The sequence below is a fragment of the Lelliottia sp. F153 genome (assembly GCF_002870005.1).
GTDB classification, from domain to species: domain Bacteria; phylum Pseudomonadota; class Gammaproteobacteria; order Enterobacterales; family Enterobacteriaceae; genus Enterobacter; species Enterobacter nimipressuralis.
In genome coordinates, this window is sequence record NZ_PKFT01000003.1 from 346,030 (window position 1) to 461,372 (window position 115,343).

The window sequence follows — 115,343 nt, forward strand, 5'->3', positions numbered from 1 at the left end:
TTTTTTGTTGGCAACAGAGATGGGAACCAGATGATGGAATATGGAGAATACTCCCCAAAAGAACAGCTTCAGCTCGCGGTATGCCAGAGCCTGATCAGCGAAAACAGCTACCTTTCTCAGGAAGAGATCCGCCGCGACCTGCAGGAACGGGGGTTTGACAGCATCAGCCAGTCGAGCGTCTCCCGGCTGCTGAAATTGCTTGGTATCATAAAAATTCGAAATGCCAAAGGACAAAAGATTTATTCGATGAATCCGCAGTTGCGCCCTGCGCCGGATGCCGCCCGTTCGATCTCCGAAATGGTGGTCAGCGTGGAGCACAATAGCGAATTTATCCTTATTCATACCGTCGCCGGATACGGGCGCGCCGTGGCGCGAATTCTGGATTATCACCAGTTACCGGAAATTTTAGGTGTGGTGGCCGGAAGCAGTATTGTCTGGGTCGCGCCCCGCGTAGTAAAGCGCACGGCACTGGTACATAAGCAAATTAATTATTTACTCAGAACGCATTAATATTCAAATAGAACCGTTTGCACTGAGTAAAGTGTGCATTAATCGCTTGATCAGAAAATCGAGCTGAGTATAATGCCCGACAATTTGCCGGGAGGAAGTCATGGTCAAGCGTGTACGACATACAGTCATACCGCGTCTGAAAACAGACGCTGGCCTGCCGTTTTTCTTCCCGTTGATAACCCTATTCCCAGAGCCCCTCATTTGAGGGGCTTTTTTTTGCCCGGCGTCAGGAGATAAACATGAATCCGCTTTATCAAAAACACATCATTTCCATCAATGACCTCAGCCGCGAAGAGCTGGAACTGGTTCTGGATACCGCGGCAAAACTGAAGGCCAACCCACAGCCCGAGCTGCTGAAGCACAAAGTGATCGCGAGCTGCTTCTTTGAAGCCTCCACCCGTACCCGTCTGTCGTTCGAGACCTCCATGCACCGTCTCGGCGCGAGCGTGGTCGGCTTCTCTGACAGCAGCAATACGTCGCTGGGCAAAAAAGGCGAGACGCTGGCGGATACCATCTCCGTCATCAGCACCTACGTGGACGCGATTGTTATGCGCCACCCGCAGGAAGGCGCAGCGCGTCTGGCGACCGAGTTCTCCGGCGGTATTCCGGTGCTGAATGCCGGTGACGGTGCGAACCAGCATCCAACGCAGACCTTGCTGGATCTCTTCACCATCCAGGAAACGCAGGGACGTCTGGAAAATCTGCACATCGCCATGGTCGGGGATCTGAAATATGGCCGCACCGTCCACTCGCTGGCCCAGGCGCTGGCGAAATTTAATGGCAACCGCTTCTACTTTATCGCCCCGGCGGCGCTGGCGATGCCGCAATACATTCTCGATATGCTCGACGAAAAAGGCATCCAGTGGAGCCAGCACGCCAGCATTGAAGAGGTGATGGGTGAAGTGGACGTGCTGTACATGACGCGCGTGCAGAAAGAGCGCCTCGACCCGTCCGAGTACGCCAACGTCAAAGCCCAGTTCATCCTGCGTGCCAGCGACCTCGAAGGCGCACGCCCGAACATGAAAGTGCTGCACCCGCTGCCGCGCATTGACGAAATTGCCACCGACGTGGATAAGACGCCGCACGCCTGGTATTTCCAGCAGGCAGGCAACGGCATCTTCGCTCGCCAGGCGTTACTGGCACTGGTTCTGAATCGCGAATTCGTTCTGTAAGGGGAAATGACAATGACACATGATAATAAACTCCAGGTTGAAGCCATCAAACGTGGCACCGTGATTGACCATATCCCTGCGCAGGTGGGCTTTAAACTGCTGACGCTGTTCAAGCTGACCGAAACCGACCAGCGCATCACCATCGGCCTGAACCTGCCGTCCGGCGAGATGGGCCGCAAAGACCTGATCAAAATCGAGAACACCTTCCTGACCGACGAGCAGGTCAACCAGCTCTCCCTGTACGCGCCGGACGCGACGGTGAACCGCATCGACGATTACGAAGTGGTGGGCAAATCGCGCCCGAACTTACCGGAACGCATCGAGCACGTGCTGATCTGCCCGAACAGCAACTGCATCAGTCATGCTGAGCCGGTGTCATCCAGTTTTGCAGTGAAAAAACGGGCGAATGACATCGCACTCAAATGCAAATATTGCGAAAAAGAGTTTTCTCATTATGTGGTGCTGGCCAACTAATTGAGGTTGGTATTGAGATTCCGGCCTCCTGTTACACGAAATCATTCGCACCGCATCAAGGCTAAATATCCCCGGAAGCAGAGGAAACTCTGTGACCGGGGTATGAGGACGCGGCCAACGAAGAGGCGGCGTGAAGGATGATGTGTATAATGGCCGGGACCCTTCTTAACGCTGTAATCCTGGAGAAAATATGAGCAAAGTACTTGCGACGGAAAATGCACCAGCGGCTATCGGTCCTTACGTTCAGGGCGTAGATCTCGGCAGCATGATTATCACTTCCGGTCAGATCCCGGTGAACCCGAAAACCGGCGAAGTGCCGGAAGATGTGGCGGCACAGGCGCGTCAGTCACTGGAAAACGTGAAAGCGATCGTTGAATCCGCGGGCCTGAAAGTGGGCGATATCGTGAAAACGACCGTGTTCGTTAAAGATCTGAACGATTTCGCGACCGTTAACGCCACTTACGAAGCGTTCTTCAACGAACACGACGCAACCTTCCCGGCGCGTTCTTGCGTAGAAGTCGCGCGTCTGCCAAAAGACGTGAAGATTGAGATTGAGGCGATTGCAGTTCGTCGCTGATCGATGTGCCCTCTCCGCTGCGGAGGGGGCTGTTTCTGCTACCTCCCCCTTCCCCGCAACTTTTTCATCCCCCTCCATTTTTCTCTGAATCACCTTCGCAGTTCAGGAATTTTTCCCATAATCAGAACTCACTTTTTTATACAGAGGAGTAGGGTTAACACCCACAAATTAGGGTGTTTTAAAAGAGAGAATGAGTGCGTATTGAAGAAGAGGTTTTTCTTGATGAATACGGCATGCGGCGAAAGAGGTTCGTCTATGACCATCGTATTCACCACAGCTATGTTTTTGTCGCCGCTAAAGAAATTTACACCGTCATTATTGGTAGCCTGGTTGAGGAGCTAACCTTTACCCGGATCGGTTACAAAATGCCAGCCGGAGTGACGTTCCCGTTGAACGGCATGGCGGAAGTCTATTTTGATGCCTTTGACGGGATGGATAATTTGGCCGATTTTCGTCATGTTCGATTTGAGGGGTTAGGCAGTGCTGTTGTATTACAAATGGTCTCACTGGCTTTAATCGCCCACTATGAGACATTTAATATCGGCGGTTTCGTCTTCCAGGCCGCCTCCGGTGGAGTGGTCGATATCGGCCGCCGCATCACGCTTGAAGAGACCTATGACTACATGCTTGGGTTAAAAAATGAACCGCGTTATAATCAAAAGACTGGCTTGGCAAAGAAAGTTCCGCGGCCACTGATAGCCAAAGATTTACGGGCATACAAAACAGTTACAGAGGGGAGAGCCAGCTATGTCGTATTACATTAAGCAACAATGCCCGGCACTTTCCACCTCTAAAAATGGTGAAAAAATTCTGTTTCAAACATTCGTATTTGCTCAACTGACCACGCATTATGTCAACGCAGACGCGCATACCAGCCCGGCTAAAGCCAGCCTGACGGCAGCAAAGAAACGCTCTTCTGCTACCTTATTACGCCAAAAGCTTAAAGGCCCTCTGGTGCGTGAACTGCGCGAAATCTGACAGCGTTAAAAAGGCCTGAAAATCAGGCCTTTTTTGTGTTTATTTCAACATAACGTCTACTGATTCCGCGTCGCCCTGAGCAACTTCTCCAGCGGATAAACCGCTGCAATCACCACCTCATCCTGAATCTTCGCCGCGTTATCCAGCTCGGTCTGAATCGAGGCGATCTCCTTATCGTCCAGCGTGCCTTGCCGCGCCACCAGATCCGTCAGGCGGAGGCCAATCGACGCCAGTTTGTCCACCTCCTGAATCACCGGTTTGATGGCTTTCAGCTGATAGCTGTTTTCACTCAGCGCCAGCGCGTCGCTGGTATTGTTCTGCCAGCGCGTAAAGACGTGGCGCAGCGCTTCGGCGCTTTCCGTGTCTTCGGCATCGCTTATCAGCCGCTCGGCCCATTTATCCATCTGACGCACCGTGGCGCTCTCGGCGTTCAGCGCGTCGGCGTAGCGGTTTAGCGGCTCAAACTGATGATAATTTCCGGCCTGGAATTTCAGGTGCTGACGGGTGTAATACTGCGCAGGCTCCACGGCCTGGGCGAGAATGTGCAGCGGCAGGGTGTCGGCGTTATTCGCCAGACGAGTGAACTGCGCCTGCTGCTGGCTATGCTGTTGCAGCCCGACCGATACTGTCGTCCAGCTGTCCATCGCCTGCAAACGGGTGTACATATTGTCGATATCATTCACATCCTGCGCAGACCACAGGCGCTCCGCCACTGCAAACGCGCGCGGCCAGAGTTTGATATCCAGAACCGGGGCAATCACGTTTTCCGCCCACAGCGCCGCTTCGCCGCCGAGCAGATTGGCCTGCTGATCGGCATCCGGCACCGTCGGCTGAATCCCTTTCGGCACTTCATTGAGGCGCGCGCCGGAAATCGGATAGCGGGCGTTCCCCACCAGGAAGTAGCCGGTGAGTTTGTCGTCCGACACATTGACCACCGGGCGCGTTTCGCCCATCCAGGTGTCGACGGTGAAGCTCAGCTGGTTGTCGTCGCGCCATTCGATATGATCAATCGCACGGCGGGATTTGCCGCTGAAATCAATAAATCCGCGCCAGCCGGAAACGCCTTTAATCAGCGTAAAACTGCCCTCGACCGGTTTGCCTTTCAGACGCGGCATCGTGAAAGTCCAGCTCTGCGCGCTGTCGGAATCGGCGATGATATCCATGCCGTTTAAGCCCTGCGGCACGATCTCATTGCGGTAGTGATAGGCCGTGGACTGGGGCTGATCGAGGTAAAAACCGGTGGAGAGAATGCCTTTATAGCCCTGCTTCGCCACCTCGCCGAGCGCATCCTGCCCCTGCCAGGACTGGATCAGAATGCTTTTCGGCAGATCGGGATGATAGATCTCGTCCCAGCCGACCATCTGGCGATGGTGTTTCTCAAGAATGGTTTCCAGTTTGCGGTTGAAATAGGCCTGCAGCGCATGGCTGTCCGCCAGTTTGTTGTCGCGCATAAACTGCTGGATGGCGGTGCTGTTTTTCCACTGGCTATCGTCAACTTCATCACCGCCGATATGCAGATACGGATCGGGGAAGATCGCAGCCAGTTCGCTGACCATCGCGTCGGCAAAGGTGTAGGTCGCCTCTTTTGTTGGATCGAGAACGGGTTTCAGCACGCCCCAGTGGCGCTCCATTTCATACGGACCAGGTGCGCTCATCAGTTCCGGATAGGCCACGGCGATCGCCGAGGCATGGCCCGGCATGTCAATTTCGGGAACCACGCGAATACCCCGCGCGGTGGCGTAACGCACCACGTCGCGCATCTGCTCCGGCGTGTAGAACAGCCCGTCGCTGGCGAGCTGGGTCAGTTTAGGATAGCGCTTCGAGGTAAACCGCCAGCCCTGATCGTCCGTCAGATGCCAGTGCATGACGTTTAGCTTCGCCGCCGCCATGCCGTCGATCTGGCGTTTAATGTCCTCCAGCGGAATGAAATGACGCGCCGAATCGAGCAGCAGCCCACGCCACGGGAAGCGCGGGGAGTCGTCAATCGACACCCACGGAATCGAGGTGTTTTCCGCGCCATTTTGAATCAGCTGGAGCAACGTTTCCATCGCCCGCAGCGCGCCAAAGCGCGTGTTAGCGGTGATGTTCACACCGCTCGCATCCACGGTGAGTTTGTAGCTCTCATCGCTGTCCGGCAGCGGCTGCGGCTTCACTTTTTTGGCGATGGTCACTGAAATAGTGGGCTTTTCAGGTTTGTCGGCCTGGGGCTGAAGCGTCCAGCCCGTTTGCAGCGCGATGCGCTGGCGAAGACGGTTTGCGGCATCACCCAGATCGTCGCCGCTGATACTGACGGAAATATTATCGCTGAGGACAAATGCGCCCTGCTGTGCGGGCCGTTCAACGTGGGCGGGCCAGGGCATTAACGGCAGATCGCCTGCCGGAGCCGCCAGCGCAGAGGTACCGAGCAAAAGCCCGGCGGTGATGAGGCTAAGACGTAACATAATGTTCCTTATCAGAATTTGACGGGCCAAAAACAGACAAAACATTTTGTTAACATGCGTATAAATTGTCGTCAAGCAAAGTGCATGACGGGGATCACAGGTTATGGAATTTGGGAGGAAGGCTATTTTGCCGGGCGGCAACGACACCTTACCCGGCAGATTCGGAACACAGGCCCGGCGGTGCCGGGCATGAGATTTACTGCCAGCCGTAACGACGGCTATAGAACCCTTTCACCATCTGCGTCAGCACCATGTAACCCGCCAGAATCGCCACCAGCCATGGGAAATAGCTCAGCGGCAGTGCCTGCAGGTTCAGGTAGCTTGCCAGCGGTGAGAACGGCAGCGCGATACCCAGCACCATCACCACGCCGGTCATGATGATCAGCGGCCAGGCGGCGCGGCTCTGGAAGAACGGAATACGGCGCGTGCGGATCATATGCACAATCAGCGTCTGCGACAGCAGCCCGACCACGAACCAGCCGGACTGGAACAAAGTCTGATGTTCTGGCGTGTTGGCGTGGAACACGAACCACATCAGGCAGAAGGTCAGAATGTCGAAGATCGAGCTGATCGGGCCAAAGAACAGCATGAAGCGGCCCAGATCAGACGGATTCCAGCGCTGCGGCTTCTGGATCTGCTCGTCGTCCACGTTATCAAACGGGATCGCCACCTGGGAGACGTCGTACATCAGGTTCTGAATCAGCAGGTGCAGCGGCAACATCGGCAGGAATGGCAGAAATGCGCTCGCCACCAGCACACTGAAGACGTTACCGAAGTTAGAGCTGGCGGTCATTTTGATGTATTTGAGCATGTTGGCAAAGGTACGGCGTCCTTCGATCACACCCTGCTCCAGCACCATCAGGCTCTTTTCCAGCAGGATGATGTCGGCCGCTTCGCGTGCAATATCCACCGCGCCGTCGACGGAAATCCCGATATCCGCCGCGCGCAGCGCAGGCGCATCGTTGATACCATCGCCCATAAAGCCAACCACGTGCCCTTCGCGGCGCAGCAGCGTCACAATGCGCTCTTTGTGCATTGGCGTCAGGCGCGCAAACAGCGTGGTGGTTTTGGCAAGCTGTGCCAGTTCATCGTCAGAGAGCGTTTCAATATCGCTGCCCGTGACAATCACACCCGCATCCAGCCCCACTTCATGACACACTTTCGCCGCCACCAGCTCGCTGTCGCCGGTAAGAATTTTGACGGTAATGCCGCTGGCTTTCAGCGCTTTCAGCGCCGGTGCCGTCGTCTCTTTCGGTGGATCGAGGAAGGCGATGTACCCTTCGAGGATCAGATCCGACTCATCAAGGCGATGGTAATCCCCTTCGCGCCCCGGCAGGAATTTGCTGGCCACCGCCACGACGCGCAGCCCCTGACGGTTCAGGTTATCTGTCACACGCTTGATGCGACGCAGCATGGTGTCGTCCAGCGGCACAATTTCACCGTTATGACGCACCTGCGTAGAAACATTCAGGATCTCCTGCAACGCTCCTTTGCAGATCAGCTGATGCACATTCGCCTGCTCACTCACCACCACCGACATGCGGCGACGCTCGAAGTCGAACGGGATCTCATCCACTTTTTGCCAGCGCGTTGAGAGCGCGCGCGCAGAATCTTCATCCACCCCCTCCAGTACGGCGACATCCAGCAGGTTTTTCAGCCCGGTCTGGTAATGGCTGTTCAGCCACGCGGTTTGCAGCACGCGCTCGCTGACTTTACCGGAGATATCCGTATGATTCTCCAGCACAATTTTATCCTGAGTCAGGGTGCCGGTTTTATCGGTGCAGAGGATATCCATCGCGCCAAAGTTCTGAATGGCGTCGAGGTGTTTCACAATCACTTTCTGACGGGAGAGTTTCACCGCCCCGCGCGCCAGCGTGGAGGTGACAATCATCGGCAGCATTTCCGGCGTTAAGCCCACCGCCACGGAGAGGGCGAACAGCGCCGCTTCCCACCAGTCGCCTTTGGTGTAGCCATTGATCAGCAATACGATTGGCGTCATGACCATCATAAAGCGGATCAGCAGCATACTGACGCGACCGATACCTTTCTGGAACGCGTTTGGCTCGCTTTCCTGCTCGCTCACACGCCCGGCAAGCTGACCAAACCAGGTGTTGCCGCCCGTGGCGATAACGATGGCCTGCGCGGTGCCGCTCACCACGGTGGTGCCCATAAAGCACAGGGTATCGCTTTCGAGCGGATTAGTTTGCTGCGGATCGCGGCTGCGCGCCACTTTCTCGACCGGCAGGGATTCCCCGGTCAGGGACGCCTGGGCGACAAACAGATCGCGTGCCTGAATCACACGCAGATCGGCCGGGATCATGTCCCCTGCCGCCAGTTTGATCATATCGCCCACCACCAGCTGATCGATCGGCAGTTCCAGCCAGGCGCTTTCGCCTTTCGTGTTAATGACGCGCTGCACGGTGGCGGTGTTGCTGACCATCGCCTTCAGGGCGTCCGCCGCGCGGGTGGAGCGCGCCTCCTGGATAAAGTTGAGCATGGTGGAGATCGCCACCATCAGCGCGATCACGCCTGCGGCAAACAGATCTTCCGTGGCATACGAGATGATCGCCAGCACCGTCAGCAGCAGGTTGAACGGGTTGCGGTAGCAGAGCCACAGATGAACCCACCACGGGGCCGGTTTTTGCGCCGGGATTTTGTTGTCGCCGTGCTCGGCGCGCGTTTTTTCTACTTCGGCTGCGTTCAGCCCTTCCGGATGACCGCCGAAAGCGCGCCAGACCTCGTTTTCGTCCATCGCGGCGGCTTTCAGGCAATGCTCCGTCAGCGTGGAGGGAATGGCAGCGCCTGCCAGGTTTTTGGCATTCGGCAGCGGATCGCGCTGAACCAGACGGCGCGGCAGGTGGCGGTTTAGCTGCGCGAGCAGCTGCTGGGTGATATTTTTCAGCATAGTAAGCCCCCCGCATCCGCAAAGGCGGACGCAGTGTTAACTTCAGGCACAGCAAGGCGGTACCTGAAGGGCACTTAAATTTTCAAAGCAGAGATTTTTTACCCCACTCTTTCAGGCTGTATGCCGGCGCATAGCCACCGCATATGCAGCTTGAAATAGGACGGGTAACGTCACTGCCTCACACATCACCGGTGAGACAGCGAAAAGGCTGGCTTACCGGAAAGGACTCAGTCTCCATGACTGGAGAGGGGTGGGATCGGGATCCATACGGCCTCCGGTAAGTGAAAAAAGGGGTTATCACCGCGCAGTTATGGGTTTTAACCATACCGTTAGTGGCGGTTCGGGCGGTATGATACGCCCGCAGATTTAAACCGTACATATACCAGACTTTGCTCATTGCGAATTAAATCGTAAGCAGTAGTCTCAATTGACGACCATGCTGTTACAGGGAATAAAGGATGCAGAATCGCCTGACCATTAAAGACATCGCCCGTTTAAGCGGCGTGGGGAAATCCACCGTGTCGCGCGTACTGAACAACGAAAGTGGCGTCAGTGAACGCACGCGCGAGCGCGTCGAGGCGGTGATGAATCAGCACGGTTTTTCTCCTTCCCGTTCCGCGCGCGCCATGCGCGGACAGAGCGACAAAGTGGTCGCCATTATTGTTTCGCGTCTCGATTCTCTGTCGGAAAATCTGGCGGTGCAAACCATGCTCCCCGCCTTTTACGAGCAGGGTTACGACCCGATCATGATGGAGAGCCAGTTCTCGCCTCAACTGGTGGAAGAGCATCTTGGGATGCTGCAACGACGCAATATCGACGGCGTGGTGCTGTTTGGGTTTACCGGCATTCAGGATGAAATTCTGAAACCCTGGCAGGCCTCGCTGGTGCTGCTGGCGCGCGACGCCAGCGGCTTTGCCTCCGTCTGCTACGACGACGAAGGGGCGATCCTTACCCTGATGCAGCGCCTGTACGAGCAAGGCCATCGCCATATCAGTTTCCTCGGCGTGCCGCACAGCGACGTCACCACCGGCAAGCGCCGCCACGAAGCCTATCTCGCGTTTTGCAAACAGCACGCTCTCCCGGCGGTGGCCTCTTTGCCGGGCCTGGCAATGAAACAGGGCTACGAACAGGTGGCAAGCGTGCTCACCCCGCAAACTACCGCCCTTATTTGCGCCACGGATACCCTCGCGCTGGGCGCCAGCAAGTATTTGCAGGAGCAGCGCATCGACACTATCCAGCTCGCGAGCGTCGGCAGCACACCGCTGATGAAGTTCCTGCATCCGGAGATTGTCACCGTCGATCCGGGCTACGCCGAAGCGGGCCGTCAGGCGGCGATGCAGCTGATCGAGCAGATAAACGGTCGCTCTGAACCACGCCAAATCGTTATCCCCGCCCATATTTCTTAACCCTCCGAAAAGGGATTATTGTGATCCTCACCCAATTTCGGGAACGTTCCCATTTTCAGCGTCTCGCTCAAAGAGTAGGCTTGCGTCCAGGTCATTACCCTCCACATCTGTCATGAGGCTTCATGATGAGCAAAGTTAAACAAACTGATATCGACCAGCTGATCGTTCTGGTTGGGGGACGCGAGAATATCGCCACCGTCAGCCACTGCATTACCCGTCTGCGTTTTGTGCTGAACGATCCGGCCAAAGCCAATCCGAAGGCCATCGAAGAGCTGTCGATGGTCAAAGGCTGCTTTACCAACGCCGGCCAGTTCCAGGTAGTGATTGGCACAGAAGTGGGTGATTACTATCACGCCCTGCTGGCGACCACCGGGCATTCGTCGGCAGATAAAGAGCAGGCCAAGAAAGCGGCGCGCCAGAATATGAAATGGCACGAGCAGCTGATCTCCCACTTCGCGGAAATCTTCTTCCCGCTGCTGCCAGCGCTGATCAGCGGAGGTCTGATCCTCGGTTTCCGCAACGTGATTGGCGACGTGCCAATGAGCGACGGCAAAACCCTGGCGCAGCTTTACCCCGCGCTGCAGAGCATCTATGACTTCCTGTGGCTGATTGGCGAGGCGATCTTCTTCTATCTGCCGGTCGGGATCTGCTGGTCGGCGGTGCGTAAAATGGGCGGCACGCCGATCCTCGGCATCGTGCTTGGCGTAACGCTGGTCTCTCCGCAGTTAATGAACGCTTACTTACTTGGGCAACAGGTGCCGGAAGTGTGGAACTTCGGCCTGTTTACCATCGCTAAAGTGGGTTATCAGGCGCAGGTTATTCCCGCCCTGCTGGCCGGTCTCGCACTCGGGTTTATTGAGACGCGCCTGAAACGTATCGTCCCGGATTACCTCTATCTGGTGGTCGTGCCGGTCTGCTCGCTGATTCTGGCCGTGTTCCTCGCCCACGCATTTATCGGTCCGTTTGGCCGCATGATTGGCGACGGCGTGGCCTTCGCGGTGCGTCACCTGATGACCGGCAGCTTCGCCCCGATTGGCGCTGCGCTGTTTGGCTTCCTCTATGCGCCACTGGTGATTACCGGTGTGCATCAGACTACGCTCGCCATCGACATGCAGATGATTCAGAGCCTCGGTGGTACACCGGTCTGGCCGATTATCGCCCTGTCGAACATTGCTCAGGCGTCGGCGGTCACTGGGATTATCCTGGTCAGCCGTAAACACAACGAGCGTGAAATCTCGGTGCCGGCAGCCATCTCCGCCTATCTCGGCGTGACCGAACCGGCGATGTACGGTATCAACCTGAAATACCGCTTCCCGATGCTGTGCGCGATGATCGGCTCAGGTCTGGCGGGGCTGCTGTGTGGGCTGAACGGCGTGATGGCGAACGGCATCGGCGTCGGTGGCCTGCCGGGTATCCTCTCTATTCAGCCGTCCTACTGGCAGGTGTTCGCCCTGGCCATGGCGGTGGCGATTATCGTCCCGATGGCGCTGACCACGGTTATCTATCAGCGCAAGTTCCGTCAGGGCACGCTGCAGATTGTTTAACGTCTTCTTTCGGGGCGCAGTTGCGCCCCTTCGCATTTGCAGGAACGCATTATGAATACCCTTCCGCACTGGTGGCAAAACGGCGTCATCTATCAGATTTACCCAAAGAGTTTTCAGGACACCACCGGGCGTGGTACCGGTGATTTACGCGGCGTCACGCAGCGTCTGGACTATCTGAAAACCCTCGGCGTGGACGCCCTCTGGCTGACACCATTCTATATTTCCCCGCAGATCGATAACGGCTACGACGTGGCGAACTACACCGCCATCGATCCGGCCTACGGCACGCTGGATGATTTTGACGAACTGGTGAAACAGGCCCATGCGCGCGGCATCCGTCTGGTGCTCGACATGGTGCTCAACCACACTTCCACGCAGCACGCGTGGTTCCGTGAATCTCTCAGCAAAGAGAGCCCGTACCGTGAGTTCTATATCTGGCGCGACGGTACGCCGGACGCGCTGCCGAACAACTGGCGCTCCAAATTTGGCGGCAACGCCTGGCGCTGGCACGCCGAGAGCGAGCAGTATTATCTGCACCTTTTCGCCCCCGAGCAGGCGGATCTGAACTGGGAAAACCCGCAGGTCCGCAGCGAGCTGAAAAAAGTGTGCGAGTTCTGGGCCGATCGCGGCGTGGACGGCCTGCGTCTCGACGTGATTAACCTGATCTCCAAGGACCAGGATTTCCCGGACGATAACCTCGGCGATGGCCGCCGTTTCTATACCGACGGCCCGCGCGCCCATGAATATTTGCAGGAGATGAGCCGGGATGTGTTCACCCCGCGCAACCTGATGACCGTGGGCGAGATGTCCTCCACCTCGCTGGAAAATTGCCAGCAATACGCCGCGCTCGACGGGCGTGAACTGTCGATGACCTTTAACTTCCATCACCTGAAAGTCGATTACCCGAACGGCGAAAAGTGGACACTCGCGAAGCCCGATTACGTGGCGCTGAAAACTTTGTTCAGCCACTGGCAGCAAGGGATGCATGGCGTTGCGTGGAACGCTCTTTTCTGGTGTAACCACGATCAGCCGCGCATCGTTTCGCGCTTTGGCGACGAGGGAGAATACCGCACCACCTCCGCCAAAATGCTGGCAATGGTGCTGCACGGCATGCAGGGCACGCCGTACATCTACCAGGGTGAAGAGATCGGTATGACCAACCCGCACTTCGCCCGCATCACCGATTATCGCGATGTGGAGAGCCACAACATGTTCGCCGAGCAGCGGGCAAAGGGGCGCGATGCAGAGGAACTTCTGGCGATTCTGGCGAGTAAATCCCGCGACAACAGCCGCACGCCGATGCAGTGGGATGCCACCTCGAACGGCGGTTTTACCACCGGCGAGCCGTGGATCGATCTGTGCGATAACGTCGCGACCCTCAACGTTGACGCGGCGCTCAGCGATCCCGACTCCGTGTTTTATACCTATCAGTCGCTGATCGCTCTGCGCAAATCGCTGCCGCTGCTGACCTGGGGCGACTATCAGGATCTGCTGCCGACGCATCCTTCCCTGTGGTGTTACCGCCGCCAGTGGCAGGGGCAGACGCTGATCGTGGTCGCAAACCTGAGTCATGAATGCCAGGCGTGGCAGCCGGACGCCCTCAGCGGCGACTGGCGCGTAGTGCTCAGCAACTACGCCGAAGTCGCCAGCCAACCCGCCGCGATGACACTGCGTCCGTTTGAGGCGGTGTGGTGGCTGCAGGCGTAGTACAAAATGCCGGGCAGCGCTGCGTTTGCCCGGCAATATTTTACTGTTTTTGTTGAATATTTAATCAGATTTTTCCTGCCCGGATTTACAATCGCTGTAGTGCCCGCCGTTTGTACTCTCGTCTTTTTACTTTGTTCTGAATCAAAAAAATCGCAAACATGTTTGATGCAAATCACTACATATAGAACTTAAAATGCACGCCGACCCAACATATTGTATTTATCGTCTACTATTCCAACAAGACAACGGCGACGACGCCGGCCGGAATTGTGGATAACAAGCGTCGGGAACGAGGGAAGTGACTGAGGCATCGGGACTTGCGTCCTGTGCAGCCTTCCCCACCTCTGTGGATAACCTGTTTTTAATGGAGTGATCATGACACCGCATGTGATGAAACGAGATGGCTGTAAAGTGCCGTTTAAATCAGAGCGCATCAAAGAAGCGATTCTGCGTGCAGCTAAAGCAGCGGGAGTCGATGACGCAGATTACTGCGCCACCGTCGCAGAAATCGTCAGTAGCCAGATGAATGAGCGCAGTCAGGTGGATATCAACGAGATCCAGACTGCGGTAGAAAACCAGCTGATGTCCGGCCCGTACAAGCAGCTGGCGCGCGCCTACATTGAGTACCGTCACGACCGTGACATCCAGCGTGAAAAGCGCGGTCGCCTGAATCAGGAGATCCGTGGCCTGGTCGAGCAGACCAACTCTGCGCTACTGAATGAAAACGCCAACAAAGACAGCAAAGTGATCCCGACCCAGCGCGACCTGCTGGCCGGTATCGTCGCCAAGCACTATGCCCGTCAGCATCTGCTGCCGCGCGACGTGGTGCAGGCCCATGAACGCGGTGAGATTCACTACCACGATCTCGACTACTCCCCGTTCTTCCCGATGTTCAACTGTATGCTGATCGACCTGAAAGGCATGCTGACCCACGGTTTTAAAATGGGCAACGCCGAGATCGAGCCGCCAAAATCCATCTCTACTGCCACGGCGGTAACGGCGCAAATCATCGCCCAGGTCGCCAGCCATATTTACGGCGGCACCACCATTAACCGCATCGACGAAGTGCTGGCACCGTTTGTCACCGAGAGCTTTAACAAGCATCGCAAAGTGGCGCAAGAGTGGCAGATCCCGGACGCGGACGGCTATGCCCGCTCCCGCACCGAGAAAGAGTGCTACGACGCGTTCCAGTCTCTGGAATACGAAGTGAACACCCTGCACACCGCCAACGGCCAGACGCCGTTTGTAACCTTCGGTTTTGGTCTGGGGACCAGCTGGGAGTCGCGTCTGATTCAGCAGTCGATTTTGCGCAATCGTATTTCGGGCCTCGGCAAAAACCGCAAAACCGCGGTGTTCCCAAAACTGGTCTTCGCCATTCGCGATGGCCTGAATCACAAGTTTGGTGATGCGAACTACGACATCAAACAGCTGGCGCTGGAATGCGCGAGCAAGCGCATGTATCCGGATATTCTGAACTACGACCAGGTGGTGAAAGTCACGGGTTCGTTCAAAACCCCGATGGGCTGCCGCAGCTTCCTCGGCGTGTATGAAAATGAAAACGGCGAGCAGGTGCATGAAGGCCGCAACAACATCGGCGTGATCAGCCTCAACCTGCCGCGCATCGCGCTGGAAGCGAAGGGTGACGAAGCCGCGTTCTGGACCTTGCTCGACGAACGTCTGCAGCTGGCGCGTAAAGCGCTGATGACCCGTATTGCGCGTCTGGAGGGAGTAAAAGCGCGCGTGGCGCCGATCCTCTATATGGAAGGTGCCTGTGGCGTGCGCCTGAAAGCAGACGATGACGTTTCTGAAATCTTCAAGAACGGCCGCGCGTCAATTTCGCTGGGGTATATCGGCATCCACGAAACCATCAACGCCCTGTTTGGCAATCAGCACATGTATGACAGCGAAGCCCTGCGCGCGAAAGGCATCGCTATCGTTCAGCGCCTGCGCGATGCGGTCGACCAGTGGAAAGACGAAACGGGCTACGGCTTTAGCCTCTACAGCACGCCGAGCGAAAACCTGTGCGACCGCTTCTGCCGTCTGGATACCGCCGAGTTTGGCGTGGTGAACGGCGTGACCGACAAAGGCTACTACACCAACAGCTTCCACCTCGACGTAGAGAAAAAGGTCAATCCGTACGACAAGATCGACTTTGAAGCGGCCTACCCGCCGGTGGCGAACGGTGGCTTTATCTGTTACGGCGAGTACCCGAACATTCAGCACAACCTGAAAGCGCTGGAAGACGTGTGGGATTATAGCTATCAGCACGTGCCCTATTACGGCACTAACACGCCGATCGATGAGTGCTACGAGTGTGGTTTCACCGGTGAATTCGAATGTACCAGCAAGGGCTTTACCTGTCCGAAATGCGGTAACCACGACGCCGCGCGTGTCTCCGTAACCCGCCGTGTCTGTGGTTATCTCGGCAGCCCGGACGCACGTCCGTTCAACGCCGGTAAGCAGGAAGAAGTGAAGCGCCGCGTGAAACATTTGGGGAATGGCCAGATCGGGTAATACATCGAATTTATGACAAGTGAAATACCTGGAGGTTGTATGAGTAATTACGAGCTAATTAAGTACGCGATTCAGAATAAAAAACAAGTTACTGCAATGTACGGCGGATATTTTAGAGAAATGTGCCCACATGCCTTAGGGCAAAAAAATGGGCGCTACCAAGCGATGTTCTATCAATTTGGAGGGGAAAGTAGCAAGGGTACAATAACGCTAGATAATTCTGAATGGCGTTGTATGCAAATTGATAAACTTACGGACATCCAAGTCAAAGATGGTGAGTGGGTAACTGGAGATAACCATAGTCGCCCACAAACTTGTGTCGACCAGATTGATTACGAAGTAACACTATAAGTGAATTATCACCAGTATTACCCCGTCGACATCGTCAACGGCCCCGGCACCCGCTGCACGCTTTTTGTGTCCGGGTGCGTTCACGAATGCCCTGGCTGCTACAACAAAAGCACCTGGCGTCTGAACTCGGGCCTGCCGTTTGACGACGAGATGGAAAACCGGATCATCAGGGATTTGAACGACACGCGTATCCCGCGCCAGGGGGTCTCCCTCTCCGGCGGCGATCCGCTCCATCCGCAGAACGTGCCGCACATTCTGAAACTGGTGAAACGCATTCGAGAAGAGTGCGCGGGGAAAGATATCTGGGTGTGGACGGGCTATAAGCTGGATGAGCTGAACGACGCTCAGATGGAAATCGTCGACCTGATTAACGTGCTGGTGGATGGTAAGTTCGTGCAGGATTTGAAAGACCCGGCGCTGATTTGGCGCGGCAGCAGCAACCAGGTTGTACATCATTTACGATAAACCGTGGGCGGAGACGTTTTCCGCCCATCGCCTCAAAAACGACTCAAACTCTCCATCGCCACCGTTTTGAATTCTGCAAAATCACGGCAGCCGCACAGGCGCGTCATCGCCCGCTCGCGCAGGAAGGTGACGAAAATATCGTAAATCGCCATCGCCTCTTCGTATTCGCTTTTGCTGATCGCCAGCAGGAAAATCACGTGCGCCGTTTCGTCGCCCCACTTTATTCCCTGCGGAGCCAGTACGGTGTAGACCACGGTTTTTTGCGCCAGCAGACCGAGGGAGTGGGGCAGCGCGATACCGTCGCCGAGCATGGTGCTGACGATGGCTTCACGTTCGACCACCGAGTCGAGAAACTCCGCGTCGACAAATCCTTCCTCACGCAGTTGCCCGCACAGTTCCTGAAACAACGTTTGCTGATCACTGTTTGAATCAATCACGCGGAAATGGTCGGCGTCGAAGTATTTTTCCAGCATCCACGGACGGGTGCGATCCACCAGCACCAGCTTGCCAATCTGCTCCAGCTGATAGTCGGTCGGGAACGGCGCGATCTGCACCACCGGTTTCGCTTTTTCACTGATGCGGGCGGTGGAGATCACGAAATCCTCGCTGATGCTTTCCGCCAGCTCGTACTCGCGCAGGGTGACGGTGCGCGTCACTTCCACCTGCGGGTATTTGCGCTGCAGCACCGCTTCAATCATGCGCGCCATCGCGTTCCCGGCATCGCACACCAGCAGGACGCGCGGCTGGCGCTGATAGCCGACGTTGTAATGGCGTTCCAGCCCGACGCCGATGTGCAGCACCAGAAAACCAATCTCGTTTTCGCTGATCACGTACGGCGTGTATTTCCCCCAGCCGGAGACCGCCGCCAGGGTCATATCCCACGCCATCGGATAGTGCTGTTTGATGTTATCCAGCAGCGGATTGGGGATCATGATTTGGTAACGCACGCGGGTGATCATGGTTTTAATATGTGTCAGCAGATCCGCGTGCAGCTGGGCATCGTTCAACAGGTTGTAGTTATAGTGGGTGTTAATGTAGCGCAGGATATAGTTCACCAGCGCTTCGTCGTCGTCAGCGTTAATCGCGCTCGGGGCGATCTCCTGAATCTGGCGCGCGGCGATGTGGACGCAAAGCCAGTTTTCCTCTGACGGTGAGAGCACTTTATCCGCCAGCCGGGCAATGGCCGCAGCAATATCCCGCGCGGCGTCACGCACGTTCTCTTCGACATCCTCGGCGTTAAATTCCGGCAGCGGATAGCCTTCGCTGATGCGGCGCACGGACACGGCACAATAGAGCCGTACAAACAGCTCGCCTTCATCCGTGAGACGAATGTGATGGCGCGTGAGAGTGTCATGCAGCACCATAACCAGCTGCTCCGGCACACCCGCATTCAGGGCAACTTCCGTCACCAGCGGATTGAGGCTGTCCTGCTGCGCCAGCTCCCACAGCAAATCCGTCAGGCAGGCGCGAATCGACATCTCACTGCCGAACAGTTTCATGCCGTGGCGCGGGCGCGTTTCCAGCGTCAGGCTGTAGCGGTGGAACCACTCTCGCACCTCCACCATGTCGTTTTGCAGGGTCGCGCGGCTGACAAACCATTCATCAGCCAAATCTTCCAGCTTTAACGAAAAAGCAGAGGTGAGAAAACGCACCACCAGATAATGCACGCGCTCCTGTCCGGTGCGCGGGATCCGCAGCGCGCGCGGGCGAGAATCCTGCAACGACTGATAGCGCGCGGCATCGTCAATCTTGAGCTGATAGCCGTTGCCGCGGCTGAGAATAAACTGCGCGCCGTGGCCTGCCAGCAGCGCGTTCAGGGCGGTGATGTCCGCCCGCACGGTACGTGTGGATACCGACAGCCGCTGCGCCAGCTCGTCCTGCGGCAGCGTCTCGTTTTGCAACAGATCAAACAGTTGCGCTAAACGTTGGTTCGGAAATCGCACGTCTTTATCCTCTTACGGCTCATGGCCCGGTTGAAATGACCATCTGTGATGGGCTGCCGACCGGCGTGTAGTCCGGTTCGAAGCTTAGCTTGCCATCGGGTGCAACGCGAAAACGGGTGATGTTATCGCTGCGCTGATTCATAACGTACAGCCAGCGGCCCTGCTTATCCAGGGTCAGAGAACGTGGGTAATCGCCACGGGTCCAGACATCCTCCTGATGCACCAGCGTGCCCTCGGCCGTTACCCTAAAGTGCGCGATGCTGTTATGCAAACGGTTCGCGACGTACAGCTGCTGGCCATCAGCGCTCAACGCCAGCCCTGCGGCAAAACTGGTGCCTTTATACTCTTTCGGCAGGGAAGAGATCGTTTTGCCCTCTTTCAGCGTGCCGGTGGCCTGATCCAGAGCATACCAGGTCAGGGTCGAGGACTCTTCGTTGATCAGCCACAGGCCATCGCCTTTCGGCGTAAAGACAAAATGGCGCGGCCCGGCACCTTTAGACGAGGCGTTGATAAACGGCGGCTCGTTTGGGGTGAGCTTTCCGCGTTGAGTGTCAAAACGGTACTGATAGATCCGATCCAGACCGAGATCCGTCGAAAAAACATATTTCCCGCTCGGATCGGCGGCGATCATATGGGCGTGAGGACCGTTATGATCGCTTACGGCAAAGCTGCCTTCGACAGCCGCTTCCGGTTTCGCCGCACCGGGTTCGCCCTGATCCTGATGGGTGTCCGTCGCCTCTCCCAGACTGCCGTCAGCCTTCACGGGCAGCACCGCAATCGAGCCGCTGACATAGTTCGCCACCAGCAGATGACGCCCCTCTGGCGTCAGAGAAACATAGACAGGTCCCGCCCCGCCGGACGCCACCTGATTCAGCTCGGTCAGTTCACCGCTTGCCCCGATGCGTAACGCCTGAATCACCCCTTTCTCCGTTTCGCTCGCCAGATAGAGGGTTTTGCCCTCGTGCGAAACCGTAAGCTGCGCCGCGTTGGGTAACTGGCTCACGAGGGTTTTCTCCCCGAGCGCACCATTGTTAGGATCGACCGTAAAACGGTACAGCCCTTCGCCGTTAGGGTTGTAGGTGCCGACCCAGGCGTACTGGGGTTGTGCGACGGCGGCGGTGGCAAGCAGGGAGAGTGAAGCGACGAGCAGGTGATGGGTATGCATGGCGGCTCCTGGTGTTGTGCGGTTTGATGCTCTCACCCGACCCTCTCCGAAGGGAGAGGGTTCAGGCGCGGCGAGAACTACTTGACCAACTTCTTCGTCATTTCCAGCAGCGTGCGCACGTCCTCAGGACGGGTATCGCCGCTGGCTTTGTCGATAATCGAGCTATAAATATGCGGAATGATTTTGCTCACTCCTGCATCGAGGGCGATCTGCAGGATCTCCTCGAAGTTTTCCAGATCGATACCGCCGGTTGGCTCCAGCCAGAAATCGTGGCGGGCACAGGCTTCAGCAACGGCCTGGTATTCGTCACGGCATTTCAGACCGCCCATCGGGAAGTATTTGATGGAGCTGCCGCCGAAATCTTTCAGCAGGGCAATCGCCGTATCAACCGGGACGATACCGTCCGGTGCCGCGCTGCTCAGCGGGCCGGTGGAGATTTTGACCATTCCGACGGTTCCCGTTGGCGAGACCAGACCGTTAACCACCGACGCATTCTGCCCCAGCAGTGCGCGGCTGGTCGCCACACCGGTGAACACCTGGTTGACGTGCTGCGGCTGCACCTGGCGAGAGATTTCGCTGACCATCGCCGACTGGTTCGGATCGCCCGCCCCGAGTCCAACGGAGAGAGCGTTGTCGATCAGCGCTGCATACTCGCGCATATCAGCGACGGCACTCGCCACATCAGGATAGTTTTTGGAGAGCACGCCCACCAGCACATGGCCTTCTGCGGCTTCATAGATCGCGCTGGCGTTGGCTTTGGAACCGGCCAGCACGTTCAGGCACACGCGGTCACGATAAAAATTGGGGGTCAGTTTCATGCTTGTTTCTCCTGGCTTAAGACTTCGCGGATGCGGCGATAAACAATGTTCAGCTGATCGGCGCTGACGCTGCGCACATCCGCTTCGATAATCCCTTCGTTGGCCTTGTAGCCACGGAAATAGATCGCGTATTCGCCCTGCTTGAGCTGACTGACCAGCTCGCCGGTGCCCACGCCGGTGGTGGCTTCATCGAATTTAATTTCGGTACGAGCGATATCGCGGCCAGCGCTGTCCCATACCACGCGGGCCGTGACGCCGTTAAGCGTATTCAGCGCATCGATAAAGGGCGTCATCTTCGCCACCATCTCTGCCCCGCTCTCTTTGGTCGCCGTCAGATAATGTTCGATGGCGCAGGTCAGGCCCAGAATCCCCTCTTTGCCCACTTTCATCGCGCGGCCAATACCCGCGGTCTGGCGTTTGACCCACTCAACGTACTGGGTTTTGCCAATCACCAGGCCGCTGGTTGGCCCTTCGATCGCTTTCGCCCCGCTGTAAATCACCAGATCCGCGCCGGAACGATAGTAGGTATGAAGATCTTCTTCGGCCGCCGCATCGACGATCAGCGGCAGATCGTGTTTTCGCGCGACCACCGCGGCCTGCTCAACGCTGAGCATACTTTTCTGCACGCAGTGGTGCGATTTGATGTAGAGGATCGCCGCAGTGCGCGGGGTGATCGCCGCCGCCAGCTGATCGGCGGAGCACTCGTTGGCGTAACCGGCTTCCACCAGTTTACCGCCACCGAGCGCAACCATGGTACCGACCGGTGCGCCAAAGTTGACGTTGTGGCCTTTCGGCAGCACGATTTCGTTGTTCTCAATCGGCGTAACGTGCAGGTTTTCCAGCAGCCAGTCGCTGTCCTTGACCAGCACCGCGGCTACGGATTGGGCAATCCCTGCTGACGCGCACGAGACCACCGTCGCCCCTTCCACGTCCAGCAGCTTCGCGATGTACTCTCCGGTTTTATTCACCAGATCTTTCATTTCGAAATACTGGTTCATGCCGTCCATCGCCGCCTGCACCACTTCCGGGCGCGGCGTCGACACGCCCAGCGCGGTCATGCGGCCTGAGGTGTTAATCACCTGTTTTAAATTGTATTTCTCATAAATCGAAGGCATTTTCCGTACTCCCTTGTTCGGTCATATAGCCCTTGCCCGCGCGGATCGCGGCAAGCGGCACCAGAATATGTTCAGCCTGCAGGCTGTCGTTTTCCGCATCCACCAGCAGCGTGGGCTGGCGTTTAACGGTGAACAGCGTCAGATCGGCATCCAGACCCGGCTGAATGCGGCCTTTATGGGCCAGACGCAGGCCATCGGCGGCGTTCGCGGTGACGCACTCGATCACCTGCGGAAGCGACATGCCGATTGCGAGAAATTTCGACATCACGCTCGCCAGGCTACCCACCGGGCCGTTGATACGGTTGCGGCAGTAAATGTCCGAGCTGATGGTGTGCGGCAGAATGCCCATCGCGATGGCGCGTTTCGCCACTTCAAAGTTAAAGCTTGCGGTACCGTGGCCCACGTCCAGTCGCACGCCGCGCTTGAGCGCACGGGTGACGGAGGCGCGCAGTTCGCCCTCTGGCGTCAGAATGCGGTTCGGTTTGCCGTTATAGCAGTGGGTGATGATGTCGCCGGAACTGAGCAGTTCGGCAATCTCGTCGAGATTCGGCGGATTGTTACCGATGTGGACCATCAGCGGCAGATCGCCGTTCTCTTTCTGAATCGCTTTTGCGCGCTCCAGCGGTGTGATGCCGTTTTCGCCGACCACGCTGCTGCTCATGCGCGCTTTCAGGCCGACGATGAAATCCGGGTGACGTGCAACGGCCTGTTTCACCGCATCGGCGTCGATATTGGCCATGTTCGCCAGTTCGTTCTGGGCGATCAGCCCCACGCGGGAGATGTTCAGCAGGGCAAAAACCTCCGTTGAGGCTTTGCGGGTAATTTCGTAGAAGTCGTCCACGTCATCTGCGCCGGTACTGCCCGCGTCCACCACCGAGGTCACGCCCGTGGCGATGCCGACGCTGTCTGGCTCATCATGGTAGATCGGGGAATTGGGATAGCAGTGAACGTGGGAGTCAATCCAGCCGGCGCTGACAAAGACTTCGCCGTTCAGCTCGACGGTTTTGTGTGCGGGAGTGGAAATCTCGCCCAGCGCTGCGATTTTACCGTCCTGGATGGCGATATCGGTCAGGGTATCGTCGGTCAGGCGCGCACGGCGCAGGAGTAAATCAAACATGCGTATCTCCTGAAAGGACGGGCGCGTAAGCGCCCGTGGGAGTTAAAGGGCCACCGGGAACAGCGAACCTAAAATCATGGCGCCGAGGATCGCGCCGCCGGTAATCGGCTTCTGCCAGAGGTAAAACAGCAGCGCGCCGACCAGCGAACCGATACCAATCGGAATAGAGGCGGTCATGGCGCTGAGAATAATCAACGGCCCGAGGAAGCGGCCAGAGGCGTTACCCGCCCCCATCATCACGTCAGCCCCGTAGGTGGAGTTGCTCTGATTGATGGTGAATTTACGCGCCAGAATGATCACGTAACCAATCGCCAGACCAATCACCAGGCCGGTCGCCAGCGAGGCAATAAAGTTGGTCACCGGGAACATGATCCCCGCGCCCAGCAGCAGCGCCGGAACGCCGAGGCCCACGCCGGTCTGAATCGCACCGCCGATATCCAGGATCCCCACCAGGGAGCCTTCAATGATACGGGCGAACAGGAAGCTTGCGCCGAACGCGGCGACCGCACCGTAAACACCGGTGTCGATACCCGCTTTCAGCATCGCAACGAAAGCCACTTCGTTAAACGCGCCGATGCCGTACAGGTAGTACATGTGCGTCCCGGCGAAGACGCCGGAAGAGAGCAGGCCAACGAAGATCGGGAACGACCAGTCGGCATACCAAAAACCTTTATTCTGTTCCATGTCGAGGCTCCTGTTATTTGCCGCTGAGCGAGCTGTGGATCAGATCGAGCCAGTTCGGCACGGTCAGATGGAAGGATTCGATCATCTTCATGTCGAAGCCGCGGAAGAAGCCGCTCAGAACGAACAGCAGCACGATGGCGACCATCATCACTTTGGTGACGTGGTTCCAGCCGCTCTCTTCAACGCCCTTACCGATCAGAATGCCCAGCACCAGACCCGGTACGGCGTTCCCCATAATCAGCTGCGCTGCGCCGCCAAACACGGTCGCCCAGAAGCCCGATTTTTTGCCCGCATCGATAGCCGCCAGCCAGAAAATCACAGGCATCACGGTGTTCACCAGCAGGTTCGCTGCCGGAACCAGCACCTTCACGGCGGTGACCTGCAGGGCAGCGGGAACGGACGAGGCGGTGAGGTTCAGGAAGGTGACCACGAACATGCCGATGATGCCGCAGGCAATCGCCATTTTGCGTGGGTCGTGCAGTGTTTCGCCCACGTTGCGGTTTTTCAGCATCAGCGCCGCCGCACCCCAGTTCGGGATGATGCGATGGTCAACGTCTTGAGTGAATGCCCCCGCAGCCACTGACGATGCCCAGGCGTTAAAGAAGAACCCCAGACCAAAGGAGAAGTGAGACGCTGGGTCCCCTTCACAGGAGTTCAGTTCCCCCAACGTACGAAACGCGCCCATACCCTGTGTGGTAGGCGCATGAAACATGCGTGCAGCCCCGGCGCCCACGCCGACGCCAACCAGGCCGCCGATGATGAGCGATTTTATTAAAATTATCAGGAACATTAGTCTGCCCTATTAGTAAGAATCAGCGTTGCGTGACAAAGTCCACCTTGTCGAGATTGATGGCGGTCACGTTGACGGTCACATCCAGCTCCACGCTGTAGGTGCGTCTTTCCCGGCGCAAAAAGAAGTACAGAAAAGCTTCCTTACGCACCGCTTCTTGCGCCTGAACAACCTGCACATCCTGTGGCTCAATACGCAGTAAGATATGCGGCGATGCTTTCATCACCGCGGCCTGAACGTGGTTTAGCGCGTCGGCAAAGGCGCGGGATTTCATCTCGCCTTTGCCTTTCACTCTCACCGTGGTGGTGAATTGCTCTTTCATGCTCAGGCGCCGTGCTTCTTCTGCCACGCCTGAACCAGACGCTCGCCCAGCTCTTCTTTATCCATAAAGCCGAAGCCCAGCACGTTGCAGCCTTCGTTAATGGCAGTGACGCCCTCTTCCACTGAACGCATGCCGTATTTCGCTTTGTAGCCATATTTGGTCTGCGCGGTGATTGCACCCGCGCCGCCGCTGCCGCAGAAAGAGATGCCGAAAGTGGCGTTTTCCGCTTTCATGACGTCGCCCAGTTTCATGTCTGCCGCCACGCCTGGCACGACAACCGCACGTCCGCCTGCTTTTTCAACGCCGATAGCCACTTTCTGGCCTTTGCCCAGACGATCGCCAATCACAACAGTAATTTGTTCCATGGTAGTGCTCCTTAAAGGTTGTCTTTCGCGACTTCGAAGTGAACGGAGAGCAGCCAGGCTTCTTCATCAGGAAGGTTGCCAAACTGCGCGACCACTTCGCGGGCAAGCCGCATTGAATCTGCAGAAATTTCGTCAAACAGGTCAGCTTCTACGTCCGGCAGCGGTTCGCCGGTCACGGACCGGTGCGCCATTGCGCGAACGTGGGACGTCAGCATCTGAACCTGGACGTCATTGGGAATGATGTTGTGATGGCGAAGCAGAGTGAATACCTGCTCCAGCATGGTGTCGGCGAGCTGTGCCGTCTGCGCTGCCTGTTCCCCAACGTCGTTCATTACCGCTCCGTTAATCACTCGTCTTACCCCGTTAATGGCTCTGGGATAAAACTAACGCTGTCGGTTATTTGTTTGTAGCGAGTTGTTTTCCACTTCGAAGTGGAAAGGAGAGCGGCACCAGTGATCTGTGCCACATAATTGCGGTGAATATGAATTATCAGCTGGATTTGCGTGATGAATGTCACGCTATTCGGTGGTCAAACGGCAGGAAAGAGAACGAAAAAGTTTACGAGCAGGCTCGTAGAAATGTGAACTGAATAAGGTTTTCTTATGGGGATTCGGTAAAGTGCGCGTGGGTGCTTGAGACTGACCGTCTCATGCATGGGACGGAAAGTGGAAAGCCCCTATCTGAATTTAAATCAGGGTCGGGGCTGGAACAACACGTCTTACCACGTGAAGTAATGCCTTACCCGCTGCCAAGGAGGCATCCATGAAGCAGCAGAAACCGATTATCAGGGCTCTGATGATTGTTGCTTTGACAATAATCATCTTATCTCTGATAAACCGCAAAACGCTTTGCGAAATCCGTTTTCGTCAGGGTTCGCTAGAGTTAGTTGCGCGGATGGACTGCCGCTCCTGGAAGTAAGGAGCTAAATGCGGAGGCAGGGATTATGCCTCCGCTTCACGAGGATGGGCGTACAGCTCAGGCACCCAATTAACGGTACTTTTTGTGGTACTCATTGCGGGTGGTGACAAAGCCGTCAGCCGCGGCCTGTGCCTCTTTGACTTTACCTTCGTTGGCCAGCTTCAGCGCACCGTCGATCTGGCCGACCAGCACGTCAAAACCGTGGCGGAAATCTTTCATCTCGGCGCTGTCGGGAGCTGCGTTTTCCAGCTTCGGCGGCGTCGCTTTTTGCGCGTCGAGCGCGGCGGCGCGCATTTTGGTTAATGCGTCTTTCATTTCCGTCGCATTATCCGTTTTTTGCACCACTTTCAGATTGGTGCTGAGGGTATCCATATTGTCTTCAAGATCGGCGGAGAAGGCAGCCGAACTCATGACCAGCGTTGAAGCGACGACGACGGCTAACAGGCTCTTATACATTGCTCACATCCTTTTTTATTATGAAAAAAGTCATACCTGTCGCATTCGGGGTGCAGGCACGCGCGTACTCAACGCACCTGCTGCCCGAAGCAGGACGGGTATTACTGACCGGCGATTTTCATCTCCGGCAACAGCACTGAACCACACTGTATATTGCTGCGCGTTTCAATATCGTTACCGACCGTAACAATATTGCGCCACATATCTTTTAAGTTGCCGGCGATGGTAATTTCGCTCACCGGATACTGAATTTCACCGTTTTCAACCCAGAACCCCGCCGCACCGCGCGAGTAGTCCCCGGTAATACCGCTCACACCCTGGCCCATCAGCTCGGTGACCACCAGACCGGTGCCCATCTGCTTCAGCATTTGTTCAAAGCTCAGCCCCTGGCCTTCGATGCGCCAGTTGTGGATACCGCCCGCGTGACCGGTGCTTTTCAGCCCCAGCTTGCGTGCAGAGTAGTTGGTCAGTAGCCACTGCGTCAGCACGCCGTCTTTGATGATATCGCGACGCTCCGTGCGCACGCCTTCGCTGTCGAACGGCGTGGACGCCAGCCCTTTCAGCAGGTGCGGATGCTCTTCGATGGTCAGCCATTCTGGCAGGATTTGCGTGCCGAGCGCGTCGAGCAGAAAGGTGGATTTGCGATACACCGCGCCACCTGCAATCGCACCAACCAGATGACCAAACAGGCCGGTTGCCACTTCATTGGCAAAAATCACGGGGGCTTTCATGGTGGAGAGTTTACGCGGCGACAAACGGGAAAGGGTGCGTTTTGCGCACTCTTCGCCGACCCACTCCGGCGACTGCAAATCGCCCATCGCGCGGCCAATGGTGTAGGCGTAATCACGCTCCATGTCACCGTTCTCTTCCGCAATCACGCAGCTGGAGAGCGAATGGCGCGTCGAGCAGTAGCCCTGCAGCATGCCGTGGCTGTTGCCGAATACTTTGATGCCGTAGTGGCTGTTGAAGCTGCCGCCTTCGGTATTCGTGATGCGTTTATCTGTTTTCAGAGAAGCTTGCTCTGCGCGGGCAGCGAACTCGATGGCTTCGTCCGGCGTCACTTCAGCCGGATGGAACAGGTCGAGATCCGGCGCTTCAAACGCCAGCAGCTCTTTATCCGCCACGCCTGCGTAAGGGTCCGGCGAGGTGTAGCGCGCAATATCCAGCGCCGCCTGCACGGTGCGGGCGATCGCATCCGGGCTTAAATCCGTCGAAGAGGCGCTGCCTTTGCGATTCTGGTGATAAACCGTAATCCCCAGCGCGCCGTCACTGTTAAATTCAACGTTTTCCACTTCGCCAAAGCGGGTGCTGACGCTAATGCCCGTGGTCTTGCTGACCGCCACTTCGGCGCCATCGGATTGGCCTGATGCCAGCATCAGTGCGGTGGATACCGCTTCTTCAAGAATCTTACGCTGCGCTTCAACTTGTGAGGTTACTTTCATCGCAAATGCCATACTGTAAGAGGGAGTTATCTGAAGTCTAACAGAGAACCGTTTTTCAGTGCGCGTCTTAACTGGTAACATTAGCCTCTTTTTTAAGGAGCCTGACATGACTAAGCAGCCCGAAGACTGGCTCGACGACGTTCCCGGTGATGACATCGAAGACGAAGATGATGAAATCATCTGGGTCAGTAAAAGTGAAATTAAACGCGACGCCGAAGAGTTAAAGCAACTTGGTGCGGAAATGGTAGAGCTGGGTAAAAACGCGCTGGATAAACTCCCGCTCGACCCGGATCTGCGCGGAGCCATTGAACTGGCCCAACGAATCAAAAAAGAAGGCCGTCGCCGTCAGCTGCAGCTGATCGGTAAAATGCTGCGCCAGCGCGATGTAGAACCGATTCGCCAGGCGCTGGACAAGCTGAAGAACCGCCACAACCAGCAGGTTGCGCTGTTCCATAAGCTGGAACAGATCCGCGACCGCCTGGTCGACAATGGCGACGACGCAGTCGCAGAAGTGTTGAACCTGTGGCCGGACGCCGACCGTCAGCAGTTACGTTCGCTTATCCGTAACGCGAAGAAAGAGAAAGAAGGGAATAAACCGCCGAAATCTGCGCGCCTGATTTTCCAGTATCTGCGCGAGCTGGCTGAGAACGAAGGTTAAATTTTTGCCGGATAACGCTGCACTTATCCGGCCTACGTCCCCGTAGGCCGGACAGCGGTTACTCTACTGCTCTACCGCTTCGGCTTTCTTCGCCAGACCATCCAGCAGTTTCTGATGTATCCCACCAAAACCGCCGTTACTCATCACCAGAATGTGATCGCCCGGCTGTGCCGTTTTCACGATCATATCGGCCAGCGTGTCTACGTCCGCATGCCAGTGCGCAGGCTGCACACAGGCTTCAGCAACTTCCGCGACCTGCCACGGAATATGCTGCGGTTGCAGCAGGAAGACTTCATCCGCACGGCCTAACGACGGCGCGAGATCGTCTTTGCAGATCCCCATTTTCATGGTGTTCGAGCGTGGTTCCAGCACCGCCAAAATACGCGCCGTACCGCCCACTTTGCCGCGCAGGGCAGCCAGCGTAGCGAGGATTGCCGTGGGGTGATGGGCGAAATCGTCGTACACGGTCACGCCGTTGGCTTCGCCGCGCAGTTCGAGACGACGACGGGCGTTGATGAACGAATTCAGCGCATTCGCGGCGTCGGCAGGCAGCACGCCTACGTGACGCGCGGCGGCAATCGCCATCAAACCGTTATGCATGTTGTGTTCGCCGACCAGCTCCCACTTCACCTCACCCACTTTCTCACCGTCCAGCAGCACTTCCCATTCGGAAGCGTCGGTCGTCAGCTTTTTCGCCTGCCAGTGGCCCTGCTCGCCCACCAGCTCCTGCTCGCTCCAGCAGCCCATCGCCATCGTCTGTTTCAGATTGATGTCGTTTTCCGGATAAATGATGCGGCCCTGCCCCGGCACGATACGCACCAGGTGATGGAACTGTTTCTGAATGGCTTTCAGATCGTCAAAGATATCCGCGTGATCGAACTCAAGGTTGTTGAGGATCAGCGTGCGCGGGCAGTAATGCACGAATTTGGAACGCTTATCAAAGAACGCGCAGTCGTATTCGTCCGCTTCAATCACAAAAAACGGGCTGTCGCCCAGACGCGCGGAGACGTCGAAATTCCCCGGTACGCCGCCGATCACAAAGCCCGGCTTGTAGCCGCAAGCTTCTAAGATCCAGGTCGCCATACCGGCGGTGGTGGTTTTGCCGTGCGTACCGGCAACGGCCAGCACCCAGCGATCGCGCAGTACGAAATCATGCAGCCACTCAGGGCCGGACATGAATGGAATGTTGCGTTCCAGCACCGCTTCCACACACGGATTACCACGGGTCATGGCGTTGCCGATAATCACCAGGTCAGGCTCAGAATCGAGCTGACTGGCGTCATATCCTGAAATCAGGTCGATACCCTGCTTCTCAAGCAACGTGCTCATCGGCGGATACACATTGGCGTCCGAACCTGTCACCTCATGGCCTAAAGAGCGCGCCAGCATCGCCAGTCCGCCCATGAATGTGCCACAAATCCCCAATATATGAATGCGCATACGTCACTATCCCTCTTCTGTGTGGCGCACATTTTACTCACATGTCAGCGCCAGAGAAACGCATTTCAGGTAAATCCGTATTTTGCTGGCGCGATTCACCTCTGCGCTAATATTTGAATGTTTGTTAAGATTGTTGGACTTCAAGCTTTATACGCAACATACGATCGCTTTACTCACATACGATGCAGGGAAAGTGTTATGAAAACGTTAGGTGAATTTATTGTCGAAAAGCAGCACGAGTTCTCTCATGCTACCGGTGAGCTCACTGCTTTGCTGTCGGCAATAAAGCTCGGCGCGAAGATCATCCACCGCGATATCAACAAGGCCGGTCTGGTCGATATCCTGGGTGCCAGCGGTGCCGAAAACGTGCAGGGCGAGGTTCAGCAGAAGCTCGATCTGTTCGCGAATGAAAAACTCAAAGCTGCACTGCGTGCACGCGACATCGTCGCAGGGATCGCCTCCGAAGAAGAAGATGAAATCGTTGTTTTCGAAGGCTGCGAGCATGCTAAATATGTCGTTCTGATGGACCCGCTGGATGGCTCCTCAAACATCGACGTTAACGTTTCTGTCGGCACGATTTTCTCTATCTATCGCCGCGTGACCCCGGTCGGTACGCCGGTCACCGAAGAAGATTTCCTCCAGCCGGGCAGCAAGCAGGTCGCGGCCGGGTATGTGGTTTACGGCTCTTCCACCATGCTGGTTTACACCACCGGCTGCGGCGTTCACGCCTTTACATACGATCCGTCACTGGGCGTGTTCTGCCTGTGCCAGGAGCGTATGCGTTACCCTGCGAGTGGCAGCACCTACTCCATCAACGAAGGTAACTACATCAAATTCCCGAACGGCGTGAAGAAATACATCAAGTTCTGCCAGGAAGAAGATAAGTTAACCCAACGCCCCTACACCTCGCGCTACATCGGCTCTCTGGTGGCGGATTTCCACCGCAACCTGCTGAAAGGCGGCATCTATCTCTATCCAAGCACCGCCAGCCACCCGGAAGGGAAACTGCGCCTGCTGTACGAATGCAACCCAATGGCGTTCCTGGCCGAACAGGCCGGCGGCAAGGCGAGCGACGGTAAAGAGCGCATTCTGGATATCATCCCGGAAAGCCTGCATCAGCGCCGCTCGTTCTTTGTTGGCAACGATCATATGGTCGAAGACGTTGAGCGTCTGATCCGCGAATACCCGGACGCATAACGTTTTTAACATGGGGAGCGTTGCTCCCCCTTTTTTCATTTATATATTTTACCGTATAAATGAATATAAAAATGGCGCTTTAATCTTCCCGCTCTCTCGCGCATTATTCTGAACAGTTAACTATTTATTCAGAGGAGCGCCCGTCGCGATGCAAAATTATTCTCGTGCAAACACCGGTATTGATTTAAACCTCATTCCCGTTTTTATTGAGATTGTCCGATGCGGCAGCATGGCGAAAGCCTCTGTGCGTCTTGAGATGTCCCGCCCCGCCGTGAGCCTGGCGTTGAAGCGTTTTAATCAACTTTTTGACGAGCCATTATTTATTCGTAAAGGCTTATATCTTGAGCCAACGCCAAAAGCGTTAGAATTGACAAATTCGCTGGAAAATTTAATGGCTGATATTCATGAAAATATTGGCGCGGTGAATACTGCGGAAGCGTAAACCCTGACGCATTATACGCCAGGGTCTATTATTATCAGGCCGTTTGCGCCGACAGTTTAAACGATGACATCGCTTCAATCAGTTCGCGCGACTGCTCTTCAAGGGAACGCGTCGCGGCGGAAGATTGTTGTACCAGCGCGGCATTTTGCTGCGCTGTCTCATCCATCTGATTGACTGCAATATTCACCTGCTCAATACCTCGACTCTGCTCAAGCGACGCGTTGGCGATCTCCCGCATCAGTTTGGTCATGCGCAGCACTTCCGTTGCAATCTCATCCATCGTCTCACCGGCCTGTTGCGCCAGCTCGCTCCCTTCGCTGACGTGAGTCTGCGAATCGCTGATGAGAGTGCGGATCTCTTTCGCCGCATCGGCGCTTCGGCTGGCGAGATTACGCACTTCCCCGGCCACCACCGCAAACCCACGTCCCTGCTCGCCCGCACGCGCCGCTTCCACCGAGGCGTTAAGCGCCAGGATGTTGGTCTGGAAGGCGATGCCGTCAATCACACTCAGAATGTCGGCGATGCGCGCAGAGCTGCCTGAGATATCGCGCATTTTTTCAATCACATAGCACACCATTTCGCTGCCGTGATCGGCGGTATCCGAGACGCGTTTCGCCAGCTGATGCGCCTGCTCGGCGTTATCGGCGTTTTGCTTCACGGTGGCAGTGATCTCTTCCATGCTGGCCGCCGTTTGCTCAAGGGAGGTTGCCGTGGATTCCGTGCGCTGGGCCAGATCCAGGTTACCTGCCGTCAGTTCCCGGCTGCCCGTGTCAATCTGCGAGCTGGCATCACGCACGCGCATGACGGAGCCCATCAGCGACTGGCGCATCTCTTCGATGGCCGCATTCAGGCGGTTAAACTCCTGACTGGTCGGCGCGTTCAGGCTGTGAGTCAGATCGCCCGCCGCCACATGTTCAAGCTGGGCGATAGAAGCCAGAAGCGGCTTGAGCAGCATATGGCGCAGGGACAGCCACGCCAGCACGATGATCCCGGCGGTCAGCAGCGCGGCGATCACGATCAGCAGCATCACCCGGTTTTTGCTCGACTGCACCGCTTTCACTTCCGATTTCCCGCGCTTTTCGCTCCACGACTGGAACGCCTGCATATCGTTATCAAACTGGCGCGCGACCGGAATCAGCTTGTTCTCCAGCAGATCGTAATAGGCATCGGCGCTTTGCTGGTTAAGGGCAGCCACCATCGGGGTGATCCCTTCGGCGTTATAGGTGGCAAAACTCGCCGCCACCTTATCCAGCAGTTGCTGCCCTTTCGGATTATCAATGCCGCCGTCGATCACCCCTTTCAGCGTTTTTTGCGCCTGGGCAACTTCGCGATTGATGTTCTGCACGGATTTGGCGGCATCATCCAGCATGCCGATCTCCATCAGCCGAACGGCCTGACCCGCCTCATTGCGCGCACGCAAAATCAGCGTGTAACCCGCGTTGAGCTGCACCATCTGTTCACCCTGAAGGTGATTGATTCGCTGTAAAGAAGAGGAACTCTGTGTGAGGGCATAAATGCCAATGCCGCTGACAATCAGCAGCAGAAGGGTCATAACGGCCAGTAACGAAAGCAAGCCGGTACGAATCGATAGCGTTTTCAGCATGATGTTATTTCCGGTAGCGAGATATTTCTGGACAGAAATAAAGGTTATCGACCGCTACCGGAAAAAGTTTACACTTTAAGCAAATTCAGGGTGTTATCTGTTGAGCGGTGTGGTGCTAACGCGCGTCACAGGCGAGCTGAGGCGGTTTTCCCACAGCACCGTCAGGCCTCGCTGTAGCGCGATAAAGATGAACAACAAAATGCCAATCGCGATTTTGGTCCACCAGGAGCTCAGCGTGCCGTCGAAGTTGATGTAGGTCTGAATAAGCCCCTGGATCGCCACGCCAAACAGTGTCCCAAGCACTGTCCCCACGCCGCCACTCAACAGCGTGCCGCCAATCACCACCGATGCAATCGCATCCAGCTCTACGCCCACGCCCGCCAGCGCGTAGCCCGCCTGGGTGTAGATGGAGAAGACAATCCCCGCCAGCGTCGCCAGCCCGGTCGAGAGCATATAGATACGAATGGTCGTGCTGCGGGTGGAGATCCCCATCAGATTCGCCGAGGTCGCGCTGCCGCCGATGGCGTACACCTGGTTACCAAAACGGGTGCGATGGGCGAGGAAAATGCCGATCACCACCACGCCTAACATCAGCAGGCCCATCGCGCTCAGACGCCCGCCGCCGGGGATTTTCCACGCCAGGCTTGAGAGCGTGTCGTAGATCGGGTGGTTAATCGGGATCGACTCTTCCGACACCAGATAGCTCACGCCGCGCAGGAAGAACATCCCGGCAAGGGTGATGATAAACGCCGGGATCTTCAGGGCATCGATCAGCAGCCCCATGAACGCGCCAAACGCGCAGCCCATCGCCAGCACCAGCGGGAAGGCCAGCAGCGGTGAGATCCCCCAGAAACCGATCGCTTTGGCGAGGAACACGCCAGTAAAAGCGATCACCGAGCCGACGGAGAGATCGATCCCGCCAGAGAGGATCACGAAGGTCATGCCGACAGCGATGATCCCGAGAAAGGCGTTATCCGTCAGAATGTTGCAAATCACGCGCGTGGAGGCGAAACCGGGGAATTGCGTCAGGCAGTAGAGATACCCCAGTACGAAGACCCCCAGCGTGATCATGAGCGGTAAATTACGTTTTATCATGGCCGCGAATCCCCTTGATGATGCTAATAAAGCGCGACGACTGAACAATCAGCACGCAGAGCACAACCACCGCTTTCACCACCTGATTCAGCTCCGGCTGGAAGCCCGAAAGCAGAATACCGGTGTTCATCCCCTGGATAATCAGCGCGCCAATCACCGACAGCAGCAGGTTAAAGCGCCCACCCATCAGCGATCCGCCGCCAATCACCACCGCCAGAATGGCATCCAGCTCCAGCCACAGCCCGGCGTTGTTGGCATCGGCACCGCGAATATCGGCGGCGACGATGATCCCGGCAATCGCCGCGCAGACACCGCTCAGCACATAGGTCAGCATCACCACCATACGGGTGCTGACGCCCGCATTTTTCGCGGCGCGAATGTTGATCCCAACCGCTTCGATAAACATCCCCAGCGCCGTTTTGCGGGTAAACAGCCAGAATACGATCAGCGTGACGAGGGCAATGATCACCGGCGTTGGGAACAGCAGCAGCTTGCCGCTGCCGATCCACGCCAGCGACGGTGAATCAAAGGTGACGATCTGCCCGGAGGTAATCAGCTGCGCCACGCCGCGCCCGGCCACCATCAAAATTAAGGTCGCGACGAACGGCTGAATTTTGAGAAGCGAAACGAGGATCCCGTTCCACAACCCCGCCAGCACCCCGGTGCCCAGTGCCGCTAAAATCACCACAGGCAGACTGTGCCCGGCGACCGTCATCGAGGCGGCAGTCGCGCCGGCGATAGCCATGGTCGCCCCCACAGAGAGATCAATGCCGCCGGTGGCAATCACCAGCGTCATACCGATCGCCAGCAACGCCACCGGTGCCGCGCGGTTTAGGATATCGATTGGGCTACCGAACAGCCGCCCATCCTGCAAAATGATCTGGAAAAAGTGCGGCGCAACGAGGCTGTCCACCACCAGCACCAGCAGCAGCGCCACAATTTGCGGCGTGCCGGTAGGCCAGCTGAAGCGGCGCCTGGACTCGCCAGGCTTCGGAAGAGAACGGGACATCACGATTGACTCCTTATGCCGCGATGGCATTCATGATCGCCGGAACGGAGAGTTCATCCAGCGGGATCTCTGCCACCTGCTTGCGATCGCGCATGATAATCACGCGATCGGCATACCCCACCAGCTCCTCAAGCTCGGATGAGATAACCAGCAGCGCCAGACCGTCGGCGCAGAGCGTTTCGATCAGGCGAATAATTTCCGCATGCGCGCCAACGTCGATACCGCGCGTCGGCTCATCGAGGATCAGGAACTGCGGTTTGGTCAGCAGCCAGCGGGAGAGCAACACTTTTTGCTGATTGCCGCCGGAGAGAAACTCAATCGGCTGTTCAGGGCTGGGGGTGCGAATGCCCAGCTGGCGGATAAAGCGCTCGGCGATGGCAATCTGCTCGCGCTTCGGAATGGGCCGTAGCCAGCCGCGCTGCGCCTGTAACGCCAGGACGATATTTTCACGCACCGAAGCAGCGGCAATGATGCCGTCGGTTTTACGATCTTCCGGACAAAAACCGATTCCCAGGCACGAGGCCTGATGCGGCGATCGCAGGGTTTGCGGTTTGCCTTTGATCGTCGCGCTGCCGCTGTCGGCGGGTTTGATGCCGAAGATCACCTCGGCGGTTTCGGTGCGACCGGACCCCAGCAGGCCCGCCAGACCGACAATTTCGCCGGGACGCACTTCCAGGTCGAACGGCGTGATGGTCCCTTTTTTGCCGAAATCTTTGAAGGCGGCGACGGGTTTGTCGCTCAGCAGTGTGCGGCCCGCGCGCTGCAGCGCATGGGTGTCCAGCTCGCGGCCCAGCATCATTTTGACCAGCTCGATCTGCGGCAGCTCGCGAGTGTCGCGGCAGCCGACAAAACTGCCGTTGCGCAGAACCGTAATACGATCGCTGACCTGATAGACCTGATCGAGGAAGTGGGTGACGAAGATCAGGCTGACGCCCTGATCGCGCAGCTGGCGCATCAGGGTGAAGAGCATTTCCACTTCCTGGGTATCGAGGCTGGCGGTGGGTTCATCGAGGATCAGCACTTTGGCAGAGAGATCAATGGCCCGGCAAATGGCGACAATCTGCTGCATCGCTACGGAAAAGCGGTTCAGCGGCTCGCGCACGTCGAGGGAGAAACCGTAGGATTCCATCAGCCGTGTGGCACGCGCCTCCATCTCTTTTCGGCGCAGCAGACCAAACCGACGCGGCTCACGGCCAATAAACAGATTATCCGCCACCGACATGTTCGGCAGCAGGTTCACTTCCTGGTATACGGTCCCGATGCCCAGCTGCTGGGCGTGAGCGGTATTTTTCGGTGAAATGGCGTTGCCTTCCAGCCATATACTGCCGCGATCGGCATGATATACCCCGGTTAAGGCCTTGATCAGCGTCGATTTCCCGGCGCCGTTTTCCCCGAGCAGCGCCATAATCTCACCGCGTCGCAGGCTGAAATCGACGTTATCCAGCGCTTTCACGCCGGGGAAGAATTTGCTTAATCCTTCGGTTCGGAGGATTTCCTGGTGTTGTTCAACGGTCATGGTTCCCCCTGCATCAAGCCGAATGACGCTGCGCTTATCCGGCCTACAAAAGCGTGTACTGTAGGCCGGGCAAGCGCAGCGCCACCCGGCTTTTTTCCTGGCTTAAAGGCTTAGTAGCCCATGTTTTTCTTCTTCTCTAACTCTTCTTTCGCCGTATCTGGCAGATAGAGGGTCGATTTGGTGATGGTCAGCTGTTCAGGTTTGGTGCCGTCTTTCTTGAATTTCTCAAGGGCATCAAACGCCGGACCAGCCATGTTTGGCGTCAGCTCGACGCTGGCATTCGCTTCGCCGTCGATCATCGCTTTGTAGATATCCGGTACGCCGTCGATAGAGCCGGTGAGAATATCTTTGCCCGGCTTCAGGCCCGCTTCTTTGATCGCCTGAATTGCGCCGATCACCATGTCGTCGTTATGGGCGTAAACCATGCAGATGTTTTTGCCGTTGTTTTCCGCTTTGATGAAGCTCTCCATAACCTCTTTACCTTTACTGCGGGTAAAGTCGCCGGACTGAGAACGGATGATTTTGATGTTTGGCGCTTTGGCGATGGCTTCCGCAAAGCCTTTCTTACGGTCAATCGCCACACTCGCGCCGACGGTACCTTGCAGTTCGACGACGTTACACGGCTTGCCATCCACCTGCTTAATCAGCCAGTCGCCAATCAGCTGCCCTTCGAGCACGTTGTTGGCGGTGACGGTGGTCATATAGAGAGATTTGTCTTTGACATCAATGGAACGGTCGAGCAGGAATACGGGGATTTCAGCGTCTTTGGCTTCTTTCAGCACCGGTTCCCAGCCCGTCGCCACCACCGGCGCGATGAAGATGGCGTCTACGCCCTGGGCGATAAACGAGCGCACCGCTTTAATCTGGTTTTCCTGTTTTTGCTGGCCATCGGCGATTTTCAGCGTGATGCCGCGCTTTTGGGCTTCGCTTTTCGCGACATTGGTTTCCGCCGCTCGCCAGCCTGATTCAGAGCCAACCTGTGAAAAACCGACGGTTAATGGTGCGGCCATCGCCATAGACGACATGGCTGCCGAAACTGCTGTGACAAGAAGTAAGCGCTTCCACATAATGATGCCCTCGTAGCCCAGGTTATTGTTGGTCAAAAGATGTTCTGCGAAAAAACTATAGCCAATGGGCGATGTAACGGATTGCGTTACATCACACTTCAGAAAAGTGAATAAAACGTTAATCACAAGTTTGTAATCGCTTTCATTCGCCCATTAAATATGCGGCTGAGTTTATGGATTTTCCTGTCATGGAAAGGGTCTGAAAATGGCACGAGGATGCGGATGAGAATGAAAACAGGCGGAGACTTTCGGCGCGAGTTGGCTATAATACTCGCCACTTGTTTAGCATACATATAGGACACTCACATGAGCTTACTCAACGTCCCTGCGGGTAAAGAACTGCCGGAAGACATCTACGTTGTTATCGAAATCCCGGCCAACGCAGATCCTATCAAATACGAAATCGACAAAGACACCGGTGCGCTGTTCGTTGACCGTTTCATGTCCACTGCGATGTTCTACCCGTGCAACTACGGTTACATCAACCACACCCTGTCTCTGGACGGTGACCCGGTAGATGTGCTGGTCCCAACGCCATACCCACTGGCCCCAGGTTCTGTGGTTCGCTGCCGTCCGGTTGGCGTTCTGAAAATGACTGACGAAGCCGGTGAAGATGCGAAACTGGTTGCAGTTCCGCACACCAAGCTGAGCAAAGAGTACGATCACATTAAAGATGTGAACGACCTGCCAGAACTGCTGAAAGCGCAGATCACTCACTTCTTCGAGCACTACAAAGATCTCGAAAAAGGCAAATGGGTTAAAGTTGACGGCTGGGACAACGCAGAAGCAGCGAAAGCTGAAATCGTTGCATCCTTCGAGCGCGCTGCTAAGAAGTAATTCTTACGCCCAATGCTAAGCCCCGCGAGTCGGGGCTTTTTTGTGCCTGTCATTCCATATCCCCTTAACAATTAACCGGTTATTGTCCTACCAGAAAAGGTAGCCGTTGTTCACATAACTCAATTGATAATGAGAGTAGATATCATTATCATTTTCACTTCGTAAATAAATGTGAATAAACGTCAATGACCCTACACAATGTGAAGACCCTCAAAGCCTCCGTCGCGCTCGCGGTTACTGCTGCTTTTATGCTGACCAGCGTGTCTGGTTACTCGGCCACCCTGCCAGAGAAAGACTTTATCACCCAGCCCGTGGGCCACGGTGTCTACGAACTGGCCTACGACGCAGAGGCAAAGGTGCTGTTTGCCGCCAGCGCCCCCTCTTTTGATAAAGACAAAACCAACGGCAAAATCTACAAGCTGGACCTGGAAGATCTGACCGGCACGGGCGTCATTGAAACCACGCGCCGCGCGTTTGCAACTGTGCTGGACGAAGAGAGTCAGACGCTTTACGTGGGCAATACCCTCGAAGGCTCCGTAACCCTGATCGATACGCGCACCGGCAAAGAGCAGGCCGTGATTCAGCTCGCCGACACCAGCAACCCGAAAGATATCGCCCACACCCGCGAAATGGTGCTCGATAAACAGCATCACCGCCTGTACGTCACCGGCGTGGTGGAGAAAGGCATCGTCTGGGTGGTCGATACGAAAAAGCGTCAGCTCATCAACACGCTGACCAATATGGGCGAGTACCCGACCGGGCTGGCGCTGGACGCGGAGAAAAACCGTCTGTACGTGGTGAATGGCCGCAACGAACTGATCGCTGTTGATACCCAAAGCGATACCATCGTTAGCCGGTTCAGCGTCGAACCGGAGAAAAAACACTTCTTTCTGAATATCGCCCTCGACAGCAAAAACAACCGCGCCTTTCTCACCGACCCGGATTTACCGAAGGTGCTGGTGGTAGATATCACTACCGGCAAGGTGCTCCAGCACATCGACGTCACCAACTCGCTGGCGGTGCTCTATAACGAAAAGCGTCACGAAGTTTACGTCACGCACCGCAACGCCAAGCTCATCAGCATTATCGACAGCCAGACGTACCAGCTGAAAAACAGCATTGCGACCAATGCGATGCCGAACAGCCTCGCCCTCTCCTCCGACGGTAACGTGCTGTACGCCAGCATTAAACAAGACGAGAAAGTGGCAAAAGAGAAACCGGATTACGTCATCAAAATCACGCTCGATAAGCTCTGATTTCATCCCCCCACACCTTGCGGCGTAAGACCGCAGGGTGTTTTTTTATTTTTCCTTTTGGGTTTATGGCTATGAAAACGCGTCAATTTATTACGTTCACAGGCATGGTGGCGTTAACCGGCACACTGGTTTTACCCGCGCAGGCAGATGATGAAATGGTGGTCACCGCCACCGGCTTTTCACAACAGAAAAAAGAAGCGCCCGCGACGATTTCAAGTATCGATCGCAAAACGCTGGATATTCAGCCCGACCAGACCATCGGCGACGCGATTAAAAATATCCCCGGCGTGTCGGTCTCTAACGGCGGCAGCGATATGGCCAACGGCAGCATCATGATGCGCGGTATGGATTCGAGCTACACGGCGTTTATGGTCAACAGCGTGAAGCAGAACACCAGCGAATCGCGCCCCTACGGCCAGGATATCGGTGCCGAAGCAGGCTTTTTACCGCCAATGGAAGCCATCGAACGCATCGAAGTGATTCGCGGCCCGATGTCATCTCTGTACGGCTCTGACGCCATCGGCGGCGTGGTGAACGTGATCACCAAAAAACCCTACGGCGTAGCCGACTGGACCGGTGCTATCGCCGCCAATACCTGGCTGCAGGAGCATAAAGATCTGGGCAACACCAGCCAGCTGAACCTGTTCGCGATGGGACCGCTCATCCAGGACAAACTCGGCCTGAGCATTGCCGCCGACGGGCTGGATCGCCGTGATGACGAGCGCCAGAACTACTTCGGCAAGCACAACCGTAAATCCGTCGATGCCACCCTGGGCCTCAAGGCCAGCGAAAATAACCTCTTTGACCTGAATGTGGTTGTCGGCGAACAGGAAAAAAATCGCACCAAAAAACGCGGTACGCCGTGGATGTGGAAGTTCGATCGCGATGCCGTGACCCTCACCCACACCGGCTGGTATGCGGATGACACCATTGCGACCACTAACTACATCAACTACGAGAAAGGGCGTTCGAAGTACCTGCTCGATAACACCTCGCCGGAGTACGTGCAGACGGAAAACTACGTCGCCAACTCGCAAACCACTTTTACCTTCGATAACCATAAGCTCACCGTCGGCGCGAACTTCACGCGCGAAGAGCTGAACGACCACTTTTATGAGTCGGGCAAAACGCTGCCGGGCGTCGAGCCGGTCACCAAAGTGACCCGCAACGGCTGGGCGCTGTTCGCTGAAGATGGCTGGACGATTAACGACTTTACCTTGACCACCTCCGCGCGCGGCGATTACGACAGCTACTTCGGCGCGCACATCACGCCAAAACTGTACGGCAACTGGGCGATTTCCGACGCCTGGGCACTAAAAGGCGGGATCTCCGCCGGCTATAAAAAACCGGAGCTGCGCGCCACCTCCGATCAGTTTGTCACGCCGCACGGATCAACGCCGCCGTACCCGTTCCTGACCGTGGGTAACGACGATCTGAAACCAGAGAAAAGCCTCAACGCCGAAACGGGCCTGTACTGGACCGGGGAGGCCGTATCGCTGGACGGCACCGTCTTCTACACCCAGTTTAAGGACAAAATCTCCGAGCAGACGATTTGCGAAACCACCGCCACCAACCAGTGCGAAGTGAACGGCTATAAAGCCGATTCCGTCGATAAATACTTTAACGTCAGCAAAGCGGATGTTTACGGTATCGAGCTGAATGGCGACTGGCAGATCACTCAGGATGTGAAAGCGAACGCGAACTATACCTACAACCACAGCGAGCAGAAATCCGGCGTGAATAAAGGCTACGCGCTCAACGACTATCCGCGCCACATGGCGAACCTGTCGCTGAACTGGGCGGCAACGCAGTCGCTGGATCTGTGGAGCAACGCGAACTACCGCAGCAGTAACCGGGACAGCAACAGCGGCACGAAGTATGAGGCTTACACGCTGGTCGATATCGGCGCGCGCTACAAGCTGAATAAGAATACGCAGCTGTTGGCGGGGATTTACAACCTGTTTGATGCGGATCCGAAACGCGAAACGTCGTGGGGAGAATACGGGCAGCTCGAAGGGCGTCGGTATAATCTTGGCGCGCGCATCGAGTTTTAAGGGTACCAAAAACAACGCCACCCGAAGGTGGCGTTGTTTTTATCAGTACTGGTCTCTGTCTAACCAGTTACCGCTTTCAATCAGTTTCAATCCATCGACCGGACGCTGGTACACGTACATCCATGCACTGCCATACGGGGTCTGGATCAACTGGCGTGCATATTCACCGCCCCTGGTGCGCAAGGCATCAAGTTCGGCAAGTGTAGCGTTATCAATACGATAAACTTCACCCTGTACCGTCCCGTTCCCCGGAACCGCGCCTGGATAGTGGCCCAGACTGTACAACTGGTAGTTCTCGATATTGTAATTTCCCAGCAACTGGGCGTTCGTCATCCAGTGACTGTTGCCCTGCCTGGTTCGTAAACTGCCGTATACAAATATTCGCATTGCTAAAACTCAAACTGATAGAGCAAATCGAGCGCCTGGTCTACGCCAGACACCGCTTCCAGATATAGCTTAGGCATCAGCCGATAGCGTAGCGTGAGAGTTGCCAGTGAGTCAAAGATCCCCACGCCATATTTCACCTGTAGACCCGGCAGTACATAGCCGCTGACCACCACCTGCGAAGAGTCACCGACCCCCTGGGTGTCCAGCGCCAGATTACTTACGCCAAACGTCTCGCCGATTTTACCCACAACCTGACCACTTTGTGCAACCCCCAGGCCGACTAACATTGAGGTCATCGCCGCACTATCGCTCTGCTGGCTGTCCAGACCCTGCCCGCGCAGCAGATAAGAGAGCGCTTCCTGCTGCGACATCGCCGGATCGGAGAAGATCTCCGCCTTCGGCTCGTCGGCCGTTCCGGTGACGCGCACCCCGGCAATCACATCGTTTTCGGTCGACTCTGGGTTACGAATCGCTTCGATGTTGAGCAGCGGTTGGTCCGGCGGGCCGGAGAACAGCAACTCACCTTTGCGCACAATCAGATCCTGGCCGTAGGCGTGGAAACGCCCTTCCGGAATGTTAATTTGCCCGTTCAGGCCCAGCCCTTGCTGATCCTGCGCGACTTTCAGGTCACCCGTCAGTCGCGCCTTCAGGCCAAACGCATCGAGACGCACGTTGTTGCCGACGTGAATGATCAGGTTACTGTTAATCGGAATCGCGGCGCTTTTGGTTTCGACCGGCTTCAGATCGTTATTCAGCATCACCTCATCACTGGAAACGCCGACGGCGCTTTCCGGCACGTCGTGAACCACGATGCGCGCCCACGGCACATCTACGCGGCCATCGAGGGTAAACAGGCTCGGCGTCGCCTCGAACACCACATCCGGCGACACGTCGAGGCGCACCATTGGTGGCACCGTGATACGCACCCGGCTGCCTTTCGCCGCCACGCGCGCGCGCCAGTTATCGATCTGGCTCCAGTCGGCGTCACCGCTCAGGTTGATTTGCCCTTGCTGCGTGCGCACCACCCCGGCCAGCGTCGAGCTCATGCCGTTGAAGTTCATTGAGATCTGGCTCGGCTGCATATCAAACGGCATAAAGTTACCGTCGATATCCACACCGTTGAGCTGCATCTGACCAAACAGCTGCGGGCTTTCGGCGTTGCCCGCCAGACGCAGATTGGCGCTGAGCATCCCCGCCGCTTTTTCGCCGCGGGAGAAGATCGGGTTCACCATCGCCAGGTTCATATTGCGAATATTGACGTTACCGCCCAGATTACGCCGTCCCTGCGGATCGGTGATCTGCACCTGGCCGTCAAACTGTCCATTGTTGGTCAGGCGAATCAGCCAGCCCAGCTCCGCACGGTTGTTATGCAGATCCGCCGTCAGGTTCAGCGTCTCGAACGCCACCGGCAGCGGCGCGTCGTTCACCGTCTGGGTCACTTTTACGTTACGCCCGGAAAGGGTCACGTTACCTTGCGGCAGCCCTTCTTTGGTGGTGTCCCAGGACACATCGGCTTTACCGCTAAAGACGCCGCTCGCTTCGGTAGTTTCTGGCATAAACGGCTTGAGCATCGCGAGATCGAAGCGGTTCAGATTCACCACCGCACGCCCTTCCGCACCGGCATCAATGGTCTGCGGCACGCACAGTTCGGCGTTCGGGTTAGTCCAGCAATGTGGTCCGATACTGATTTTCTGCTCGGCGTTGCGGTAATCCAGCGCGATGGAGCGGGACAGCGTCAGTGGCCCTACCGGCGTGCTGAACCGGGTATTATCCAGAACCCCTTTCCAGCGCTCCTCTTTGCGGTCAAAACTCCCCGTCAGATGCAGCTGGCCGGAGACCGGCTCGCCCTGCACGCGCAGCTGGAGATCGTGCTGCTTCTCGCTGCCTTTTGCGTCCAGCGTGACCAGGCTGATATTCACATCCGGCTGGGAAATCCGCTCGACGCGCAGGTTCAGGTTGCCCGCGATCTGATCGGTGGATTTAACGTCGCCTTTCACCAGAACGCGCGCGACGGAAAGCTCCTGCCAGCGCAGATTGTTGGCGGTGATATCCGCCAGCAGTTGCGGCGCATCGACGGTGCCACGCACTTTCACTAAGCCTTTCGCAGTGCCGCCGAGGCCCGGCAGGGCATTGTCGAGATTTGGCGCGTCGATGGTGGCATCCAGATTGAGATCTTTCACGCCCAGCTCGCCTTTGATATCGGCGGTGTTGCGTCCGAGCGCCACGTGCAGTTTCGGGATGATCCACTGCAGATAGCTGTTCCCGCGCAGAGAGCCTTCGACGTTCACTTTATTCTGCTTCACGTTGCCGGTGATTTTGAGCTCCGGCACCTCCATCTGCCAGCTTTCGCCGTACAGACTGCCGCGCGTTTTGATCGTCCCGTCGAGCTTCGACGGCCAGTCCGGCACCTCTTTGGCGGTGTTGATCCCTTTGAGGTTCAGCTCGCCGCGCCAGCTGATCGCTTTCTGCCAGTCGAGCAGCGCCGTCAGTTCGGTTTTGCCTTCCAGCGCCGCCACGGAGAGTTTGTCGAGGTTAATCTGCTGCTCGTTACCCTTCGCATCCAGGGTAATGTCCGCAGGCGGTAACCCTTCGCCTTTCACCGACGTGCGGAACGACAGGGTGTAATCGGTCATTTTACCGCTCAGCTTGAGCTTCAGCTTATCGGCCTGGAACTGTTTTTCGCCGGTAAACGGCCAGTAAAGCTGTTCGCTCACCACCTCAAGATTCAGCGGTAAACCCGCTTCCGCCAGCTGAGTCTGCCCGCGCAACACCATATCTACCGGGCCGGAGAGATTCACGCCAAACTCCAGCTTCTCGCGCAGCGCACCGCCCACTTTCAGCTTCACCTTCTCGCCTTTGAGCGGGTCGATATTCAGGGCGCTGTTGAGGGTGATATCCACCGGCCAGTTGTCGCGCAGCAGCGCCTGCCCGGTCGCGTTCACGCTCCCCTGATTGGTATCAATATCCAGCGCATCGAGCTTCATGGTGCCGTCGATGCTGCTCACTTTCAGCAGCATGTTGAACACGGTCAAATCCGTGTCGCCCGTCAGGCGCAGCTGTTCGCCCTTAAACTCTTCGATATTCAGATTGAGCGGCAGATGAACGTCGGTCATCTCCGGCAGAACCGGCTTCGAGAAGAGATCTTTCAGGGTCTCGCCGAGCGGTTTCTCTTCCGGCTGCGGGTTCTGAATTTTCGGTTCGACAATCTCTTCCTGTGCCACTTTCGCCACTTTCGGCAGGGCGATTAGCAGCCCCTGTAGAGAGGTCGGCGTCAGCGTCAGGTTTTTCTCCTGCCAGCGCAGGCCGGAGGTGAAGTCCATCACCGAAACGGTGGTGTCGTCGATCTTAATATTGACGTTATTGAGCGCCACGCGGTACAGCGCAATCGGATAGGGAGTGGAGAGGTTCAGCGGGCCGCTGTCCTCCTCCTCGACAGGGGCAGATTTCGGCATTTTGTCCGAATCTATCGCCACGTTAACGTCTTTTAACGACAGATCGTTGACGCACAGGCTGCTGTCGCGCAGACAGCTGAGCTTAACCGCAAGGTGAAACTCACCCGCGTTCACCGCCACGCCTGGCTGCTGGTAGCGGATATTCTTCAGACGCAGATCGCGCCAGCCGCCCGTCACCTGGCCGATCTCAAGCCCTGGCACCCAGCGGTTAGCCGCGTTAAACAGCAGATGCAAGCCAGTGGTAGTGCCCACCAGGAACGCCACCGTGCCGAGCAGCAGCACGATAAAAATCAGAACGCCGAGGCTGATCTTCTTCCATAAACTCATAATTCAGGCCCCAGACCGATGTAAAACTGTAAACCGTGTTCGTCTTTGTCGCCGACCGGAACGGCGAAATCGAGCTTGATCGGCCCGACCGGCGATTGCCAGCGCACGCCTACGCCCGCACCGGTTTTGAAATCGCTTTTGCGAATATCGCTCACCGCTTCACCGCCGTCGACAAACATCGCCCCCCACCATTTACCGCTGACGTTGTACTGGTACTCCAGCGAGCCGGTCGCCAGTTTGGAGGCCCCCATCAGTTGGCCTTTGTCATTTTTCGGGGAGATCGATTTGTATTTGTAGCCGCGAATACTGCGGTCGCCACCCGCGAAGAAACGCAGGTCTGGCGGCACACGTTCGAAATCGCCGGTTTCAATCCAGCCGAGGTTTCCGCGCGTCACAAAGCGGTGTTTGTCATAGAACGTGCGGATCCAGACGTTTTGCGCCTGTACTACCGAGAAATCGACGTCCGATCCCCAGGCGGTATTGGAGTAATCAATCGAGTAACGCTGGGAATCGCCCCAGGTCGGCATCAGGCCGCCGCGCGAGCGGGTACGGCTGATCATCACGCCCGGATAGAGCAGCATGGTGGTGTTGGTGACGTTTGCCTGGGTAAAGTGGTCGAGACTCCAGCGCAAATTAATCGCCCGCTGCCAGCCGCTGGAGAGGTCCCAGAAGCGCGACAATGCGAGGGTGGTGGAGTCAGACTCCGTATCGTTTAAATCGGTACGCTTAAAGCCGCCCTGCACCAGGTAATACTGCTCCAGCGGGTTCTTCAGCAGCGGCATTTTATAGCTGAAATCGAGCTGCTGTTCCGGCGCGGAGATACTGGCGCTGGTGGTCAGGCTGTGGCCGTAGGAGTTCATCCACGGCTTTTTCCACGTCGCTTTCACCCGCGGGCCGACGTCCGTTGAGTAACCGACACCGGTTTCGATGGTGTTTTCGGTACGCGGTGAAACCACCCCGTGCAGCGGTAACACTTTGGTTTTGCGCGCTTTGTCGAATTCCGGCGCAACAACCACGGAGTTAAACCAGCCGGTCGCCGACAGGCGGCGGTTCAGCTCTGCCAGATCTTTTGACTGGTAGTAATCGCCCTCTTTGAAAGGGATCAGGTTTTGCAGATACTCGTCGCGGATTTGCGAGCCTTCGAAGGTCACGTCGCCAAAACGGTAGCGTTCGCCGCTATCGTAATCGATATCCCAGAACGCCTGGCGGCGGTCGAGGGCAACGCCCAGCTGGCTTTTATTGAACTGGCTGTCGAAGTAGCCCTTACGCAGCGCGACGCTGGTAAGCTCTTTTTTGAAGTGGTCGTAGTCGCCGTGATTCAGCACGGTGCCGACTTTCGGGCGCGTGCCCAGCAGATCCAGATAATCACGGTCAGTACGCGCGCCGCCGCGCAGCACCACGTTGGTGCCGCCGATCAGCACCGGCTCGCCCTTGGAAACGCGGGCAATTAACACCTGACGGCCCTTGGCCGGTGGTGGACGTAAATCGAAATCAATGGTGGGTTCGTAGTAGCCCAGCGCTTTTAACCCTTCGCGGATCGCGTCATCTACGCGCGCGCGAAAGCGCCGGTCCGGCGTCACTTCGTCACTCTCAATCGTTGACAGCTGTGCACGCACGTTTTTTTCCAGCGTCCCGGATAACCCCTCAACCTGCAAACGGACATTCGCCGCGCTGGCGACCCCGCTTGTCAGCAATAAACTGACCAAACAAAACTGGCGGATCTTTGGCACGTTCTCTCCTGAATATCCTTGTTTCCACCCCTGGAAGCAATTGATGTACCGCTCCGCGGCGTATCACGGCATAAAGCCCAAAACCCAATAAGAGGGTTGAAAAATGGCCGAGAGGCCTAATATTTCTTATGTTTAAATCTAGACTCATTCAGCGTATTTATTGTGTTCAATTAAACGCTCCATGACAACCTTAACTGAAACATCGCTGCCCCGGAGGCCCTACCGTGAGTTTATTCGACAAAAAGCATCTTGTTTCTCAAGCAGATGCACTGCCGGGACGTAATACGCCAATGCCGGTCGCTACCTTACACGCTGTGAACAATCATTCAATGACTAACGTCCCGGACGGGATGGAGATCGCCCTCTTCGCCATGGGCTGCTTCTGGGGCGTCGAGCGTCTGTTCTGGCAACTGCCGGGCGTCTACAGCACGGCGGCGGGCTACACCGGCGGTTACACGCCTAATCCGACCTATCGCGAAGTCTGCTCGGGTGATACCGGCCACGCGGAAGCCGTGCGCGTGGTGTACGACCCGGCGATCATCAGCTACGAACAATTATTGCAGGTTTTCTGGGAAAACCACGATCCGGCCCAGGGGATGCAGCAGGGTAACGATCACGGCACGCAATACCGTTCCGCCATTTACCCGCTGACGCCGGAGCAGGACGCCGCCGCGCGCGCCAGCCTGACCCGCTTCCAGGAGGCGATGAATGCCGCGGGCGATAAGCGTCACGTCACCACCGAAATCGCCAACGCCACGCCGTTCTACTACGCGGAAGATGACCACCAGCAGTATCTGCACAAAAACCCGTACGGCTACTGCGGGATCGGCGGGATTGGTGTCTGCCTGCCGCCACAGTTGGCCTGATTACTGATCCAGCGCCACGCGAGCCGCGTGGCGCGTGGCATTACTGACCGATCCAAAATCCATCACTTTACCCTGCAACAGCAGGTTAAACACCGACGCCTGTGGCCGGTTCAGCCGCGTCTGAAGCAGGTGCACCGCCTCAATCCCCAGCTCACGACACGGCACCGTGACGCCCGTCACCGGCGCATCCAGCCGGTTTTGCAAATTCCAGGTGAAATCGGTGGTGATAATGGAGATATCCTCCGGCACGCGCAGACCGCGACGCTGCAACGCCCTGAGCACCCCTTCCGTCATACTGGTGCTGTTAGGAAAAATCACCTGCGGCCACTGGGTTTTATCGTGCCCGGCCAGCCAGTCGTCGAGGGCGCGCTCGGCCTCCTCCGCCGTAAACCACTCGGTTACCAGCAAATCATTTTGCGGGTCGAACGGCACGTGAAAATGGCGGTACGCCTCTTTAATGCCGTCGAGGCGCGCGTAGAGCGTCTCACGACGCAGGCAGGTCATGGTCAGAATTCGGCGGTGGCCCTGCTCGAAGAGATGGCGCATGGCGGTAAACCCGATGGCGCGATGATCGGGCGAAACAGAATCGAGCGCCATTTCCCGATCGATGGAGTTAATTAAAACGCAGGGTTTATTCAGGGTGGTGGCGAGTTTAAAGATGGTGGAATCATCAGTGCCGATAATAATGATCGCGTTAATATTTTTATGCCCGGCTTTTTCGAGAAATAATTTTACGTCTGCGCGCTGTTCTTCTAATCCGCAATAACTGATCCAGACATCATGGGGTGCACTGGCTTCGGCAATGCCTTTCGTCACCTCAAGATAAAAAATATCCCCGCGTCCCTGAAAGGTGCGTTCAGGGGCAAACACCGCAATGCCGTTAATCAGCAGCCGCCCGCTCGCCATGGACGCCAGCACGCCAAGTTCCCGCGCGCAGCGCACGATGGCCTCGCGGGCCTTGTCGCTGGTATAGGATTTGCCGCTTAAAACCCTGGAAACGGTGCTGACGGAGTAGCCCGTCAACGCCGCAATTTCGTCCATTTTTAGCTTGCCCGGCATAGTGTGACCTCGCTCGCATTCAGTTTTTGCAATTATTTGCAGAAACAGCCTGTTGATTTTAAAACCAAATTTACCGGGCGTAGGTGTTTACTTATGCGCCTTGCGAGTATTCTCACAAAAACACATTGTCGCTGCGGTTCGCCTTTCCTATTTTCCCCTCATCACTCTTTTTAACGACTTAAGGTGTGACATGGAAAAGGTACGGTTTGGCATTATTGGTATCGGCAATATCGGCACGGTTCATGCGCGCTATCTTTTAGCGGGTGTCGTTAAAGATGCCTGTCTGACGGCGGTCTGCGATAACGATCCCGAGAAACATCACGCCATTCGGCAGCTCGTCGGCGAGTCCGTCGCGCTCTTTCATGAGGCCGAAGAGCTGCTCACCAGCGGGCGAATCGACGCTGTCATTGTCGCCACGCCCCACTACGATCACCCCCGGCTTTCCATCATGGCGATGCGCCACGGCATTCATACCCTGTGCGAGAAACCGGCGGGCGTCTACACCGCACAAGTGCAGGAGATGAACGCCTGCGCACGCGAGTGCGACGTGGTGTTCGGCATCATGTACAACCAGCGCCCTAACCCGCTGTATCAGAAAGTGAAAGATCTGATCGACAGCGGCGAGCTGGGCGAAATCCGCCGCTCTAACTGGATTATCACCAACTGGTATCGCTCACAAAGCTATTACAACTCCGGCGGCTGGCGCGCTACCTGGAAGGGCGAAGGTGGCGGCGTGCTGCTCAACCAGGACCCGCATCAGCTCGATCTCTGGCAGTGGCTGGTCGGGATGCCGGTGCGGCTGCGGGCGTTTTGCCAGTTCGGTAAACATCGTCAGATTGAAGTGGAAGACGAGGTGACCGCCTACGCCGAATACGCCAATGGCGCGACCGGGGTGTTTATCACCACCGTCGCCGAAACGCCGGGAACCAACCGGCTGGAGATCACCGGCGATCGCGGCAAAGTGGTGGTCGAAGAGGGAAAACTGCGCTACTGGCGGCTGCGGGAGTCCGAAACCGACTTTAACGCCCGCTGGCAAAACGGCTTTGGCGAGCCGGAGTGCTGGGAGGTTTCCATTCCGGTCGCTGCGGAGTGCAGCGAACACCACGTCATTACCGCCAACTTCTGCGCCGCCGTGCTGCGCGGCGAGCCGCTGATTGCGCCTGGGCTTGAGGGGATCAACGGCCTGACGCTCTCCAACGCCATGCATTTATCAACCTGGACGGACGACTGGGTCACGCTTCCGCTCAACGAGAAACAGTACCTGCGCCTGCTGCAACAGCGCATCGCCACCTCTGTGGACAAAGAGACCACCAGCCGCACCCTGGATGCCTCAGGCACCTGGTAACACCGGAGAAAAGAACGATGTTAAAAATCGCCATCGTGGGAACAGGGAACATCTCGCATAACCATATTCAGAGCTATTTGCAGTTCGGCCAGCGCTGCACCATCGTGGCGCTGGTGGACATCTACCCGGAAAAAGCGCACGAGAAAAAAGCGCGCTACGGCCTGAATGACGCGCGCATCTATGAAAGCCACCAGCAGATGCTGGCCGCCGAAGCAGATATTGATATCGTCGACGTCTGCACGCCGCCCTACGTCCACGCCGAAATCAGCATTGACGCCCTGAACGCCGGGTGTCACGTCCTGTGTGAAAAACCGATGGCCGCGTCGCTTGAGGAGTGCGACGCGATGATTGCCGCGCAACAAGCCAGCGGAAAAACCCTGTCGATCATCGCCCAGAACCGTTTTACCGACGCCTTCTGGCGGCTGAAAGCGGCGCTGGATTCCGGCCTGGCGGGCAAAATCTGCCACGCACAGGTGGACTCGTTCTGGTGGCGCGGCCACTGCTATTACGACCTGTGGTGGCGCGGCACCTGGGAGAAAGAGGGCGGCGGCTGCACCCTCAACCATGCGGTTCACCACATCGACGCCATCCAGTGGATGCTGGGCTTTCCGTCGGAAGTGGTGGCGATGATGTCCAACGTCGCCCACGACAACGCCGAAGTGGAAGATCTGAGCGCCGCGATTTTCAAATACCCCAGCGGCGCACTCACGCAGCTCACCGCTTCCGTGGTGCACCACGGAGAAGATCAGAAGATTGTGATTCAGGGTGAGAAAGCGCGGATCTCTGCGCCGTGGGAGGTGTTCGCCAGCGTCAGCGCCGACAACGGTTTCCCGCAGGCCGCGAACGATACGACGCGCGAAACGCAGCTGAATGCGGTATTTCACGAGACGCCCAAACTAGAGTGGACGCTGCACACCGGGCAGATCCACGACCTGCTGCGCGCGGTTGAACAGCAAACCGCTCCGCTGGTCGATGGCGTACAGGGCAAACGCTCCCTTGAACTCATCACCGCCATCTATAAATCGTCCATCACTGGAAGTGTGGTCCGACTGCCCATCTCCCGCGACGACCCGTTCTATCGCACCGGTGGCACCAACGTGCTCGCCCCGCGTTTCTACCAAAAATCCGCCAGCGTCGCCAATTTCAGCGAAACCGGCGCCATTCCATTAGGCAAAAATCTGGACCAGGGGATCTGACCATGAATAAACATGACGGTATGAATTACGCGCCCGTGGGCAAACCACAGCCGGTGGTCCAGCCCGGTGAATTTGTCTTTGCGGCGGCGGCTCTCGATCACGGCCATATCTACGGCATGTGCAACGGGCTGATGGAGGCCGGGGCGACGCTGAAATGGGTCTACGATCCCGATCCCGCGAAAGTGGATAAATTTGTGCAGCAGTATCCGCAGGTGAAGGCCGCCGACTCGCTGGAGGTGATTCTTGCCGACAGCGACGTGCAGCTGGTCGCCGGGGCGGCGGTTCCGTCCGAGCGCTGCGCACTGGGGCTGAAGGTCATGGCTGCCGGTAAAGACTATTTCACCGACAAAGCGCCGCTGACCACGCTGGATCAGCTCGATGATGCCAAAACGATGGTGGCGAAAACCGGGCGTAAATACGCGGTCTATTACAGCGAGCGTCTGCACGTCGAAAGCGCAGTGTTTGCCGGGCAACTGGTGAAACAGGGGGCGATAGGTCGCGTGGTACAGACTCTCGGCACGGGCCCGCACCGCGAAGGGCAAGGCCGCCCGGACTGGTTCTACGAGCGGCGCTATTTCGGCGGCATTCTGTGCGATATCGGCAGCCACCAGATCGAGCAATTCCTGTTTTACACCGGCAACCACGAGGCCACGGTGGTCGCCAGCCAGGCACGAAATTTCAACCATCCGCACCACCCCAATTTTGAAGATTTCGGCGACGCGATGCTCAAGGGTGAAAACGGGGCCAGCGGCTACTTCCGCTGCGACTGGTTTACCCCCAACGGGCTGTCAACCTGGGGCGATGGGCGTCTGACGCTGCTCGGCACCGACGGGTATATCGAAATCCGCAAATATGTCGATCTCACGCGCGGCGAACAGGACGTGGTGTATCTCGTCAACAACGAGGGCGAGTTCCGCTATCCGGTGGCGGGCCAGGTCGGCTTCCCGTTCTTTGGCGAGCTAATTCTGGACTGCCTGAATCGCACCGAAAACGCGATGACCCAGGCGCACGCCTTTAAAGCGGCCGAGCTGTGCGTGAAAGCGCAGATGCTGGCAAACGCGGCGGATTAACGAGAGGTGCGGATGAAAACGCTCAATGCAGCCCTTATCGGCGGCGGTGCGATCCACAGCTGCCACGTCAATGCCCTGCGCCAGATGCCTGGCGTGACCCTGCGCGCGCTGGCGGATATCAACAGCGAAGTCGGTTTGAAGCTGGCGATGGCGTATCAGTGCCGCTTTTATCAGGATTATCAGGAGATGCTGCTGGATGACGAAATCGACGTGATTCACATCTGCACGCCGCATTTCGAGCATAAACGGATGATTCTGGCGGCCCTTGCGGCAGGAAAGCATGTGTTCTGCGAAAAGCCGGTGGGGATGAACGGCGGCGAAATCACGGAGATCGCGCACGCCGCGCAGAATGCGGCGGGTCTGCTTGGCGTGTGTTATCAGAACCGGCTCAACCCCACCAGCCAGCGCATCCGACGGGAGCTGGCAGAGGGGGAGATGGGCAAAATGCTGAGTATCAAAGCCGTGCTCACCTGGTCGCGTTCGGGCGCTTATTACACCGAAAGCCCCTGGCGCGGGCGTTTTGCCACCGAGGGCGGGAGCTTGCTGATCAATCAGGCGATTCACACTCTCGATCTGATGCAGTGGTTTGCGGGCGGCGTGACGCGCCTGAAAGGGGTCGTCGACAGCGGTGAGCTGGCCGACGTGACGCAAGCCGAGGACAGCGCGATGGCGACGCTGCACTTCACCAACGGCGCGCGCGGCCTGTTTTACGCCACCAACTGCCACACCATCGACTCGCCGCTGCTGCTTGAGATTCACTGCGAAAACGGCACCTTACAGCTGTGCGACAACGCCCTGTGGCGGTTGTGCAACGGCGAGCGGGTGAAACTGGTAAGCGACGCATCGCCAAACGGTGTGGCAAAAAGTTACTGGGGTTTAGGCCACCAGCACGCGATTGGCGATTTTTATGCCGCCATCCAAGACCCGGAAAAAGCGGATTACACCGATATTCGCGAAGCCGGAAAATCAATCAACCTTGTGGAGGCCATTTATCGTTCATCCCAGATTCGGCAATGGATTGAGATTAATCAGCAGTGAATAAAAATCGGCCAGAATAAATCTGGTTCATAATAACCCTACTCTGAGTATCAATATTATGGTCAAACCAACTGAACGCAGGGTTGGTTATGGTGTGGCGCTTGGCTACGGCATAACCGATCTGTTTGGCGGAGGCGCTTTCGCCATTATTGGCACCTGGCTGTTATTTTTTTATACCACCTATTGCGGACTGAGCGTGCTCGAAGCCGGTTCTATCTTTGCTATTGCGCGGGTAATTGACGCCGTATTAAGCCCGATTATGGGTTATATCACTGACAATTTTGGCAATACCTGGCTCGGGCGAAAATTTGGTCGCCGCCGCTTCTTTTTATTATTAAGTTCACCGCTGATGTTTTTATATGCCCTGCTGTGGGTAACCGATATGGGCTACTGGTATTATCTCGGCACCTATTTGTCGATTGAATTATTGTCGGCGATGGTGCTCGTGCCGTGGGAGACGCTGGCGGCTGAGATGACCAACCGCTACGAAGAGCGCAGCCGCTTGTCCGGGGTGCGGATGATCTGCTCCCAGCTCGGCGGTTTTCTGGCGGTGTCTGTGCCCGGCGTGATTATGCATTTCACCGGGAAAGATAATTCGTTTACATATACCCTCACCGGATTGATCTTCTCCTGCGTCTTTTGTCTCGCGGTATTTATTACCTGGCGCACCACCTGGGAGGCGAAAGATGTGCATCAGGAGTCCGATTTTAAAATTGAGACCCACCGCAGTAGCGGTTTACTCAATCACCTGAAATATCTGGTACTGGATCTCTTCTCCGCCTTCCAAATTCGCGCCTTTCGTTTACACATCATCATCTATATTTTCTCGTTTACCGCGATGGATGTGTTCGGTTCAGTTTTTACTTATTACGTGGTTTATTGCCTGAGCCAGGACGCAGCGGCGGTTTCCGGCTGGCTCAGTATCGCCGCGTTCGCCTCGGTACCGGGCACTTACGGATTTATGCTGCTGTTAAACCGGCTGAATATTTCTCCGTCGGCGGCGCTGCGAATCTCCTACGGCTGTATATTCTTCGTGCTGGCGTTCTTGTTCGCCGTCTATTACACGGAAACCCAGGTCCCTGCTCTGCTGTTCTCGGCGGTCTTTATTCTGCTTGGCGCGGCGCGTGCCGGGTTGTATTACATCCCGTGGAACATCTACAGCTTTATTCCTGACATCGACGAGATGGTTACCCAGCAGCGCCGGGAGGGGATTTTTGCCGGCGTCATGGTGCTGACGCGTAAAAGCACCGTCGCGCTGGCGATCATGCTGATCGGCGTGGTGTTGCAGGAGTCCGGGTTTGTGAAAGGCAACGGTGCGCAGCCTGAATCGGCACTGTACGCCATTATCGGCCTGATGCTGTTTGCCACCTCCGCGCTGCTGGCGGTGAGTTTCATCACTACCTATAAATTCACCCTAACGCGCGACACCCACAAACTGCTGCTCAAAGAGATCGCCCGTCGCAAACTTGGCGGCGATTACCGCGACTGCGATGCGCGTACCCGGGTGGTCATTAAACAGCTCACGGGCTATGAGTACGACGAGGTCTGGGGCGGTAACGCCGCACGGCGACCAGTGGATAATGTCAGTTTGTCCTGATTAAGGGGCCGGGCAGCACCCGCCTGCCCGGCCTGTTTTTGCCAAAAATGTGACCTCTGGCGGATTTACACACGTTTACGCTATACTACCCGCTGAAATAATCGGCTCAACGCTACGAGCCGATGTTCAATGTGTCTTCACACAAACGAAATCAACTTCCCTTCCGAGGATCTGGCGAGAAGCCGGATAAACTATGTTAAACAGTATTTTAGTAATACTTTGTCTTATTGCCGTCAGTGCATTTTTCTCGATATCTGAGATTTCGCTGGCCGCCTCCCGCAAGATCAAACTTAAACTGCTTGCCGACGATGGCAATCTCAATGCACAACGCATCCTGAAAATGCAGGAAAATCCCGGTATGTTCTTTACCGTGGTGCAAATCGGTCTGAACGCCGTTGCCATTCTCGGCGGTATCGTGGGTGACGCAGCCTTTTCTCCGGCTTTCTATAGCCTGTTCTCGAAGTACTTCTCCCCTGAACTGTCCGAGCAGCTGAGCTTTATTCTCTCCTTCTCGCTGGTGACCGGCCTGTTCATCCTGTTCGCGGATTTAACCCCGAAACGCATCGGTATGATTGCGCCAGAAGCTGTGGCTTTGCGCATCATCAACCCGATGCGCTTCTGCCTGTACGTGTTCCGTCCGCTGGTCTGGTTCTTTAACGGCCTGGCAAACACCATTTTCCGCCTCTTCAAACTGCCGATGGTGCGTAAAGATGACATCACGTCTGATGATATTTATGCGGTGTTTGAAGCCGGTGCGCTGGCAGGTGTTCTGCGTAAGCAGGAGCATGAACTGATCGAGAACGTGTTTGAACTCGAATCCCGTACCGTGCCGTCCTCCATGACCGGGCGCGAAAACGTGATTTGGTTTGATCTGCACGAAGACGAGCAGAGCCTGAAAAACAAAGTGGCCGAGCATCCGCACTCCAAGTTCCTGGTCTGTAACGAAGATATCGATCACATCATCGGTTACGTCGATTCAAAAGACCTGCTGAACCGCGTGCTGGCTAACCAAAGCCTGGCGCTGAACAGCGGTGTGCAGATCCGCAATACCCTGATTGTGCCGGACACCCTGACGCTCTCCGAAGCGCTGGAAAGTTTCAAAACTGCGGGCGAAGACTTCGCGGTGATCATGAATGAATACGCGCTGGTCGTAGGTATCATTACGCTCAACGACGTGATGACCACTCTGATGGGTGACCTGGTCGGCCAGGGCCTGGAAGAGCAGATCGTCGCGCGCGATGAGAACTCATGGCTGGTGGATGGCGGCACGCCGATTGAAGACGTGATGCGCGTACTGGATATCGACGAATTCCCGCAGTCGGGCAACTACGAGACGATTGGCGGCTTTATGATGTTTATGCTGCGTAAAATCCCGAAACGTACCGACTCGGTGAAGTTCTCCGGCTATAAGTTTGAAGTGGTGGATATCGACAACTACCGCATCGACCAGCTGCTGGTGACACGCATCGATAACAAACCGACCGTGCTGGTGCCGAAGCTGCCGGACGCGGAAGAGAAAGCCTCGGCGTAAGTGCCCCACAAACATCAACGGCTCCCAATGGGAGCCGTTTTTATATACTGCTTTAACTACTGCATAGCACGTGGTTAAGCCATCTCAGTTTGCAGACGCATAACCTGGCGGTTGACTTCGGACATCACAGAATAGTGCTGTTTATCCTTCACTTTCGGGATAAGAATTTTGCCCTTATCAAATTCGAAAGCGCCAACATCCTTGATGTACAACCGTCCTCGGAACAGGATCTTCACGTACTTCGCCACCTGAAGCGGGTTGTAGCGTTGGAAAATTTTCATTCTTGTATCTCCTGCGAATCATACGCTCTTGCGGCGCCACAATCGGGCCGACTGTCCTGAGCGCAAATTTATTGCTCAATGACTATAGACCAGAAAAACGTTGATACCCAGTATGCATAAGTTTATTTACCGTTTGATTACAAATATTCAGAACATTCTTTGCATAGCATTTCTAAAAGCAGTATAAGCCTTCGTTTTTTTACGGATATGTGCGTTCGCCCGCAAACTGGCACTCGGATTGCGGGTAAAGCCGATTGATCGCACTTATGATTAAACCGTAAGACCAAGTGGTCGGATCACCTGCAACTATAAGGAAACACCATGACCCTTCGTAACATCCTGGCCGCAGCCTGCCTGTTACTGCCGCTGATGGCTTCCGCACACAACATTGAAAAGGGACAACGTGTGCCGCCAGTCGGTATTGCCGATCGGGGAGAATTGATTCTCGACAATGATAAGTTTAGCTATAAACCCTGGAATAGCGCGCAGCTCGCGGGCAAAGTGCGAGTGGTGCAACATATTGCCGGTCGTACCTCGGCAAAAGAGAAAAATGCCACCCTCGTGGAAGCGATTAAGACAGGCAAATTCCCGCACGACCGCTACCAGACCACCACCATCGTGAACACCGATGACGCGATTCCAGGCTCGGGCATGTTTGTGCGCAGCAGCCTGGAGAGCAATAAAAAGCTCTATCCGTGGTCGCAGTTTATTGTCGACAGCGATGGCGTGACGCGTAAAGCCTGGGGTCTGGAAGAGGAGAGTTCAGCGATTGTGGTGCTGGATAAAGATGGCCGCGTGCAGTGGGTGAAAGACGGCGCGCTGACGCAGGAAGAGGTGCAGCAGGTTGTCGCCCTGCTGCACAAATTGCTCGGTCAGTAAATCGAGACCCGGAAGCCCGGATTTAAGAACGACTCGCGCGGGGTGTAGTCCAGTGGCTTGCCCTGCCAGTCGTGAACGTGTGCGCCCGCGGCAGACGCCACCGCATGGCCTGCCGCCGTATCCCAGACGTTGGTTGGCCCAAAGCGCGGATACAGCTGCGCCTGCCCTTCCGCCACCAGGCAGAATTTCAGCGACGAGCCAATCGACGTCGTCTGGTGCTCGCCGATTTGATGCAGGTACTCCTGCAGCTCAGCGTCACTGTGGGAACGGCTGATGACCACCAGCGGTGGTCGCGCGTCGCGCACCTGGATGGGCTTGCGCGTACCGCTCTCTTCTTTCCACGCCTTGCCTTCTGCGGCGCTGTACATCACCTTCAGCACCGGCGCATAGACCACGCCCAGCACCGCTTTCCCTTTTTCAATCAAGGCAATATTGACGGTGAACTCACCGTTACGCTTGATAAATTCTTTGGTGCCATCCAGCGGGTCAACCAGCCAGTAGCGCTGCCAGTGCTGGCGCACATCCCAGCTCTGCGGATCTTCTTCAGACAGCACCGGGATATCCGGCGTCAGGGCCTGAAGCCCTTTGAGGATCACCTCGTGAGCCGCGAGATCGGCCGCTGTCACCGGAGAGTCATCCGCTTTGCTGACAACGTCCATCGGCTTTGTGCCATCGTAGACCTGCATAATGGCATCACCCGCATCCCGTGCGAGCTGACAAATTTTATCTAACATTATCCACCTCTTCGTTATCGCAGTGGTCATAACTTATTGTTTTAGTTATATCGTATTGTTAACAATTCCGCTATCTGTGAAGCAATTCTGGTTTCACGACGCTTTTTTCTGGCAGGATTCACACTTCTGTAAGCAACAAAATATACATACATATTCTTTTGTGGCTTGGATCGTAAAAAGGACTCCTCTGATGATTAAGTTTAGCGCAACGCTCCTGGCAACGCTGATTGCCGCAAGCGTGCAGGCCGCGACGGTAGATCTTCGCATTCTGGAAACTACCGACCTGCATAGCAACATGATGGATTTCGATTACTACAAAGATACCCCGACCGAAAAATTCGGACTGGTACGCACCGCAAGTTTGATTAACGCCGCGCGCGGCGAGGTGAAAAACAGCGTGCTGGTCGATAACGGCGACTTAATTCAGGGTAGTCCGCTCGGCGATTACATGGCGGCGAAGGGGCTGAAAAAAGGCGATATTCACCCGGTTTATAAGGCGTTGAATACCCTGGATTACGCCGTCGGTAACCTCGGAAACCACGAGTTTAACTACGGGCTGGATTATCTGCATATGGCGCTCGCTGGCGCAAAATTCCCGTACGTTAACGCCAATATCATCGACGTTAAGACCCAAAAGCCGCTGTTTACGCCCTATCTGATTAAAGAGACTGAGGTCGTGGATCAGGACGGTAAAAAGCAGACGCTGAAAATCGGCTATATCGGGTTTGTGCCACCGCAGATCATGACCTGGGATAAAGCCAATCTCTCGGGCAAAGTGACCGTTAACGACATCACCGAAACCGCGCGCAAGTACGTTCCGGAAATGCGAGAGAAAGGGGCTGATCTGGTGGTCGTGGTGGCGCACTCCGGGCTGTCTGCCGATCCGTATCAGGCGATGGCCGAGAACTCCGTCTATTACCTCAGCGAAGTACCGGGCGTTGACGCCATTCTGTTTGGTCACGCGCACGCGGTCTTCCCAGGCAAAGATTTCGCCAGCATTAAAGGTGCCGATATCGAGAAAGGAACCCTCAACGGCGTGCCGTCGGTGATGCCAGGCATGTGGGGCGATCATCTGGGCGTGGTGGATCTGGTGCTGAATAACGATGGCGGAAAATGGCAGGTGACCCAGTCGAAAGCCGAAGCGCGCCCAATCTACGATGCGGCGGCGAAAAAATCGCTGGCGGCCGAAGATAAAAATATCCTGAACGTGCTGAAACACGATCACGATGCGACCCGCGAATTTGTCAGCAAGCCGGTCGGGAAATCCTCCGACAATATGTACAGCTACCTGGCGCTGGTGCAGGACGATCCCACTGTTCAGGTGGTGAATATGGCGCAGAAAGCCTACGTTGAGCGCTTTATTCAGGGCGATCCGGACCTGGCGAAACTGCCGGTACTTTCCGCCGCAGCTCCGTTCAAAGTCGGCGGGCGTAAAAACGATCCGGCCAGCTACGTTGAAGTGGAAAAAGGTCAGCTCACCTTCCGCAACGCGGCGGATCTCTACCTCTATCCGAACACGCTGGTGGTGGTAAAAGCCACGGGGAAAGAGGTGAAAGAGTGGCTGGAGTGTTCCGCCGGTCAGTTTAACCAGATCGACGTTCACAGCAGTAAGCCGCAGTCGCTGATCAACTGGGACGGTTTCCGCACCTATAACTTCGACGTGATCGACGGAGTGGAATACCAGATCGACGTGTCACAGCCGGCGAAATACGACGGCGAGTGTCAGACGGTGAACCCGCAGGCGGAACGTATCAAGCATCTGACCTTCCAGGGTAAACCGATCGACCCGAACGCGGTATTCCTGGTGGCGACCAATAACTATCGCGCGTACGGCGGCAAATTCGCCGGGACCGGCGATAGCCATATCGCGTTTGCATCACCGGACGAGAACCGCTCGGTGCTGGCGGCGTGGATTGGCGAGCAGTCGAAAAAGGATGGCGCGATCCATCCGGCGGCAGACAATAACTGGCGTCTGGCCCCGATTCAGAGCGCGTCTAAGCTGGATATTCGTTTTGAGACGTCACCGTCTGACAAAGCGGCGGCGTTTATTAAAGACAAAGCGCAGTATCCGATGAGCAAGACCGGAACCGATGATATCGGATTCGCGATTTATCAGGTGGATTTGAGCAAGTAAGCGTATTTACCCGGCCTGCACAATGGCAGGCCGGGTAAAGGTTAACGCCGTGCGGCAATCACGCCGCACGATCCTCGCGATGAGCCAACACCTGCGGCGTATTTACCTCGATCCAGTCCACCAGCGCGGCGACCTTCTCGCTCACCTCATCGCCCAGCGGCGTGAGGCTGTACTCCACGTGCGGAGGCACCACCGGATACGACACACGATTCACAAATCCATCCTGTTCCAGCGCCTGTAAGGACTGCGCCAGCATCTTCTCGCTGACGCCGCCCATCTTACGACGCAGGTCGCTAAAGCGATGCGTGCCCTGGCGCAACGCCACCAGAATCAGCACGCCCCAACGGCTGGTGACGTGTTTGAGCACTTCACGGGACGGACACTGCTCGGCAAACAGGTTGCCGTCGCGCATTTGCTCGCTGAGGGTAGGGATTGCTGTTTTCATACTGATCTTTTCGCACATACTAACTAAAAGTTAGTGATATTATGCCACATCAAAATCCCGCCCACCAGAGCCGCAGCTTCATGCCCCAGCCGCTGGTGTAACCCGTGGTAAAGGATTTGACCTCTCCGCGCGAGACGATCAACACCGTCGGGGTCACCTGCACCTGCCAGCGGCGTGCGAGCTGGCCCTGAGGGTCGTTGACCGTCGGCATCCCGTAGCGTTTTTTCGCCAGCCAATGGCTCAGCGTGGCATCGTCACCGGAACGCAGCGCCACGCTGATGACATTTCTCCCCTCTTCTGCCATCCCTGCCACCGACGGCGTGGTGTAGCGGCATACGCCACACCAGGTCGCCCAGACATACACCAGCAGCGGTCTGTCGTGGCTGCGCTGCGCCAGATCCACCGATTCGCCGTCCAGCGTCTGCAGCGGCGTGCTAATGAAGGTCGCCGGGAGCGAGGGTTTGCGGAACTGATCGGTGATCAGCACTGCCGCGAGGGCAATCAGCAGCCAGACAATACCCTCACGCAGCCAGCGCAGTGCTTTACTGCGCATCTGGCTTCGCCAGCTCTTGCTTCACCAGCGCCTCCAGGTCGTCGTACGGAATAGCGCCCGGCACCAGGGTTTTGCCGACCAGGGTCGCCGGAGTGCCCTGCACGCCCAGCACCTGAGCAAGAATCAAATTCATCTGCAGGGTTTCGCCGCTTTTCTCATCGGCCTTGATGGTGCCCGTGCCCGTTTTCTGCTGAGCGGCCAGGATCGAAGCCTCGTCGTGATAGCCTTTCTTCGACATCAATCGCTGGTGCAGCGCCCAATACTGCTGAGGCTGCTGTCGCCAGGCCGTCAGCGCAATTCGCGCAGAGTGGGCCGAGCTTTCACTGCGAAACGGCAGCAGTTTCACCACCAGTTTGACGTCCGGAAATTTATGCACAATCTTCTCAAGCTCCGGGTCAAACTGCTTGCAGTAGGGGCAGTTGTAATCGGTAAACGACACCAGCGTCAGGCGGGGTTTTTCCGCGCCCATCGCAGGCGTGTCGGGATCATTCCAGAGCAAATTCTCCAGATCGGGTTCAGCGGCAAAACTCAGGGTCGAAAAACAGAACAGCATGATCAAGGTTAAAATACGCATTGTTAGTGTCCTTTGGCATTATTCAGGGTCTGAAGGAGATCGTCACGATCCAGCAGCGGCGGCAATATGCGGCCTTGCTCCAGGCCGGGGCCATAAATTTGGTTGAAGGGGACGGCGGCACTCTGACGCGCGCGAAGGAACTGGCTAATCGTCTCGGATGGACGGCTCCAGTCGCCGCGCAGCGCAACCACATCCGGTTCGCTGAGGGCGTTTTGCACCTCGTCGCGTAGCAGCACGTTGTATTTGTTCGCTTTGCAGGTCACGCACCAGTCGGCGGTGACATCGACGAAGACCCGTTTGTTGTCGGCCAGCGCGGCGGTAATCGCCTGTTCGCTGAGCGGCTGCCAGACGATGCGATCCTTCGCCAGCCCCGGTTGACCGGCGCCGATGAGCGGAAGGGAAATACCGAGCGACACCATCGCGGCCAGGGCACTCCACAGCGCCACCCGCCATCCCCAGCGCCATAGCGTGGCGATCAGCAGCGTGATGACGATGAACGCGCCTAACGCCTGCGTCGGCACTCGCCCAATGTGAACGGCGAGCAGGCTGGCAAGCCACAGCCCTGACGCGAGCATCATCAGGCCGAGGATTATCCGCACGACGTTCATCCATCGTCCCGGACGCGGCAGGCGCAGCGCCAGCCCTGGCCAGGCAGCGATCAACAGCCACGGCAGGCTCATGCCGATCCCCATCACCAGGAATATCCCCCACAGCAGGGACAACGGGGCGACCAGCGCCACCGAAACCGCCGTGCCGAGAAACGGCGCGGTGCACGGAGTTGCCAGCAGCGTCGCAAAGGCCCCCTGGCAAAAATGCCCCACCAGACCATTGCCGCCCCGCGTGGCGAGAAACGTAGAGACACCGGATGAAAGCCTGATTTCAAACAGCCCCAGCAGGCTGGCGCTGAAACCCACCATCACCAGCACCATCGCGGCGATAAACCACGGGTTCTGGAACTGGATGCCCCAGCCGAGCGCCTGATTGCTGAGACGCAGCGCCGTCATCATCAGCGCCAGCGCGAGGAACGAGGTCACGATCCCGGCGGCCGAGGCCATAAACTGCTGACGCACCACGCGGCGATGAGTCGACGAGGCCTGCACGACACTGCCCAGTTTCATTGCCAGTACCGGCAGCACGCACGGCATGACGTTGAGGATTAGCCCTCCGGCCAGCGCCATCAGCAGAATCCAGACCAGGCTAAACGGGGCGTCACCGGATGGCGCGTCGCCCACCGTCACCTGACTCTCCTGCGCCTGGCCGCTGTCGGCGAGGACCAGCGACAGGGTTTTGCCCCGCAGATCCGGTGCGCTGTCTCCCCAGCCGTCGCTGACGGGCAGCGTCGCGGTCAAGGTCTGGCCGTCAATCCGGTATACCGGCTTGCCAAAATCCGTGTCGGCCAGGGTGTCGATAAACAGCTCGGGCTTTTGCCAGCCCGCCTCGCGAGTGGCGGTGATACGAAGCTTTTCGTCACCGAAACCGGCGCTTAGATCGGAAGTGAGCCCTTCCTTGAGCGGCAGCGTGCCCAACGCGCGGCTGAAATCGTAGCTAAATTGCGGATCGGCGGGCGCACTGAGATCCAGCGCAAAGGGGTAGTCCGTCAGGATGCAGACGTTGCTGCAGGTGGAGAGAGTGAGCACGCCCGACAGTTTCTCCGGCATTGCGCCGCGCAGGGTGATCGGAAACGACACATTACCGTCGTAGCCCTGCGTGGTAATGCCTGCCACCTCGAAACGCTGCGGCACCGGCCAGCGCCAGTCCATCTCCAGCGGTGTGTTCCAGCTTATCGCCGGGGCGATGCCGCCCTCTCCGGGCGATCGCCAGTAGGTTTTCCAGCCTTTTTCGAGACGGACATCCAGCAGCAGGCGCGTGTCGTGCCCTTGCCGGACGTCTGCCCGCACGCGAACGCTGGCGTGATCATTATCCGCGGCACGAAGCCAGCCGCTGTCGGCGGCCTGACTGACGGGCAGCCATAGCCAGAACAGGCAGAGCATCAGCTGCCTTAAAAATGCATACATTTATTTTCTCCATAAATAATTAATTAACCTGAATTAGCAGGCAATCAATCATTCACGGAATACGCAGAGTCGCAGATGCACCCGCAATCGGGGCGGAGAGATGACGCGAGGCGGCCAGCGGCGCACCGGGCGATGGGGTACGGCGGCCAGCACCGCCAGGACCAGCGTGATGGCAAACAGCGCGCCTTCAAACATGATCGGCGGTGTTGCCAGCAGGGATTTGGCACTCAGCTCGCAAGGGGTGACCGGGGAATCGCTGTCGCCAGTCTGCTCTACCGTTTGCTGAGCCACGGAAGCGGCGTTCATCACCAGCGCGTGCAGCCCCGCCATGCGCTGAGTGGTGCAGACAAGCACCACCAGACATGCCAGAGCGACAAGAAGAAAAGCTTTACGCTGACGGGGGATCATAGACGCCTCAATCAAATTCAGGCGGATATCTTAGCGGCAAAAAAGACGCTGTGCTGTAAAGAAACGTCGTGATGACAAATTTAACACTTACCTTTTTGTACGTACTTACTAAAAGTTAGTAAGAGTGGTAATGTTCCGTCATAACATGCAAACAACGAGGAAATAACTCATGATCGCAATTACCGGCGCAACCGGCCAGCTTGGCCAACACGTTATCAACAACCTGCTTAAAACCATTCCTGCCAGCGAGATCGTGGCGATTGTACGTAACCCGGCAAAAGCCGACGCCCTGAGCCAGAAAGGCATTACCGTTCGCCAGGCGGATTACACCGACCAGGCCGCGTTTACCACCGCCCTGAGCGGCGTGGAGAAACTGCTGCTGATCTCCTCAAGCGAAGTCGGCCAGCGTGCGACCCAGCATCAGAATGTTATCAACGCGGCAAAAGCGGCGGGCGTGAAATTTATCGCCTACACCAGTCTGCTCCATGCGGATAAGTCGCCACTCGGCCTGCGCGATGAACACATTGCCACCGAAAAGGCGCTGGCCGAGTCCGGCATTCCTTACGCCCTGCTGCGTAACGGCTGGTACACTGAAAACTATCTCGCCAGCGCACCACCGGCCCTGGAGCACGGCGTGTTTATCGGCGCGGCGGGTGACGGCAAAATCGCCGCAGCCACACGCGAAGATTATGCCGCTGCGGCGGCGAAAGTGATCGCGGAAGAGGGTCACGCAGGCAACGTGTACGAACTGGCTGGCGATACGGCGTGGACGCTGAGCGAACTGGCTGCCGAGCTGAGCAAGCAGAGCGGAAAACCGGTGACCTATCAGAACCTGAGCGAAGCCGATTTCGCCGCCGCGCTGAAAAGTGTGGGCTTACCGGCCGGGCTGGCGGATATGCTGGCAGATTCCGATGTCGGTGCCTCGAAGGGCGGTCTGTTCGACGACAGCCGTACCCTGAGCAAACTGATCGATCGCCCGACCACGCCGCTGGCTGAGAGCATCAAAGGCATTCTGTAATTGTTAAGCGGTGGTTAATTTTAGTGGCATCCCCGTGGGTCATCTCTGATAATGAAAAGATGACCCACCTGGAGGCTCACCGTGCAAGGCGTACCCGAACAGTTCATCGATGAGAGAGACAGCGCGCGCTTTCGCCATCTGGCGCAGGTGCCGGGCGTCGAACTGTATCATGCGCATATCTCACGTTACGCCTTTGAACCTCACACCCACGAAGCCTTCGGGATCGGCGCGATAGAAGCCGGAGCCGAACGCTTTCGCTATCGTGGCGCGCAGCATGTCGCGCCCGTTCATTCTGTTGTCACCATGAATCCCGACGAGTTGCACACCGGCGAGGCCGCCACAGAAGACGGCTGGCGCTACCGGATGGTCTATCTCGATCCCGATCTGCTCGAAGAGGTGACCGGCATTCGCCACTGGTGGTTTAGCGACGTCACACGCCATGACCCGCTGCGCTCGCAGCAGATCTGTCAGCTGATTTACGGGCTGTGGCACACGGACGATCCGCTGGCCCAGAAGGGCTTACTGCTGGATCTGATCGAGACATTTCAGCCGCTGGCGCGCCATGCTCCGGTCATTCAGGAAGGGGCGCACCGCTTCGAGCGGGCGCGCGAGTATCTGCACGACAATTATATGCATCCGGTGACCCTGGATGAGCTGGCGCGCGTGGTCTCGCTGAGTCCGTACCATTTCCAGCGCCAGTTCAAAGCACACTTTCACGTGACGCCGCACCAGATGCTGATGGCGATCCGCCTGTGGCGCGCCAAAGCGTTTCTCACCCTCGGCATGCCGGCCGCTGAAGTGGCCGCCGCGACCGGGCTGACCGATCAGTCTCATCTCACCCGCGCCTTTACCCATCGCTACGGCATTACGCCCGTTCGCTATCAGAAGCAGGTCGTACGGCGCTAATGCGCAATCTCATACAATATTCCCGGCGGACCTCTTTCTACACTGTGCGCAGGTTTCTCTGACGTGGATGGCAAAATGATTAGCGGCGTGTTGTATGCCCTGCTGGCGGGTTTGATGTGGGGATTAATTTTTGTCGGCCCACTCATTGTGCCGGAATACCCGGCAATGTTGCAGTCGATGGGGCGCTATCTGGCGCTGGGGCTTTTCGCCCTGCCGCTGGCGTGGATGGGCCGCGCTCGCCTGCGTCAGTTGAGTCGCGGCGACTGGGTCACCGCCCTGGGCCTGACCATGATGGGCAATCTGATCTATTACGTTTGTCTGGCCAGCGCCATTCAGCGCACCGGCGCACCCGTGTCGACCATGATTATCGGCACCCTGCCGGTGGTGATTCCGGTGTTCGCCAACCTGCTCTATAGCCATCGCGACGGTAAACTGGCGTGGTCGAAAATGCTGCCTGCGCTGGTGTGTATCGCCATCGGTCTGGCTTTTGTGAACATCGCCGAGCTGCATCATGCGCGTGTCGATGAGTTTGACGGCTGGCGTTACGGCTCGGGGATTTTGCTGGCGTCGATCTCCGTGGTCTGCTGGGCGTGGTATGCCCTGCGTAACGCCCGCTGGCTGCGGGAAAACCCGGATAAGCCTCCGATGATGTGGGCCACCGCCCAGGCGCTGGTGACGCTGCCAGTATCGCTGCTCGGCTACGTGGCATCTTGCTGGTGGCTGGGACTGCAACAGCCGGAGTTTGCCCTGCCGTTCGGGCCGCGCCCGTGGGTGTTTGTCGGCCTGATGGTGGCGATTGCGGTGCTGTGCTCGTGGGTGGGTGCATTGTGCTGGAATATCGCCAGCCAGAAATTGCCGACGGTAATTCTTGGGCCGTTGATTGTCTTCGAAACCCTGGCCGGGCTGCTTTATACCTTCCTGATGCGCCAGAGCGTGCCGCCGCTGTTAACGGGGTGCGGGATTTTGCTGCTGGTGGTGGGAGTGGTGATTGCCGTCAGAGCAAAGCCGGAAAAACCGACGGTGGTGACGGTTTCGCAGGTTTGACACCACGCCCGGAAAGCGTCAGGGCTTTCCGGGCGTGGATTGTAGTAACCGGAGGGCGCAAGCGCCCTCCGGCCTCTGTCAGAAGGTTTCCCAGTTCCCGTCAACCATCGCTGCTGCGGGTTTAGCTTTTGCGACGTAGGTTTTCACCGGTGCCGCTTTTACCGCCTGACCGCGGGTGATTTTAAACACCGCGACCGCTTCGTTCAGGCGCGCAGCCTGATCTTCCAGCGCCGCCGCGGCTGCCGCTGACTCTTCCACCAGCGAGGCGTTCTGCTGAGTCACGCGATCCATCTCGGCGACGGCCTGCCCGACCTGATCGATACCACGGCTCTGCTCGTCGGACGCCGAGGCGATTTCGCCCATGATATCGGTCACGCGGGTGACGGCATTGACGATCTCAGACATGGTCTCCCCGGCCTGATTCACCAGTGCAGAACCGGCGTTGACGCGATCGCCTGAATCATCGATCAGCGCTTTGATCTCTTTCGCGGCCTGAGCGCTACGCTGGGCCAGGGTACGAACTTCCCCTGCCACGACTGCAAAACCACGGCCCTGCTCACCTGCACGCGCCGCTTCTACCGCCGCGTTGAGAGCCAGGATGTTGGTCTGGAAGGCAATGCCGTCGATCACGTTAGTGATCTGGGCGATTTTGCTGGAACTGGTGGCAATCTCATCCATCGTGCGCACTACGCCTTCCACCACGCTGCCGCCTTTTTTGGCGGTGGTTGATGCATCCAGCGCCAGTCGGGACGCCTGACGGGCGTTATCGGCGTTTTGCTTCACGGTGGCGGTCAGCTGTTCCATGCTCGCAGCGGTCTCTTCCAGCGACGCGGCCTGCTGCTCGGTGCGGGAGGAGAGATCGTTGCTGCCGGCGGAAATTTCACCGGCGCCCGTATAGATTGTGTCAGCCCCTTCGCGCACCACGCCGACGGTGTTCGCCAGTGCGGTTTGCATCTCTTGTACGTTACGCGCCAGTACCGCCATTTCGTTCTTGCCCTGGGCGTCGATCGGCTGCGTCAGATCGCCTGCCGCAATCGCACGGATATGGCTGATCACATCATGCAACGGAAGCAACAGCACGCGGCGCATCGCAATCCAGCTGGTAATAATTACCGCTGCGACCACCACCATAATGGCGGAGAGGATCCACAGGATGCGGGTGTAGTCGCTTTCATTGTCCTGAATGCCTTTGCTGGTCAGCTTCGCCTGCGCTTCACGCCACTCGCGATACACCTTTTGCATCGCGGTCTGCTTTTGCTCGGCGTTTTGCTTGAACATATCTTCCAGGTTGCCCTGTGCCAGTAAGGTGTTCATTTGCGTCAGAGTGGCGGAGTAGACGCGGTACTGCTCTTCCAGCTGTTTGGAGAGGTTTTCGTCCATCCCCGGCGTTTCCGGCAGGGCGTAATATTTATCGTAATGACCCTGCGCTTCCGTCAGCAGGTTTTTCGCGGTAGCGACCAGCTCGTTCAGCTGCCCGCCGTTAATCTGGCTCGCCACGCTGCTCTGCAAGCGGAGCATTCCACGGTTGAGAGTGACGCGCGCCTGGTTGAGGCTGATCCAGGCGTCAGTAAATTCCGCGACGTTCTGGCTGGAGAGCTGAGAGACGGTGAAATTGTCTTTGTCATTATTCAGAGCATTGATGAATACCCCGGCGGAGATCAGCTGAACGGCGCCCAGCCCGAGCAACACCGAGATCAAGAGGGTGATGACTTTTATACGTTTAAACATGCGATGCCTTTAGTTATCTGCAGGATTTTATCTGACCTGTATCTATCGGCAGGGACGCGGGGTTGTTTAACGCCTTCTCCGGCATGAGAAGCCCATTCGCGGAATTTTTCAAATCCATTCAGCAGGTTAATACATCAAAATAAATGTGACGGATCTCTCATTTTCGCCGCTGCCCCCAAAGGGTTATAGCTTCACCATAAAGATGCATTTAAAATGCATCTTATATTCTTAATGATGAGGTAACGACGATGGCCTTCCGCGACCAACCTTTAGGCGAGCTGGCGCTCTCCATCCCGCGCGCATCTGCGCTGTTTCGTAAATACGATATGGACTACTGCTGCGGCGGGAAGCAAACGCTGGCGCGTGCGGCATTGCGTAAGGCGCTGGATGTTGATGCGATTGAAGCTGAGCTGGCGCAGCTGGCCGAACAGCCCATCGAGAAAGACTGGCGGAGCGTGGCGCTGGCGGAAATCATCGACCACATCATCGTGCGTTACCACGACCGTCATCGCGAACAGCTCCCGGAACTGATTCTCCAGGCGACCAAAGTTGAGCGTGTGCATGCCGATAAAGCCTCCGTACCGCGCGGCCTGGCGAAATACCTGACCATGCTGCACGAAGAGTTATCCAGCCACATGATGAAAGAGGAGCAGATCCTCTTCCCGATGATCAAACAGGGCATGGGTACGCAGGCGATGGGACCGATCAGCGTCATGGAGAGCGAGCACGACGACGCGGGCGAACTGCTGGAGGTGATCAAACACACCACCAATAACGTGACGCCGCCGCCAGATGCCTGCACGACCTGGAAAGCGATGTACAACGGCCTTAACGAGATGATCGACGATCTGATGGAACACATCAGTCTGGAAAATAACGTCCTGTTCCCGCGTGCATTAGCCGGGGAATAAAAAAAGGCCCGGTCGCGTGAGCGCTTACCGGGCCTCTATTTGTGCCTTAGTGTGCCGGAGAGGCGAAGCGCGCCTCCGGCAACAGACTTAGCGCATGCCTGCCATACGTTTCTTACCGATAAACAGCCAGCCTAACCCCAGCGCAATGAACCACAGCGGCGTCACGATCAGCGCCTGACGGGTGTCATCTTCCAGCGTCAACAGAACCAGAACAAATACGAAGAACGCCATACAGACCCAGCACATCAGCTTGCCGAGCGGCATCTTGTAGATGGATTTCTCATGCAGCTGCGGACGCTGTTTGCGGTACACCAGGTACGAGCAGAGGATGATGGTCCAGACAAACATGAACAGGATCGCGGAGACCGTGGTGATCATGGTGAACGCACCAATCACGCTCGGGTTGACGTACAGCATCACCACACCGCCCAGCAGGCAGATGCAGGAGAAGGTCAGCCCTTTCGCCGGTACGGCACGTTTGGAGAGCTTCGCGAAAGCGCTGGGTGCCACGCCTTCCTGCGCCAGACCGAACAGCATACGGCTGGTCGAGAACACGCCGCTGTTGGCAGAAGAGGCCGCCGACGTCAGCACCACGAAGTTAATCAGGCTTGCCGCAGCAGGCAGACCAACCAGTACGAACAGTTCTACGAACGGGCTTTTGGTTGGAACGACGGAGCTCCACGGCGTCACGGACATAATGACGATCAGCGCGAAGACGTAGAACATGATGATACGAATCGGGATGGAGTTGATTGCGCGCGGCAGGGATTTCTCCGGATCTTTGGTTTCCGCAGCGGTGGTACCCACCAGCTCAATACCCACGAAGGCGAACACCGCAATCTGGAAGCCAGCAAAGAAGCCGCTCAGCCCTTTCGGGAACCAGCCGCCGTCATTCCACAAGTGTGTAAAGGAAGCCTGCACGCCGGTCGGTGACTGGAAGTGCGTCAGCACCATCACCAGCCCCACGACAATCAGCCCGACGATGGCGACGATTTTGATCATCGCAAACCAGAACTCCATCTCACCAAACATTTTTACGGTGGCGAGGTTAAGGCTCAGCAGCAGGACGATCACCGCAAGGGACGCCACCCAGTCGGAAAGACCGGGGAACCAGAACTGCGCGTAGGCGGTGATGGCGACAACGTCAGCCATGCCGGTGACCACCCAGCAGAACCAGTACGTCCAGCCGGTAAAGTATCCCGCCCAGGGGCCGAGCAGGTCAGAAGCGAAGTCGCTAAAAGATTTGTATTCGAGATTCGAGAGCAGCAATTCACCCATTGCACGCATCACGAAGAACAGCATAAAACCGATGATCATATAGACGAAGATGATCGACGGCCCGGCAAGACTGATGGTTTTGCCCGACCCCATGAACAGCCCTGTGCCGATGGCACCGCCGATGGCGATAAGCTGAATATGACGGTTTGTGAGATTGCGCCGTAGCGACTGTTCAGACGAAGCCTCTTCGTCGGCAACGACTTTTACCTGATCTACCATGTGTTTTTTTCCTGTTATGCCTGTCTGTGTTGTTAAGGCTCTTCTGGCCTTTAGTTACGTCATGATGTGACGGTCCCTTAAAAAGGACTCATCGATAGTAGGTAAGAATCGGCGGGATGAATACTATGAAATAGATATTATGTTAATAATATGTTTAAAGTGAGTGTCATATCACTCATACAACGCGAAACAGCTCACAAAAATACACGCAACTCGTAGCTTTGCAAGATAAAATATTGATATCGGCTTAACTATAGGTTTTCTCACTATTTCCCCTCCCGCAAGGGGAGAGGAAATGCGTGTGCCGATTACAGAATTTCCAGCAGCTCGACTTCAAACACCAGGGTGCTGAATGGCGGGATGGACGCGCCAGCGCCACGCTCGCCGTAAGCCAGGTTCTGCGGGATAGTCAGTTCCCATTTGGAACCTACAGGCATCAGCGTCAGCGCTTCGATCCAGCCTGGGATCACGCCGTTGACCGGGAATTCAGCCGGTTCGCCACGGGCGACAGAGCTGTCGAACACCGTACCGTCGATCAGTTTACCGGTGTAGTGCACGCGTACATGGTCAGTACGTGCCGGGATTGCGCCTTCGCCCTGAGTGATGACGCGGAACTGCAGGCCGGATTCGGTGCTGTTCACGCCCTCTTTCTCACGGTTCTCTTCCAGGTATTTCACGCCTTCGGCGGCCATCTCTTCAAAACGCTCGCGACGAACGGCATCCGCACGTTCGTGAACTTCACGCAGTGCGCGATGTACAACGTCTACCGGTACAGCCGGGTGTTTGCCTTCCAGCGCGTCAGCGATACCCGCCACCAGTGCTTCAGGTAACAGTCCTTCCAGGCCGGATTCGCTCAGCTGCTGTCCTACCTGCAAACCGATACCGTAGCTTGCCTGCGCTTCGATAGTGTCAAAAGTCGGGGTGGTCATGGGTTTTCCTTCCATCACATTTAAAGTAGCGGGCAGCATATCAGCCACGCCCTTATGGGTAAAACTTTGTCTTAAGTTAAGATGACAAACTGCGCCGAAACAGAAACAATAGAGGTGACCAGGTGTTTTCCTAAACGTGAGTCACACGAGTCGGGTTTACTACGCCATTCAGGCAGTTAGCAGACTATACTTCTCAGGACAGGATTATAATGATGCGGAGCAGGAGGAGAGCCATGCCCGGGCGATTTGAACTGAAACCTACCCTGGCGAAAATCTGGCATGCGCCGGACAACTTTCGCATCATGGATCCGCTGCCGCCCTTCCATCGCAGAGGCGTGATTATTGCTGCCCTGGTGGTGGTGATTGGGTTCCTGCTTCCTTCTGGCGATGACAGCAGCGATACGCAGCCTGTCACGCGTAATGCGCAGTTAGATATTCAGTCGCAGTCGCGGCCACAGCCCGATCAACAGCCGATGCAAACACAGCTGGTCACGCCGTCAAACGACCCAGGCCAGGTGGCGCCGGTATCCCCCGAACCGATTCAGGAAGAGCAGCCGCAGGAACAAGCCGCAGCGCCTGTTCAGTCGCAAGCGCAGCAGCCCACCGGTATTGAACAGCAGTGGCGCTCCTATCGCGTCGAGCCGGGTAAAACCATGGCGCAGCTCTTCCGCGACCATAATCTGCCACCGACTGATGTGTACGCCATGGCGCAGGTAGAAGGCGAAGGAAAACCCCTGAGTAATTTACAGAATGGCCAGATGGTACAGATTCGCCAGAACGCCAGCGGCGTGGTGACAGGGCTGACGATTGATACCGGCAGCGGCCAGCAGGTGCTGTTTATGCGTGAGCCAAACGGCAGCTTTATCCGCGTGAAGTAGCCGAAAGCCCGGTCACACTGGCCGGGCGTTCACATCAGGCGGTTTTTTTCGCCTTATTCACCCACCAGATCCCCGAACAGACCAGCACCAGCGCGATAGCGTATTTGATCTCCAGAATGTTTTCCCCGAGGAAAATGGCGGACAGCACGGTACCGGCAACGGGAATGACAAAGTTGAAGGGGGCTATCATGCTGACGCGATTTACTTTGAGCAGCATACTCCACAGTGCAAAGGCCACGGACGAGAGCAGCGTCAAATAGCCGAGAACGGCCACCGCAGCCGTGCTGTGCACTTCCAGCCGCCCACCCGTCGAGTAGCCCCCTACCACCAGCACCAGCCCGCCAATGGCCAGTTGCCACCCGGTCATCACCGTGGGATCGACGGTTTGCGAAATACGTTTCCCGTACAGCGTGGCTGCCGAGAGGATGAACGCCGCCAGCACCACAAAACCATCGCCGTTCCAGACAAAGTGAAAATCCAGTAATCCGCTGTTGAAATTCACCAGCATCACGCCCGCAAAGCCCAGTATGCAGCCGATGGTTTTGTTATAGCTGAGTTTGTCGTTTTGATAGATAAAGTGCGCGAGCAGTACGCTGAAGAAGGTTCCGGTCGCATTCATGATCGACCCTTTCACGCCGGTCGTGTACGCGAGGCCCACATAGAAGAAAACGTACTGGATTGACGTTTGCGTCAGGCCCAGCAGGGTCAGCTGCCCAAACTGCCGTGGCGTGAGCCGGGCGATGGGTTTGCGTTGCGCGAGGGCAAACATCAGCAGTAGCAGGCCTGCAAAGAGAAAACGGTATCCGGCGAAGACCACTTTCGACGGAATATCGTCGGTGGCGATCTGAAAAAGTTCGTAGCCGCTTTTGATCGCCGGATAAGAGCTTCCCCACAGCAGGCAGCAGAGCGTGGCGCTGGCGTAGGCGATATTCTTACGGGCAAACAGGGATACGGGCTGAGAGGCGTCCATAGCAAATCTCAAAGATAAAATAGCGTTTCAATTATTATCAGGGATTGCGACGGGAATAGCTACCATACAAGTTGAGAGGTGTGATTCTGGCGGGGCTAAAAAACAAAACGCCGGCACAAGGCCGGCGCTTAGACGCTAACTAAGTAAAAAATTACTCAGCTACAACGTTAACAACCAGTTTAGCGAACACTTCGCTGTGAACCTGGAAGTCCACTTCGTGCTCACCAGTGGTACGCAGAACGCCGTTCGGCATGCGAACTTCGCTCTTAGCCACTTCAACGCCAGCTGCAGTTACAGCGTCAGCGATGTCGCGGGTACCGATAGAACCGAACAGTTTACCTTCGTCGCCAGATTTAGACGCGATGGTAACGGTGCCCAGTGCATTGATTGCTTCAGCACGAGCGTTAGCAGCCGCCAGAACGTCAGCCAGTTTGGCTTCCAGTTCAGCACGACGTGCTTCGAAAAACTCAACGTTTTTCTTAGTAGCTGGAACAGCTTTACCCTGTGGAACCAGGAAGTTACGTGCGTAACCCGCTTTAACGTTAACCTGATCACCCAGGCTGCCCAGGTTTGCTACTTTATCAAGCAGAATAACTTGCATTACCTTATCCTCTTAAAGTCGTATTAATGGACCGTGCCCGATTACTGATGACGATCAGTGTACGGCAGCAGGGACAGGTAGCGAGCGCGTTTGATAGCGCGAGCCAGCTGACGCTGATATTTTGCACGAGTACCGGTGATACGGCTTGGGACAATCTTACCGCTTTCGGTGATGTAGTTTTTCAGCGTTGCGATATCTTTATAGTCGATCTCTTGAACGCCTTCCGCGGTGAAACGGCAGAACTTGCGACGACGGAAATAACGTGCCATATGGCTAGTCTCCAGAATCTATCAAATCAATCTGCTCGGCATGCAGAACCATTTTGCTCAGGCCGTTCTTTGCCTTGTGGCAAGAGATGAACCCCTGAACGGTGACTGCACAGCCGACCGTTATACTGTGAGTAATGGCCTGGTTTTCGTGTCCGCTAATAATAACGGGCATTTGGCACCACGCCTGCCGGTGAAACCCGGCTTCCTCCTGCACAGAACGATGCTCAAGCACGAACTGGCAATGAGGAATTCCTGATGGGCTGACCTTACGAAGGGGGGTCCTGCACACGGTACCGGACAACACCAGACGGTTGGTCATCAGAAATTACTCTTCAGAATCCCCAGCATCAGAATCATCTGCGGTTTCGTTTGCGAAATCATCGCGACGCTCACGGCGCTCGTCTTTCGCTTTAACCATCGGAGATGCTTCGGTAACTGCGTTCTTAGTACGCATTACCATGCTGCGGATAACGGCGTCGTTGAAGCGGAAGTTAGTTTCCAGCTCATCGATCACTTCCTGCGGAGCTTCAACGTTCAGCAGAACGTAGTGAGCTTTGTGCAGTTTGTTGATCGGGTAAGCCAGCTGACGGCGGCCCCAGTCTTCCAGACGGTGGATCGTACCTTCTGCTGCAGTGATTGCACCAGTGTAACGTTCGATCATACCCGGAACCTGTTCGCTCTGGTCAGGATGGACCATAAAAACGATTTCGTAATGACGCATCGAATTGCTCCTTACGGATTATTCAGCCTCCTGTCTGGGTCAGCCGCGGCCCATGGAGGCAAGGAACGTGTTAAAGGGCGGCCGAAAAATTGACGCGTCATTCTAATTGCGAACCCCCATAAACTCAAGCTGATTGCACAAATAATTCGCACAAAGCGTAAAGCTGGCCTAAGTGGATGATTTAAAATTAGACACATCGGAAAGCGCTACTTTTTTGAACAACAGCATCAGAAATGGTCGCCATTCCCCACACTATTAGCGATTACACTTTAATCAGACCCTATCCCAGGCGAATAAGGAGAGGAAAACCGTACACAGCACGCAGTCGTGGAGCGCATATCATGAAAAAAATCGTAATAGCCATTGTGGCTGCGCTTTTGCTCAGTGCAAACGCGATGGCAGCCATCAAGATCGACGGTCGACAGGCCAGAAATATGGATGATGTGCAGAGCTTAGGCGTAATTTACATAAACCATAACTTCGCCACCGAAAGTGAAGCAGATCAGGCGCTGAATGAAGAGACTGATGCATCGGGCGCAAAGTACTACCACGTCATTTTGACCCGTGAGCCCGGTAGCAACGGCAATATGCATGCAAGCGCAGATATCTATCGATAAGACTTTGACGCTAGCACCAGGAAAGCCAAAACGAGAACATAGCCATAGTTTGACTTGCCCCCTGCCCGGGGGCTTTTTTTATTTCTGCCCGTAATAAGCATCAGGGCCATGCTTGCGCAGATAGTGCTTGTTCATCAAATAGCGATCAATGGGCTGTAGCTGCGGATTGATTCCGTGCGCAATCCACGCCATCTTCGCCACCTCTTCCAGCACTACTGCGTTGTGCACCGCCTCGTGAGCATTTTTTCCCCACGCAAACGGGCCGTGTTGCCAGACGACAATCCCCGGCGTATGCAGCGGCTCGCACTCGCCTATCGTCTCGATAATGACCTTGCCCGTATTCAGCTCATATTCACCCTGTACTTCTGCTTCGGTTAATGCCCGGGTACAGGGAATATCACCGAAGAAATAGTCTGCGTGCGTGGTGCCGAGTGCCGGGATAGCGAACCCGGCCTGCGCCCAGGCTGTCGCATGGGTGGAGTGGGTATGCACCACGCCGCCAAGCGTCGGATAGCGGCGGTACAGCGCCAGATGGGTTGCCGTATCCGAGGAAGGATTCCATCTCCCCTCGATAACGTTACCCTCCAGATCCACTACCACCATATCCTCTGGCTGCATGACGTCATACGCCACCCCGCTTGGCTTGATGACCACCCACCCGCGCACGCGGTCGATAGCACTCACGTTGCCCCAGGTGAACGTCACCAGGCCGTAGCGCGGCAAATCCATATTCGCGTCATAGACCTGCTGTTTAAGCTGTTGCATGAGCCGCCTCCCGCAATCCCGCCCGCGCCATACGCTCGCAAACCCATTCGCGCGCTTTCGTTACTTCCGCTAGTGGGTCGTCTGCCGTTTCGCTCCACATCTCAATCAAATAAGGCCCGCAATAACCGCTCTGTTTGAGTGTCCGGAAGCACTGTTCGAAATCCACCACCCCGGTGCCGAAAGGTACGTTTTTGAATACCCCGGGCCGTGTATCTTTGACGTGAACCGCTACGATATGCCCGCAACCTGCCTGCAACTCCATTTGTACGTCGTTATCCCACGCCGAGAGATTGCCGATATCAGGATAGATCTGGAACCACGGATTATTGAGATAGTGTGCGTAGCCCAGCGCTTTGCTGATGGAGTTCATCAGCGGGTAATCCATGATCTCCATCGCCAGCGTCACCTGGGCACGGCTGGCCATTTCTACGCTTTGCTTCAGCCCCTCACGAAAGCGACGCCGCGTTTCGTCATTGGCCTCCTGATAATAGACGTCATAGCCCGCCAGCTGAATGACGCGAATCCCAACATCCTGCGCGAAAGTGATGGCTTTACGCATGATCTCCAGTCCCTGGTCACGAATCGGGTCATCTTCGCTGCCGAGCGGAAAACGGCGGTGCGCACTTAAGCACATTGACGGCACCCGCACGCCCGTTTCCGCCACCGCATTGACCAGCGCCAGCCGCTGTTCACGGCTCCAGTCGAGACGCGCGAGACGAAGATCGGTCTCATCCACCGACATTTCAACAAAATCGAACCCCAGCTGACGCGCCAGTTGCAGGCGCTCCCGCCAGCACTCCCCGGCAGGGAGTGCTTTTTCGTAGATCCCGAGCGGGACCTGTTTCGATAACATATCCGCTCCTTATCCCCACAGCTGGGCGATGGAGCGTTTAAACTGACGCGCAGCCTCTACCGGTGAAACCGCATCACGAATGCTGCGCCCGGCAATAAAGACGTGAATCGGAATGCCTTTAAACAGCGGTAAATCCTCCAGCGCCAGACCGCCGGTCACCGTCACTTTGAAGCCCATCTCCGAAAGACGTTTAATTGCGCTGATATCCGCGTCACCCCAGGCGACACCTGCGGCCTGCGCGTCGCGGCTGCGGTGATACACCACCTGCTGAATGCCCGCATCACGCCACTCTTGCGCCTGCTCCCAGGTCCAGTAGCCGGTCAGCTCAATCTGCACATCGCCATTAAACTCGTTTGCCACTTCCAGCGCGCCTTTGGTGGTGTTGATATCGGCACAGCAGATCACCGTCACCCAGTCTGCGTTCGCTTCAAAACACATACGGGAGAGAATTTTCCCGGCGTCAGCGATCTTGGCGTCGGCCAGCACGATTTTATGCGGGTATAGCGCTTTCAGGTCACGGACGGCGCGAACACCTTCCCCGACGCAGAGAATGGTGCCGACTTCGATGATGTCCACCTCTTCAGCAATCAGACGCGTGGTTTCATACGCATGGGCCATCGTTTGGTTATCCAGTGCGACCTGCAACATCGGTAATGACATTTTCACTTCCCTCTTAAACTGCCGCCGCAGTGGCGTGATCGATTAATTCCAGCACTTCCTGCTCGGTACGGCAGGCGCGTAAACGGTCGAAATTGGCTTCATCATCAAACAGGTTAACGATCTGCATGATGCCCACCTCCTGGTGAGTCGTCGCATCGACTGCCGCCAGGGTGATCAGGATATCGACCGGGTCGTTATCCTCATGGTTAAATACCAGCGGCGACTTCAGCGTCACCAGCGCAAAGCCGGTTTTTTTAACGCCCTCTTCCGGGCGGCCATGCGGCATAGCCAGACCCGGTGCGATAACAAAGTACGGGCCGTGCTGCGCCACGCCATCGAGGATGGCCTGGTAATAGCGCGGCTCAACCACATCGGCGTTAACCAGCAAATCGACGCCCAGTTTGACGGCATCCTGCCAGGTGCTGGCCTCGGCCTGAAGCAGGATGGAATGGTTCTCCGCCAGCGAATCTCGTAATTTCATGACGCGTCCTTATTTGATATCGCCAGGGAAGTGCGCTTTGATAACCTCCATCAGCTTCGGACCAAAATCGGCAGCCGAGAGCATGTTGCGCACGCCCACCACATACTTATTGCCCGTCACCGTGATCTCCCCTGCGATATGCGTGGAAGCAATAATCACATCCGCCCCGCTCAGCTCGCTTTTGTATTCGCCCACGGCACAGCTATTTACCGAATGATCAACGCCCTGCCCGGTGAGAAACTGGTCCACTTTCATTTTCATGATCATGGAGCTGCCCTGTCCGTTACCACACACTGCCAGAATACGTACGGTCATAATCAAAACTCCTTATTAAGCAGACTGCTCTGCCAGTTGTTTCTCTGCGTCTTCTTCAACGCGAAGTGCGCGTCCGGCGAAGACCATATAAACCAGTGCAATCAGGATAATGATGGCCATAAACGCGAGCCCGATGGAGGCGAAGCCCTGCATCATCGGCGGCGCCAGAATCGACCAGTCGGCCATGCCCATCCAGGCGCTCATGCCGGTCAGTTTGACCGCCCATACGCAGCCGAAGATTTCGATCATCCCCATCACCAGACAAATCTTCAGCGCCGCGCGCCAGCCGCCGAAGTGGTTAGCAAACACGCCGATGGTGGCGTTGGAGAAGAACATCGGGATAAAGCCGGGAATGATCAGAATGGAGGAGCCGCAGCCGACCAGAATGCCAACGGCAATCAGCTGGCCGATGGTGCCCCACATAAAGCCCCACACCACTGCGTTCGGCGCGAAGCTATAGATTGCCGCACAGTCGATCGCCAGAACGGCACCGGGGATCAGGCGCTGAGAGATACCGTTGAAGGCTTCGGAAAGTTCAGCCACAAACATGCGCACGCCCTGGGTGATGATGAAAATCGCCACCGCGAACTGAAAGCCCGTTTGCAGAATGTAGATAGTCCAGTGGATTTTGCCGGCCATTGCCTGCACAACGTCAATGCCGAAGGAGAGCAGGATCGCGCCAAAAAAGAGGGTCATGACGATGGCGGTGGAGACAATATTGTCGTGGAAGATATTCAGCCAGCCGGGCAGTTTGAGATCTTCAACGCTCTCCTCTTTCTTACCGAGGTACGGCGCAACTTTATACGCAATCCAGGAGGCAAACTGCTGCTGGTGACCAATGGAGAAACCGCAGCCGTCGGTCACGTCCTGCGTCGGTTTGTACATCATGTTGGAGGTGATACCCCAGTAGAGCGACACCAGCACCGCCGTGCAGATAATGGTGGTCCACATCGGGTAACCGAAGATATAGAAGAAGACGGCAATCAGCCCCGCCTGCTGGAACATGATGTGCCCGGTGAGCATGATGGTGCGAATGCCGGTAATACGCCGCAGCAGGACGAACGTAATGTTCAACGCCAACGCAAGCAGCACCGCATACCCCACCCAGCTGTAAGCCTCGCCCATGCGTTCAATGGTCGCCATCATCGAGGCATAGGTGTCAGAGATGGCACCGTTAATGCCGTAAACTTCCGACATTTTGGCGACAACAGGCTTGAACGTGCTGGTTAATATGCCTGACCCTGCCTGCAGCAACATAAACCCGATAATCGTTTTGATGGTGCCTTTAACAATTACGCTCGCGCTTTTGCGTAACAGGATATAGCCGAGGCAGGTCACAATACCCAACAACAGCGGCGCATTGGTCATTACCTGGTTGAAGAAAACGGTAAAGACGCTGTAGAGGATTTCCATAACACACTCCAGAAAGTGAGGGTACGAAGGATAAACTGCGTACAAGAAGTGCCCTCACTCTAGTAATCACAAATAATCACCACAAGATTGAATTTGATTATTTGTGACGCGTCACGCAAATTATTTCCCTGCACTTTATAGTGATTTTCATTCAGCATTCACCATGTCAAATTTTTTCTTTAGATTTAGATAATTAACCAAACAAGCTAACAATTAAGCCTGTTTGCACGCCCGCGCCAGGCATTCATGTCCGATCCATCAATCAGTAAAATCACCATTGCAAAGCTGATTTAATGGTGACAACATAAATCACAACACGTCACATTGTGATTAATTATGATTGAAACAGGGAGTCAAACGATGAGTAAAGTAAAATCCATCACCCGCGAATCATGGATTCTGAGCACTTTCCCGGAATGGGGTAGCTGGCTGAATGAAGAGATCGAACAGGAACAGGTCGCACCGGGCACCTTTGCGATGTGGTGGCTGGGTTGCACCGGGATTTGGCTGAAATCGGAGGGTGGCGCAAACATCTGTGTCGATTTCTGGTGCGGGACGGGCAAGCAGAGCCATGGCAATCCGCTGATGAAAGCAGGCCATCAGATGCAGCGCATGGCTGGCGTCAAAAAATTGCAGCCGAACCTGCGCACCACGCCGTTTGTGCTGGATCCGTTCGCGATTCGTCAGATCGATGCCGTGCTCTCAACCCACGATCACAACGATCATATCGACGTGAACGTAGCAGCAGCGGTCATGCAAAACTGCGCCGACGATGTGCCCTTTATTGGGCCACAAACCTGCGTGGATCTGTGGATGGGCTGGGGCGTGCCACAAGAGCGCTGCATCGTGATGAAGCCCGGCGACGTGGTGAAAATCAAAGACATTGAGATCCATGCCCTTGACGCCTTTGACCGAACCGCATTGATTACTCTGCCTGCCGACCAAAAAGCGGCTGGCGTGCTGCCGGACGGCATGGACGAGCGCGCGGTGAACTATCTGTTCAAAACGCCTGGCGGATCGCTCTATCACAGCGGCGATTCGCACTACTCCAACTACTATGCGAAGCACGGCAATGAGCATCACATCGACGTAGCGCTGGGATCCTACGGAGAAAACCCGCGCGGTATCACCGACAAAATGACCAGCGCCGATATGCTGCGCATGGCGGAAGCGCTCAACACCAAAGTCGTGATCCCGTTCCACCACGATATCTGGTCAAACTTCCAGGCCGATCCACAGGAGATCCGCGTCCTGTGGGAAATGAAAAAAGATCGTCTGAAGTATGGCTTCAAGCCGTTTATCTGGCAGGTCGGCGGCAAATTTACCTGGCCGCTGGACAAAGATAATTTCGAATACCACTACCCGCGTGGTTTCGATGACTGCTTCACGATAGAACCCGATCTGCCGTTCAAATCGTTCCTGTAGTGGCGTAACTCAGGTTGCCAGGCGAGTCGCCTGGCAATTCTCTCATTTGCTTAGTATTTTCAGGCTATTTCAAATATCATCTTTTAAAATCAATTTATTTCGGAATAGCTCATGACGGAAGCGCAACGGCATCAAATTTTACTGGAACTCCTGGCGCAAACCGGCTTTGTCACCGTCGAACAAGTGATTGATCGCCTGGCGATCTCCCCAGCCACGGCGCGGCGTGACATCAACAAACTGGATGAGAGCGGGAAGCTCAAAAAAGTACGCAACGGTGCCGAGGCGATCAGCCAGCAGCGCCCGCGCTGGACGCCGATGAATATCCATCAGGCGCAGAATCATGATGAAAAAGTGCGTATTGCGCGGGCGGCTTCGCAGCTGGTGAATCCGGGGGAAAGCGTGGTGATCAACTGCGGCTCCACGGCTTTTTTACTGGGCCGCGAGATGTGCGGGAAACCGGTGCAAATCATCACGAACTATCTGCCGCTGGCCAATTACCTGATCGACCAGGAGCATGAAAGCGTAGTGATCATGGGCGGCCAGTACAACAAAAGTCAGTCCATCACCCTCAGCCCACAGGACAGCGAAAACAGCCTGTATGCCGGGCACTGGATGTTTACCAGCGGTAAGGGCCTGACTGCCGACGGGCTGTACAAAACCGATATGCTGACGGCGATGGCGGAGCAGAATATGCTAAACGTTGTCGGAAAACTGGTGGTACTGGTCGACAGCAGCAAAGTGGGCGAGCGCGCCGGCATGCTGTTCAGCCGGGCAGAACAGATCGACATGGTGATCACCGGCAAAAACGCTAACTCTCAGATCCTGCAAAAACTTGAGGATCTGGGTGTCACCATCCTTCGCGTTTAGAGATGCTTTTGGAAAAAACCGGTCGTGGCATCCAGCGCCGTGGGCGTGATGCGATGCCCCACACCGGCTTCCCACAGGCAGGTCAGGTTTTTATCCAGCCCCTCACGCAACAACGCCTGCTGTAATCGGAATGTCTCGGCGGCAGGCACAATATCGTCTGCTTCGCCGTGCCAGAGCAGCAGAGGGCGGTCTGCCAGACGCGGTAAGGCGTGTGTCACGTCCCACTCCGCGAGGGTTGCCAGAACGCTTTCAACGTCCTGCGCCTGTGGCGGAAAGAGGGTCTGCGACAGAGAGGTAAAGTATCCCGACCCCATCAGGCTCGCTACGCATTTTACCTCCGGGTGGCGCGCCATAATGCCCAGCGCGGTCATGCCGCCCATCGACGCCCCCGCGACGGCAAGACGTTCATCGGCCACCAGCCCCGCCGCATAAAGCGCATCGCGAAGCCCAGCGAACTCCGTCAAACTGCCGTGTAATATTTGCCAGAACTGCCCTAACCGCGCCTGTTCATCACCCGTAAACCGCGCCCCGTGCCCGGGTGCATCCGGCATCACCACGCGAAAACCCGCCTGCGCCAGCGCGACGGCAAAATAGCTGTAAACCAGTTTTGATGAGGTAAACCCATGATAAAAAATAATAACGGGTAAAGGTTGTTCACTTAACCCAGCCGGGAAAGCGTGTAGAATTTCATGGTCGCCAAGCCGCTGTGTCTTAAGTTCAATCATCGTCGATCCTCTTTCTAATGGGTGATTCATAATCTTGAGAACTGGATTACGCTTTCACGATATTTTCATTCGAAAATGACGTCACAGATAACAGTTTGGGAACATTCCCCCAAAATGAAATTCGCAGACATCTACACTATGGCTATCAGGAAACGAGATATGGTTATGCGCAGGTTCGCTGCTTTATTGCTGGTGCTGCTGTTAACAAGCTGTAGCGTGCTGGAAGGAACACCACAGCCCGCCCCGGCCGCCACCAGTTATCCTCAGGAAATTCGTCGTAATCAGACCGAAGGATTACAACGTATGGGTACCGCCAGTGTGCTGGTTCGTGGCTCACCGGCGGATGCGGAGGATGCAATAAAAGCGAAAGCTGTCGCCGCAAAAGCAGATTACTACGTCATTATTATGGTGGATGAAACCATCATTACCGGACAGTGGTACTCGCAAGCCATTTTGTACCGCAAATAACTGTCAGGATTTAAACGACATTTACACTGCTTTGCGTCCATAGACGTTTTCCTGTCCACAATAAACTCCATGCCTGTGACAATGGAAGTGAGTTTATTTGCGAAGGATTGCCCGGCGGATACCGGAGACATGTGAAATGGAGCTGACAATGAAACGATCTCTTGCTTTGACCTCACTGCTGCTCTCAGCGGGGCTGATGAGCACAACCGCGCAGTCAGCCGAATTTGCCAGCGCTGATTGTGTCACAGGCTTAAATGAAATTGGCCTTATCTCCGTGAATAACATTTCAGGGAGCCCGCAAGACGTGGAACGTGTGATTGCATTTAAAGCGGATGAGCAGGGTGCTTCGTGGTATCGCATTGTCCAGATGCAGGAAGACCGATACGCCGACCAGTGGCGAGTACAGGCCATTCTCTACGCCTGACACGCCTCCGATAAAAGCCACTTAATTTTAGTGGCTTTTGTATTTTCACCAATCTATTATCTTTAGCGCTACCAAATAGAGACAGCAATGTAACATTTTGTTACATAAAGTTGATAAATGTTAGCTCCGCTCTGCCGTTGAACTGCCATACCTTTTCAACAATGAGCAATTTATGATCAACTTTTTCCGCCGTTCAGGCCTTGGCGCAAAGCTATCGTTACTTACCGGCGTGAGTGTCGCAACGCTCTTTCTGCTGTTCACTTTTCTTCTGAGTCATAAAGCCAGCCAACAGCTGGAAGCACTTGCAGTGGAAGATCTTCATAACCAATCCACCGGCATCGTGGATATGGTGCAGATGTTTAATACCAGCCTGAGTGAAGAAGTTGAGAGTTACACTAAACTCTTCGGCACCTTTCTGCCCCAGCCGCTCAGCATCGATCCCGGTCAGCTACGCGCCATCAATGGCCAGAACGCCCCCTTGCTAAAAGGCGGCGATACCGAACTGCATGAAAACAACAGCTTCTCCGACGACTTTCTGAGTCGTACCGGCGCGATCTCAACCTTGTTTGTCCGCAGCGGCAACGACTTTGTACGCGTGGCAACCTCCCTGCGCAAAGAGAACGGTGAACGTGCGATCGGTACCGTGCTGGACAACTCCAGCGCCGCCTTCAACGCCGTCACCAAAGGCGACGTCTATCGCGGCCTGGCCCTGCTGTTTGGCAAGCGCTACATCACGCAGTACCAGCCGGTTAAAGATGCGAGCGGTCAGGTGATTGCGATCGTGTTTGTCGGCGTAGATATCAGCCATTCCTGGAACGTAATGCGCGATAAAATTCTCAATCGCCGCCTGGGCGACAGCGGCCACTTTTACGTCCTGGATCGCAGCAACGGCAAAACACGCGGGCAGTATCTGTTCCACGCCAGCGAAGAGGGCCAACTGCCAAAATGGGATAGCGCACTCCAGCAGCAACTGTTGAGCGGAAAAGAGGGCACCGTCGAGCGCATCAGCGACGATGGCCGCACGCTGAAAATGGCCTATACGCCGCTGCCGGGCTGGAACTGGACGATTGTCGGTGAAGTGGATAAATCCGTACTGCTGGCGAACGTCAACGCCTTACGTGACCGCTTCCTGCTGGCAGGCGTCGTGCTCTCGGCGCTGTTCGCTGCCGCGTTTGTCATTATCATTCGCCGCTGGTTAACCCGCCCTCTGCGCGATGTGATTCACCTTGCCCGCCAGTACGCCGCAGGGGATCTGCGCGCCGAACTGCCCGTCAGCCGTCAGGATGAAGTGGGGCAACTGATCGGCGCGATTAACGGCATCGGCGGCGGGCTTCAGCAAATCGTGCACCAGGTGCGCGAAGCCGCAGGTGAGATTCACCTTGGCACCAACGCGCTGGCAGCCGATGCGGGCGAAATCTCCGGGCAGATCAACAAACAGGCCAGCAGCGTTGAAGAAACCTCCGCGAGCATGGAGCAACTGGCCGCCACCGTGCAGCAAAATGCGGCGAACATGGAACAAACGCAGCAGCTGGTACGGGAAACATCGCGCGCTGTCCATCACGGCGGGGAAACGGTCGGTAACGCTGTCGCCACCATGGATGATATTCGCGACGCATCGAAACGTATCGAAGATATCACCCGCGTGATTGAGTCCATCGCGTTCCAGACCAATATTCTGGCGCTGAACGCCGCGGTAGAAGCCGCGCGCGCCGGTGAACACGGCAAAGGTTTTGCGGTGGTGGCGCAGGAGGTCCGGGCGCTGGCCGCGCGCAGTGCAAACGCCGTTAAAGAGATCGAGCAACTTATCGGCGACACGCTGAAAAAGGTAAGCGAGGGCCACCAACTGTCCGAGCAAACCCGGCAGGCGATGGACTCGATCATCGTGCATATCGATAACATCAACCAGCTGGTCACGGAGATTAACCACGCCTCGCACGAGCAGTCGGCGGGGATCCGTCAGGTCAATCTGGCGATGACCCACATCGGCGAAGCGACACATATTAACGCCGACCGCGTATCGCGCAGCGAGCAAACCGCACACACGCTGCGTGAGAAAGGTTCACACCTGACCGAGCTGGTGAGCCTGTTCCGCCTGAAGGGTTAACCGACTCGCCCCGTGGCGCGCAGCAGCAGGTCGTTTTGCACCTGTTCGCTCAGCAGCGAGCCGCCGCGGGGATCCAGCATCATGCGACACCAGGCTTGTGCCACCGGCGGCGAGGCATGTCGCAACATCTGCGCCCCGGTACCCAGCAAAAAGAGCTGCTGGGTAATTTCCCGGCCCTGAGCCTCCTGCGGTTTACGCAGTTTTTGCTGCAGCTGCCGCCAGCCACGATCAAAATGACGATCCTGACCTTTCACCTGCGCGAAGTCTTCGTGCAGCACATCAACAATGCCCGAATGTTTCGTCAGCACCCGCAGTACATCCAGACACATGATGTTGCCCGACCCTTCCCAGATGCTGTTCACCGGCATTTCGCGGTACAGACGCGGCAATTCGCTCTCTTCGCAATACCCGGCACCGCCCAGCACTTCCATCGCCTCGGCGACAAAGGGAATTCCGCCTTTGCACACGCTGAATTTCGCTGCGGGCGTAAAGAGCCGCGCCCATGCAGATTCTTGCGGATCGTCCCGACGATCCCAGGCGCGCGCCAGGCGGAACAGCAGCGCCGTTTGCCCTTCGAGCTGGAGCGCCATCCGGCTCAGCACATCGCGCATCAGTGGCTGGTCGATAAGGTTTTTGCCAAACGTCTGCCGCTGATGGGCATGATACAACGCGACCGAGAGCGCGCGGCGCATCAGTCCGTGGCTGCCCAGCGCACAGTCAAAGCGCGTCAGGCCGCCCATCTTCAGGATCTGGCGCACACCTTCGCCCTCTTCACCTAAAAGCCAACCGGAGGCGTTCATAAACTCGACCTCACTGCTGGCGTTCGACCGGTTACCGAGCTTATCTTTCAGGCGTTCCAGCCGGACGGCGTTACGCTGCCCGTCGGGCAGAATGCGCGGAACGAAAAAGCACGACAGCCCACCGTGAGCCTGAGCCAGCATGAGATGAGCATCGCTTTGCGGCACAGAGAAAAACCATTTATGTCCTATCAGCCGATAGCTGCCGTCGCCGCACTTCTCTGCACGCGTGGTGTTGCTCAGCACGTCGGACCCGCCCTGCTTTTCGGTCATTCCCATACCGATAAGCAGTCCACGCTTTTGCGCGCCGGACGCCAGATGCGGGTCGTAGCGATCGCTCAACAGCGGCGAGAGCCAGTCGTGGAAGGGTTTGGGAAGGGATTGCTGAAGTAACGGCGTGGCGGCGAAGGTCATGGTGATGGGGCAAAGCGTTCCGGCCTCAACCTGAGCATGGAGCACAAACCGCGCGGCGCGGGCGACAAACGCCCCTTTACGCACCTCCTCCTCCCACGCCAGATTGTGGACCCGATTAGCGCATAGCCCCTGCATCAGCAGATGCCACGCAGGATGGAAGCGCACATCGTCCAGCCGCTCCCCGCGCGGATCGTAACGTAACAGTTCTGGCGGATTGGCGTTTGCGAGGCGGCCCAGCTCCAGCGACTCCGCCGTTCCGAGCTGCTGGCCGATGCTGGCGAGAAATTCGCTGTCCCATTCCGCCCCTTCGCGTGCCACCGCCTCACGCAGCGCGCAATCCGACAGAAAAAGATTGCTGTTCGACAGGGGTACAGGCTGATTGAAAACCGTGTGTGTCTGCCAGTGCATATGTCTCCCTCCTTCAATGGCAATGAAGGTAAGTATGGACAGACTGCACAACGGCTGCATGGGAGTCGGGTCACAAGGCGACGATCTGATTGAAATCATTCGTGAAACAGGTCACACAATATAAGAATAAACTATTTCACGTCGGCCATTCTGTTGAATAATTTATTCTCATCTTCCGAGAGAGAATCATTATGCAATCTTCCCAACGTGCGCCGGATGCGCACAAGCGCGCTTTAATTGCAGGTTCGATTGGCAACTTCATCGAATGGTATGAATTCGCGGTGTACGGTTTTATGGCGACCGTCATTGCGAAGAACTTCTTCCAGCTGGAAGGTGAAGCGGGGATGACCAGCCTGATCCTCACCTACGCCTCATTTGCGATCGCGTTCTTCTTCCGCCCGCTCGGCGCAGTGGTTTTTGGCCGCATCGGCGACCGCATTGGCCGTAAGCCGACGCTGATTATCGTGCTGGTGCTGATGACGCTCGCGACGGCCGCTATCGGCATGGTGCCGGTTTACGCCAGCATCGGCATTGCCGCACCGCTGATCATTACCGGGTTGCGCATTTTGCAGGGTCTGTTTGCGGGCGGCGAGTACGGCGGTGCCGTGTCGCTGATGACCGAGTTCGCCCCGCGCGGCAAACGGGGGCTTTACGGCGCGTGGCAATCATTTACCGTGGCACTTGGGCTGCTGGCAGGCGCTGGCATCGTCGCACTGCTCTCGGTCGTGATGACGCCGGACGCGCTGCATGACTGGGGCTGGCGTATTCCGTTCTTCCTCGCGCTGCCGATGGGCGTGGTCGCCCTGTGGCTGCGCGTCAGCATGGAAGAGACGCCGAGTTTTGTGCAGCAGAAGGAAAAACCGGTGGTCGCAGAAGCGCGCACCGCTGCCACGCTGAAAGCGATTGTGATGGGGATTGGCCGTGTGATGGTCTGGTCAGCCGCCGGGTATACCTATCTGGTGATCATGCCGACCTATCTGCAATCCGCATTGCACACGGGCTTTAACCAGGCGCTGCTGATTGCGGTGATTTCGAATATCGGATTTGCGCTGACGATTATCCCGTCAGGAATACTCAGTGACCGCATCGGGCGACGCACGGTGATGGTGATGGCGACCGCGCTGCTGCTGATCCTCGCCCTGCCGCTGCTGAAAATTTTGCAGGCAGAATCCAGCACCCTGGCGGTGAAAGCGATGGTAGTGTTAATTGCGGGCGGTCTGGTGGGGATGCTCGCGGGGCCAGGGCCTGCGATGCTGTCGGAGATGTTCCCGACGCGCGTGCGCTATACCGGGCTGGGTCTGGCATATTCGCTGTCTAACGCCATTTTCTCTGGCTGCGCGGGGTTGATTATCACCGGGTTGATCAAGCAGACGGGGAATCTGGATATTCCAGCGTATTACGTGATGGCGACGGCGGTGGTGAGCATTGTCGCGCTGATGACGCTGAATAAAGATGACCATTTGCGGTCTTTAGAAGAGTAGTGTTTGGCCGGGTGGCAGCTTCGCCTGACCCGGCCTGGACGTTTTTGTAGGCCCGGTAGGCAAAGCGCTACCGGGCACAAAAAATCACCCGCGCTGACGCACCGCTTCGAACAGGCAAATACCCGTTGCCACAGACACGTTCAGAGACGAGACGCTGCCCGCCATCGGAATGCTGATCAGCTCGTCGCAATGCTCGCGCGTCAGACGGCGCATCCCTTCCCCTTCAGCACCCATCACCAGCGCCATGCGGCCGGTCATTTTGCTCTGATAAAGGGTATGGTCTGCTTCGCCAGCGGTGCCGACAATCCAGATGTTCTCTTCCTGCAGCTGACGCATGGTGCGCGCCAGGTTGGTCACGCGGATCAACGGCACGTTTTCCGCCGCGCCACAGGCGACTTTCTTCGCCGTAGCATTGAGCTGCGCAGAACGGTCGCGCGGCACAATCACCGCATGCACGCCCGCCGCATCTGCGCTACGCAGGCATGCGCCGAGGTTGTGCGGATCGGTCACGCCGTCGAGGATCAGGAAGAACGGGTTATCGAGCTGGGCGATCAGATCCGGCAGATCGTTTTCCTGATACTGACGGCCCGGTTTCGCACGCGCGATAATGCCCTGGTGAACGGCACCCTCGCTTTTTTCGTCGAGGAACTGGCGGCTCGCCAGCTGAATCACCACGCCCTGGGCTTCCAGCGCATGGATCAGCGGCAGCAGACGTTTATCCTCGCGGCCTTTCAGAATATACACTTCCTGAAAACGCTCCGGAGCGCGCTCCAGCAGGGCCTGCACCGCATGGATGCCGTAAATCATTTCACTCATTGATGGTTCTCATTAATTGCTTTTGCCGGGCAATTCTACGCTTGCCCGGCCGACAAAGGGTGAGGGAGTGTTACTCCGCCACTTTTTTCTTCGCAGCACGCTTCGCTTTGGTCGCGGCCGCTATTTTCTGGGTCTTGGCGGACGGTTTTTTCGCGCCTTTCTCTTTCTTCGCTTTGGGTGGTTTTGGCGCTGCTTTGCCTTTATCACCACGGAACGCGGCATCCGGCTCGAAGTTCACCTTTTTGCCCGCCTGACGACGTCTGCCGCCGGTTTTACCGTTCGACCCTTTTTTCGCTTTTTCGCGCTCGGTTTTACCGACGTTACGCGGGGCACGTTCGCTTGAGATCAGACTGAAATCAATCTTACGTTCGTCCATGTTAACGGCTTCCACCTTCACTTCCACGCGATCGCCCAGACGGTAAGTCTGACCGCCGGATTCACCCGTCAGGCGTTGACCAACCTGATCGTAGCGGTAGTAATCGTTATCCAGCGATGAAACGTGGACCAGGCCATCGATAAACAGCTCGTCGAGACGCACAAAGAAGCCAAAGCCGGTGACGCTGGCGATGACGCCTTTAAAGACATTGCCCACCTGATCCAGCATGAAGTCACACTTCAGCCAGTCCGCCACATCACGCGTTGCTTCGTCGGCGCGACGTTCGGCCATGGAACAGTGCTGACCAAGCTGGAGCATCTCTTCCATGGAATAGTGGTAGCCACCCGTTTCGGTGGTGTTGCCCTTATGTCCCTGCTCTTGCGCCAGCAGATATTTAATGGCGCGGTGCAGTGACAGATCCGGGTAACGACGAATCGGCGAGGTAAAGTGCGCATAAGACTGCAGCGCCAGGCCGAAGTGACCACGGTTTTCCGGATCGTAAATCGCCTGTTTCATGGAGCGCAGCAGCATGGTTTGCAGCATTTCCGCATCCGGACGATCGCTGATGGACTCCAGCAGCTCGGCATAATCGCGCGGCTCTGGTTTACTGCCACCCGGCAGCTCCAGGCCCAGCTCCGCCAGCACCGAACGGAACGCGGTGATCGCTTCAGTGGTCGGTTTATCGTGAATACGGAACAGCGCAGGCTCTTTGGCTTTCTCAACGAAACGCGCCGCCGAGATGTTTGCCAGGATCATGCACTCTTCAATCAGTTTGTGGGCATCGTTACGCTGCGTCTGCTCGATACGCTCGATACGACGCTCGGCGTTGAAGATGAACTTTGCCTCTTCGCTCTCAAAGGAGATCCCGCCGCGCTCTTCGCGCGCCTGGTCCAGCACTTTGTAGAGGTTGTGCAGCTCTTCGATGTGTTTGACCAGCGGCGCATATTGCTCGCGCAGCTCCTGGTCACCCTGCAGCATGTGCCAGACTTTGGTGTATGTCAGACGCGCGTGCGAGCTCATCACCGCTTCATAGAATTTATAGCCGGTTAAGCGCCCTTTGGTGGAGATGGTCATTTCACAGACCATACACAGACGATCAACCTGCGGGTTCAGGGAGCACAGTCCGTTGGAGAGCACTTCCGGCAGCATTGGCACAACCTGCGACGGGAAGTACACGGATGTACCACGGCTGCGGGCTTCGCTGTCCAGCGGGGTGTTGGGGCGGACGTAATAGCTGACGTCAGCAATCGCCACCCACAAACGCCAGCCGCCGCCGCGTTTTTTCTCGCAGAAGACGGCGTCATCGAAGTCGCGGGCGTCTTCGCCATCAATGGTCACCAGCGGCAGATCGCGCAGATCCACGCGGCCAATTTTGGCCTCTTCCGGCACCTGCTCTTTCAGATCTTTAACCTGATTTTCAACCGCAGCCGGCCAGACGTAAGGGATTTCATGCGTACGCAGCGCCATATCTACGGCCATGCTGGTGCCCATGTTATCGCCCAGCACTTCCACGATCTTACCAATCGCTTTGGTGCGGCGCGTTGGACGCTGGGTGAGTTCGACTACCACCACAAAGCCCATGCGTGCGCCCATCACCTCTTCCGGCGGGATCAGAATGTCGAAGCTCAGACGGCTGTCGTCTGGCACTACAAAGCCCACGCCTGCATCGGTGAAGTAACGCCCGACGATCTGGCTGGTTTTAGGTACCAGCACGCGAACGACGCGCGCTTCGCGGCGGCCCTTGCGGTCAGCCCCTAACGGCTGCGCCAGAATCTGATCGCCGTGGATGCACATCTTCATCTGTTCAGAGGACAGATACAGGTCGTCTTTGCGGCCTTCGACGCGCAGGAAGCCGAAACCATCGCGATGGCCAATGACGGTGCCTTTGAGCAGGTCGAGACGTTCCGGCAGCGCGTAGCACTGGCGACGCGTAAAGACCAACTGGCCATCACGCTCCATGGCGCGCAGGCGGCGACGAAGGGCTTCAATTTGCTCTTCGCCTTCAATGTTTAATTCAACGGCAAGTTCTTCACGATTGGCGGGCTTTTCGCGTTTTGTTAAGTGTTCGATGATGAACTCGCGGCTTGGGATAGGATTCGCGTACTTTTCTGCTTCGCGTTCCTGGAAAGGATCATGTGACATGTCGGTTCCTCCGTTGTCAGCTCCGGTGGAAATTTTCTTCATTCCACCAGCAATAATTTATATAGCGGTTGATTCTCTTCAACCAAATCGGCCAGCGTGTAGTTATCCAGTTCCTTGAGAAAACTTTGCACAGCCGTAGAAAGCGCCTTTTTCAGGCGGCAAGCGGGGGTGATGTGGCAGAAGTCGCTGCTGCAGTTCACCAGAGTTAATGGCTCCAGTTCACGTACCACATCTCCAACACGAATACTCTGTGCAGGTTTTCCGAGACGAATTCCCCCGTTTTTCCCGCGGACGGCAGTTACGTATCCCGCACGGCTAAGTTGATTGATTATTTTGACCATATGATTACGGGACACGCCGTACACCTCTGTCACCTCAGAGATACTGGTCATCTGTCCTTGTGGCAACGACGCCATGTAAATCAGCGCACGTAAGCCGTAATCGGTGAAACTCGTTAACTGCACATCAACCTCAGGAAAAGGGAAAAACGCGGTCTAACCGCAGAGATATTCACTATTGATGATAAACCAGCCAGATACTTAGCGGCTAATTTATTTGACTGAAAGGGGGAAAGAGGAACTAAAAAGCCGGATACGCGTTGCTTATCCGGCTAAAGAAGCGTTTTGTAGGCCTGGCAAGCGTAGCGCCGCCAGGCAGAACGAGGTTTATGCGTCGAACGGGTCGCGCAGAATCATCGTTTCGGTACGGTCAGGGCCGGTAGAGATAATATCGATCGGCACTTCGGTCAGTTCTTCAATACGCTTGATGTAGTCCAGCGCGGCTTTCGGCAGACCGCTACGCTCTTTCACACCAAAGGTGGTTTCGGACCAGCCTGGCATGGTTTCGTAAATCGGCTCGATGCCTTCCCAGTCGTCAGCGGCCAGCGGAGTGGTGGTCACTTCGCGGCCATCTGGCATACGGTAGCCCACGCAGATTTTCACTTCTTTCAGGCCGTCCAGCACGTCCAGCTTGGTCAGGCAGAAGCCAGACAGGGAGTTGATCTGCACTGCGCGACGTACTGCAACCGCATCCAGCCAGCCGGTACGACGACGACGACCGGTGGTCGCGCCAAACTCGTTACCTTGCTTGCACAGGAATTCGCCGATGTCATCAAACAGCTCAGTCGGGAACGGACCTGCACCCACGCGAGTGGAGTAAGCTTTGATGATACCCAGCACGTAATCCACATAACGTGGACCCAGACCGGAGCCAGTCGCCACGCCACCCGCGGTGGTGTTAGAGGAGGTCACGTACGGATAGGTACCGTGGTCGATATCCAGCAGCGTACCCTGCGCGCCTTCGAACATGACGAAATCGCCACGTTTGCGCGCCTGGTCCAGCAGGTCAGACACATCCACAACCATACCGGTCAGGATGTCAGCAACCGCCATGACATCATCCAGTACTTTCTGGTAGTCAACGGCGTCTACTTTGTAGAAGTTCACCAGCTGGAAGTTGTGATATTCCATCACTTCTTTCAGTTTTTCAGCGAAGGTGGCTTTGTCGAACAGGTCGCCAACGCGCAGACCGCGACGAGCAACTTTATCTTCGTAAGCAGGGCCGATACCACGGCCGGTGGTGCCGATAGCTTTCGCGCCACGTGCTTTTTCGCGCGCCACGTCCAGTGCGACGTGATAGTCGAGGATCAGCGGGCAGGCTTCGGAGAGCAGCAGACGCTCACGAACCGGGATACCACGGTCTTCCAGGCCTTTCATCTCTTTCATCAGCGCAGCAGGAGACAGCACAACACCGTTACCGATGATGCTGGTCACATTTTCACGAAGAATGCCTGATGGAATAAGATGGAGGACGGTTTTTTCACCGTTGATTACGAGAGTATGGCCTGCGTTGTGACCACCCTGATAGCGTACAACATATTTAGCACGTTCAGTCAGAAGATCGACAATCTTCCCTTTACCTTCGTCACCCCATTGGGTGCCCAGTACGACAACGTTGTTACCCATTTTTCAAAATCACCGATTGCTTAAAAATGGATTCTACCACCGCTTTTTCAGAGTTACAGCACTTTTTGCCCTCAATATAATGCAAATCCGACCACTTTTTGATCAGCCAATCGTTTTCCTCAACATGTAGTAGATCACCACTCCTGCAACCACAAGACCCCCGCCAAAACGACGTAAAATATTATCCGGCAGTTGGGTCATGGTGGCGATCATTCGACGCCAGGCGCGCGGATAAAGCATCGGGCCAAGGCCTTCAAGCACCAAAACCAGAGCAAGCGCCAGCAAGATGGTGGAATTCATTTTAGCTCCTGATAAAAGAAAACCACCGCTCCGTTGAGAGCGGTGGTTTGATAACTCAAACGAGAATAAGTTTATCGCGTGGCGTTGCCTGGCGTCTTCATATAACGGAAGAAATCGCTGTCAGGACTGAGCACCATCACATCCTGATTGCTCTGGAAGCTGTTTTCATACGCACGCAGGCTACGGATAAAGGCATAGAAATCCGGATCCTGGCTGAATGCATCGGCAAACAGTTTCGCGGCTTCCGCATCGCCTTCACCGCGCATAATACGGCCCTGACGTTCGGATTCTGCCAGCGTTTTCGTCACTTCATAGTCCGCTGTCGCGCGCAGTTTCTCAGCCTCTTCCTGGCCCTGTGAACGGTGGCGACGGGCAACCGCTTCACGCTCAGCGCGCATACGGTTGTAAATCGCTTCGGACACTTCCGCAGGCAGGTTGATCTGCTTGATACGCACATCGACCACTTCGATACCTAAGGCCGCCATACTGTTCGGGTTGATCACCGGCACTTTGCCGTTGGTTTCAGCCTGAACACGCTCAGCCGCTTTAGCAATCGCATCGTCCGCTGCTGGCGTCGCAACTTCGTCTTCCGTGCCCGCAGTACCAGAGTTCAGCGCATCACGCACTTCCAGGGTCAGACGACCACGGGAGTCCGTCACGATGTCTTTCACATCCAGACGACCAATTTCAGAACGCAGACGGTCAGAGAACTTACGTTTCAGCAGCACTTCGGCCTGAGAGACGTCACCGCCGCCTGTTGCCAGGTAGTAACGGCTGAAGTCGCTGATACGCCATTTGATGTAAGAATCGACGATCAGGTCTTTTTTCTCTTTGGTGACAAAACGATCGGCCTGGTTATCCATCGTCTGGATACGAGCGTCGAGCATTTTCACTGATTCAATCATCGGGAGCTTGAAGTGCAGACCCGGTTCAAAGACCAGCGGTTTGTTTTCATCGTCACGAAGGACTTTACCGAAACGCATGGTAATCCCGCGCTCGCCCTCTTTCACCACAAAGATGGAGGTATAAAGTACGACCAGCGCAATGATGATAATCGCAATAACTGACTTACGCATCGTTATTCCCCCTGACGCTGGCTGTCGTTACGCTGTGCGTTGGCACGGCGTTGGTCCATGATGTCACCATCGCTTGAAGAAGACGTGGTATTGGCGCTGGAATTGCTGCTGGATGCCGGAGGCAGACGCAGCAGATTGTTTGCTCCGCTGTTATCCTGCTTTGCCGCAGGCGCATTACCGCCTTTCAGCATCTGGTCCAGCGGTAGCACCATCAGGTTGCCACCTTTGTTGTCGTTCACCAGTACTTTACGGGTGTGGCTCAACACTTTCTCCATGGTCTCGATATACAGACGCTCACGGGTAATTTCCGGGGCAGCTTTATATTCCGGCAGGAGCTTCGCGAAGCGAGCCACTTCACCCTGGGCTTCCAGGATGGTCTGAGTCTTATACGCACGCGCCTCTTCGAGGATACGCTGCGCCTGACCGTTAGCACGAGGCTGAACTTCGTTGGTGTAAGCTTCAGCTTCACGGATGTATTGCTGTTCGTTTTCACGCGCGGCAATTGCATCATCGAAGGCGGCTTTGACCTCTTCCGGCGGACGAGCGGCCTGGAAGTTGACGTCCAGCAGGGTGATACCCATGTTGTACGGACGGATGGTCTCTTCCAGCTCGCGCTGGGTATCGCTACGAATAACGGTACGACCTTCGGTCAGGATACGGTCCATGGTGTATTTACCGATCACGCCACGCAGGGCGCTGTCGGTAGCCTGACGCAGACTGTCGTCGGCGCTGGTCACACTGAACAGATAGTGCTGCGGATCGGTGACGCGGTACTGCACGTTCATCTCAACGCGCACCACGTTCTCGTCAGAGGTCAGCATCACGCCAGACGCCGCCAGTTCGCGTACCGATTCCACGTTTACCGCAGTCACGTTATCCACGAACGTTGGCTTCCAGTTCAGACCCGGCTCAACCAGATGGCTAAACTTACCGAAACGAGTGACCACACCGCGCTCAGCTTCTTTAATGGTGTAGAACCCGCTGGCAGCCCAAATGATGACCACGGCAGCAGCAAAAATGCTCACTACGCGGCCACCCATGTGCGGGCGCGGACCCTGAGTGGAATTTCCACCCGAGCCAGAACCTTTACCTGTACCGAAACCACCAAGCTTTTTGCTCAGCTTGCGAAAGATATCGTCCAGATCAGGAGGCCCCTGCTCGCGACCACCTTTGTTGCCATTTCCCCCAGAGTTGCCGCCTTGATTATTGCTGCTTCCCCACGGGTCGCGGTCTTGTCCGTTATTACCGGGCTGATTCCACGCCATGTATATGCTCCATATTTGTTATGCAAGGGCGAATTTTCAGGCTCGTGCACCTTTATCTGGTCAGACGACGTAGTCCACCAGCGTAGGTTCTTGTTTACAGAGGCGACGCCAGTCAACGATCGGCATACGCACCTGCATCCCCACGCTGCCGTCATCCTCCATCCACTCTTTTTCTATCGCCTGAAGCTGATAAAACCGGCTGCGCAGCCTGCCTTCCTGTGGCGGCAGACGCAGCGTGTGCTGAGCCACCTCACCAGAAAGACGTTCTGTCAAAGCCTGGAAAAGTAGTGGCACACCGACACCGGTCTGAGCAGAAAGCCAGACCCGAATCGGTTTGTTCTCTTCATCTCGGTCGATACGCGGCTCGAAATCGTCCAGCATATCGATTTTGTTCATCACCAGAAGCGTTGGGATCTCGTGCGCGTCGATCTCTTCGAGCACGGTATTCACCGCGTCGATGTTTTCCTGCACGCGAACATCCGCAGCGTCGATGATATGCAGCAGCAGCGTCGCCTGACGCGTCTCCTGCAATGTGGCTTTAAACGCAGCCACCAGATCGTGTGGCAAATGACGAATAAACCCTACGGTATCCGCCAGCACTGTTTCACCCACATCCGCAACGTCAATGCGACGCAGCGTCGGGTCAAGGGTCGCAAACAACTGGTCTGCGGCATAAACCTTAGCCTCAGTGATCTGGTTAAACAGGGTGGATTTACCGGCGTTGGTATACCCCACCAGCGACACCGTTGGGATGTCAGCTTTGGTTCGCGAACGACGTCCTTGCTCACGCTGTTTTTCAACTCTTGCCAGACGTGAGAGGATCTGGGTAATACGGCCGCGCAGCAATCGACGGTCGGTTTCGAGCTGGGTTTCACCCGGACCGCGTAAACCAATCCCGCCTTTTTGCCTTTCAAGGTGGGTCCAGCCGCGCACAAGACGCGTGGCCAGATGACGCAATTGCGCCAGCTCAACCTGCAATTTCCCCTCGTGGGTACGTGCACGTTGAGCAAAAATGTCTAAAATCAGTCCGGTACGGTCGATAACACGACATTCGCACAGGGCTTCCAGGTTACGCTCTTGAGCCGGAGATAGCGCATGGTCAAACAGCACGACGGACGCGCCGGTTGCTTTTACGGCTTCCGCAATTTCGACTGCTTTACCTTCACCAACAAAAAACTTTGGGTGCGGCGCTTTACGGCTACCGGTAATCACCTGTAATGCTTCGACACCGGCGGAAGAGACCAGAGCTTCAAACTCCTGGAGATCTTCCATATCTTTGTCTTGCGTAAAATAGATGTGTACCAGTACCGCATGCTCGCCGGCATCATAACGGTCAAACAAGCGTATTATCCTCAAAATAAATCAGCGGGGAACGCAGAAACCTGGCTCCCCGTGTGGAAAAACAGCCCGTTACCTTATTCGGTTTCTTCGCTGTCCTGCGCAGGAGCAGAAGAGCCCTGTGCGTTGCTGCCATGATGGTAGTTACTACCGGTGCCGCCGCCAGCGTTGTTGCTGTGATGAGATACTGGACGAGACGGAACAACAGTAGAGATAGCGTGCTTATAAACCATCTGGCTGACCGTGTTTTTCAACAGGATCACGAACTGATCGAAAGACTCAATCTGACCTTGCAGCTTAATACCATTCACCAAATAAATAGAAACTGGAACACGTTCACGACGCAATGCGTTCAGAAACGGATCTTGTAAAGATTGCCCCTTAGCCATTCTATCTTTTCCTTATATGCTTGTTATGTACTTAGAACCTTGCGATTCTGAAAAATTGCGCACGATACGACTTAATTGTACACATTCAGTCTGCGATAGCACCCACAACCTGTAAAACTTCATTGTACGCCTGGTCTGGTTTCTCACTGTCTAACCAGTGGATACCGTCCCAACCGCGCAACCAGGTTATCTGGCGTTTCGCTAACTGTCTGGTGGCGCAAACACCTCGATAAACCATTTCATCGTATGAGATCTCACCTTCAATGTATGACCACATCTGGCGGTATCCGACACAACGAATGGAAGGCATGTCCGTATGCAAATCTCCGCGAGCAAATAGCGCCCGCACTTCTGCTTCAAAACCTGAAGCTAACATCTGATGAAAACGCTGCTCAATTCGTTGATGGAGCAGTTCACGGCTCGCCGGGGCGATGGCGAACTGATGCACCTGATACGGCAGAGCCTCTCCTGACGTTTGCGTCAGTTCCGTTAAAGTTTTACCCGAAATGAAAAAAACTTCCAGTGCCCGGGAAAGCCTTTGCGGATCATTTGGATGAATCCGTGCTGCGGCAACCGGGTCAATTTCCTCCAGCTGCTTGTGCAACGCGCCCCATCCCTGCTCTGCCGCCTGCTGCTCAATTCTGGCTCTCACTTCAGGGTCTGCGGATGGCAAGGGTGATAACCCTTCCAGCAGCGCCTTGAAGTAGAGCATGGTCCCGCCAACTAACAACGGTATCCGGCCCGCTGCGGTGATCTCGGCCATTTGCGCCAGCGCATCGCGGCGGAAATCCGCTGCGGAGTACGCCTGCGACGGGTCGAGAATATCCAGCAGTCGGTGCGGTGCCGCGCGCAGTTCTTCTGCGTCTGGCTTCGCCGTGCCGATATCCATCCCTTGATAAATAAGGGCGGAATCGACGCTAATCAACTCTACTGGCAAAACTTTACGTAGCTCAATGGCTAACGCGGTTTTACCCGAGGCCGTTGGGCCCATTAAAAAAATCGCCTTTGGCAGGCTCGCCTTACTCACATCACTCATTTTTCAGGGCATTCATCGCCGAATCTAAATCAACACGTTGTAATAAACCACCCGGCGGTGCTTTGACCAAATGAGGGCAAAGACGTTCAACTTCGGCCAATACGGTAATGGCTTGCGCCATAGTCCACGGATGATGGTCACTCGCTAAATGACGGGCGATCCACTGCGCGGTATTGGTGGCATCAAAGGTCGTTTGCTGCGCCAGGTAGCCTATCAGTTCAGGAATCAAGTTTTGTAAATTTTGTTGGCGTAAGGGTAAAGGCACCGCGCGAATCGTCACATGATGCGCCTCTAACACAAATTCGATGCCCATTTCCGCCAACAGCGCTTTCGCACGGTTTAACAGGCCGGCTTCGTCCGCTGAAATTTTGAGCCGAACCGGAATCAACAGCGGCTGAGCACATGCCGCATTTGCCCCCGGCGTCAGCTGCGCCTGCTTCAGCCAGCGCTCCGCAACCGGTAACGCCAGCAGAGCCAGTTTCCCGTCACGCTCCATAAGCGCCATATCCGGCGCAACAATGGTTAACACCCGACCAAAACTTTGGCTGTGGCCTTCCAGCGCAGGGGCCGATGGCGCCACGGGCTCTTTGCGCTCTACGGCTGGAGTATCCAGCAATTTGCTATAAAGCGCACCCTGCTGCTTTTGATAACCCGGGGCATGAGGGTAATTCGCCCCGCTCGGGCGCGGCGCCGGGCTGGTCGGGGAATAGCGCGGGGTTTCGGGTTCACGGGCAACGGCGGGTTCTGCAAACTGGTTACGGCCAGCCGCCACGCGGTTTTCCGGGATCGGACGCGGCGCGACGCTCTCTTCTTCCAGCGGCAATACCGGTTCCGCCTGCTGCTGTAAAACGCTCAGCACGCCCTGATAGATAAAATCATGGACCAGACGCGACTGATGGAAACGCACTTCATGCTTGGCAGGATGCACGTTGACATCCACCTGATGCGGATCGATTTCAAGATAGAGAACAAACGCAGGCTGCTGATCCGCGCCGAGTTTATCTTCACAGGCCTGGCGGATCGCATGGTTGATCAGACGATCGCGCATCATGCGACCGTTGACGTAACAATACTGGATTTCCGCCAACGCCGCGTTCATGGATTTTGGATCGGCCACCCAGCCGCGCATCGCGAGATCGCCGTGCTGCCATTCAATTGCCAGCGCCTGTTCCAGGAAGCCGGTCCCGCAAATCGCTCCTAAGCGACGCTCTTTCTGCCCGCCTTCCGCAACGGCGCGATACTGGCGCATCACTTTGCCGTTGTGGCTCAGGTTGATCGTCACGTCAAAACGCGCCAGCGCGATGCGGCGAATGATTTCGTCGATGTGGCCGAATTCGGTTTTTTCGGTACGCATAAACTTGCGCCGCGCCGGGGTGTTGTAAAAGAGATCCAACACTTCCAGCGTGGTGCCCACCGGATGCGCGGCGGGTTTGACGGTCACGTCCATGTCGCGCCCTTCCGCGTATGCCTGCCAGGCTTCCTGCTGTTCGGCGGTGCGGGAGGTGAGCGTCAGACGCGAAACGGAGCTGATACTGGCCAGCGCTTCGCCGCGAAAACCGAGGCTGATAATGGCTTCCAGATCGTCGAGAGAGGCAATTTTACTGGTGGCGTGACGCGCCAGCGCCAGCGCCAGCTCGTCTTTTTTAATCCCACAGCCGTTGTCGCGAATGCGGATAAGTTTGGCGCCGCCGCGTTCAATATCAATATCGATGCGGGTGGCTCCCGCATCAAGACTGTTTTCAACCAGCTCTTTCACGACCGATGCAGGACGCTCCACCACCTCGCCGGCGGCGATTTGGTTCGCAAGCTGCGGCGGCAGAACCTGAATCGGCATGATCTCTCCTTAGTTGGTCGCGCTCATGTCGCCAGGCAGGGCGGCGCTGGCGGTTTGACCCGCGCCCCCTTGTGGCGCTGACTGGAGCGGATGCGCGGCAAAATAGTTGCGCAGACCGTTATAAATCGCATCGGCAATTTGCTGCTGATAGCTGTCGCTGCCCAGCAGGCGCTCTTCGCCGTTATTGGTGATAAAGCCGGTTTCGACCAGAATCGACGGGATATCCGGTGAGCGCAACACCCCTAAACTCGCATGCTCAGGACGGCGTTTATGAATCGCACCGACGCGCTGAAGCTGGCTAATCACGTTCGTCGCCACATCATACCCGACGCGCTGAGAATGGCCGAATTGTAAATCCAGTACCGCCTGGCTGAGGTACGGGTCGGACTGGCTGTTCGCCAGTACGTCACCTGCGCCGCCGAGCAGTTCAGACTGTTTCTCATGCTCCTCGAGCCAGTTCGCCATTTCGCTGTTCGCACGACGATTTGACAGCACCCACACCGATGCACCGGTCGCGCTGCGATTCGGCGCGGCATCCGCGTGAATCGACACCAGGAAGTTGGCGTTTTGCTTACGCGCCACGTCGGAACGCCCCATCACGGAGATAAAGTAGTCGCCGTCGCGGGTCATGACACCTTTAAACATCGGATCGTCATTCAGCAACGCCCGCAGCTTACGCGCAATCGAAATTGTGACGTTTTTCTCCTGCGTACCACCCGGCCCAATCGCGCCTGGGTCCTGACCGCCGTGACCGGCATCAATGGCAATGATCACTCTCTCATCGGACGACACCGCACGGGCGCGCGCCGCAGGACGTGTCACGGTATTGCTGCTGGTGACGCTGGTAAGACGATCGTTTTGCGCTTTGAACGGATTCCGCGCCGGTTCAGAAGGACGCGGCGCGACCACCGGCTGCTCTACACGTTGTGCCACGACGGGCGCTGGCGGCGGAGGGGGCGGCGGCGGAACATCGGCATTGATGGTAAAGACCACGGTGTAGTTGGCACCATTTTGCTGCTTCACCGCACGGGTTTTGCCGTTTTGCGTCAGATCCACCACCAGACGCAGGGACTGAGGATCTTTTGCATTGCCGGAGCGAATACTTTTCACCAGGTTATTCCCGCTAAACTGCAGCGGTAGCCCCTGGATCACGCCGGTCTGTTTGATATCCAGCGCAACGCTACGTTTATCGACCTGGGTAAAGGCGTAATCGGGATCGCCCATAAAACTGAAGGTGATACGCGCCTGCGCATCACCGTTGGACACCTGAATGTCCGATAAGCTCGCCGCACCGGCCTGCGCGCACAGCAGCACCGTGGCGGCCAACAACCAACCTTTAACGCGATTAATCATCCCGTTATCCCTTCATTCAGCTGGCTAAGCGAGCCAGCAAGGAACAGCCTGATGAGGAAACTGCACTGATGCGTGCCTCACGCCCTTGCGCCTGGTAATCTAAGTGAATTTCGACATCCGGGTCAGGCAACACACCCGCACCTTGTTGCGGCCACTCCACCAGGCAAATGGCATCGTTGGCGAAATAGTCACGGATACCCATAAATTCCAGCTCCTCTGGGTCCGCAAGACGGTAAAGATCAAAGTGATATACCATCAGATTGTCGAGCGTGTAGGGTTCGACCAAGGTATAGGTCGGGCTTTTTACATTCCCTTTGTGGCCTAGCGCCTGTAAAAAACCCCGGCTGAAGGTGGTTTTACCCGCGCCCAAATCACCGTACAGATAGATGACGGTGGCACCGTCACAGGCCAGTGCCAGGCGCTTGCCGAGATCCAAAGTTGCCTGCTCGTCGGGTAAAGCAATCACACGATTAGTCATTTTCTACGTCAATCACATCCGGGTTAACAACACGCCGCAGCGTGTCAAAAAGATCGGTGGCCAGCATGCCGCGCGTTCCGTACTGCGCCGCCACTCTGTCAGCGGCGGCACCGTGCGCCACGCAGCCTGCAATAGCTGCATCATAAGGGGTAAGTTTCTGTCCAAGCAACGCGCTGATAATGCCGGAGAGCACATCGCCCATTCCGCCACTTGCCATTCCCGCATTGCCCGCGTCGATAATGCCCAACGCGCCAGATTCACAGGCCACTATCGTGCCTGCCCCTTTCAGAACCGCAACACCCCCATAACGTTTTACCAGACGCTGCGCAGAAAGTAAGCGATCGCTTTCAATTTCTGCGACGCTGCAGTTAAGCAGCCGCGCGGCTTCGCCGGGGTGTGGCGTCAGGATGCGATTGTGACGTTTATCAGGATTGATTGCCAGAAGGTTCAGCGCGTCGGCATCCCACAGCATCGGTTTACGGCAATTCTCGACTTTCTGTAGCGCTTTTTTGCCCCACTCCTGTTGACCCAGCCCCGGGCCTATCGCCACCACGTCTGCCCAGGCCAGGCTCTCTTCGAGAGAGTGCGGCGTGAGTTCGCTGACCATCAGTTCAGGGCGAGCGGTAATTAACGGCGGAATGTTTTCGATGCGAGTGAGCACTCGCACCAGACCCGCGCCCGCCCGCAGAGCGGCCTCTCCGGTCATGCGAATCGCCCCTGCCGTGCCGTGATCGCCACCTATGACCACCAGTTTTCCGTGATCGCCTTTGTGGGACGTCGGACGGCGCGGCGGCAGCCACTGCGCAAGCTGGGAAGCATCAAAACGGGAAAGCGACGTCTCCTGGCCCGCAAGCCAGCTATCCAGGCCGAGCGCATGATGGTGAAGCGCCCCCACCACATCGCGCGCTTTGCCGGTCAACAATCCAGGTTTAAGGGCGATAAAGGTCACGGTAGCCATGGCGTGAATCACCGCGCCAGGCGTCGCGCCCGTTTGCGCCAGCAAGCCCGAAGGAATATCCAGTGCGATTACGGGAGCGGGATGGGTGTTGGCATGTTCAATCAGTGTCGCAACGTTGTCGCGCGGAGCCTGGCTCAGCCCGGTGCCGAGTAAACCATCAATAATCAGATCGATACCCTCTGGCCAGACGATATCCGCAGCATGGATCACGCCACCGGCGTTTAGCCAGGCGTCCCGGGCTTCGCTCGCTTCTTCTGGTAAAGGTTTGTCGCTCTCAAGTGCCAGCAGGGTTACATTCAGGCCAGCGGCGGCGGCCAGTCGGGCCACCACGTAGCCATCGCCGCCGTTATTGCCGTGCCCGCAAAGAATCAACCAATGAGTGGCGTGCGGATAGGTTTCACGCGCAATGCGAAACGCCGCTTCGCCCGCGCGAAGCATCAGCTCATACAGGGTAATGCCCAGGCTATCGGCCGCCTCTTTTTCAGCGCGTCGCAGGTCATCCGCAGGCCAAATGGAATGTGGTATACTTGCGGGGATTTTCTTCACCGTATGGTCCGTCATGTCACAGCCCCTCGATCTCAATCAATTAGCGCAAAACATTAAACAATGGGGCGCTGAGCTTGGCTTTCAGAAAGTCGGTATCACCGATACTGACCTTTCCGCGAGCGAGCCAAAACTGCAGGCCTGGCTGGACAAACAATACCACGGCGAAATGGAGTGGATGGCGCGTCACGGGATGATGCGCGCCCGGCCCCACGAGCTTTTACCGGGTACCCTGCGCGTCATTAGCGTTCGCATGAACTACCTCCCCGCTAACGCGGCGTTTGCCCGCACGCTGAAAGATCCCTCTCTGGGTTACGTCAGCCGATATGCGCTTGGGCGTGATTATCATAAGCTTCTGCGTAACCGCTTAAAAAAACTCGGGGAAACTATCCAGCAGCACTGCGGCTCGCTGAATTTTAGACCTTTTGTCGACTCTGCGCCTATTCTTGAGCGCCCTATCGCTGAAAAAGCCGGGCTTGGCTGGACAGGTAAGCACTCACTTATCCTCAGCCGCGACGCAGGCTCATTCTTCTTTCTCGGTGAATTGCTAATAGATTTGCCGCTGCCGGTCGACGGCCCGGTCGAAGAAGGGTGTGGTCGCTGCGTGGCGTGCATGACCATCTGCCCGACAGGAGCGATTGTCGAGCCTTACACCGTGGATGCACGCCGCTGCATCTCGTATCTCACCATCGAACTGGAAGGGGCGATCCCCGAAGAGTTCCGCCCGCTGATTGGCAATCGAATTTATGGCTGTGACGACTGTCAGCTCATCTGCCCCTGGAATCGCTACTCGCAGCTCACGGATGAAGACGATTTTAGTCCCCGCAAAGCGTTACATGCGCCGAAACTGACGGAGCTGTTTGCCTGGGACGAACCGTATTTCCTCAGGATCACCGAAGGTTCGGCGATTCGCCGTATCGGCCATCTGCGCTGGCTGAGAAATATTGCCGTTGCGCTGGGAAATGCTCCCTGGGACGAGGCCAATATTCAGGCGCTTGAAAAGCGCAGAGGTGAGCACCCACTTCTCGACGAACACATAGAATGGGCGATTGCGCAGCAAATTGAGAAGCGAAACGCCTGTGTAGTCGAGGTGCAATTACCTCAGAAAAAACGTCTGGTGAGAGTGATCGAAAAGGGGCTAGTTCGCGACGCCTGAACTATTCACAGCCTGTGAATAAAATCATGAAGTCAGCAACCATCGGGCTTTGCAGAGAGGTCAAGAGATCTCAATAACATTTTGAAATGATATTTTTAGCTTTATATTCAATTGGTTATGAATATACCGTTCACCCTGCGAAGGTTTTTGGTCTTTTAGCAAAATAGTGGGATCTGTGGATAACTCTGTTCACAAGAGTTTGTCAGAAACAAAAGAAAGCGTCCCCAACGAAGCACTTCGCTGTGGATAAACTGGGTATGAAGAAGAATTTGGAGCGGGAAACGAGACTCGAACTCGCGACCCCGACCTTGGCAAGGTCGTGCTCTACCAACTGAGCTATTCCCGCTTGGGTGGTGCGTGTCTTGCGACACTTTTCAAATTTTGGAGCGGGAAACGAGACTCGAACTCGCGACCCCGACCTTGGCAAGGTCGTGCTCTACCAACTGAGCTATTCCCGCTTGGGTGGTGCGTACATCTTGCGATACTTTTCAAATTTGGAGCGGGAAACGAGACTCGAACTCGCGACCCCGACCTTGGCAAGGTCGTGCTCTACCAACTGAGCTATTCCCGCAAAAATTTGTTGCTGTCGTAACGTGTAATTCTCTGTCGTTACGGGAGGCGCATTATACGAGAAATCCTTTTAGCTGCAACCCCCCTGAAAGCGATTTTTTTGAAATCCTGTTCAAGTGCCTAATTAATCGGCAAGCTGCACAATTTAACGGCAAAAACCCGGCTGCGCAAGCGCGCCGGGCAGCAAACTTACAACTTAATAAAGTTTTCGCGGTAATACGCCAGCTCAGCCACCGACTCACGAATATCGTCCATCGCCTGATGGGTGCCCTGCTTTTTAAAGCCATCCAGAATTTCCGGTTTCCAGCGACGCGCCAGCTCTTTCAGGGTGCTCACATCCAGATAGCGGTAATGGAAATAGGCTTCAAGCTCCGGCATGTACTTAAACAGGAAGCGGCGATCCTGCCCGATGCTGTTACCGCAGATCGGTGATTTACCGGCAGGCACCCACTGTTTCAGAAACTCAATGGTCGCCAGCTCCGCGTCGCGATCGCCCTGAGTGCTGGCTTTCACGCGCTCTACCAGCCCGCTGCCGGTATGGGTGCGCACGTTCCAGTCGTCCATCAGCGCCAGCTGTTCGTCAGACTGATGTACCGCAATGGTCGGGCCTTCCGCCAGAATGTTCAGGTTGGCATCGGTCACCAGCGTTGCGATCTCAATGATGCGATCGCGCTCGGGATCCAGACCGGTCATTTCAAGATCAATCCATATCAGGTTGTTTTCATCCGCGCTCATGTTATTTTCCACCCTTCTCGCATAACCGGCAGTAGCAGGTTAACTAGTATTAATTAGTGTGTATCATAGAGGTTTTGCCCGATACGGGCGACCAGGAGTCAGCACGATTGAGTAAAAATAAACTCTCCAAAGGGCAACAGCGCCGTGTGAGTGCCAACCATCAGCGCCGTCTTAAGACCACTTCGGAGAAACCCGATTACGACGACAACCTGTTTGGCGAAACAACCGAAGGCATGGTAATCAGCCGTTTCGGCATGCACGCCGATGTGGAAGCCGCCGACGGTAGCGTCCACCGCTGCAACATTCGTCGCACCATCCGTTCACTGGTGACCGGTGACCGCGTGGTATGGCGTCCAGGCAAAGCGGCGTCCGAAGGTGTCAACGTAAAAGGGATCGTCGAAGCGGTTCATGAGCGCACGTCCGTTCTGACACGCCCCGACTTCTACGACGGCGTCAAACCGATCGCTGCCAACATCAATCAGATCGTGATTGTATCGGCGATCTTGCCTGAGCTTTCGCTCAATATTATCGACCGCTATCTCGTGGCCTGCGAAACGCTGGACGTTGAGCCGCTGATCGTGCTCAACAAAATCGATCTGCTGGATGACGAGGGTATGGCATTTGTGAACGAGCAAATGGACATCTACCGTGATATTGGCTATCGCGTGTTGATGGTCTCCAGCCACAAGAAAGATGGCCTGAAACCGCTTGAAGAGGCGCTCACCGACCGCATCAGCATCTTTGCGGGCCAGTCTGGCGTGGGGAAATCCAGCCTGTTAAACAATCTTCTGGGGCTGCAGGAAGAGATCTTGACCAACGATGTGTCCGACAACTCCGGGCTGGGTCAGCACACCACCACGGCCTCGCGCCTGTACCACTTCCCACACGGCGGCGATGTCATTGACTCCCCAGGGGTGCGTGAATTTGGTTTGTGGCACCTTGAGCCGGAACAAATCTTCAATGGATTTGTCGAATTCCATGACTATTTAGGCGCTTGCAAATACCGCGACTGTAAACACGACAACGACCCTGGCTGCGCCATTCGTGAAGCGGTTGAAAACGGGAAAATTGCCGAAACCCGTTTCTACAACTATCACCGCATCCTCGAAAGCATGGACCAGGTAAAAACGCGTAAAAACTTTTCTGATTCTGATAACTGACAACTAAGCTAAGCGTCGCTAAAATCGTCCCCTTTTTTCAGGTTCCGGCGCTGTGAAGCCGGATCAGGAACGACAAAACAATGGCCTGGAGGCTACCTTGTTAAACTCATTCAAACTTTCGCTTCAATACATTCTGCCTAAACTATGGCTCACCCGCCTGGCGGGCTGGGGCGCGAGCAAACGAGCGGGCTGGCTGACTAAGCTGGTTATCGATCTGTTCGTTAAATACTACAAGGTCGACATGAAAGAGGCGCAGAAGCCGGACACCGCCAGCTACCGCACCTTTAACGATTTCTTTGTCCGCCCATTGCGTGATGACGTTCGTCCGCTGAACACCGACCCGAATGTGCTGGTGATGCCGGCAGACGGCGTGATAAGCCAGCTTGGCAAAATCGAAGAAGACAAAATCCTGCAGGCCAAAGGCCACGACTACAGCATGGAAGCCCTGCTGGCAGGTAACTACCTGATGGCAGACCTGTTCCGCAACGGCTCATTTGTCACCACCTACCTCTCGCCGCGCGACTATCACCGCGTACACATGCCGTGCAACGGTATCCTGCGTGAGATGATTTACGTGCCGGGCGATCTGTTCTCCGTGAACCATTTGACGGCGCAAAACGTCCCGAACCTGTTCGCCCGTAACGAGCGCGTCATCTGCCTGTTTGATACTGAATTTGGTCCAATGGCGCAGATTCTGGTGGGTGCTACCATTGTTGGCAGCATCGAAACCGTCTGGGCTGGCACCATCACGCCGCCACGCGAAGGTGTAATCAAACGCTGGACATGGCCGGCTGGCGAAAACGAAGGCTCTATTGCCCTGCTGAAAGGCCAGGAGATGGGTCGCTTCAAACTGGGTTCTACCGTGATCAACCTGTTCGCGCCGGGTAAAGTGAATCTGGTGGATTCTCTGCAAAGCCTGTCCGTGACTAAAATTGGTCAGCCGCTGGCTATCTCGACGGAAACCTTCGTGACACCAGAAGTCGAGCCAGCGCCACTGGCAGAAGAAGAGATTAAAGCCGAACACGACGCCAGTCCGCTGGTTGACGACAAGAACGACCAAGGCTAACCAAAGGGGTTACTGAAGTGCGCCCGATTATCATTTTTCTGATGGCCTGGTGCCTCAGTACAGGGGCGTACGCAGCGACAGCCCCTGATGCCAAACAGATCTCTCAAGAACTGGAGCAGGCAAAGGCGGCCAAACCCGCCCAGCCGGAAGCCGTTGAGCAGCTCCAGGCCGCGCTGAACGCGCTTGAGGAACGTAAAGGTTCCCTCGAGCGCGCAGAGCAATATCAGCAGGTTATCGATAACTTTCCCAAACTCTCCCAAACGCTCCGCTCGCAGCTGAATAATTTACGCGATGAGCCGCGTAACGTTCCCTCGGGCATGACGACGGACGCCCTGAATCAGGAAATCCTGCAGGTCAGCAGCCAGCTGCTGGAGAAAAGCCGTCAGGCGCAGCAGGAGCAAGAACGGGCGCGTGAAATCGCAGATTCGCTCAGCCAACTGCCCCAACAGCAAACCGATGCTCGCCGCCAGCTGAACGAAGTCGAGCGTCGTATCGGCACCCAGCCCGGTAATAATCCGCAAAATCTCAGCCTGCAGGCCGAATCGGCCAAACTGAAAGCCCTGGTCGATGAGCTTGAGCTGGCCCAGTTGTCTGCCAATAACCGTCAGGAACTGGCGCGAATGCGTTCCGAACTGGCACAGAAACAGGGCCAGCAGCTCGATACCTATCTGCAAGCCCTGCGAAATCAGCTTAACAGCCAGCGTCAGCGCGAGGCAGAACGCGCGCTGGAGAGCACCGAACTGCTGGCAGAAAACAGCGAAAATCTCCCGGCGGGGATCGTGGCGCAGTTCAAGATTAACCGCGAGCTGTCCGCTGCCCTGAACCAGCAGGCCCAGCGGATGGATCTGGTGGCCTCGCAGCAGCGCCAGGCGACCAATCAAACCTTACAGGTGCGTCAGGCGCTGAACACCCTGCGCGAACAGTCCCAGTGGCTGGGCTCATCGAATTTGCTGGGCGAAGCCTTACGCGCTCAGGTAGCGCGTCTGCCGGAGATGCCTAAGCCGCAGCAGTTGGACACGGAAATGGCGCAGCTGCGCGTCCAGCGTTTGCGTTATGAAGATCTTCTCAACAAACAGTCTCAAGTCCGTCAGCAGCATCAGGCCGATGGCGAGCCGTTGACCAGCGAAGAGAATCGCATTCTCGACGCTCAGCTGCGCACTCAGCGCGAATTGCTGAACTCTCTGCTGCAGGGCGGCGACACGCTGATTCTGGAACTGACCAAGCTGAAAGTCTCCAACAGCCAGCTGGAAGACGCGCTGAAAGAGGTGAACGAAGCCACGCACCGCTATCTGTTCTGGACCTCTGACGTGCGCCCGATGAGCATCTCCTGGCCGATTGACCTTGTGCAAGACCTGCGCCGCCTGATTTCGCTGGATACTTTTGGTCAGTTGGGCAAAGCGGGCGTGATGATCCTCACCAGCAAAGAGACGATTTTCCCGCTGCTCGGCGCGCTGATTCTGGTTGGTTTTAGCATTTACTCGCGCAGGCACTTCACCCGTTTCCTGGAGCGTTCCAGCGCCCGGGTGGGGAAAGTGACGCAGGACCACTTCTGGCTCACGCTGCGCACCGTGTTTTGGTCGATTCTGGTGGCGTCCCCGCTGCCGGTGCTGTGGATGACGCTGGGCTATGGCCTGCGAGAAGCCTGGCCGTATCCGCTCGCCGTAGCGATTGGCGATGGCGTGACGGCCACGGTGCCGTTGCTGTGGGTGGTGATGATTTGCGCGACCTTTGCCCGGCCAAACGGGCTGTTTATCGCCCACTTCGCCTGGCCACGCCAGCGCGTGACGCGGGCGATGCGCTATTACCTGATGAGTATCGGGCTTATCGTGCCGCTGATTATGGCGCTCATTATGTTCGATAATCTCAACGACCGTGAGTTTTCCGGCTCCCTCGGACGTCTGTGCTTTATGCTGATCTGCGGCGCGCTGGCGATGGTAACCCTGAGCCTGAAACGAGCCGGAATTCCGCTGTATGTCGACAAAACCGGCAGCGGCGAAAACATGGTGAACCGCATGCTGTGGAACCTGCTGCTCAGCGCTCCGCTGGCGGCGATTCTTGCCGCTGCAGTCGGGTATCTGGCAACCGCCCAGGCTCTGCTTGCCCGTCTGGAAACGTCGGTGGCGATCTGGTTCCTGCTGCTGGTCGTGTATCACATTATCCGCCGCTGGATGCTGATTCAGCGTCGCCGTCTGGCATTTGACCGCGCCAAACATCGTCGCGCCGAAATCCTCGCCCAACGTGCGCGTGGCGAAGACGATCCGCACAGCACCAGCAGCACTGAAGGCACAACGGAAGTGGACGAAGTTGAACTGGATCTGGATGCCATCAGTACCCAGTCCCTGCGCCTGGTGCGCTCCATCCTGATGCTCATCGCGCTGCTGTCGGTGATCGTACTGTGGTCGGAGATCCACTCGGCGTTTGGCTTCCTTGAGAACATCTCTCTGTGGGATGCCACATCTACGGTGCAGGGCGTCGAAAGCCTTGAGCCAATTACGCTGGGTGCGGTGTTGATTGCGATTCTGGTGCTGATCATTACCACCCAACTGGTGCGTAACTTCCCTGCTCTGCTGGAGCTGGCGCTGTTACAGCATCTGGATCTCACCCCCGGCACCGGATATGCCATCACTACGATTACCAAATACCTGATTCTGCTGTTTGGCGGGCTGGTCGGCTTCTCGATGATTGGGATTGAGTGGTCCAAACTGCAATGGCTGGTCGCGGCACTGGGTGTCGGTCTGGGCTTTGGTTTGCAGGAGATCTTCGCCAACTTCATCTCCGGCCTGATCATCCTGTTCGAAAAACCCATCCGCATTGGCGATACCGTGACGATCCGCGATCTGACCGGCAGCATCACCAAGATCAACACCCGTGCAACTACCATCAGCGACTGGGATCGCAAAGAGATCATCGTGCCGAACAAGGCGTTTATCACCGAGCAGTTTATCAACTGGTCGCTGTCCGACTCCGTGACGCGCGTGGTGCTGACCGTTCCCGCGCCATCAGATGCTAACAGCGAAGAGGTGACACAAATTCTGTACACCGCTGCCGAGCGCTGTTCGCTGGTGATCGATAACCCGGCACCGGAAGTGTTCCTGGTCGATTTGCAGCAGGGGATTCAGATTTTC

108 protein-coding genes and 3 tRNA genes (1 of these 111 running past the window's edge) are annotated in these 115,343 nt (G+C 56.3%); 45 read left to right on the forward strand and 66 right to left on the reverse strand.

Features of this window, described 5'->3' with window-relative positions; all coding sequences use genetic code 11:
• Positions 1-30 precede the first annotated feature (30 nt).
• The 7 genes from F153LOC_RS11310 (at position 31) to F153LOC_RS11345 (ending at position 3,711) form a co-directional block, all read left to right on the forward strand.
• The gene (locus tag F153LOC_RS11310; protein ID WP_102104483.1) at positions 31-510 is read left to right on the forward strand and encodes an arginine repressor; all 480 of its coding nucleotides are present in this window, start codon (positions 31-33) and stop codon (positions 508-510) included.
• A gap of 100 nt (positions 511-610) precedes the next feature.
• Positions 611-715: a pyrBI operon leader peptide gene (locus tag F153LOC_RS11320; protein WP_095280562.1), complete on the forward strand. Its 105-nt coding sequence runs from the start codon at positions 611-613 to the stop codon at positions 713-715.
• A gap of 34 nt (positions 716-749) precedes the next feature.
• Positions 750-1,682: an aspartate carbamoyltransferase gene (pyrB, locus tag F153LOC_RS11325; RefSeq protein WP_100777816.1), complete on the forward strand. Its 933-nt coding sequence runs from the start codon at positions 750-752 to the stop codon at positions 1,680-1,682.
• 12 nt (positions 1,683-1,694) lie between these two features.
• Positions 1,695-2,156 carry an aspartate carbamoyltransferase regulatory subunit gene (gene pyrI / locus F153LOC_RS11330; protein WP_100777817.1) on the forward strand — a complete coding sequence of 154 codons (462 nt, stop codon included), beginning with the start codon at positions 1,695-1,697 and terminating at the stop codon, positions 2,154-2,156.
• 190 nt (positions 2,157-2,346) lie between these two features.
• Positions 2,347-2,733, forward strand: coding sequence for an enamine/imine deaminase (locus F153LOC_RS11335; protein ID WP_100777818.1), 387 nt, complete (start codon positions 2,347-2,349; stop codon positions 2,731-2,733).
• Between the two features lie 194 nt (positions 2,734-2,927).
• Entirely contained in the window at positions 2,928-3,497 is a 570-nt protein-coding gene (locus F153LOC_RS11340; RefSeq protein ID WP_102104482.1) for a hypothetical protein, read from the forward strand.
• The gene (locus tag F153LOC_RS11345; RefSeq protein ID WP_102104481.1) at positions 3,481-3,711 is read left to right on the forward strand and encodes a hypothetical protein; all 231 of its coding nucleotides are present in this window, start codon (positions 3,481-3,483) and stop codon (positions 3,709-3,711) included. The genes F153LOC_RS11340 and F153LOC_RS11345 overlap by 17 nt, the downstream gene beginning before the upstream one ends.
• A gap of 56 nt (positions 3,712-3,767) precedes the next feature.
• Here F153LOC_RS11345 and F153LOC_RS11350 read toward each other — a convergent pair whose 3' ends face one another.
• The 3 genes from F153LOC_RS11350 to mgtL all read right to left on the reverse strand — a co-directional run bounded on the left by F153LOC_RS11350 (position 3,768) and on the right by mgtL (position 9,324).
• A complete protein-coding gene (locus tag F153LOC_RS11350) occupies positions 3,768-6,152 on the reverse strand; it encodes a beta-N-acetylhexosaminidase (protein WP_102104480.1) in 2,385 nt (794 codons plus the stop codon).
• A gap of 196 nt (positions 6,153-6,348) precedes the next feature.
• Entirely contained in the window at positions 6,349-9,057 is a 2,709-nt protein-coding gene (mgtA, locus tag F153LOC_RS11355) for a magnesium-translocating P-type ATPase (protein ID WP_102104479.1), read from the reverse strand.
• A 213-nt stretch (positions 9,058-9,270) separates the two neighbouring features.
• Complete coding sequence (gene mgtL, locus F153LOC_RS21875) at positions 9,271-9,324, reverse strand: mgtA regulatory leader peptide MgtL (protein ID WP_220186778.1); 54 nt, start codon at positions 9,322-9,324, stop codon at positions 9,271-9,273.
• Positions 9,325-9,515: 191 nt separating this feature from the next.
• Between mgtL and treR the strand changes: the two genes are divergently transcribed.
• From treR to nrdG, 6 genes are all read left to right on the forward strand, one after another.
• On the forward strand, positions 9,516-10,463 hold the full coding sequence (treR, locus tag F153LOC_RS11360) for a trehalose operon repressor TreR (protein WP_100777823.1): 948 nt from the start codon (positions 9,516-9,518) through the stop codon (positions 10,461-10,463).
• Between the two features lie 125 nt (positions 10,464-10,588).
• On the forward strand, positions 10,589-12,007 hold the full coding sequence (gene treB, locus F153LOC_RS11365; RefSeq protein WP_181827912.1) for a PTS trehalose transporter subunit IIBC: 1,419 nt from the start codon (positions 10,589-10,591) through the stop codon (positions 12,005-12,007).
• 51 nt (positions 12,008-12,058) lie between these two features.
• On the forward strand, positions 12,059-13,714 hold the full coding sequence (treC, locus tag F153LOC_RS11370; protein ID WP_102104478.1) for an alpha,alpha-phosphotrehalase: 1,656 nt from the start codon (positions 12,059-12,061) through the stop codon (positions 13,712-13,714).
• A 375-nt stretch (positions 13,715-14,089) separates the two neighbouring features.
• Positions 14,090-16,228: an anaerobic ribonucleoside-triphosphate reductase gene (nrdD, locus tag F153LOC_RS11380; RefSeq protein ID WP_100777827.1), complete on the forward strand. Its 2,139-nt coding sequence runs from the start codon at positions 14,090-14,092 to the stop codon at positions 16,226-16,228.
• A gap of 39 nt (positions 16,229-16,267) precedes the next feature.
• A complete protein-coding gene (locus tag F153LOC_RS11385; protein ID WP_102104477.1) occupies positions 16,268-16,579 on the forward strand; it encodes a hypothetical protein in 312 nt (103 codons plus the stop codon).
• Positions 16,580-17,044 (forward strand): anaerobic ribonucleoside-triphosphate reductase-activating protein, encoded by a 465-nt coding sequence (gene nrdG / locus F153LOC_RS11390; RefSeq protein ID WP_102104476.1) that lies wholly within the window; start codon positions 16,580-16,582, stop codon positions 17,042-17,044. It begins immediately after the preceding gene.
• A gap of 32 nt (positions 17,045-17,076) precedes the next feature.
• On the opposite strand, the gene F153LOC_RS11395 is transcribed toward nrdG, so the two are convergent.
• The 10 genes from F153LOC_RS11395 to F153LOC_RS11440 all read right to left on the reverse strand — a co-directional run bounded on the left by F153LOC_RS11395 (position 17,077) and on the right by F153LOC_RS11440 (position 25,713).
• Positions 17,077-18,987, reverse strand: a complete 1,911-nt coding sequence (locus F153LOC_RS11395; protein ID WP_100777829.1) for a transcription antiterminator — start codon at positions 18,985-18,987, stop codon at positions 17,077-17,079.
• A gap of 19 nt (positions 18,988-19,006) precedes the next feature.
• On the reverse strand, positions 19,007-20,152 hold the full coding sequence (locus F153LOC_RS11400; protein ID WP_102104475.1) for a lactonase family protein: 1,146 nt from the start codon (positions 20,150-20,152) through the stop codon (positions 19,007-19,009).
• 77 nt (positions 20,153-20,229) lie between these two features.
• Positions 20,230-20,970 (reverse strand): KDGP aldolase family protein, encoded by a 741-nt coding sequence (locus F153LOC_RS11405; RefSeq protein ID WP_102104474.1) that lies wholly within the window; start codon positions 20,968-20,970, stop codon positions 20,230-20,232.
• On the reverse strand, positions 20,967-22,085 hold the full coding sequence (locus tag F153LOC_RS11410; protein WP_100777832.1) for a DgaE family pyridoxal phosphate-dependent ammonia lyase: 1,119 nt from the start codon (positions 22,083-22,085) through the stop codon (positions 20,967-20,969). Before F153LOC_RS11410 ends, F153LOC_RS11405 begins: the two co-directional genes overlap by 4 nt.
• Entirely contained in the window at positions 22,069-23,202 is a 1,134-nt protein-coding gene (locus F153LOC_RS11415) for an amidohydrolase/deacetylase family metallohydrolase (protein WP_102104473.1), read from the reverse strand. Before F153LOC_RS11415 ends, F153LOC_RS11410 begins: the two co-directional genes overlap by 17 nt.
• Positions 23,203-23,244: 42 nt before the next feature.
• Positions 23,245-23,886 (reverse strand): DUF4310 family protein, encoded by a 642-nt coding sequence (locus F153LOC_RS11420; RefSeq protein ID WP_095280544.1) that lies wholly within the window; start codon positions 23,884-23,886, stop codon positions 23,245-23,247.
• A 13-nt stretch (positions 23,887-23,899) separates the two neighbouring features.
• Positions 23,900-24,676 carry a DUF4311 domain-containing protein gene (locus tag F153LOC_RS11425; RefSeq protein ID WP_095280543.1) on the reverse strand — a complete coding sequence of 259 codons (777 nt, stop codon included), beginning with the start codon at positions 24,674-24,676 and terminating at the stop codon, positions 23,900-23,902.
• A gap of 22 nt (positions 24,677-24,698) precedes the next feature.
• The gene (locus tag F153LOC_RS11430) at positions 24,699-24,998 is read right to left on the reverse strand and encodes a DUF4312 family protein (protein WP_100777834.1); all 300 of its coding nucleotides are present in this window, start codon (positions 24,996-24,998) and stop codon (positions 24,699-24,701) included.
• Between the two features lie 2 nt (positions 24,999-25,000).
• Entirely contained in the window at positions 25,001-25,363 is a 363-nt protein-coding gene (locus tag F153LOC_RS11435) for an SFCGS family glycine-rich protein (protein WP_100777835.1), read from the reverse strand.
• A gap of 11 nt (positions 25,364-25,374) precedes the next feature.
• Positions 25,375-25,713: a glycine dehydrogenase gene (locus F153LOC_RS11440; protein ID WP_100777836.1), complete on the reverse strand. Its 339-nt coding sequence runs from the start codon at positions 25,711-25,713 to the stop codon at positions 25,375-25,377.
• Positions 25,714-26,125: 412 nt separating this feature from the next.
• On the opposite strand from F153LOC_RS11440, the gene F153LOC_RS11445 reads away from it, so the two are divergent.
• Positions 26,126-26,281, forward strand: a complete 156-nt coding sequence (locus F153LOC_RS11445; protein ID WP_100777837.1) for a Hok/Gef family protein — start codon at positions 26,126-26,128, stop codon at positions 26,279-26,281.
• 69 nt (positions 26,282-26,350) lie between these two features.
• On the opposite strand, the gene cybC is transcribed toward F153LOC_RS11445, so the two are convergent.
• Both cybC and pmbA read right to left on the reverse strand, forming a co-directional pair.
• Positions 26,351-26,737 (reverse strand): cytochrome b562, encoded by a 387-nt coding sequence (gene cybC / locus F153LOC_RS11450; protein ID WP_100777838.1) that lies wholly within the window; start codon positions 26,735-26,737, stop codon positions 26,351-26,353.
• A gap of 101 nt (positions 26,738-26,838) precedes the next feature.
• Positions 26,839-28,191, reverse strand: a complete 1,353-nt coding sequence (gene pmbA, locus F153LOC_RS11455; protein WP_102104472.1) for a metalloprotease PmbA — start codon at positions 28,189-28,191, stop codon at positions 26,839-26,841.
• Positions 28,192-28,285: 94 nt separating this feature from the next.
• Here pmbA and yjgA point away from each other — a divergent pair, with 94 nt between their 5' ends.
• On the forward strand, positions 28,286-28,837 hold the full coding sequence (gene yjgA / locus F153LOC_RS11460; protein ID WP_095280536.1) for a ribosome biogenesis factor YjgA: 552 nt from the start codon (positions 28,286-28,288) through the stop codon (positions 28,835-28,837).
• Positions 28,838-28,900: 63 nt separating this feature from the next.
• On the opposite strand, the gene mpl is transcribed toward yjgA, so the two are convergent.
• A complete protein-coding gene (mpl, locus tag F153LOC_RS11465; protein ID WP_102104471.1) occupies positions 28,901-30,277 on the reverse strand; it encodes a UDP-N-acetylmuramate:L-alanyl-gamma-D-glutamyl-meso-diaminopimelate ligase in 1,377 nt (458 codons plus the stop codon).
• Between the two features lie 198 nt (positions 30,278-30,475).
• Between mpl and fbp the strand changes: the two genes are divergently transcribed.
• Both fbp and F153LOC_RS11475 read left to right on the forward strand, forming a co-directional pair.
• Positions 30,476-31,474, forward strand: a complete 999-nt coding sequence (fbp, locus tag F153LOC_RS11470) for a class 1 fructose-bisphosphatase (protein ID WP_100777841.1) — start codon at positions 30,476-30,478, stop codon at positions 31,472-31,474.
• A 148-nt stretch (positions 31,475-31,622) separates the two neighbouring features.
• Positions 31,623-31,916 (forward strand): LysR family transcriptional regulator, encoded by a 294-nt coding sequence (locus F153LOC_RS11475; protein ID WP_100777842.1) that lies wholly within the window; start codon positions 31,623-31,625, stop codon positions 31,914-31,916.
• 34 nt (positions 31,917-31,950) lie between these two features.
• Here F153LOC_RS11475 and F153LOC_RS11480 read toward each other — a convergent pair whose 3' ends face one another.
• From F153LOC_RS11480 to ytfQ, 5 genes are all read right to left on the reverse strand, one after another.
• Positions 31,951-33,519 carry a methyl-accepting chemotaxis protein gene (locus F153LOC_RS11480; RefSeq protein ID WP_102104470.1) on the reverse strand — a complete coding sequence of 523 codons (1,569 nt, stop codon included), beginning with the start codon at positions 33,517-33,519 and terminating at the stop codon, positions 31,951-31,953.
• Between the two features lie 93 nt (positions 33,520-33,612).
• On the reverse strand, positions 33,613-34,614 hold the full coding sequence (yjfF, locus tag F153LOC_RS11485) for a galactofuranose ABC transporter, permease protein YjfF (protein WP_102104469.1): 1,002 nt from the start codon (positions 34,612-34,614) through the stop codon (positions 33,613-33,615).
• On the reverse strand, positions 34,601-35,626 hold the full coding sequence (gene ytfT / locus F153LOC_RS11490) for a galactofuranose ABC transporter, ATP-binding protein YtfT (RefSeq protein ID WP_102104468.1): 1,026 nt from the start codon (positions 35,624-35,626) through the stop codon (positions 34,601-34,603). The genes yjfF and ytfT overlap by 14 nt, the downstream gene beginning before the upstream one ends.
• A gap of 10 nt (positions 35,627-35,636) precedes the next feature.
• Positions 35,637-37,139 (reverse strand): galactofuranose ABC transporter, ATP-binding protein YtfR, encoded by a 1,503-nt coding sequence (gene ytfR, locus F153LOC_RS11495; protein ID WP_102104467.1) that lies wholly within the window; start codon positions 37,137-37,139, stop codon positions 35,637-35,639.
• 110 nt (positions 37,140-37,249) lie between these two features.
• Entirely contained in the window at positions 37,250-38,206 is a 957-nt protein-coding gene (gene ytfQ, locus F153LOC_RS11500; RefSeq protein WP_095284160.1) for a galactofuranose ABC transporter substrate-binding protein YtfQ, read from the reverse strand.
• Between the two features lie 306 nt (positions 38,207-38,512).
• Between ytfQ and ppa the strand changes: the two genes are divergently transcribed.
• The 3 genes from ppa to F153LOC_RS11515 all read left to right on the forward strand — a co-directional run bounded on the left by ppa (position 38,513) and on the right by F153LOC_RS11515 (position 42,353).
• On the forward strand, positions 38,513-39,043 hold the full coding sequence (ppa, locus tag F153LOC_RS11505) for an inorganic diphosphatase (protein WP_064324598.1): 531 nt from the start codon (positions 38,513-38,515) through the stop codon (positions 39,041-39,043).
• Between the two features lie 185 nt (positions 39,044-39,228).
• Entirely contained in the window at positions 39,229-40,299 is a 1,071-nt protein-coding gene (locus tag F153LOC_RS11510) for a YncE family protein (protein ID WP_102104466.1), read from the forward strand.
• A gap of 71 nt (positions 40,300-40,370) precedes the next feature.
• The gene (locus F153LOC_RS11515) at positions 40,371-42,353 is read left to right on the forward strand and encodes a TonB-dependent receptor domain-containing protein (protein WP_102104465.1); all 1,983 of its coding nucleotides are present in this window, start codon (positions 40,371-40,373) and stop codon (positions 42,351-42,353) included.
• A 42-nt stretch (positions 42,354-42,395) separates the two neighbouring features.
• On the opposite strand, the gene F153LOC_RS11520 is transcribed toward F153LOC_RS11515, so the two are convergent.
• The 3 genes from F153LOC_RS11520 to tamA are packed head-to-tail and all read right to left on the reverse strand — an operon-like array spanning position 42,396 to position 48,249.
• Positions 42,396-42,740: a gamma-glutamylcyclotransferase gene (locus tag F153LOC_RS11520; RefSeq protein ID WP_095280525.1), complete on the reverse strand. Its 345-nt coding sequence runs from the start codon at positions 42,738-42,740 to the stop codon at positions 42,396-42,398.
• Positions 42,741-42,742: 2 nt separating this feature from the next.
• Complete coding sequence (gene tamB / locus F153LOC_RS11525) at positions 42,743-46,519, reverse strand: autotransporter assembly complex protein TamB (RefSeq protein ID WP_102104464.1); 3,777 nt, start codon at positions 46,517-46,519, stop codon at positions 42,743-42,745.
• Entirely contained in the window at positions 46,516-48,249 is a 1,734-nt protein-coding gene (tamA, locus tag F153LOC_RS11530; protein ID WP_100777850.1) for an autotransporter assembly complex protein TamA, read from the reverse strand. The genes tamB and tamA overlap by 4 nt, the downstream gene beginning before the upstream one ends.
• Positions 48,250-48,473: 224 nt before the next feature.
• Between tamA and msrA the strand changes: the two genes are divergently transcribed.
• Positions 48,474-49,115, forward strand: a complete 642-nt coding sequence (gene msrA / locus F153LOC_RS11535) for a peptide-methionine (S)-S-oxide reductase MsrA (protein ID WP_100777851.1) — start codon at positions 48,474-48,476, stop codon at positions 49,113-49,115.
• On the opposite strand, the gene F153LOC_RS11540 is transcribed toward msrA, so the two are convergent.
• Positions 49,116-50,174, reverse strand: coding sequence for a LacI family DNA-binding transcriptional regulator (locus F153LOC_RS11540; RefSeq protein WP_100777852.1), 1,059 nt, complete (start codon positions 50,172-50,174; stop codon positions 49,116-49,118).
• A gap of 190 nt (positions 50,175-50,364) precedes the next feature.
• Here F153LOC_RS11540 and F153LOC_RS11545 point away from each other — a divergent pair, with 190 nt between their 5' ends.
• The 6 genes from F153LOC_RS11545 to F153LOC_RS11570 all read left to right on the forward strand — a co-directional run bounded on the left by F153LOC_RS11545 (position 50,365) and on the right by F153LOC_RS11570 (position 57,951).
• Entirely contained in the window at positions 50,365-51,519 is a 1,155-nt protein-coding gene (locus F153LOC_RS11545) for a Gfo/Idh/MocA family protein (protein WP_102104463.1), read from the forward strand.
• Between the two features lie 17 nt (positions 51,520-51,536).
• Positions 51,537-52,715, forward strand: coding sequence for a Gfo/Idh/MocA family protein (locus tag F153LOC_RS11550; protein WP_102104462.1), 1,179 nt, complete (start codon positions 51,537-51,539; stop codon positions 52,713-52,715).
• Between the two features lie 2 nt (positions 52,716-52,717).
• Positions 52,718-53,785 carry a Gfo/Idh/MocA family protein gene (locus tag F153LOC_RS11555; protein ID WP_102104461.1) on the forward strand — a complete coding sequence of 356 codons (1,068 nt, stop codon included), beginning with the start codon at positions 52,718-52,720 and terminating at the stop codon, positions 53,783-53,785.
• A gap of 12 nt (positions 53,786-53,797) precedes the next feature.
• Entirely contained in the window at positions 53,798-54,823 is a 1,026-nt protein-coding gene (locus F153LOC_RS11560; RefSeq protein ID WP_102104460.1) for a Gfo/Idh/MocA family protein, read from the forward strand.
• Positions 54,824-54,881: 58 nt separating this feature from the next.
• Positions 54,882-56,420: an MFS transporter gene (locus tag F153LOC_RS11565; RefSeq protein ID WP_102104459.1), complete on the forward strand. Its 1,539-nt coding sequence runs from the start codon at positions 54,882-54,884 to the stop codon at positions 56,418-56,420.
• Positions 56,421-56,613: 193 nt separating this feature from the next.
• A complete protein-coding gene (locus F153LOC_RS11570) occupies positions 56,614-57,951 on the forward strand; it encodes a hemolysin family protein (RefSeq protein ID WP_100777858.1) in 1,338 nt (445 codons plus the stop codon).
• Between the two features lie 74 nt (positions 57,952-58,025).
• On the opposite strand, the gene F153LOC_RS11575 is transcribed toward F153LOC_RS11570, so the two are convergent.
• Complete coding sequence (locus F153LOC_RS11575; protein ID WP_012015808.1) at positions 58,026-58,232, reverse strand: DUF1107 domain-containing protein; 207 nt, start codon at positions 58,230-58,232, stop codon at positions 58,026-58,028.
• 321 nt (positions 58,233-58,553) lie between these two features.
• On the opposite strand from F153LOC_RS11575, the gene F153LOC_RS11580 reads away from it, so the two are divergent.
• Positions 58,554-59,111, forward strand: a complete 558-nt coding sequence (locus tag F153LOC_RS11580; protein ID WP_100777859.1) for a YtfJ family protein — start codon at positions 58,554-58,556, stop codon at positions 59,109-59,111.
• On the opposite strand, the gene cysQ is transcribed toward F153LOC_RS11580, so the two are convergent.
• Positions 59,105-59,845, reverse strand: a complete 741-nt coding sequence (gene cysQ / locus F153LOC_RS11585) for a 3'(2'),5'-bisphosphate nucleotidase CysQ (RefSeq protein WP_102104458.1) — start codon at positions 59,843-59,845, stop codon at positions 59,105-59,107. The two genes, F153LOC_RS11580 and cysQ, sit on opposite strands and share 7 nt — an antisense overlap.
• 190 nt (positions 59,846-60,035) lie before the next feature.
• On the opposite strand from cysQ, the gene F153LOC_RS11590 reads away from it, so the two are divergent.
• Entirely contained in the window at positions 60,036-61,979 is a 1,944-nt protein-coding gene (locus F153LOC_RS11590) for a bifunctional 2',3'-cyclic-nucleotide 2'-phosphodiesterase/3'-nucleotidase (protein ID WP_102104457.1), read from the forward strand.
• Positions 61,980-62,037: 58 nt separating this feature from the next.
• On the opposite strand, the gene F153LOC_RS11595 is transcribed toward F153LOC_RS11590, so the two are convergent.
• Genes F153LOC_RS11595 through F153LOC_RS11615 form a run of 5 tightly spaced genes read right to left on the reverse strand, consistent with a single transcriptional unit; the run spans position 62,038 to position 65,974 of the window.
• Positions 62,038-62,424, reverse strand: coding sequence for a helix-turn-helix domain-containing protein (locus F153LOC_RS11595; protein WP_100777862.1), 387 nt, complete (start codon positions 62,422-62,424; stop codon positions 62,038-62,040).
• Between the two features lie 49 nt (positions 62,425-62,473).
• Complete coding sequence (locus F153LOC_RS11600) at positions 62,474-62,977, reverse strand: protein disulfide oxidoreductase (RefSeq protein WP_102104456.1); 504 nt, start codon at positions 62,975-62,977, stop codon at positions 62,474-62,476.
• On the reverse strand, positions 62,967-63,551 hold the full coding sequence (locus tag F153LOC_RS11605) for a DsbA family protein (RefSeq protein ID WP_102104455.1): 585 nt from the start codon (positions 63,549-63,551) through the stop codon (positions 62,967-62,969). Before F153LOC_RS11605 ends, F153LOC_RS11600 begins: the two co-directional genes overlap by 11 nt.
• A 2-nt stretch (positions 63,552-63,553) precedes the next feature.
• The gene (locus tag F153LOC_RS11610) at positions 63,554-65,566 is read right to left on the reverse strand and encodes a protein-disulfide reductase DsbD (RefSeq protein WP_102104454.1); all 2,013 of its coding nucleotides are present in this window, start codon (positions 65,564-65,566) and stop codon (positions 63,554-63,556) included.
• Between the two features lie 48 nt (positions 65,567-65,614).
• Positions 65,615-65,974: a copper resistance protein gene (locus F153LOC_RS11615; RefSeq protein WP_102104453.1), complete on the reverse strand. Its 360-nt coding sequence runs from the start codon at positions 65,972-65,974 to the stop codon at positions 65,615-65,617.
• Positions 65,975-66,143: 169 nt separating this feature from the next.
• Between F153LOC_RS11615 and F153LOC_RS11620 the strand changes: the two genes are divergently transcribed.
• The 3 genes from F153LOC_RS11620 (at position 66,144) to F153LOC_RS11630 (ending at position 68,942) form a co-directional block, all read left to right on the forward strand.
• Positions 66,144-66,992: an SDR family oxidoreductase gene (locus F153LOC_RS11620; protein WP_102104452.1), complete on the forward strand. Its 849-nt coding sequence runs from the start codon at positions 66,144-66,146 to the stop codon at positions 66,990-66,992.
• A gap of 81 nt (positions 66,993-67,073) precedes the next feature.
• Positions 67,074-67,898, forward strand: a complete 825-nt coding sequence (locus F153LOC_RS11625; protein ID WP_102104451.1) for an AraC family transcriptional regulator — start codon at positions 67,074-67,076, stop codon at positions 67,896-67,898.
• A gap of 75 nt (positions 67,899-67,973) precedes the next feature.
• Complete coding sequence (locus tag F153LOC_RS11630) at positions 67,974-68,942, forward strand: DMT family transporter (RefSeq protein WP_102104450.1); 969 nt, start codon at positions 67,974-67,976, stop codon at positions 68,940-68,942.
• A gap of 78 nt (positions 68,943-69,020) precedes the next feature.
• On the opposite strand, the gene F153LOC_RS11635 is transcribed toward F153LOC_RS11630, so the two are convergent.
• Positions 69,021-70,670 (reverse strand): methyl-accepting chemotaxis protein, encoded by a 1,650-nt coding sequence (locus F153LOC_RS11635; RefSeq protein WP_100777869.1) that lies wholly within the window; start codon positions 70,668-70,670, stop codon positions 69,021-69,023.
• Positions 70,671-70,918: 248 nt separating this feature from the next.
• Between F153LOC_RS11635 and ytfE the strand changes: the two genes are divergently transcribed.
• Positions 70,919-71,581: an iron-sulfur cluster repair protein YtfE gene (ytfE, locus tag F153LOC_RS11640; RefSeq protein ID WP_102104449.1), complete on the forward strand. Its 663-nt coding sequence runs from the start codon at positions 70,919-70,921 to the stop codon at positions 71,579-71,581.
• Positions 71,582-71,668: 87 nt separating this feature from the next.
• Here ytfE and cycA read toward each other — a convergent pair whose 3' ends face one another.
• The gene (gene cycA / locus F153LOC_RS11645) at positions 71,669-73,078 is read right to left on the reverse strand and encodes a D-serine/D-alanine/glycine transporter (protein WP_100777871.1); all 1,410 of its coding nucleotides are present in this window, start codon (positions 73,076-73,078) and stop codon (positions 71,669-71,671) included.
• 308 nt (positions 73,079-73,386) lie between these two features.
• The gene (fklB, locus tag F153LOC_RS11650; protein WP_187469894.1) at positions 73,387-74,007 is read right to left on the reverse strand and encodes an FKBP-type peptidyl-prolyl cis-trans isomerase; all 621 of its coding nucleotides are present in this window, start codon (positions 74,005-74,007) and stop codon (positions 73,387-73,389) included.
• Positions 74,008-74,240: 233 nt separating this feature from the next.
• On the opposite strand from fklB, the gene F153LOC_RS11655 reads away from it, so the two are divergent.
• Entirely contained in the window at positions 74,241-74,885 is a 645-nt protein-coding gene (locus F153LOC_RS11655) for an OapA family protein (RefSeq protein WP_102104447.1), read from the forward strand.
• Between the two features lie 34 nt (positions 74,886-74,919).
• Here F153LOC_RS11655 and F153LOC_RS11660 read toward each other — a convergent pair whose 3' ends face one another.
• From F153LOC_RS11660 to rpsF, 5 genes are all read right to left on the reverse strand, one after another.
• On the reverse strand, positions 74,920-75,855 hold the full coding sequence (locus F153LOC_RS11660; RefSeq protein ID WP_100777874.1) for a DMT family transporter: 936 nt from the start codon (positions 75,853-75,855) through the stop codon (positions 74,920-74,922).
• 151 nt (positions 75,856-76,006) lie between these two features.
• The gene (gene rplI / locus F153LOC_RS11665; RefSeq protein WP_059179941.1) at positions 76,007-76,456 is read right to left on the reverse strand and encodes a 50S ribosomal protein L9; all 450 of its coding nucleotides are present in this window, start codon (positions 76,454-76,456) and stop codon (positions 76,007-76,009) included.
• A gap of 41 nt (positions 76,457-76,497) precedes the next feature.
• On the reverse strand, positions 76,498-76,725 hold the full coding sequence (gene rpsR / locus F153LOC_RS11670) for a 30S ribosomal protein S18 (RefSeq protein ID WP_000135199.1): 228 nt from the start codon (positions 76,723-76,725) through the stop codon (positions 76,498-76,500).
• Between the two features lie 4 nt (positions 76,726-76,729).
• Positions 76,730-77,044 carry a primosomal replication protein N gene (gene priB / locus F153LOC_RS11675; RefSeq protein ID WP_100777875.1) on the reverse strand — a complete coding sequence of 105 codons (315 nt, stop codon included), beginning with the start codon at positions 77,042-77,044 and terminating at the stop codon, positions 76,730-76,732.
• Between the two features lie 6 nt (positions 77,045-77,050).
• Complete coding sequence (gene rpsF / locus F153LOC_RS11680; RefSeq protein ID WP_100777876.1) at positions 77,051-77,446, reverse strand: 30S ribosomal protein S6; 396 nt, start codon at positions 77,444-77,446, stop codon at positions 77,051-77,053.
• A 341-nt stretch (positions 77,447-77,787) separates the two neighbouring features.
• On the opposite strand from rpsF, the gene yjfY reads away from it, so the two are divergent.
• The gene (yjfY, locus tag F153LOC_RS11685; protein WP_102104446.1) at positions 77,788-78,063 is read left to right on the forward strand and encodes a DUF1471 family protein YjfY; all 276 of its coding nucleotides are present in this window, start codon (positions 77,788-77,790) and stop codon (positions 78,061-78,063) included.
• A 78-nt stretch (positions 78,064-78,141) separates the two neighbouring features.
• On the opposite strand, the gene F153LOC_RS11690 is transcribed toward yjfY, so the two are convergent.
• Genes F153LOC_RS11690 through ulaA form a run of 6 tightly spaced genes read right to left on the reverse strand, consistent with a single transcriptional unit; the run spans position 78,142 to position 82,550 of the window.
• Positions 78,142-78,828, reverse strand: coding sequence for an L-ribulose-5-phosphate 4-epimerase (locus F153LOC_RS11690; protein WP_102104445.1), 687 nt, complete (start codon positions 78,826-78,828; stop codon positions 78,142-78,144).
• Positions 78,815-79,681 carry an L-ribulose-5-phosphate 3-epimerase gene (locus F153LOC_RS11695; protein ID WP_102104444.1) on the reverse strand — a complete coding sequence of 289 codons (867 nt, stop codon included), beginning with the start codon at positions 79,679-79,681 and terminating at the stop codon, positions 78,815-78,817. Before F153LOC_RS11695 ends, F153LOC_RS11690 begins: the two co-directional genes overlap by 14 nt.
• A gap of 9 nt (positions 79,682-79,690) precedes the next feature.
• A complete protein-coding gene (gene ulaD, locus F153LOC_RS11700) occupies positions 79,691-80,341 on the reverse strand; it encodes a 3-keto-L-gulonate-6-phosphate decarboxylase UlaD (RefSeq protein WP_100777880.1) in 651 nt (216 codons plus the stop codon).
• A 13-nt stretch (positions 80,342-80,354) separates the two neighbouring features.
• Positions 80,355-80,822, reverse strand: coding sequence for a PTS ascorbate transporter subunit IIA (ulaC, locus tag F153LOC_RS11705; protein ID WP_102104443.1), 468 nt, complete (start codon positions 80,820-80,822; stop codon positions 80,355-80,357).
• A 9-nt stretch (positions 80,823-80,831) separates the two neighbouring features.
• Complete coding sequence (gene ulaB, locus F153LOC_RS11710; protein ID WP_100777882.1) at positions 80,832-81,137, reverse strand: PTS ascorbate transporter subunit IIB; 306 nt, start codon at positions 81,135-81,137, stop codon at positions 80,832-80,834.
• Between the two features lie 15 nt (positions 81,138-81,152).
• Entirely contained in the window at positions 81,153-82,550 is a 1,398-nt protein-coding gene (ulaA, locus tag F153LOC_RS11715; protein ID WP_102104442.1) for a PTS ascorbate transporter subunit IIC, read from the reverse strand.
• A 360-nt stretch (positions 82,551-82,910) separates the two neighbouring features.
• Here ulaA and ulaG point away from each other — a divergent pair, with 360 nt between their 5' ends.
• Together ulaG and ulaR are read left to right on the forward strand one after the other, a co-directional pair.
• Positions 82,911-83,975, forward strand: coding sequence for an L-ascorbate 6-phosphate lactonase (gene ulaG, locus F153LOC_RS11720; protein ID WP_102104441.1), 1,065 nt, complete (start codon positions 82,911-82,913; stop codon positions 83,973-83,975).
• A gap of 111 nt (positions 83,976-84,086) precedes the next feature.
• Positions 84,087-84,842, forward strand: coding sequence for an HTH-type transcriptional regulator UlaR (ulaR, locus tag F153LOC_RS11725; RefSeq protein ID WP_102104440.1), 756 nt, complete (start codon positions 84,087-84,089; stop codon positions 84,840-84,842).
• Here the strand turns inward: ulaR and yjfP are convergent.
• Positions 84,839-85,567, reverse strand: a complete 729-nt coding sequence (gene yjfP, locus F153LOC_RS11730) for an esterase (protein ID WP_102104439.1) — start codon at positions 85,565-85,567, stop codon at positions 84,839-84,841. The two genes, ulaR and yjfP, sit on opposite strands and share 4 nt — an antisense overlap.
• Before the next feature lie 138 nt (positions 85,568-85,705).
• Between yjfP and bsmA the strand changes: the two genes are divergently transcribed.
• The 3 genes from bsmA (at position 85,706) to F153LOC_RS11745 (ending at position 88,563) form a co-directional block, all read left to right on the forward strand.
• Complete coding sequence (gene bsmA / locus F153LOC_RS11735) at positions 85,706-86,035, forward strand: biofilm peroxide resistance protein BsmA (RefSeq protein ID WP_102104643.1); 330 nt, start codon at positions 85,706-85,708, stop codon at positions 86,033-86,035.
• Positions 86,036-86,171: 136 nt separating this feature from the next.
• Positions 86,172-86,459 carry a DUF1471 family protease activator YjfN gene (yjfN, locus tag F153LOC_RS11740; protein ID WP_100777887.1) on the forward strand — a complete coding sequence of 96 codons (288 nt, stop codon included), beginning with the start codon at positions 86,172-86,174 and terminating at the stop codon, positions 86,457-86,459.
• A 172-nt stretch (positions 86,460-86,631) separates the two neighbouring features.
• On the forward strand, positions 86,632-88,563 hold the full coding sequence (locus F153LOC_RS11745; protein ID WP_100777888.1) for a methyl-accepting chemotaxis protein: 1,932 nt from the start codon (positions 86,632-86,634) through the stop codon (positions 88,561-88,563).
• Here the strand turns inward: F153LOC_RS11745 and F153LOC_RS11750 are convergent.
• Positions 88,560-90,182 carry an isovaleryl-CoA dehydrogenase gene (locus tag F153LOC_RS11750; protein ID WP_102104438.1) on the reverse strand — a complete coding sequence of 541 codons (1,623 nt, stop codon included), beginning with the start codon at positions 90,180-90,182 and terminating at the stop codon, positions 88,560-88,562. The genes F153LOC_RS11745 and F153LOC_RS11750 overlap by 4 nt on opposite strands.
• A 191-nt stretch (positions 90,183-90,373) precedes the next feature.
• Here F153LOC_RS11750 and F153LOC_RS11755 point away from each other — a divergent pair, with 191 nt between their 5' ends.
• Positions 90,374-91,663 (forward strand): MFS transporter, encoded by a 1,290-nt coding sequence (locus F153LOC_RS11755; RefSeq protein ID WP_102104437.1) that lies wholly within the window; start codon positions 90,374-90,376, stop codon positions 91,661-91,663.
• Between the two features lie 84 nt (positions 91,664-91,747).
• On the opposite strand, the gene rlmB is transcribed toward F153LOC_RS11755, so the two are convergent.
• The 14 genes from rlmB to nnr form a co-directional block, all read right to left on the reverse strand.
• Positions 91,748-92,479: a 23S rRNA (guanosine(2251)-2'-O)-methyltransferase RlmB gene (gene rlmB / locus F153LOC_RS11760; protein WP_095280487.1), complete on the reverse strand. Its 732-nt coding sequence runs from the start codon at positions 92,477-92,479 to the stop codon at positions 91,748-91,750.
• 70 nt (positions 92,480-92,549) lie between these two features.
• Positions 92,550-94,997 carry a ribonuclease R gene (gene rnr, locus F153LOC_RS11765; RefSeq protein ID WP_100777891.1) on the reverse strand — a complete coding sequence of 816 codons (2,448 nt, stop codon included), beginning with the start codon at positions 94,995-94,997 and terminating at the stop codon, positions 92,550-92,552.
• Positions 94,998-95,035: 38 nt separating this feature from the next.
• Complete coding sequence (nsrR, locus tag F153LOC_RS11770; protein WP_100777892.1) at positions 95,036-95,461, reverse strand: nitric oxide-sensing transcriptional repressor NsrR; 426 nt, start codon at positions 95,459-95,461, stop codon at positions 95,036-95,038.
• A gap of 201 nt (positions 95,462-95,662) precedes the next feature.
• The gene (locus F153LOC_RS11775) at positions 95,663-96,961 is read right to left on the reverse strand and encodes an adenylosuccinate synthase (RefSeq protein ID WP_100777893.1); all 1,299 of its coding nucleotides are present in this window, start codon (positions 96,959-96,961) and stop codon (positions 95,663-95,665) included.
• Between the two features lie 102 nt (positions 96,962-97,063).
• Positions 97,064-97,261, reverse strand: a complete 198-nt coding sequence (locus F153LOC_RS11780) for a DUF2065 domain-containing protein (RefSeq protein ID WP_095280484.1) — start codon at positions 97,259-97,261, stop codon at positions 97,064-97,066.
• 71 nt (positions 97,262-97,332) lie between these two features.
• Positions 97,333-98,337 carry a protease modulator HflC gene (gene hflC, locus F153LOC_RS11785; protein ID WP_100777894.1) on the reverse strand — a complete coding sequence of 335 codons (1,005 nt, stop codon included), beginning with the start codon at positions 98,335-98,337 and terminating at the stop codon, positions 97,333-97,335.
• A 2-nt stretch (positions 98,338-98,339) separates the two neighbouring features.
• Positions 98,340-99,602, reverse strand: a complete 1,263-nt coding sequence (gene hflK, locus F153LOC_RS11790) for an FtsH protease activity modulator HflK (protein ID WP_102104436.1) — start codon at positions 99,600-99,602, stop codon at positions 98,340-98,342.
• Between the two features lie 60 nt (positions 99,603-99,662).
• On the reverse strand, positions 99,663-100,943 hold the full coding sequence (hflX, locus tag F153LOC_RS11795; protein WP_100777896.1) for a ribosome rescue GTPase HflX: 1,281 nt from the start codon (positions 100,941-100,943) through the stop codon (positions 99,663-99,665).
• A 74-nt stretch (positions 100,944-101,017) separates the two neighbouring features.
• Entirely contained in the window at positions 101,018-101,329 is a 312-nt protein-coding gene (gene hfq, locus F153LOC_RS11800) for an RNA chaperone Hfq (protein WP_006810391.1), read from the reverse strand.
• Positions 101,330-101,414: 85 nt separating this feature from the next.
• On the reverse strand, positions 101,415-102,365 hold the full coding sequence (miaA, locus tag F153LOC_RS11805) for a tRNA (adenosine(37)-N6)-dimethylallyltransferase MiaA (protein ID WP_100777897.1): 951 nt from the start codon (positions 102,363-102,365) through the stop codon (positions 101,415-101,417).
• Positions 102,358-104,199: a DNA mismatch repair endonuclease MutL gene (gene mutL / locus F153LOC_RS11810; RefSeq protein ID WP_102104435.1), complete on the reverse strand. Its 1,842-nt coding sequence runs from the start codon at positions 104,197-104,199 to the stop codon at positions 102,358-102,360. The genes miaA and mutL overlap by 8 nt, the downstream gene beginning before the upstream one ends.
• A 9-nt stretch (positions 104,200-104,208) precedes the next feature.
• Positions 104,209-105,552, reverse strand: a complete 1,344-nt coding sequence (amiB, locus tag F153LOC_RS11815; protein ID WP_100777898.1) for an N-acetylmuramoyl-L-alanine amidase AmiB — start codon at positions 105,550-105,552, stop codon at positions 104,209-104,211.
• A 16-nt stretch (positions 105,553-105,568) separates the two neighbouring features.
• Positions 105,569-106,030 (reverse strand): tRNA (adenosine(37)-N6)-threonylcarbamoyltransferase complex ATPase subunit type 1 TsaE, encoded by a 462-nt coding sequence (gene tsaE, locus F153LOC_RS11820; protein ID WP_100777899.1) that lies wholly within the window; start codon positions 106,028-106,030, stop codon positions 105,569-105,571.
• The gene (gene nnr, locus F153LOC_RS11825) at positions 106,023-107,549 is read right to left on the reverse strand and encodes a bifunctional ADP-dependent NAD(P)H-hydrate dehydratase/NAD(P)H-hydrate epimerase (protein WP_102104434.1); all 1,527 of its coding nucleotides are present in this window, start codon (positions 107,547-107,549) and stop codon (positions 106,023-106,025) included. The genes tsaE and nnr overlap by 8 nt, the downstream gene beginning before the upstream one ends.
• Here nnr and queG point away from each other — a divergent pair.
• Positions 107,548-108,687, forward strand: coding sequence for a tRNA epoxyqueuosine(34) reductase QueG (gene queG, locus F153LOC_RS11830; RefSeq protein WP_102104433.1), 1,140 nt, complete (start codon positions 107,548-107,550; stop codon positions 108,685-108,687). The two genes, nnr and queG, sit on opposite strands and share 2 nt — an antisense overlap.
• 270 nt (positions 108,688-108,957) lie before the next feature.
• Here queG and F153LOC_RS11835 read toward each other — a convergent pair.
• The 4 genes from F153LOC_RS11835 to orn form a co-directional block, all read right to left on the reverse strand.
• Positions 108,958-109,033, reverse strand: a tRNA-Gly gene (locus F153LOC_RS11835).
• Between the two features lie 36 nt (positions 109,034-109,069).
• Positions 109,070-109,145, reverse strand: a tRNA-Gly gene (locus F153LOC_RS11840).
• A gap of 37 nt (positions 109,146-109,182) precedes the next feature.
• A tRNA-Gly gene (locus F153LOC_RS11845) sits at positions 109,183-109,258 on the reverse strand.
• Positions 109,259-109,446: 188 nt separating this feature from the next.
• Positions 109,447-109,992: an oligoribonuclease gene (gene orn / locus F153LOC_RS11850; protein ID WP_100777902.1), complete on the reverse strand. Its 546-nt coding sequence runs from the start codon at positions 109,990-109,992 to the stop codon at positions 109,447-109,449.
• A gap of 107 nt (positions 109,993-110,099) precedes the next feature.
• On the opposite strand from orn, the gene rsgA reads away from it, so the two are divergent.
• The 3 genes from rsgA to mscM all read left to right on the forward strand — a co-directional run.
• On the forward strand, positions 110,100-111,152 hold the full coding sequence (gene rsgA, locus F153LOC_RS11855; RefSeq protein WP_102104432.1) for a small ribosomal subunit biogenesis GTPase RsgA: 1,053 nt from the start codon (positions 110,100-110,102) through the stop codon (positions 111,150-111,152).
• Positions 111,153-111,249: 97 nt separating this feature from the next.
• A complete protein-coding gene (asd, locus tag F153LOC_RS11860; RefSeq protein ID WP_102104431.1) occupies positions 111,250-112,218 on the forward strand; it encodes an archaetidylserine decarboxylase in 969 nt (322 codons plus the stop codon).
• Positions 112,219-112,235: 17 nt separating this feature from the next.
• Positions 112,236-115,343 carry the 5' portion of a miniconductance mechanosensitive channel MscM gene (gene mscM, locus F153LOC_RS11865; RefSeq protein WP_102104430.1) on the forward strand. It continues 204 nt past the right edge of the window, so the window shows 3,108 of its 3,312 coding nt (coding positions 1-3,108); it begins with the start codon at positions 112,236-112,238; its stop codon lies off the right edge, out of view.

Coding starts and splice junctions, on each gene's coding strand:
- F153LOC_RS11310 (WP_102104483.1), top strand. CDS start 31: ATGATGGAATATGGAGAATACTCCCCAAAAGAACAGCTTCAGCTCGCG.
- F153LOC_RS11320 (WP_095280562.1), top strand. CDS start 611: ATGGTCAAGCGTGTACGACATACAGTCATACCGCGTCTGAAAACAGAC.
- pyrB (WP_100777816.1), top strand. CDS start 750: ATGAATCCGCTTTATCAAAAACACATCATTTCCATCAATGACCTCAGC.
- pyrI (WP_100777817.1), top strand. CDS start 1,695: ATGACACATGATAATAAACTCCAGGTTGAAGCCATCAAACGTGGCACC.
- F153LOC_RS11335 (WP_100777818.1), top strand. CDS start 2,347: ATGAGCAAAGTACTTGCGACGGAAAATGCACCAGCGGCTATCGGTCCT.
- F153LOC_RS11345 (WP_102104481.1), top strand. CDS start 3,481: ATGTCGTATTACATTAAGCAACAATGCCCGGCACTTTCCACCTCTAAA.
- F153LOC_RS11350 (WP_102104480.1), bottom strand. CDS start 6,152: ATGTTACGTCTTAGCCTCATCACCGCCGGGCTTTTGCTCGGTACCTCT.
- mgtA (WP_102104479.1), bottom strand. CDS start 9,057: ATGCTGAAAAATATCACCCAGCAGCTGCTCGCGCAGCTAAACCGCCAC.
- treR (WP_100777823.1), top strand. CDS start 9,516: ATGCAGAATCGCCTGACCATTAAAGACATCGCCCGTTTAAGCGGCGTG.
- treB (WP_181827912.1), top strand. CDS start 10,589: ATGAGCAAAGTTAAACAAACTGATATCGACCAGCTGATCGTTCTGGTT.
- treC (WP_102104478.1), top strand. CDS start 12,059: ATGAATACCCTTCCGCACTGGTGGCAAAACGGCGTCATCTATCAGATT.
- nrdD (WP_100777827.1), top strand. CDS start 14,090: ATGACACCGCATGTGATGAAACGAGATGGCTGTAAAGTGCCGTTTAAA.
- F153LOC_RS11385 (WP_102104477.1), top strand. CDS start 16,268: ATGAGTAATTACGAGCTAATTAAGTACGCGATTCAGAATAAAAAACAA.
- F153LOC_RS11400 (WP_102104475.1), bottom strand. CDS start 20,152: ATGCATACCCATCACCTGCTCGTCGCTTCACTCTCCCTGCTTGCCACC.
- F153LOC_RS11405 (WP_102104474.1), bottom strand. CDS start 20,970: ATGAAACTGACCCCCAATTTTTATCGTGACCGCGTGTGCCTGAACGTG.
- F153LOC_RS11410 (WP_100777832.1), bottom strand. CDS start 22,085: ATGCCTTCGATTTATGAGAAATACAATTTAAAACAGGTGATTAACACC.
- F153LOC_RS11415 (WP_102104473.1), bottom strand. CDS start 23,202: ATGTTTGATTTACTCCTGCGCCGTGCGCGCCTGACCGACGATACCCTG.
- F153LOC_RS11420 (WP_095280544.1), bottom strand. CDS start 23,886: ATGGAACAGAATAAAGGTTTTTGGTATGCCGACTGGTCGTTCCCGATC.
- F153LOC_RS11425 (WP_095280543.1), bottom strand. CDS start 24,676: ATGTTCCTGATAATTTTAATAAAATCGCTCATCATCGGCGGCCTGGTT.
- F153LOC_RS11430 (WP_100777834.1), bottom strand. CDS start 24,998: ATGAAAGAGCAATTCACCACCACGGTGAGAGTGAAAGGCAAAGGCGAG.
- F153LOC_RS11435 (WP_100777835.1), bottom strand. CDS start 25,363: ATGGAACAAATTACTGTTGTGATTGGCGATCGTCTGGGCAAAGGCCAG.
- F153LOC_RS11445 (WP_100777837.1), top strand. CDS start 26,126: ATGAAGCAGCAGAAACCGATTATCAGGGCTCTGATGATTGTTGCTTTG.
- cybC (WP_100777838.1), bottom strand. CDS start 26,737: ATGTATAAGAGCCTGTTAGCCGTCGTCGTCGCTTCAACGCTGGTCATG.
- pmbA (WP_102104472.1), bottom strand. CDS start 28,191: ATGGCATTTGCGATGAAAGTAACCTCACAAGTTGAAGCGCAGCGTAAG.
- yjgA (WP_095280536.1), top strand. CDS start 28,286: ATGACTAAGCAGCCCGAAGACTGGCTCGACGACGTTCCCGGTGATGAC.
- mpl (WP_102104471.1), bottom strand. CDS start 30,277: ATGCGCATTCATATATTGGGGATTTGTGGCACATTCATGGGCGGACTG.
- fbp (WP_100777841.1), top strand. CDS start 30,476: ATGAAAACGTTAGGTGAATTTATTGTCGAAAAGCAGCACGAGTTCTCT.
- F153LOC_RS11475 (WP_100777842.1), top strand. CDS start 31,623: ATGCAAAATTATTCTCGTGCAAACACCGGTATTGATTTAAACCTCATT.
- F153LOC_RS11480 (WP_102104470.1), bottom strand. CDS start 33,519: ATGCTGAAAACGCTATCGATTCGTACCGGCTTGCTTTCGTTACTGGCC.
- yjfF (WP_102104469.1), bottom strand. CDS start 34,614: ATGATAAAACGTAATTTACCGCTCATGATCACGCTGGGGGTCTTCGTA.
- ytfR (WP_102104467.1), bottom strand. CDS start 37,139: ATGACCGTTGAACAACACCAGGAAATCCTCCGAACCGAAGGATTAAGC.
- ytfQ (WP_095284160.1), bottom strand. CDS start 38,206: ATGTGGAAGCGCTTACTTCTTGTCACAGCAGTTTCGGCAGCCATGTCG.
- ppa (WP_064324598.1), top strand. CDS start 38,513: ATGAGCTTACTCAACGTCCCTGCGGGTAAAGAACTGCCGGAAGACATC.
- F153LOC_RS11510 (WP_102104466.1), top strand. CDS start 39,229: ATGACCCTACACAATGTGAAGACCCTCAAAGCCTCCGTCGCGCTCGCG.
- F153LOC_RS11515 (WP_102104465.1), top strand. CDS start 40,371: ATGAAAACGCGTCAATTTATTACGTTCACAGGCATGGTGGCGTTAACC.
- F153LOC_RS11520 (WP_095280525.1), bottom strand. CDS start 42,740: ATGCGAATATTTGTATACGGCAGTTTACGAACCAGGCAGGGCAACAGT.
- tamB (WP_102104464.1), bottom strand. CDS start 46,519: ATGAGTTTATGGAAGAAGATCAGCCTCGGCGTTCTGATTTTTATCGTG.
- F153LOC_RS11540 (WP_100777852.1), bottom strand. CDS start 50,174: ATGCCGGGCAAGCTAAAAATGGACGAAATTGCGGCGTTGACGGGCTAC.
- F153LOC_RS11545 (WP_102104463.1), top strand. CDS start 50,365: ATGGAAAAGGTACGGTTTGGCATTATTGGTATCGGCAATATCGGCACG.
- F153LOC_RS11550 (WP_102104462.1), top strand. CDS start 51,537: ATGTTAAAAATCGCCATCGTGGGAACAGGGAACATCTCGCATAACCAT.
- F153LOC_RS11555 (WP_102104461.1), top strand. CDS start 52,718: ATGAATAAACATGACGGTATGAATTACGCGCCCGTGGGCAAACCACAG.
- F153LOC_RS11560 (WP_102104460.1), top strand. CDS start 53,798: ATGAAAACGCTCAATGCAGCCCTTATCGGCGGCGGTGCGATCCACAGC.
- F153LOC_RS11565 (WP_102104459.1), top strand. CDS start 54,882: ATGGTCAAACCAACTGAACGCAGGGTTGGTTATGGTGTGGCGCTTGGC.
- F153LOC_RS11570 (WP_100777858.1), top strand. CDS start 56,614: ATGTTAAACAGTATTTTAGTAATACTTTGTCTTATTGCCGTCAGTGCA.
- F153LOC_RS11575 (WP_012015808.1), bottom strand. CDS start 58,232: ATGAAAATTTTCCAACGCTACAACCCGCTTCAGGTGGCGAAGTACGTG.
- F153LOC_RS11580 (WP_100777859.1), top strand. CDS start 58,554: ATGACCCTTCGTAACATCCTGGCCGCAGCCTGCCTGTTACTGCCGCTG.
- cysQ (WP_102104458.1), bottom strand. CDS start 59,845: ATGTTAGATAAAATTTGTCAGCTCGCACGGGATGCGGGTGATGCCATT.
- F153LOC_RS11590 (WP_102104457.1), top strand. CDS start 60,036: ATGATTAAGTTTAGCGCAACGCTCCTGGCAACGCTGATTGCCGCAAGC.
- F153LOC_RS11595 (WP_100777862.1), bottom strand. CDS start 62,424: ATGAAAACAGCAATCCCTACCCTCAGCGAGCAAATGCGCGACGGCAAC.
- F153LOC_RS11600 (WP_102104456.1), bottom strand. CDS start 62,977: ATGCGCAGTAAAGCACTGCGCTGGCTGCGTGAGGGTATTGTCTGGCTG.
- F153LOC_RS11605 (WP_102104455.1), bottom strand. CDS start 63,551: ATGCGTATTTTAACCTTGATCATGCTGTTCTGTTTTTCGACCCTGAGT.
- F153LOC_RS11610 (WP_102104454.1), bottom strand. CDS start 65,566: ATGTATGCATTTTTAAGGCAGCTGATGCTCTGCCTGTTCTGGCTATGG.
- F153LOC_RS11615 (WP_102104453.1), bottom strand. CDS start 65,974: ATGATCCCCCGTCAGCGTAAAGCTTTTCTTCTTGTCGCTCTGGCATGT.
- F153LOC_RS11620 (WP_102104452.1), top strand. CDS start 66,144: ATGATCGCAATTACCGGCGCAACCGGCCAGCTTGGCCAACACGTTATC.
- F153LOC_RS11630 (WP_102104450.1), top strand. CDS start 67,974: ATGATTAGCGGCGTGTTGTATGCCCTGCTGGCGGGTTTGATGTGGGGA.
- F153LOC_RS11635 (WP_100777869.1), bottom strand. CDS start 70,670: ATGTTTAAACGTATAAAAGTCATCACCCTCTTGATCTCGGTGTTGCTC.
- ytfE (WP_102104449.1), top strand. CDS start 70,919: ATGGCCTTCCGCGACCAACCTTTAGGCGAGCTGGCGCTCTCCATCCCG.
- cycA (WP_100777871.1), bottom strand. CDS start 73,078: ATGGTAGATCAGGTAAAAGTCGTTGCCGACGAAGAGGCTTCGTCTGAA.
- fklB (WP_187469894.1), bottom strand. CDS start 74,007: ATGACCACCCCGACTTTTGACACTATCGAAGCGCAGGCAAGCTACGGT.
- F153LOC_RS11655 (WP_102104447.1), top strand. CDS start 74,241: ATGCCCGGGCGATTTGAACTGAAACCTACCCTGGCGAAAATCTGGCAT.
- F153LOC_RS11660 (WP_100777874.1), bottom strand. CDS start 75,855: ATGGACGCCTCTCAGCCCGTATCCCTGTTTGCCCGTAAGAATATCGCC.
- rplI (WP_059179941.1), bottom strand. CDS start 76,456: ATGCAAGTTATTCTGCTTGATAAAGTAGCAAACCTGGGCAGCCTGGGT.
- rpsR (WP_000135199.1), bottom strand. CDS start 76,725: ATGGCACGTTATTTCCGTCGTCGCAAGTTCTGCCGTTTCACCGCGGAA.
- priB (WP_100777875.1), bottom strand. CDS start 77,044: ATGACCAACCGTCTGGTGTTGTCCGGTACCGTGTGCAGGACCCCCCTT.
- rpsF (WP_100777876.1), bottom strand. CDS start 77,446: ATGCGTCATTACGAAATCGTTTTTATGGTCCATCCTGACCAGAGCGAA.
- yjfY (WP_102104446.1), top strand. CDS start 77,788: ATGAAAAAAATCGTAATAGCCATTGTGGCTGCGCTTTTGCTCAGTGCA.
- F153LOC_RS11690 (WP_102104445.1), bottom strand. CDS start 78,828: ATGCAACAGCTTAAACAGCAGGTCTATGACGCGAATATGGATTTGCCG.
- F153LOC_RS11695 (WP_102104444.1), bottom strand. CDS start 79,681: ATGTTATCGAAACAGGTCCCGCTCGGGATCTACGAAAAAGCACTCCCT.
- ulaD (WP_100777880.1), bottom strand. CDS start 80,341: ATGTCATTACCGATGTTGCAGGTCGCACTGGATAACCAAACGATGGCC.
- ulaC (WP_102104443.1), bottom strand. CDS start 80,822: ATGAAATTACGAGATTCGCTGGCGGAGAACCATTCCATCCTGCTTCAG.
- ulaB (WP_100777882.1), bottom strand. CDS start 81,137: ATGACCGTACGTATTCTGGCAGTGTGTGGTAACGGACAGGGCAGCTCC.
- ulaA (WP_102104442.1), bottom strand. CDS start 82,550: ATGGAAATCCTCTACAGCGTCTTTACCGTTTTCTTCAACCAGGTAATG.
- ulaG (WP_102104441.1), top strand. CDS start 82,911: ATGAGTAAAGTAAAATCCATCACCCGCGAATCATGGATTCTGAGCACT.
- ulaR (WP_102104440.1), top strand. CDS start 84,087: ATGACGGAAGCGCAACGGCATCAAATTTTACTGGAACTCCTGGCGCAA.
- yjfP (WP_102104439.1), bottom strand. CDS start 85,567: ATGATTGAACTTAAGACACAGCGGCTTGGCGACCATGAAATTCTACAC.
- bsmA (WP_102104643.1), top strand. CDS start 85,706: ATGGCTATCAGGAAACGAGATATGGTTATGCGCAGGTTCGCTGCTTTA.
- yjfN (WP_100777887.1), top strand. CDS start 86,172: ATGGAGCTGACAATGAAACGATCTCTTGCTTTGACCTCACTGCTGCTC.
- F153LOC_RS11745 (WP_100777888.1), top strand. CDS start 86,632: ATGATCAACTTTTTCCGCCGTTCAGGCCTTGGCGCAAAGCTATCGTTA.
- F153LOC_RS11750 (WP_102104438.1), bottom strand. CDS start 90,182: ATGCACTGGCAGACACACACGGTTTTCAATCAGCCTGTACCCCTGTCG.
- F153LOC_RS11755 (WP_102104437.1), top strand. CDS start 90,374: ATGCAATCTTCCCAACGTGCGCCGGATGCGCACAAGCGCGCTTTAATT.
- rlmB (WP_095280487.1), bottom strand. CDS start 92,479: ATGAGTGAAATGATTTACGGCATCCATGCGGTGCAGGCCCTGCTGGAG.
- rnr (WP_100777891.1), bottom strand. CDS start 94,997: ATGTCACATGATCCTTTCCAGGAACGCGAAGCAGAAAAGTACGCGAAT.
- F153LOC_RS11775 (WP_100777893.1), bottom strand. CDS start 96,961: ATGGGTAACAACGTTGTCGTACTGGGCACCCAATGGGGTGACGAAGGT.
- F153LOC_RS11780 (WP_095280484.1), bottom strand. CDS start 97,261: ATGAATTCCACCATCTTGCTGGCGCTTGCTCTGGTTTTGGTGCTTGAA.
- hflC (WP_100777894.1), bottom strand. CDS start 98,337: ATGCGTAAGTCAGTTATTGCGATTATCATCATTGCGCTGGTCGTACTT.
- hflK (WP_102104436.1), bottom strand. CDS start 99,602: ATGGCGTGGAATCAGCCCGGTAATAACGGACAAGACCGCGACCCGTGG.
- hfq (WP_006810391.1), bottom strand. CDS start 101,329: ATGGCTAAGGGGCAATCTTTACAAGATCCGTTTCTGAACGCATTGCGT.
- miaA (WP_100777897.1), bottom strand. CDS start 102,365: ATGAGTGATGTGAGTAAGGCGAGCCTGCCAAAGGCGATTTTTTTAATG.
- mutL (WP_102104435.1), bottom strand. CDS start 104,199: ATGCCGATTCAGGTTCTGCCGCCGCAGCTTGCGAACCAAATCGCCGCC.
- amiB (WP_100777898.1), bottom strand. CDS start 105,552: ATGATTAATCGCGTTAAAGGTTGGTTGTTGGCCGCCACGGTGCTGCTG.
- tsaE (WP_100777899.1), bottom strand. CDS start 106,030: ATGACTAATCGTGTGATTGCTTTACCCGACGAGCAGGCAACTTTGGAT.
- queG (WP_102104433.1), top strand. CDS start 107,548: ATGTCACAGCCCCTCGATCTCAATCAATTAGCGCAAAACATTAAACAA.
- nnr (WP_102104434.1), bottom strand. CDS start 107,549: ATGACGGACCATACGGTGAAGAAAATCCCCGCAAGTATACCACATTCC.
- orn (WP_100777902.1), bottom strand. CDS start 109,992: ATGAGCGCGGATGAAAACAACCTGATATGGATTGATCTTGAAATGACC.